The 112,770-nt window shown below is 72.6% G+C and carries 105 protein-coding genes, 1 tRNA gene and 2 pseudogenes (1 of these 108 cut by a window edge); 47 read left to right on the top strand and 61 right to left on the bottom strand.

What is annotated here, in order from left to right; genetic code table 11:
- A protein-coding gene (xseA, locus tag BMX74_RS02390; protein WP_055508293.1) for an exodeoxyribonuclease VII large subunit crosses the window boundary here: on the top strand, positions 1-532 show its end. It extends 710 nt beyond the left edge of the window; 532 of the gene's 1,242 nt are visible here — the last part of the coding sequence; the start codon falls outside the window, past its left edge; it ends in the stop codon at positions 530-532.
- 51 nt (positions 533-583) lie between these two features.
- Here xseA and BMX74_RS02385 read toward each other — a convergent pair whose 3' ends face one another.
- Positions 584-1,192 carry a TetR/AcrR family transcriptional regulator gene (locus BMX74_RS02385; RefSeq protein WP_091097886.1) on the bottom strand — a complete coding sequence of 203 codons (609 nt, stop codon included), beginning with the start codon at positions 1,190-1,192 and terminating at the stop codon, positions 584-586.
- Positions 1,193-1,276: 84 nt separating this feature from the next.
- Between BMX74_RS02385 and BMX74_RS02380 the strand changes: the two genes are divergently transcribed.
- Positions 1,277-1,690 carry a nitroreductase family deazaflavin-dependent oxidoreductase gene (locus BMX74_RS02380; RefSeq protein WP_055508289.1) on the top strand — a complete coding sequence of 138 codons (414 nt, stop codon included), beginning with the start codon at positions 1,277-1,279 and terminating at the stop codon, positions 1,688-1,690.
- 15 nt (positions 1,691-1,705) lie between these two features.
- On the opposite strand, the gene BMX74_RS02375 is transcribed toward BMX74_RS02380, so the two are convergent.
- Both BMX74_RS02375 and BMX74_RS02370 read right to left on the bottom strand, forming a co-directional pair.
- Complete coding sequence (locus BMX74_RS02375) at positions 1,706-1,939, bottom strand: exodeoxyribonuclease VII small subunit (protein WP_055508288.1); 234 nt, start codon at positions 1,937-1,939, stop codon at positions 1,706-1,708.
- Positions 1,940-2,009: 70 nt separating this feature from the next.
- Positions 2,010-2,966 (bottom strand): ArsR/SmtB family transcription factor, encoded by a 957-nt coding sequence (locus BMX74_RS02370; RefSeq protein WP_091097884.1) that lies wholly within the window; start codon positions 2,964-2,966, stop codon positions 2,010-2,012.
- Positions 2,967-3,094: 128 nt separating this feature from the next.
- Here BMX74_RS02370 and BMX74_RS02365 point away from each other — a divergent pair, with 128 nt between their 5' ends.
- On the top strand, positions 3,095-3,436 hold the full coding sequence (locus tag BMX74_RS02365) for a hypothetical protein (protein WP_055508284.1): 342 nt from the start codon (positions 3,095-3,097) through the stop codon (positions 3,434-3,436).
- Between the two features lie 60 nt (positions 3,437-3,496).
- Here the strand turns inward: BMX74_RS02365 and BMX74_RS02360 are convergent, their stop codons facing one another.
- Both BMX74_RS02360 and BMX74_RS02355 read right to left on the bottom strand, forming a co-directional pair.
- Positions 3,497-4,027, bottom strand: a complete 531-nt coding sequence (locus BMX74_RS02360) for a DUF4245 domain-containing protein (protein WP_091097882.1) — start codon at positions 4,025-4,027, stop codon at positions 3,497-3,499.
- A gap of 11 nt (positions 4,028-4,038) precedes the next feature.
- Entirely contained in the window at positions 4,039-4,647 is a 609-nt protein-coding gene (locus BMX74_RS02355) for a TetR/AcrR family transcriptional regulator (RefSeq protein ID WP_091097880.1), read from the bottom strand.
- Positions 4,648-4,832: 185 nt separating this feature from the next.
- On the opposite strand from BMX74_RS02355, the gene glpX reads away from it, so the two are divergent.
- Positions 4,833-5,867 carry a class II fructose-bisphosphatase gene (gene glpX, locus BMX74_RS02350; protein ID WP_055508278.1) on the top strand — a complete coding sequence of 345 codons (1,035 nt, stop codon included), beginning with the start codon at positions 4,833-4,835 and terminating at the stop codon, positions 5,865-5,867.
- A 114-nt stretch (positions 5,868-5,981) separates the two neighbouring features.
- Here the strand turns inward: glpX and BMX74_RS02345 are convergent, their stop codons facing one another.
- On the bottom strand, positions 5,982-6,635 hold the full coding sequence (locus BMX74_RS02345) for a DUF1707 SHOCT-like domain-containing protein (RefSeq protein ID WP_143078528.1): 654 nt from the start codon (positions 6,633-6,635) through the stop codon (positions 5,982-5,984).
- Positions 6,636-6,828: 193 nt separating this feature from the next.
- On the opposite strand from BMX74_RS02345, the gene BMX74_RS02340 reads away from it, so the two are divergent.
- Positions 6,829-7,539, top strand: coding sequence for a DUF998 domain-containing protein (locus BMX74_RS02340; RefSeq protein WP_091098086.1), 711 nt, complete (start codon positions 6,829-6,831; stop codon positions 7,537-7,539).
- Here BMX74_RS02340 and BMX74_RS02335 read toward each other — a convergent pair.
- Positions 7,444-8,034, bottom strand: coding sequence for a TetR/AcrR family transcriptional regulator (locus BMX74_RS02335; protein ID WP_256256739.1), 591 nt, complete (start codon positions 8,032-8,034; stop codon positions 7,444-7,446). The genes BMX74_RS02340 and BMX74_RS02335 overlap by 96 nt on opposite strands.
- Positions 8,035-8,144: 110 nt before the next feature.
- Between BMX74_RS02335 and BMX74_RS02330 the strand changes: the two genes are divergently transcribed.
- Entirely contained in the window at positions 8,145-9,308 is a 1,164-nt protein-coding gene (locus BMX74_RS02330; protein ID WP_091097874.1) for an MFS transporter, read from the top strand.
- Between the two features lie 7 nt (positions 9,309-9,315).
- On the opposite strand, the gene BMX74_RS02325 is transcribed toward BMX74_RS02330, so the two are convergent.
- From BMX74_RS02325 to pdxR, 3 genes are read right to left on the bottom strand one after another with little or no spacing between them, the layout of a single operon-like run.
- Positions 9,316-10,134, bottom strand: a complete 819-nt coding sequence (locus BMX74_RS02325) for a TIM barrel protein (RefSeq protein WP_218153845.1) — start codon at positions 10,132-10,134, stop codon at positions 9,316-9,318.
- Complete coding sequence (locus BMX74_RS02320) at positions 10,131-11,069, bottom strand: Gfo/Idh/MocA family protein (protein ID WP_091097872.1); 939 nt, start codon at positions 11,067-11,069, stop codon at positions 10,131-10,133. The genes BMX74_RS02325 and BMX74_RS02320 overlap by 4 nt, the downstream gene beginning before the upstream one ends.
- Positions 11,070-11,102: 33 nt before the next feature.
- Positions 11,103-12,497 (bottom strand): MocR-like pyridoxine biosynthesis transcription factor PdxR, encoded by a 1,395-nt coding sequence (pdxR, locus tag BMX74_RS02315; protein ID WP_091097869.1) that lies wholly within the window; start codon positions 12,495-12,497, stop codon positions 11,103-11,105.
- A 69-nt stretch (positions 12,498-12,566) separates the two neighbouring features.
- Here pdxR and BMX74_RS02310 point away from each other — a divergent pair, with 69 nt between their 5' ends.
- Positions 12,567-13,466: a DMT family transporter gene (locus BMX74_RS02310; protein WP_256256738.1), complete on the top strand. Its 900-nt coding sequence runs from the start codon at positions 12,567-12,569 to the stop codon at positions 13,464-13,466.
- A 26-nt stretch (positions 13,467-13,492) separates the two neighbouring features.
- The gene (locus tag BMX74_RS02305) at positions 13,493-15,145 is read left to right on the top strand and encodes a fumarate hydratase (protein ID WP_055508261.1); all 1,653 of its coding nucleotides are present in this window, start codon (positions 13,493-13,495) and stop codon (positions 15,143-15,145) included.
- 115 nt (positions 15,146-15,260) lie between these two features.
- Here the strand turns inward: BMX74_RS02305 and BMX74_RS02300 are convergent, their stop codons facing one another.
- Together BMX74_RS02300 and BMX74_RS02295 are read right to left on the bottom strand one after the other, a co-directional pair.
- Positions 15,261-15,449, bottom strand: a complete 189-nt coding sequence (locus BMX74_RS02300) for a DUF5999 family protein (protein WP_055508258.1) — start codon at positions 15,447-15,449, stop codon at positions 15,261-15,263.
- 401 nt (positions 15,450-15,850) lie between these two features.
- On the bottom strand, positions 15,851-17,896 hold the full coding sequence (locus BMX74_RS02295; RefSeq protein WP_091097864.1) for a hypothetical protein: 2,046 nt from the start codon (positions 17,894-17,896) through the stop codon (positions 15,851-15,853).
- Between the two features lie 212 nt (positions 17,897-18,108).
- Here BMX74_RS02295 and BMX74_RS02290 point away from each other — a divergent pair, with 212 nt between their 5' ends.
- The 3 genes from BMX74_RS02290 to BMX74_RS02280 are packed head-to-tail and all read left to right on the top strand — an operon-like array spanning position 18,109 to position 22,330.
- A complete protein-coding gene (locus BMX74_RS02290) occupies positions 18,109-19,218 on the top strand; it encodes a serine/threonine-protein kinase (RefSeq protein WP_055508254.1) in 1,110 nt (369 codons plus the stop codon).
- A gap of 35 nt (positions 19,219-19,253) precedes the next feature.
- Positions 19,254-20,912: a serine/threonine-protein kinase gene (locus BMX74_RS02285; RefSeq protein ID WP_091097861.1), complete on the top strand. Its 1,659-nt coding sequence runs from the start codon at positions 19,254-19,256 to the stop codon at positions 20,910-20,912.
- Positions 20,913-20,941: 29 nt separating this feature from the next.
- Positions 20,942-22,330 (top strand): class II fumarate hydratase, encoded by a 1,389-nt coding sequence (locus BMX74_RS02280; protein WP_091097860.1) that lies wholly within the window; start codon positions 20,942-20,944, stop codon positions 22,328-22,330.
- Here the strand turns inward: BMX74_RS02280 and trpD are convergent.
- Positions 22,327-23,379 carry an anthranilate phosphoribosyltransferase gene (gene trpD, locus BMX74_RS02275; protein WP_055508247.1) on the bottom strand — a complete coding sequence of 351 codons (1,053 nt, stop codon included), beginning with the start codon at positions 23,377-23,379 and terminating at the stop codon, positions 22,327-22,329. The two genes, BMX74_RS02280 and trpD, sit on opposite strands and share 4 nt — an antisense overlap.
- 258 nt (positions 23,380-23,637) lie before the next feature.
- Between trpD and BMX74_RS02270 the strand changes: the two genes are divergently transcribed.
- Genes BMX74_RS02270 through BMX74_RS02250 form a run of 5 tightly spaced genes read left to right on the top strand, consistent with a single transcriptional unit; the run spans position 23,638 to position 29,722 of the window.
- Positions 23,638-24,390, top strand: a complete 753-nt coding sequence (locus BMX74_RS02270; RefSeq protein WP_055508246.1) for a 3-hydroxybutyrate dehydrogenase — start codon at positions 23,638-23,640, stop codon at positions 24,388-24,390.
- Positions 24,390-26,231 carry a helix-turn-helix domain-containing protein gene (locus BMX74_RS02265; protein ID WP_236715084.1) on the top strand — a complete coding sequence of 614 codons (1,842 nt, stop codon included), beginning with the start codon at positions 24,390-24,392 and terminating at the stop codon, positions 26,229-26,231. Before BMX74_RS02270 ends, BMX74_RS02265 begins: the two co-directional genes overlap by 1 nt.
- Positions 26,232-26,286: 55 nt before the next feature.
- Positions 26,287-27,558, top strand: coding sequence for an MFS transporter (locus tag BMX74_RS02260; RefSeq protein WP_055508645.1), 1,272 nt, complete (start codon positions 26,287-26,289; stop codon positions 27,556-27,558).
- Positions 27,558-28,559, top strand: coding sequence for an alpha/beta fold hydrolase (locus tag BMX74_RS02255; protein ID WP_091097857.1), 1,002 nt, complete (start codon positions 27,558-27,560; stop codon positions 28,557-28,559). The genes BMX74_RS02260 and BMX74_RS02255 overlap by 1 nt, the downstream gene beginning before the upstream one ends.
- Positions 28,559-29,722 carry an alpha/beta hydrolase family protein gene (locus tag BMX74_RS02250; protein WP_091098083.1) on the top strand — a complete coding sequence of 388 codons (1,164 nt, stop codon included), beginning with the start codon at positions 28,559-28,561 and terminating at the stop codon, positions 29,720-29,722. The genes BMX74_RS02255 and BMX74_RS02250 overlap by 1 nt, the downstream gene beginning before the upstream one ends.
- On the opposite strand, the gene BMX74_RS02245 is transcribed toward BMX74_RS02250, so the two are convergent.
- Both BMX74_RS02245 and BMX74_RS02240 read right to left on the bottom strand, forming a co-directional pair.
- A complete protein-coding gene (locus tag BMX74_RS02245; RefSeq protein WP_091097854.1) occupies positions 29,715-31,733 on the bottom strand; it encodes a glycosyltransferase in 2,019 nt (672 codons plus the stop codon). The two genes, BMX74_RS02250 and BMX74_RS02245, sit on opposite strands and share 8 nt — an antisense overlap.
- 70 nt (positions 31,734-31,803) lie before the next feature.
- Positions 31,804-32,517, bottom strand: coding sequence for an aggregation-promoting factor C-terminal-like domain-containing protein (locus tag BMX74_RS02240; protein ID WP_055508240.1), 714 nt, complete (start codon positions 32,515-32,517; stop codon positions 31,804-31,806).
- Positions 32,518-32,782: 265 nt separating this feature from the next.
- Between BMX74_RS02240 and BMX74_RS02235 the strand changes: the two genes are divergently transcribed.
- Genes BMX74_RS02235 through BMX74_RS02225 form a run of 3 tightly spaced genes read left to right on the top strand, consistent with a single transcriptional unit; the run spans position 32,783 to position 35,392 of the window.
- A complete protein-coding gene (locus BMX74_RS02235) occupies positions 32,783-33,457 on the top strand; it encodes a response regulator transcription factor (protein WP_055508641.1) in 675 nt (224 codons plus the stop codon).
- A 7-nt stretch (positions 33,458-33,464) separates the two neighbouring features.
- The gene (locus tag BMX74_RS02230) at positions 33,465-34,877 is read left to right on the top strand and encodes a sensor histidine kinase (protein ID WP_055508238.1); all 1,413 of its coding nucleotides are present in this window, start codon (positions 33,465-33,467) and stop codon (positions 34,875-34,877) included.
- Entirely contained in the window at positions 34,874-35,392 is a 519-nt protein-coding gene (locus BMX74_RS02225; RefSeq protein WP_055508236.1) for a hypothetical protein, read from the top strand. The genes BMX74_RS02230 and BMX74_RS02225 overlap by 4 nt, the downstream gene beginning before the upstream one ends.
- 1 nt (position 35,393) lies before the next feature.
- On the opposite strand, the gene BMX74_RS02220 is transcribed toward BMX74_RS02225, so the two are convergent.
- The 11 genes from BMX74_RS02220 to BMX74_RS02175 all read right to left on the bottom strand — a co-directional run bounded on the left by BMX74_RS02220 (position 35,394) and on the right by BMX74_RS02175 (position 45,863).
- On the bottom strand, positions 35,394-36,713 hold the full coding sequence (locus BMX74_RS02220) for a PhoH family protein (RefSeq protein ID WP_055508234.1): 1,320 nt from the start codon (positions 36,711-36,713) through the stop codon (positions 35,394-35,396).
- Between the two features lie 206 nt (positions 36,714-36,919).
- The gene (locus BMX74_RS02215) at positions 36,920-37,681 is read right to left on the bottom strand and encodes an isoprenyl transferase (protein WP_055508232.1); all 762 of its coding nucleotides are present in this window, start codon (positions 37,679-37,681) and stop codon (positions 36,920-36,922) included.
- Positions 37,682-37,736: 55 nt separating this feature from the next.
- Positions 37,737-38,210 carry a hypothetical protein gene (locus BMX74_RS02210; RefSeq protein WP_236715083.1) on the bottom strand — a complete coding sequence of 158 codons (474 nt, stop codon included), beginning with the start codon at positions 38,208-38,210 and terminating at the stop codon, positions 37,737-37,739.
- 144 nt (positions 38,211-38,354) lie between these two features.
- Positions 38,355-38,747 (bottom strand): SCO6045 C-terminal-like domain-containing protein, encoded by a 393-nt coding sequence (locus BMX74_RS43735; protein WP_177227161.1) that lies wholly within the window; start codon positions 38,745-38,747, stop codon positions 38,355-38,357.
- On the bottom strand, positions 38,744-39,613 hold the full coding sequence (locus BMX74_RS02205; RefSeq protein ID WP_177227160.1) for an MbnB/TglH/ChrH family RiPP precursor modification enzyme: 870 nt from the start codon (positions 39,611-39,613) through the stop codon (positions 38,744-38,746). The genes BMX74_RS43735 and BMX74_RS02205 overlap by 4 nt, the downstream gene beginning before the upstream one ends.
- Before the next feature lies 1 nt (position 39,614).
- Positions 39,615-40,571 carry a TIGR04222 domain-containing membrane protein gene (locus tag BMX74_RS02200; RefSeq protein ID WP_091097849.1) on the bottom strand — a complete coding sequence of 319 codons (957 nt, stop codon included), beginning with the start codon at positions 40,569-40,571 and terminating at the stop codon, positions 39,615-39,617.
- Between the two features lie 257 nt (positions 40,572-40,828).
- Positions 40,829-42,622 carry a phosphoenolpyruvate carboxykinase (GTP) gene (locus BMX74_RS02195; protein WP_091097847.1) on the bottom strand — a complete coding sequence of 598 codons (1,794 nt, stop codon included), beginning with the start codon at positions 42,620-42,622 and terminating at the stop codon, positions 40,829-40,831.
- A 253-nt stretch (positions 42,623-42,875) separates the two neighbouring features.
- Positions 42,876-43,400, bottom strand: coding sequence for a hypothetical protein (locus BMX74_RS02190; RefSeq protein WP_055508221.1), 525 nt, complete (start codon positions 43,398-43,400; stop codon positions 42,876-42,878).
- A 163-nt stretch (positions 43,401-43,563) separates the two neighbouring features.
- Positions 43,564-44,763, bottom strand: a complete 1,200-nt coding sequence (locus BMX74_RS02185) for a C40 family peptidase (protein ID WP_055508219.1) — start codon at positions 44,761-44,763, stop codon at positions 43,564-43,566.
- A gap of 71 nt (positions 44,764-44,834) precedes the next feature.
- Positions 44,835-45,335, bottom strand: a complete 501-nt coding sequence (greA, locus tag BMX74_RS02180; RefSeq protein ID WP_055508217.1) for a transcription elongation factor GreA — start codon at positions 45,333-45,335, stop codon at positions 44,835-44,837.
- Positions 45,336-45,443: 108 nt separating this feature from the next.
- On the bottom strand, positions 45,444-45,863 hold the full coding sequence (locus tag BMX74_RS02175; protein WP_055508215.1) for a DUF4307 domain-containing protein: 420 nt from the start codon (positions 45,861-45,863) through the stop codon (positions 45,444-45,446).
- A 135-nt stretch (positions 45,864-45,998) separates the two neighbouring features.
- Here BMX74_RS02175 and mca point away from each other — a divergent pair, with 135 nt between their 5' ends.
- From mca to BMX74_RS02165, 3 genes are all read left to right on the top strand, one after another.
- Positions 45,999-46,883: a mycothiol conjugate amidase Mca gene (gene mca, locus BMX74_RS02170; protein WP_091097844.1), complete on the top strand. Its 885-nt coding sequence runs from the start codon at positions 45,999-46,001 to the stop codon at positions 46,881-46,883.
- Between the two features lie 72 nt (positions 46,884-46,955).
- Positions 46,956-47,120 carry a hypothetical protein gene (locus BMX74_RS43730; RefSeq protein ID WP_176573555.1) on the top strand — a complete coding sequence of 55 codons (165 nt, stop codon included), beginning with the start codon at positions 46,956-46,958 and terminating at the stop codon, positions 47,118-47,120.
- Complete coding sequence (locus BMX74_RS02165) at positions 47,121-47,414, top strand: GNAT family N-acetyltransferase (protein ID WP_055508211.1); 294 nt, start codon at positions 47,121-47,123, stop codon at positions 47,412-47,414.
- Between the two features lie 13 nt (positions 47,415-47,427).
- On the opposite strand, the gene BMX74_RS02160 is transcribed toward BMX74_RS02165, so the two are convergent.
- A complete protein-coding gene (locus BMX74_RS02160) occupies positions 47,428-48,678 on the bottom strand; it encodes a hypothetical protein (RefSeq protein ID WP_091098081.1) in 1,251 nt (416 codons plus the stop codon).
- A gap of 81 nt (positions 48,679-48,759) precedes the next feature.
- Positions 48,760-49,722 (bottom strand): NAD(P)-dependent alcohol dehydrogenase, encoded by a 963-nt coding sequence (locus tag BMX74_RS02155; RefSeq protein WP_091097841.1) that lies wholly within the window; start codon positions 49,720-49,722, stop codon positions 48,760-48,762.
- 98 nt (positions 49,723-49,820) lie between these two features.
- Between BMX74_RS02155 and BMX74_RS02150 the strand changes: the two genes are divergently transcribed.
- Together BMX74_RS02150 and BMX74_RS02145 are read left to right on the top strand one after the other, a co-directional pair.
- A complete protein-coding gene (locus BMX74_RS02150) occupies positions 49,821-50,498 on the top strand; it encodes a TetR/AcrR family transcriptional regulator (RefSeq protein ID WP_091097839.1) in 678 nt (225 codons plus the stop codon).
- An 80-nt stretch (positions 50,499-50,578) separates the two neighbouring features.
- The gene (locus tag BMX74_RS02145) at positions 50,579-52,585 is read left to right on the top strand and encodes a thioredoxin domain-containing protein (RefSeq protein WP_091097837.1); all 2,007 of its coding nucleotides are present in this window, start codon (positions 50,579-50,581) and stop codon (positions 52,583-52,585) included.
- An 86-nt stretch (positions 52,586-52,671) separates the two neighbouring features.
- Here BMX74_RS02145 and BMX74_RS02140 read toward each other — a convergent pair whose 3' ends face one another.
- Together BMX74_RS02140 and BMX74_RS02135 are read right to left on the bottom strand one after the other, a co-directional pair.
- On the bottom strand, positions 52,672-54,807 hold the full coding sequence (locus BMX74_RS02140; RefSeq protein WP_091097835.1) for a transglycosylase domain-containing protein: 2,136 nt from the start codon (positions 54,805-54,807) through the stop codon (positions 52,672-52,674).
- A gap of 159 nt (positions 54,808-54,966) precedes the next feature.
- Positions 54,967-55,446, bottom strand: a complete 480-nt coding sequence (locus BMX74_RS02135; protein ID WP_055508637.1) for an Lrp/AsnC family transcriptional regulator — start codon at positions 55,444-55,446, stop codon at positions 54,967-54,969.
- Positions 55,447-55,548: 102 nt separating this feature from the next.
- Between BMX74_RS02135 and hppD the strand changes: the two genes are divergently transcribed.
- The 3 genes from hppD to BMX74_RS02120 are packed head-to-tail and all read left to right on the top strand — an operon-like array spanning position 55,549 to position 58,701.
- A complete protein-coding gene (hppD, locus tag BMX74_RS02130; protein ID WP_055508203.1) occupies positions 55,549-56,658 on the top strand; it encodes a 4-hydroxyphenylpyruvate dioxygenase in 1,110 nt (369 codons plus the stop codon).
- Positions 56,659-56,693: 35 nt separating this feature from the next.
- Complete coding sequence (locus BMX74_RS02125) at positions 56,694-57,161, top strand: RDD family protein (RefSeq protein ID WP_177227159.1); 468 nt, start codon at positions 56,694-56,696, stop codon at positions 57,159-57,161.
- Positions 57,162-57,207: 46 nt separating this feature from the next.
- Positions 57,208-58,701 (top strand): M1 family metallopeptidase, encoded by a 1,494-nt coding sequence (locus BMX74_RS02120; protein ID WP_091097831.1) that lies wholly within the window; start codon positions 57,208-57,210, stop codon positions 58,699-58,701.
- Here BMX74_RS02120 and BMX74_RS02115 read toward each other — a convergent pair.
- Together BMX74_RS02115 and BMX74_RS02110 are read right to left on the bottom strand one after the other, a co-directional pair.
- Positions 58,694-59,710 carry an ROK family protein gene (locus BMX74_RS02115; protein WP_091097828.1) on the bottom strand — a complete coding sequence of 339 codons (1,017 nt, stop codon included), beginning with the start codon at positions 59,708-59,710 and terminating at the stop codon, positions 58,694-58,696. The genes BMX74_RS02120 and BMX74_RS02115 overlap by 8 nt on opposite strands.
- A gap of 55 nt (positions 59,711-59,765) precedes the next feature.
- Complete coding sequence (locus tag BMX74_RS02110; RefSeq protein WP_055508196.1) at positions 59,766-60,941, bottom strand: FIST signal transduction protein; 1,176 nt, start codon at positions 60,939-60,941, stop codon at positions 59,766-59,768.
- 170 nt (positions 60,942-61,111) lie between these two features.
- Between BMX74_RS02110 and BMX74_RS02105 the strand changes: the two genes are divergently transcribed.
- The 3 genes from BMX74_RS02105 (at position 61,112) to BMX74_RS02095 (ending at position 65,321) form a co-directional block, all read left to right on the top strand.
- Positions 61,112-62,503, top strand: a complete 1,392-nt coding sequence (locus BMX74_RS02105; protein ID WP_055508194.1) for a sigma 54-interacting transcriptional regulator — start codon at positions 61,112-61,114, stop codon at positions 62,501-62,503.
- Positions 62,504-62,564: 61 nt separating this feature from the next.
- On the top strand, positions 62,565-63,320 hold the full coding sequence (locus BMX74_RS02100; RefSeq protein ID WP_091097826.1) for a hypothetical protein: 756 nt from the start codon (positions 62,565-62,567) through the stop codon (positions 63,318-63,320).
- Positions 63,321-63,350: 30 nt separating this feature from the next.
- Positions 63,351-65,321, top strand: a complete 1,971-nt coding sequence (locus BMX74_RS02095) for a vWA domain-containing protein (RefSeq protein WP_055508189.1) — start codon at positions 63,351-63,353, stop codon at positions 65,319-65,321.
- Positions 65,322-65,351: 30 nt separating this feature from the next.
- Here the strand turns inward: BMX74_RS02095 and BMX74_RS02090 are convergent, their stop codons facing one another.
- Positions 65,352-65,774 (bottom strand): DUF6292 family protein, encoded by a 423-nt coding sequence (locus tag BMX74_RS02090; protein WP_256256736.1) that lies wholly within the window; start codon positions 65,772-65,774, stop codon positions 65,352-65,354.
- Positions 65,775-65,912: 138 nt separating this feature from the next.
- Between BMX74_RS02090 and BMX74_RS43725 the strand changes: the two genes are divergently transcribed.
- Both BMX74_RS43725 and BMX74_RS02085 read left to right on the top strand, forming a co-directional pair.
- Entirely contained in the window at positions 65,913-66,050 is a 138-nt protein-coding gene (locus BMX74_RS43725) for a hypothetical protein (RefSeq protein ID WP_176573554.1), read from the top strand.
- A gap of 10 nt (positions 66,051-66,060) precedes the next feature.
- Positions 66,061-66,492, top strand: coding sequence for a hypothetical protein (locus BMX74_RS02085; protein WP_055508185.1), 432 nt, complete (start codon positions 66,061-66,063; stop codon positions 66,490-66,492).
- An 18-nt stretch (positions 66,493-66,510) separates the two neighbouring features.
- Here BMX74_RS02085 and BMX74_RS02080 read toward each other — a convergent pair whose 3' ends face one another.
- Together BMX74_RS02080 and BMX74_RS02075 are read right to left on the bottom strand one after the other, a co-directional pair.
- The gene (locus tag BMX74_RS02080) at positions 66,511-67,650 is read right to left on the bottom strand and encodes a cystathionine gamma-synthase (protein WP_055508183.1); all 1,140 of its coding nucleotides are present in this window, start codon (positions 67,648-67,650) and stop codon (positions 66,511-66,513) included.
- 170 nt (positions 67,651-67,820) lie between these two features.
- Complete coding sequence (locus BMX74_RS02075) at positions 67,821-68,018, bottom strand: hypothetical protein (protein WP_055508181.1); 198 nt, start codon at positions 68,016-68,018, stop codon at positions 67,821-67,823.
- A gap of 210 nt (positions 68,019-68,228) precedes the next feature.
- On the opposite strand from BMX74_RS02075, the pseudogene BMX74_RS44835 reads away from it, so the two are divergent.
- Positions 68,229-69,236: pseudogene (locus tag BMX74_RS44835) on the top strand (sensor histidine kinase); the annotation flags it as partial.
- On the opposite strand, the gene BMX74_RS46250 reads toward BMX74_RS44835, so the two are convergent.
- Positions 69,159-72,386, bottom strand: coding sequence for an ATP-binding protein (locus BMX74_RS46250; protein ID WP_337959832.1), 3,228 nt, complete (start codon positions 72,384-72,386; stop codon positions 69,159-69,161). The pseudogene BMX74_RS44835 and the gene BMX74_RS46250 overlap by 78 nt on opposite strands.
- A 62-nt stretch (positions 72,387-72,448) precedes the next feature.
- Between BMX74_RS46250 and BMX74_RS02060 the strand changes: the two genes are divergently transcribed.
- Entirely contained in the window at positions 72,449-73,306 is an 858-nt protein-coding gene (locus BMX74_RS02060; protein ID WP_063792304.1) for an NAD(P)-dependent oxidoreductase, read from the top strand.
- Here the strand turns inward: BMX74_RS02060 and BMX74_RS02055 are convergent.
- Positions 73,303-74,673, bottom strand: coding sequence for a cystathionine beta-synthase (locus BMX74_RS02055; protein WP_091097822.1), 1,371 nt, complete (start codon positions 74,671-74,673; stop codon positions 73,303-73,305). The two genes, BMX74_RS02060 and BMX74_RS02055, sit on opposite strands and share 4 nt — an antisense overlap.
- A gap of 146 nt (positions 74,674-74,819) precedes the next feature.
- On the opposite strand from BMX74_RS02055, the gene BMX74_RS02050 reads away from it, so the two are divergent.
- The 3 genes from BMX74_RS02050 to BMX74_RS02040 all read left to right on the top strand — a co-directional run bounded on the left by BMX74_RS02050 (position 74,820) and on the right by BMX74_RS02040 (position 78,531).
- Positions 74,820-75,785 carry an SGNH/GDSL hydrolase family protein gene (locus tag BMX74_RS02050; protein WP_091097820.1) on the top strand — a complete coding sequence of 322 codons (966 nt, stop codon included), beginning with the start codon at positions 74,820-74,822 and terminating at the stop codon, positions 75,783-75,785.
- A gap of 60 nt (positions 75,786-75,845) precedes the next feature.
- Complete coding sequence (locus BMX74_RS02045) at positions 75,846-77,186, top strand: outer membrane protein assembly factor BamB family protein (protein WP_082535535.1); 1,341 nt, start codon at positions 75,846-75,848, stop codon at positions 77,184-77,186.
- A 127-nt stretch (positions 77,187-77,313) separates the two neighbouring features.
- The gene (locus BMX74_RS02040; RefSeq protein WP_091097817.1) at positions 77,314-78,531 is read left to right on the top strand and encodes an acetyl-CoA C-acetyltransferase; all 1,218 of its coding nucleotides are present in this window, start codon (positions 77,314-77,316) and stop codon (positions 78,529-78,531) included.
- Positions 78,532-78,779: 248 nt separating this feature from the next.
- On the opposite strand, the gene BMX74_RS02030 is transcribed toward BMX74_RS02040, so the two are convergent.
- The 18 genes and pseudogenes from BMX74_RS02030 to BMX74_RS01945 form a co-directional block, all read right to left on the bottom strand.
- Positions 78,780-79,190, bottom strand: coding sequence for a PPOX class F420-dependent oxidoreductase (locus tag BMX74_RS02030; protein WP_091097814.1), 411 nt, complete (start codon positions 79,188-79,190; stop codon positions 78,780-78,782).
- 55 nt (positions 79,191-79,245) lie between these two features.
- Positions 79,246-79,479 carry a DUF4287 domain-containing protein gene (locus BMX74_RS02025; RefSeq protein WP_055508632.1) on the bottom strand — a complete coding sequence of 78 codons (234 nt, stop codon included), beginning with the start codon at positions 79,477-79,479 and terminating at the stop codon, positions 79,246-79,248.
- 164 nt (positions 79,480-79,643) lie between these two features.
- Complete coding sequence (locus tag BMX74_RS02020; protein WP_055508165.1) at positions 79,644-80,432, bottom strand: Bax inhibitor-1/YccA family protein; 789 nt, start codon at positions 80,430-80,432, stop codon at positions 79,644-79,646.
- A 169-nt stretch (positions 80,433-80,601) separates the two neighbouring features.
- Positions 80,602-80,674, bottom strand: a tRNA-Leu gene (locus BMX74_RS02015).
- Positions 80,675-81,134: 460 nt separating this feature from the next.
- Complete coding sequence (locus BMX74_RS02010) at positions 81,135-81,647, bottom strand: glycine cleavage system transcriptional repressor (RefSeq protein ID WP_055508163.1); 513 nt, start codon at positions 81,645-81,647, stop codon at positions 81,135-81,137.
- 96 nt (positions 81,648-81,743) lie between these two features.
- Positions 81,744-83,060: an NAD(P)/FAD-dependent oxidoreductase gene (locus BMX74_RS02005; protein WP_055508161.1), complete on the bottom strand. Its 1,317-nt coding sequence runs from the start codon at positions 83,058-83,060 to the stop codon at positions 81,744-81,746.
- Between the two features lie 95 nt (positions 83,061-83,155).
- Complete coding sequence (locus tag BMX74_RS02000; protein ID WP_055508158.1) at positions 83,156-83,950, bottom strand: uracil-DNA glycosylase; 795 nt, start codon at positions 83,948-83,950, stop codon at positions 83,156-83,158.
- A 134-nt stretch (positions 83,951-84,084) separates the two neighbouring features.
- On the bottom strand, positions 84,085-85,071 hold the full coding sequence (locus BMX74_RS01995) for a hypothetical protein (protein ID WP_091097812.1): 987 nt from the start codon (positions 85,069-85,071) through the stop codon (positions 84,085-84,087).
- Positions 85,068-85,394 carry a PadR family transcriptional regulator gene (locus tag BMX74_RS01990; protein WP_055508154.1) on the bottom strand — a complete coding sequence of 109 codons (327 nt, stop codon included), beginning with the start codon at positions 85,392-85,394 and terminating at the stop codon, positions 85,068-85,070. The genes BMX74_RS01995 and BMX74_RS01990 overlap by 4 nt, the downstream gene beginning before the upstream one ends.
- 110 nt (positions 85,395-85,504) lie before the next feature.
- The gene (locus BMX74_RS01985) at positions 85,505-86,941 is read right to left on the bottom strand and encodes a hypothetical protein (RefSeq protein ID WP_143078527.1); all 1,437 of its coding nucleotides are present in this window, start codon (positions 86,939-86,941) and stop codon (positions 85,505-85,507) included.
- 167 nt (positions 86,942-87,108) lie between these two features.
- Positions 87,109-88,065, bottom strand: a complete 957-nt coding sequence (locus BMX74_RS01980) for a Ppx/GppA phosphatase family protein (RefSeq protein WP_055508150.1) — start codon at positions 88,063-88,065, stop codon at positions 87,109-87,111.
- On the bottom strand, positions 88,056-88,544 hold the full coding sequence (locus BMX74_RS01975; protein WP_055508148.1) for a DUF501 domain-containing protein: 489 nt from the start codon (positions 88,542-88,544) through the stop codon (positions 88,056-88,058). Before BMX74_RS01975 ends, BMX74_RS01980 begins: the two co-directional genes overlap by 10 nt.
- A complete protein-coding gene (locus BMX74_RS01970) occupies positions 88,534-88,944 on the bottom strand; it encodes an FtsB family cell division protein (RefSeq protein WP_055508146.1) in 411 nt (136 codons plus the stop codon). The genes BMX74_RS01975 and BMX74_RS01970 overlap by 11 nt, the downstream gene beginning before the upstream one ends.
- Before the next feature lie 63 nt (positions 88,945-89,007).
- A complete protein-coding gene (eno, locus tag BMX74_RS01965; protein WP_055508144.1) occupies positions 89,008-90,285 on the bottom strand; it encodes a phosphopyruvate hydratase in 1,278 nt (425 codons plus the stop codon).
- A gap of 75 nt (positions 90,286-90,360) precedes the next feature.
- A complete protein-coding gene (locus BMX74_RS01960; RefSeq protein ID WP_091097808.1) occupies positions 90,361-91,302 on the bottom strand; it encodes a nucleoside triphosphate pyrophosphohydrolase in 942 nt (313 codons plus the stop codon).
- Between the two features lie 3 nt (positions 91,303-91,305).
- A pseudogene (locus BMX74_RS01955) lies at positions 91,306-91,896 on the bottom strand (SurA N-terminal domain-containing protein); the annotation flags it as partial.
- 25 nt (positions 91,897-91,921) lie between these two features.
- On the bottom strand, positions 91,922-95,407 hold the full coding sequence (mfd, locus tag BMX74_RS01950; RefSeq protein ID WP_091098078.1) for a transcription-repair coupling factor: 3,486 nt from the start codon (positions 95,405-95,407) through the stop codon (positions 91,922-91,924).
- A gap of 75 nt (positions 95,408-95,482) precedes the next feature.
- The gene (locus tag BMX74_RS01945; protein WP_256256733.1) at positions 95,483-95,992 is read right to left on the bottom strand and encodes a cupin domain-containing protein; all 510 of its coding nucleotides are present in this window, start codon (positions 95,990-95,992) and stop codon (positions 95,483-95,485) included.
- 75 nt (positions 95,993-96,067) lie between these two features.
- Between BMX74_RS01945 and BMX74_RS01940 the strand changes: the two genes are divergently transcribed.
- The 3 genes from BMX74_RS01940 to BMX74_RS01930 all read left to right on the top strand — a co-directional run bounded on the left by BMX74_RS01940 (position 96,068) and on the right by BMX74_RS01930 (position 98,952).
- Positions 96,068-96,781, top strand: coding sequence for a class I SAM-dependent methyltransferase (locus BMX74_RS01940; protein WP_055508138.1), 714 nt, complete (start codon positions 96,068-96,070; stop codon positions 96,779-96,781).
- 69 nt (positions 96,782-96,850) lie between these two features.
- A complete protein-coding gene (cysC, locus tag BMX74_RS01935; protein ID WP_055508136.1) occupies positions 96,851-98,065 on the top strand; it encodes an adenylyl-sulfate kinase in 1,215 nt (404 codons plus the stop codon).
- Positions 98,062-98,952, top strand: coding sequence for a sulfite exporter TauE/SafE family protein (locus BMX74_RS01930; protein WP_091097805.1), 891 nt, complete (start codon positions 98,062-98,064; stop codon positions 98,950-98,952). Before cysC ends, BMX74_RS01930 begins: the two co-directional genes overlap by 4 nt.
- Here BMX74_RS01930 and BMX74_RS01925 read toward each other — a convergent pair.
- Positions 98,897-100,144, bottom strand: a complete 1,248-nt coding sequence (locus BMX74_RS01925) for a glycoside hydrolase family 26 protein (RefSeq protein ID WP_256256732.1) — start codon at positions 100,142-100,144, stop codon at positions 98,897-98,899. The two genes, BMX74_RS01930 and BMX74_RS01925, sit on opposite strands and share 56 nt — an antisense overlap.
- Before the next feature lie 294 nt (positions 100,145-100,438).
- Between BMX74_RS01925 and BMX74_RS01920 the strand changes: the two genes are divergently transcribed.
- From BMX74_RS01920 to BMX74_RS01895, 6 genes are all read left to right on the top strand, one after another.
- The gene (locus tag BMX74_RS01920) at positions 100,439-101,752 is read left to right on the top strand and encodes a Wzz/FepE/Etk N-terminal domain-containing protein (RefSeq protein WP_055508129.1); all 1,314 of its coding nucleotides are present in this window, start codon (positions 100,439-100,441) and stop codon (positions 101,750-101,752) included.
- A complete protein-coding gene (locus tag BMX74_RS01915; RefSeq protein WP_091097803.1) occupies positions 101,749-103,029 on the top strand; it encodes a hypothetical protein in 1,281 nt (426 codons plus the stop codon). Before BMX74_RS01920 ends, BMX74_RS01915 begins: the two co-directional genes overlap by 4 nt.
- Positions 103,026-103,925, top strand: coding sequence for a hypothetical protein (locus tag BMX74_RS01910; RefSeq protein WP_091097801.1), 900 nt, complete (start codon positions 103,026-103,028; stop codon positions 103,923-103,925). Before BMX74_RS01915 ends, BMX74_RS01910 begins: the two co-directional genes overlap by 4 nt.
- Positions 103,922-104,776: a sulfotransferase family protein gene (locus tag BMX74_RS01905; RefSeq protein ID WP_055508123.1), complete on the top strand. Its 855-nt coding sequence runs from the start codon at positions 103,922-103,924 to the stop codon at positions 104,774-104,776. The genes BMX74_RS01910 and BMX74_RS01905 overlap by 4 nt, the downstream gene beginning before the upstream one ends.
- On the top strand, positions 104,764-106,023 hold the full coding sequence (locus tag BMX74_RS01900) for a lipopolysaccharide biosynthesis protein (RefSeq protein WP_256256731.1): 1,260 nt from the start codon (positions 104,764-104,766) through the stop codon (positions 106,021-106,023). Before BMX74_RS01905 ends, BMX74_RS01900 begins: the two co-directional genes overlap by 13 nt.
- A 135-nt stretch (positions 106,024-106,158) precedes the next feature.
- Complete coding sequence (locus BMX74_RS01895) at positions 106,159-107,142, top strand: sulfotransferase (RefSeq protein ID WP_091097796.1); 984 nt, start codon at positions 106,159-106,161, stop codon at positions 107,140-107,142.
- Between the two features lie 37 nt (positions 107,143-107,179).
- On the opposite strand, the gene BMX74_RS01890 is transcribed toward BMX74_RS01895, so the two are convergent.
- The 5 genes from BMX74_RS01890 to BMX74_RS01870 form a co-directional block, all read right to left on the bottom strand.
- The gene (locus BMX74_RS01890; protein ID WP_055508119.1) at positions 107,180-107,701 is read right to left on the bottom strand and encodes a GyrI-like domain-containing protein; all 522 of its coding nucleotides are present in this window, start codon (positions 107,699-107,701) and stop codon (positions 107,180-107,182) included.
- Positions 107,702-107,809: 108 nt separating this feature from the next.
- Positions 107,810-107,992 carry a MerR family transcriptional regulator gene (locus BMX74_RS01885; protein WP_055508116.1) on the bottom strand — a complete coding sequence of 61 codons (183 nt, stop codon included), beginning with the start codon at positions 107,990-107,992 and terminating at the stop codon, positions 107,810-107,812.
- Positions 107,993-108,250: 258 nt separating this feature from the next.
- Positions 108,251-109,084, bottom strand: a complete 834-nt coding sequence (locus BMX74_RS01880; protein ID WP_236715079.1) for a WecB/TagA/CpsF family glycosyltransferase — start codon at positions 109,082-109,084, stop codon at positions 108,251-108,253.
- Positions 109,085-109,359: 275 nt separating this feature from the next.
- Complete coding sequence (locus BMX74_RS01875) at positions 109,360-110,265, bottom strand: glycosyltransferase family 2 protein (RefSeq protein WP_055508114.1); 906 nt, start codon at positions 110,263-110,265, stop codon at positions 109,360-109,362.
- Positions 110,262-111,152: a sulfotransferase family protein gene (locus BMX74_RS01870; protein WP_256256730.1), complete on the bottom strand. Its 891-nt coding sequence runs from the start codon at positions 111,150-111,152 to the stop codon at positions 110,262-110,264. The genes BMX74_RS01875 and BMX74_RS01870 overlap by 4 nt, the downstream gene beginning before the upstream one ends.
- Before the next feature lie 1,192 nt (positions 111,153-112,344).
- Here BMX74_RS01870 and BMX74_RS01865 point away from each other — a divergent pair.
- Positions 112,345-112,770: histidine kinase (locus tag BMX74_RS01865; RefSeq protein ID WP_420538109.1), on the top strand; the 426-nt coding region annotated here is incomplete at its 3' end.

The raw sequence follows: 112,770 nt of genomic DNA, 5'->3' as shown, positions 1-112,770 counted from the left end.
CGGCCACGAGCAGGACAGCCCGCTGCTCGACCTGGTCGCCGACGTGCGCGCCTCCACGCCCACCGACGCCGCCAAGAAGGTCGTGCCGGACGTGGGCGAGCAGCTCGCGCTGGTGCGCCAGCTCCGCGACCGGGGGCGCAGGGTGGTGAGCGGGTGGCTCGACCGCGAGATGTCGTGGCTGACGGCGGTGCGGTCGCGGCCGTCGCTGGCCGACCCGGTGCGTGAGCTCGAACGCCGGGCCGAGCAGGTCGACGCGCTGCGCGAGCGGGCCAGGCGGTGCCTGTCGAGCTCGCTCGACCGCGCCGAGGACGACCTGGTGCATCTGCGGGCCCGCCTGGTGGCGCTGTCGCCCGCGGCGACGCTGGAGCGCGGGTACGCGATCGTCCAGCACCCGTCGGGCGAGGTGGTGCGCCTGGCGAAGGACATCGCGCCGGGAGCGCTGCTGACGATCCGCCTGAGCGACGACCGCGTGACGGTCAGGGCCGAGGACGGCGACCCCGCTGAACGAGCCGGGGAGCCGGGAGAGTCCTGAGGCCACGGCTCCCCTGCCGGCAACCAGGGCCAGGCGTTCAGGGCCAGGCGTTCAGGGGTGGTGCGAGGTGACGGCGGTGGCGAGGTCGGTGAGGCCGTTCTTGATGTCCTCGGTCGTCATGCCGCGCTCGTCGCGCTGGTGGCACAGGAGGTTGGCGTTGACGGGGGCGAGCAGCGCGTCGGCGAGGAACCCGGCGTCGGCGCCCGGCCTGGCCTGCGCGATCAGGGTGGCCAGGTGCACGCGGTAGACCCGGTAGGGCCCGCCGTACCTGGCGCCTGAACCGCCTTTCTCCAGCGCCAGGAACAGGGCCTGCTGTTGGTCGATGCGGTCGACGAGCCCGTGCAGGAACGCGGTGATCCGCTGGGCGGGCGGCGCGCCGGGGCCGAGTGGCGGCGGCCCGTTCATGAAGGCGGCCTGGAAGCGCCGTTCGTGTTCGTCGATCAGCGCCCGCAGCAGGCCGCAGCGGTCGCCGAAGCGCCGGTAGACGGTGCCGACGCCGACGCCGGCGGCGCGGGCCACCTCGTCGAGTGAGAGCTGCTCGGCGCCCTTCTCGTCGATCAGGCGCGCCGCGACCTCGATGATCTTCTGCCGGTTGCGTGCGGCGTCGGCCCGCTCGGGCTGCGGCTGCCCGGCCACGGGCAGCGAGGGACGTACGGGCACGGCACGAGCATACCCCTGACAACCGGAGAGTTCTCCGGTTAAGCTCGTAACCGGAGAACTCTCCGATTAACTCAGGAGTGAATCATGCCCAACACGTTCAACCAGCAGGTCATCGAGGAGTTCCGGGCCAACGGCGGCCGTGTCGGCGGCATGTTCGAGGGCTCGCCGCTCGTGCTGCTCACCACCACGGGCGCCAGGAGCGGCCGGCCCGTGACCAGCCCGGTGATGTACCTGAGCGACGGCGAGCGCTACGTCGTCATCGCCTCCAACGGCGGAGCCGACAACCACCCGGCGTGGTACCACAACCTGCGTGCCAACCCCGTGGCGACGGCCGAGGTCGGCGCCGAGACGTTCGAGGTGAAGGCCGAGTTCGTCGAGGGTGAGGAGCGCGACGCGCTGTATGCGCGCATGGTGGAGCAGGCCGCCGGCTTCGCGGAGTACGAGGCCAGGACCACCCGGCGCATCCCCGTGGTGGCCCTGTACAGGACGCGGGACTGACCAGCCGCCCGGGCGTCAGAAGGGGGCGTCGTCGGAGCCGCCCGCGGGCTCGGAGCGGCGGGCCATGGCCGCGGCGAGCTTCACGCGCGCTCCCTGCAGCCACTCCTCGCAGATGGCGGCCAGCTTCTCGCCCCGCTCCCACAGCTCGATCGACTGCTCCAGGGTGAGGCCGCCGGTCTCCAGCCGGCGCACCACCTCGGTCAGCTCCTCGCGCGCCTGCTCGTATGAGGGTGCCTTCTCGTCTGCCACGACACCACCCTAGACGGGCCGCGCCGCCGCCCGGGTCAGGCCGCGGCGGTGGCCGGGCGGGCGACCCGGGTCAGGCGGGCGAGTCGTCGCCGAGGAGGGCCCAGCCGAGAGGGGTCAGGGTGTGCAGGACGGCGTTCCCCATCCGGCTGGTCGCGACCAGCCCGGCGTTGCGCAGCACGGTGGTGTGCTCGCTGGCGGACGCCCGGGAGATGGCCAGCCGGTCGGCGAGGTCGCTGGTGGTGGCAGGGCGGCGCAGCGCCGCCAGCACGCCGGCGCGGGTGCGGCCGAGGAGGGGGCCGAGGACGTCCTTCCCGGTCGCGGACTCGTCCACGCCGTGCATGGGATACACCAGGACGGTGGAGGCTTCGGGCCGGTACATCACCATGGGACCGGGGGCGAAGTACGAGGGCACCAGCAGCAGGCCGCGTCCGCACAGCTCGACGTCGTACTCGCCGGAGATCCGGACGTGCAGGACCGGCGGCTCCCAGCGGCAGTGGGGCGACAGGGTCGCGAGGAGGGCGCCGGTGCCGCCGCGCAGCAGCGTCTCGGAGCGTAACGCGCGGTCCGCGGCGGCGGTTTCCCGGACGAGCGGCCACCAGGGGGCCAGTGACGAGTCGAAGTAGCGGTGGACGTCGCTGGTGAAGGTGTCCCAGGCGCCGGCTTCGCCGCAGGCCAGGTCACGCACCCAGGACGGCTGCCCCGGCGAGGGGGCGATCAGGTCCAGGTCGGCTTCGAGCCGGTCGGCGGGAGTGTGCCTGGCCAGCTCCACGCACGCGGAGAGGTCGTCGACGTCCGGCTGGAGCAGGAAGTCCGGCAGGAACCCGCCCCGGGGGACGACGTCGGCCAGCGCGCCCGCGCGGGCCTTGAGACCGCCGTTCAGGTGCCGGTGCCAGGCGCGGACGCCGGGGCGCGACCAACCCCGGGCGGGCGGCCTGCGGAGGCTCAGGGCGGCCTCCTGCAGCGCGTTCGGGGCTGGGGCGAAGGCGATCTGGCACAGGTCGGCGGCGGTCAGGTGCAGTCGCATCATGCTGTCCGATTTTTCCAGGACGGCCTGACTCTGTGCAGAGCCTTTCGGTCAGATCCGAAAGGCGTTGTGACGCCGTCGCCGCCCGAGAAAGGCTTCTCAGCAGCTCATCGACCACAAGGAGGAGCTTCATGAAGCGCGCACTGAAACTGTCCAGCGGGATCGCGGCCCTGATCATGGCCGCGGGGACGTTCCTCTCCCCGGCCGCCGCGGCCTCGACGGCGAGCGACCTCTCGACGGCCTCCACCCCCGTGCGGCTCTGGGACAGCGGCAGCATCATCTGGAGCAGGAACTACTACGGGATCTTCTACAACGTCAACCTGTACACCGACCAGCTGACGGCGGGCAACTGGTCCGGCTACGCCCAGGACAACACCGGCAGGAAGATCTACTTCTGCGACGGCCAGAAGCTGTTCATGAACAACTACGTCGTCACGATGTTCATCTCCAGGACGAGGGCGTCGTGGTGCTGACCTGATCGCGCGGCCCTGCCGGCCCGGGGGCTCCGGCGGGGCCCGCGGCAGGTCACCGCGTCAGCCGCGGGGGCGCTGCTGCAGGATGGCCGCGAACTGGCCGAGCTCGTCCCAGTCGGCGGTGCCGGTGATGACCAGGGTCACGTCGGGGAGGAAGCGGACGAGCGTGCGCTGCTTCTTGTCCTCGCGGAAGCGCCGCTCCCACGCCGCCCCGCCCACCTGCTGGCTGCCGACCGCCTTGTCGCTGTTGGCCATGCGGTTGGCGAAGCCGGCGGCCGGCTTCTCGTCGCTCTGGACGAACATCAGGTGCTCGCGCTTGGCGGTGGCGAACCCGAGGTGGAGGACCTGAGCGCCGTTCTCGCCCTTGGCGATCCTGTTGCTGTTGGGCACCCAGTTCGGGAGGTCCTTGCTCGGCGCCCACACCTGGTACGGCACGCCGTGGCCGAAGTTGGCGACAGTGATGGAGTAGTCGAGCCGCGGGATGTGCTCTTCCCGGCTCTGCGGGGCGATCAGCAGGAACAGCCCGGCCGCCCCGAGGCAGACGAACAGCGCTACCGCGTAGCCGTAGAAACCTTGCGTGAACCGTCGCACAGATGCCGAGGTTACCCGCTGGTGGCGCCGCCTGCCGAAGCGGCCGGTCGGATCTGCCCGATGATGGACAGCGTCTCCTCGGCGAGGTCGCGGTCGCCCGTCAGCACCACCTCGGACACGGCCGCGGCGAGCGCGCCGGTGACGACGACGACCAGCGCCCGCTGGTCCTCGAACAGCGCGGCGTTGCGCTGCGCCCAGGTGCGCAGCCGGTCGCGCATGACGACCTCGAACCCGGGCGGCCCGTCGCCGCGCAGGAACAGGGCGGCCAGCTCGCGCTCCTCCAGGCAACCGTCGAGGTAGGCGCGGGCCGCGGCGACGAACACCCGCATCGGGTCGCTCTCGCCCGCCGCCCGGGCCGCGCGGGCGGCCTGTTTGGTGCGTTCCCACTGCCGGGCCTGGAACTCCTCGAACAGCGTGAGGTAGAGGTCGGCCTTGCCGGAGAAGTGGTGGTAGAGGCTGCCGACGCTGGCGTCGGCCCTGGCGACCATGTCGGTGACGCCCGCCTCGGCGAAGCCCTTGGAGACGAAGACCTCCCTGGCGGCGGTGAGAAGCGAGCTGCGCGTGGCCGCGCCGCGCTCGGATGTGCGGGGCGCCGTCATCGCGCGTTCCGCGTCGCTCATTCGACCTCCTCCACGGTCCCCGGCCGCCCGTACGGACGAAGCTTACAGACGCGTCTCCGCCTCGCCGGGGGGAACGGCCCGACCGGGCGGAGCAGCGAGCCGGGGAGGGCAGATTATCCCTCTCGGAGCGGGAAGAGGAGGACAACTACGATCGGGGTAGTTGTCCCACGAGGAGGCCCGCTCATATGTCCGATCAGACCTCGGTTCCTGCGCCGCTCGCCACCGGCGAGCACGCCCCTGACCGCAACCTGGCGATGGAGCTCGTACGCGTCACCGAGGCGGCCGCCATGGCGGCGGCCCGCTGGGTCGGCAGGGGTGACAAGAACGGCGCCGACGGCGCCGCGGTGAACGCGATGCGCCAGCTCATCAACACCGTGTCGATGAACGGCGTGGTGGTGATCGGCGAGGGCGAGAAGGACCACGCGCCGATGCTGTTCAACGGCGAGCAGGTGGGCGACGGCAGCGGCCCCGACTGCGACGTGGCCGTGGACCCGATCGACGGCACCAGGCTGACCGCCATGGGCATGCCTGACGCGGTGTCGGTGATCGCGGTGAGCGAGCGCGGCTCGATGTACGACCCGTCCGCGGTGTTCTACATGGAGAAGCTGGTGACCGGCCCGGAGGCGGCCGACGCGGTGGACATCGACGCCCCGGTGGCGGCCAACATCCAGGCGGTGGCGAGGGCCAAGCACTGCTCGGCCTCGGACGTGACGGTGGTCGTGCTGGACCGGCCCAGGCACGAGCGGCTGGTCAAGGAGATCAGGGAGACCGGCGCGCGGATCAAGTTCATCACGGACGGCGACGTGGCCGGCGCGATCATGGCGGCCCGTGCGGGCACGGGCATCGACCTCATGATGGGCATCGGCGGCACGCCGGAGGGCATCGTGGCGGCGTGCGCGCTCAAGTGCCTGGGGGGCGTCATCCAGGGCAAGCTGTGGCCGCGTGACGAGGCCGAGCGGGAGAGGGCGATCGCGGCGGGCCACGACCTCGACCGGGTGCTGACGACGAACGACCTGGTGCGCTCCGACGACGTGTTCTTCGCGGCGACGGGCATCACGCAGGGCGAGCTGATGCGGGGCGTGCAGTTCAGGTCGGGCGTGGCGGTGACGCACTCGCTGGTCATGCGCGGCAGGTCCGGGACGATCAGGAAGGTCGAGAGCGAGCACCAGCTCTGGAAGCTGCGCGCGTACAGCGCGATCAACTTCGACACCGCGGGCTGACGCGCCGCCCCGGCCCGCGGGGCCGGGGCCGCCCGGGACGGCGGTCCGGGGCCGTCAGCGGCGGCCCCCCACAGGCTCGGGCCGTCAGCGGCGGCGGCCCGCAGGCTCGGGCCGTCAGCGGCGGCGGCGCTTGCGGCGGGGCGGCTCCTTGACCTTGACCTCGCCGGCGAAGTTCGTGGTGCGCACCTCGACCACCGGCGCGTCGGGCTCGGTGGGCTGCTTGGTGAGGCGGACGGTCCTGTCCTTGGCCACGCGGACGACCTCCAGCCCCTCGGGGACGTGGATCTCCAGCGCGCCGAAGACGAGCGTGGCGTTGATGACGACGCGCCGGTTCTGCAGGATCGCGTCGCGCAGGTCGAGGGTGGTGGTGCCGAACATGGCGGTGACGCCGAGCTCGGCGGGCACGACCCAGCGTCCGCCGCGCTGGCGCTGCTTGAAGAAGGCGGCGACGGGGCTGCCGTCGAGGTTGAGCGGCTGCTCCTCCTCCGGCAGGAGGTCGGCGGTGAGCACGGCGAGCTGGCCGAGCGTGCGCGCCTGGTAGAGCAGGTCGAGCCGCTCCTCCAGCTCGGCCAGGTCGAGCCGGCCGTCGGCGTGCGCGTCCTGCAGCACCTGGGCGATGCGCTCGCGGTCGGCGTCGGACGCGCGCAGCTCGTGGGGCTGCGGCAGGTCGCCGGACGCGGGAGAGCGGCGCGCCGACGCCCACTCCTCGGCCAGGCGCTCCCCGACCTCCTGCAGCTTCGGCAACCAGGATCCCGCGCTTTCGTTCACACTTCCGACGATATCCGCCGGTCGCCGTGCGCGCTCGCCGCAGATTCCGGACGTTCACCGGATTCCGCCGACCAGTGCGGGGATCTCCTCGGCCCGTCCCTCGTTCGCCTCGGCGTGGCGGTGACCGGGCGAGACCCGGCGATCGGAATCCGCGCGGGGTCGCCCGCCGTTGGTCCGGAAAAGGGAGGTGGGCGTGCATCGTCCGGCACGGTGGGGGCTCGGCGCGGCGGGCGCGGGCGTGGCGGTGATCGTGGGGCTGGAGGTGGCGAGCCTCGGCGAGATGAACCTGTTGCGGCGCACCATCAGCGAGCACGGCCTCGGCCCCGGCGGATGGATCTTCACGGTGGGCGTGGCGCTGCTGGCCGTGGGGTCGGCGGCCATCGGGGTCTCGCTGGCGCGCAAGCGGCTGGCCGGGGTGGCCGGCCTGGTGGCGCTGACGGGGTGGAGCGTCGGGCTGCTGATGACGGCCGTCTTCCACAAGCACGACTGGTCGGTGGGGCCGAGCCTGAGCGGGAACATCCACCGGGCGGGCAGCCTGGTCGCGTTCCTGTGCCTGCCGCTCGCCGTACTGATCATCTCCGCGCCCTGGCGGGGGCGCCGGCCGGGGCGGCGGCGGTCGGCCACGGTGGCGTTCGCGCTCGGCGTCTGCTCGGCGGCGTGGGTGGCGGGCATCGTCACGGCGGTGCTGGTGGGGGCGGACAGCGGCCTGCCGTGGTACCGGGTCGTGCCGCTCGGCCTGGTGGAGCGGGGGCTCGCGGTCACGGAGGTGGCGGCGCTGCTGGCGCTCGGCGTGTGGGGCGCGGCCGGGCTAGGGCCGCAGGGCAGCGATGAGGTCCTCGACGTAGCCGCGGAAGACGGCGGCCATGTCGACCCGGTCCGGGTCGATCAGCCACTGCGTCTGTAGACCGTCCATCATCGCGATCAGGCGTTCCGCGTGGGCCTCGGCGTCGAGTCCCGGGCGGAAGTCGCCGCGCTCGACGCCGGCGCGCAGCGCGGCGGCGACCTGGGCGCGCAGGCGGCGGTAGCGTTCCCTGGCCCACTCGTGGCCGGGGTGTCCTGGCGTGACGGCCTCACCGCTGATGACGGAGAACAACTGCACCAGGCCGGGCACGCGGGAGTTGTGCTCGACCACGGCGGCCAGGGCGCGGAGGGCCTGGGCGCCGCCGGCCTGCTCCAGGTCGAAGCGGCGCACGTCCATGGCGTCGCGGTAGTCGAGCACGGCGACGAGCAGGCGTTCCTTGCTCCTGAAGTGGTGCAGCAGCCCGGCCTGCGACAGCCCGGCGCGCTCGGCGACGCGGGCGAGTGAGGAGCCTCGGTAGCCGTGCTCGGCGAACTCCAGGAGCGCCACGGCCAGGATGCGTTCCCTGCGTGCCGCGCCCGTCGCGTAACCCTGTCCCACGCCCGGCACCCTATCTCGGGGGGTGGGCCGCGTCTCGTGCTGGCGCAGGTACCTGACCAGCCGTTAACCTGACTCCGCCTCATGTTTCTCCCCCCGATCAGGAGGCCGCCGTGCCGTCCCCCCGTGACCGCCAGACCCGCGCCGCCACGTACGTCGTCTACGGCGTGCAAGGCCTCTCCTTCGCCACGCTGCTCATCCAGGTGGCGAGCCTGCAGAGCAAGCACGGACTCAGCGAGGGGGCCATCACCGTCCTCCTGCTGATCGTGCCGGTCTTCGCCGGCGTCGGCAGCATCGCCGCCGGCGCGCTCGCCGCCCGGCTCGGCAGCAAGGCGCTGCTGCGCGTCGCCCAGCCCGTCGTGGCCGTCTGCGTCGCCGCCGCGGGCGCCGCCCCCGACGTGCCGCTGCTGATCCCCGCCCTGCTGGTGTTCGGGCTGGCCGTCGGAGCGGTGGACGCGGGGATGAACATGCAGGGCGTGGCGGTCGAACGGCGCTACGGCATGGAGGTGCTGAACGGCTTCCACTGCGTGTGGAGCGTGCTCGGCGCGGCGGGGGCGCTGTGGGCGTCGGCCGCCGCCGGGCTGCCCCTGCAGGTCGTCATGGCCGCCCCGATGGTGCTGGCCGTCGCCGGCTCCCTGTACGCCGGCCCGCGCCTGTGCACCGCCGACGAGGAGAAGGCGGGGACCACCGCCGCCGAGAGCCCCTCGGGCGGCCTGCCGTGGCGGCCCATCATCCCGCTCTGCCTGGCGATGGCCTTCCTGTACGTCGGCGACGCCGCCGTCTCGAACTTCAACAGCGTCTACATGCGCGACGTCGTCGAGGCGAGCGCCCACGTGATCCCGCTCGCGTACTTCGCCTACCAGGCGGCGACCCTGGCCGTCAGGCTCGGCGGCGACCTGGCGGTGCGCAGGTACGGCCCCGCCGCGATCGTCAGGATCGGCGGCGCCCTGGCCACGCTGGGCTTCCTCGGCGTGGTCCTGGCGCCGAACCAGCCGCTCGCGGTGGTCGCGTTCGGGCTGACCGGCGTCGGCCTGTCGGTGGTGGCCCCGCAGTCGTTCTCGGCGGCGGGCAGGCTCGACCCGGCCGGGACCGGCGTGGCCATAGCCCGGGTGAACCTCTTCAACTACGTCGGGTTCGTGGTCGGCGCGGCCCTGGTGGGCGGCCTCGGCGAAGCCGCCGGCATGCGCCTGGCGTTCGGCGCGCCGCTGCTGCTCGCCGCCGCGATCATCGTGCTCGCGCCGGGCTTCCAGCCCCGGCGGGCCGCCGCCCCCGCCTGACGGCCGTTCAGCGGGCCGCCAGCACCTCGTCCAGGTAGGCGATGCTCTGCCGGACGTTCTCGACGGGACGCTCGTCCGGGCCGGACAGGATGACGTCCTGCTCCATGACGAACCAGCCGTCGTAGCCGCTCCCGGCCAGGCCGGTGACGATGCCCGCGATGTCCACGTCGCCCTGGCCGAGCGGCCGGTACACGCCCGCGCGCACCGCCTCCGTGTACGTCAGCTCGCCCGAGGAGACCCTGGCCGCCAGGGCGGCGTCGACGTCCTTCAGATGGACGTGCGCGACGCGCGACGGGTCGGACCTGACCAGGTCGGCCGGGTCGGTGCCGCCGATCAGCAGGTGGCCGGTGTCCAGGCAGAGCGGGACGGAGCTGCCCCGCAGCACGCGCTCGACCTCGTCCCGCCTCTCGACCATGGTGCCGACGTGCGGGTGCAGGCAGGCGCGCGGGCCCAGCGCGGCGGCGATCCTGTCGAGGTTGGACAGCAGCGTCGCCCACCCGGCGTCGTCCAGCTCGGGCCGGGCGTCGTAGCCGTCGCTCCCCGTCGCCGCCGCCAGCACGAGCGTGCCCTCGCCGGGCAGGTCGTCGAGCAGGCCGGCGAGCGGGTCGTGGCGGGGGTCGTGCAGCACCACGGGCACGAACGCGCCCACCAGGCGCAGCCCGTGCCGCCCGATCAACCCCGGCGTCAGATAGCCGTCGGGGCCCAGCTCGGTGGCCGTGAGCCCCAGCTCGCGCATCTCCGACAGCACCCGCTCCGGGTCGAGCTGGTGGCCCCAGCCCGGCACCTCGCACACGCCCCACGAGATGGGGGCTCCGGCCAGCTTCACAGCCGCACCTCCGCGACCTCGACGGGACGGCCCTCACGGCGCGACAGGTCGGCCGCCTCGGCCACGTACAGGGCCTCCAGCGCGTCCTCGATGGAGCCGAGGTCGTCGTCGCCGCGCAGGAAGGCATCGATCTCGTTGACGTACGCCTCCTGGAAGCGGGCGACGAAGTCGGGCCACGGATCGTCCGGCGCGGGCAGGCCCTCCACCGAGCGCAGGGGGGTGCGCGGGCCGAGCCCGACCGCCTGGGTGCGCAGGGTTCCCGCCAGCTCCATGCGGACGTCGTAGCCGGCGCCGTTGTAGCGGGAGCCCTGCAGGGTGGCGAGGGTGCCGTCGTCGAGGGTGAGCAGCGCGGCGCTGGTGTCGACGTCGCCCGCCTCGCGGAAGAAGTCCTCGCCTCGGTTCGCGCCGGTCGCGTACACGGAGACGACCTCGCGGCCGGTCACCCAGCGCAGGATGTCGAAGTCGTGGATGTGGCAGTCGCGGAAGATGCCGCCCGACAGCGGGACGTAACCGGCGGGCGGCGGCGCGGGGTCGGCCGTGACCAGGTGCACGCGGTGCAGCTCGCCCAGCTCGCCGGCGCGCAGCGCGGCGGCGGCGGCCACGTACCCGGGGTCGAACCTGCGCTGGAAGCCGATGCGCACCCGGTTGCCCCTGCTGGACTCCAGCACCTTGACGGTCTCGGCCACGGTGCCCGCGACGGGCTTCTCGCAGAAGGCCGGGACGCCCAGCTCGCAGGCCTTGACGATGAGCTCGGCGTGCGTGCTGGTCGGGGTGGCGATCACCACGGCGTCCGTCTCGAAGGGGTCGCCCGGACGGCCGTGCGGCGACGTCCGTACGGGATCGGCGACGATCAGCTCGTCGACCAGCGGATGCGCGGCCAGCGTCGCCGCGTGGAACGCGCCGATCCGGCCCAGGCCCAGCAGTCCCACACGCATGGGCGCCTCCTATCGGGATGGGGGGCCTTCTTTCTAGCGAGACCCGCTCCCACAGTCAACATTTTGTCCTGACATTCTGACCTTTACCCCTTGCACGGCTTCCCAAGCGCGGTGCGCGGGCAGCCTGGCGAACCCGACCACGACGGCCGGCGGCCCCGGCGCGGTCCGCATCGGGCCCACCGCCTCGGCCGACAGTCCGACCTCCTGCGCCGCCGCGGCGAGGCGCCGCTCGTCCCAGCTCTCCGGCAGCTCCAGGTACACGTGCAGGCCCGCCTCGATGCCGCGCACCCCCACCTCGGGCAGCACCTCCGCCAGGGCCCCGACCAGGGCGTCCCTGCGCCGCCTGTACTCCCTGCGCATCCTGCGCAGGTGCCTGTCGTAGCCGCCCGTACGGAGGAAGCGGGCGAGCGCGTACTGCTCGACGACGGGCGAGCCGAGGTCGAGCTCGCCACGGGCGCGGCGCACCGCCTCCGCCAGGTGCGGCGGCGCCACCACCCAGCCCAGCCGCAGCCCCGGGGCGAGTGACTTGCTGACGCTGCCGCACAGCACCACCCGGTCGGGGGCCAGGCCCTGCAGGCAACCGACCGGGTCGCGGTCGTAGCGGAACTCGGCGTCGTAGTCGTCCTCCAGGACCGTCCGCCCGCCCTCGGCCGCCCAGGCGGTCAGCGCCGCGCGCCTGGCCGGGGAGAGCACCACGCCCGTCGGGTAGTGGTGCGCGGGCGTGACCAGGGCGGCGTCGGCCCGCAGCGCGGACACCACCAGCCCCTCCCCGTCCACAGGGACGTGGACCACCCGCGCGCCCGCCCGCCTGAGCAGCGGGAGCTGACGGCGGCTGCTGGGATCCTCGACGGCCAGCCGCACGGCGGACCCCCGGGCGAGCGCGTGCAGCACCAGGCTGAGGCCCTGCGCCACGCCGCCCACGACGACGACCTGCTCTGGGCGCACGTCGGCCGCGCGCACCCGGCGCAGGTAGCCCGCCAGTTCCTCACGCAGCTCGGGCACCCCGCCCGGGTCGCCGTAGTCGAGCGCGTCGGACGGCACCGTGGCCAGGACGTGCCGCACGGCCGCCAGCCACCGCTCCCTGGGGAACAGCCCGAGGTCGGGCGAGGTGGCCCGGTGCCCGTAGTACGGCCCGCCGCCCTCCCGCGACTCCCCCGCGCCCGGCCGCGTGCCGGGACGGGCGCCGAGCGGCGCCACGCTGGTGCCGGAGCCCACCCGCGACACGAGGAACCCCTCGGCCACGAGCTGCTCGTACGCCTCCACCACCACGCCCCGCGACACCTGCAGGTCGGCGGCGAGGTCGCGGCTGGCGGGCAGGCGGGTGCCCGGCGCGAGCCGCCCGTCGCGCACGGCGTCGCGCAGCCGTCCGGCGATCTGCGCGGCGATCCCGCCCTTCGCCCGGTCGACGGGGACATGCAGGTCGGCCATATTGGTCCATTCTTACGAGGTGCCATTGGACTGTTTACGCGAACCATTGTCTTCCTAGCATCCTGACCCATGATGAGAAACGGAATCGTGGGCGCCGCCGCCGCCATGTTCTGCGTCGGCACGCTCGCCGCCGTGTCCGGCCTGGTCGGCGACTACCCCGTGTACGGCGGGCAGGCGGTGCGCTACCTCGTCGCCTCGGCCGTCCTGCTCGCCGTCACCCGGGCGATGGGGCTGCGGTTCGTCCGGCTGACCGGGCGCGAGTGGCTCTGCCTCGGCGGGCTCGCCCTGCTCGGCCTGGTCGTCTTCAACGTCTGCGTCGTCGAGTCCACGCGCGCTTCCGGGCCCGCGCTGGTCGGGACCGTCCTCGGCACCGTGCCGCTGGTGCTCGCGCTGGCCGGGGGGCGGCCCGCGCCCAGGCTGCTCGCCGGCGCCGCCGTCGTGGTCGCCGGGGCCACCCTTGCCACCGGGCTCGGCAGCGGCGGCCCCGCGGGGCTGCTGTGGGCGCTCGGGGCGCTCGCCGGCGAGGCCGGCTTCTCCCTGCTCGCCATGCCGCTGCTGCCGAAGCTGGGCGCGATCAGGGTGTCGGCCTGGTCGACGGCGCTGGCGGTGCCCATGCTGCTGGTGGCCGGCCTGGCCGAGGACGGCGCGGGCGTGCTCAGGTGGCCGACGGCGGCCGAGGCGCTGGGCTTCGCCTACCTGGCGATCGTCGTGACCGTGGTCGCGTTCTTCCTCTGGTACAGCTCGCTGCCGAAGCTGGGCCCCGGACGGGCCGGGCTGTTCGCGGGGCTCATCCCCGTCGGGGCCATCGTGACGGGCCTGGTGCTCGGCGTCGCCACGCCCTCGGCGTACGACCTGGCCGGCGCCGGGCTGGTCATCGCCGGGATCGCCGTCGGGCTCACCGCGCCCCCGCGCAGGCCGCTCGCCGCGCTGTCCGGAGGCCGGGACCTGGGCGGGGCGGCCGGCGCGTAATCTAGCGTCGGACCGAAAGGATGGACATGGGCGAGTTCGACTACACCGACCTGCTTCCGCTGGGCGCCGATGAGACCGAGTATCGGCTGATCACGTCGGAGGGGGTGCGGAAGGTCGAGGCGGCTGGGCGTACGTTCCTGGAGGTGGACCCCGAGGCGCTGCGGCTGCTCACCGAGACGGCGATCCACGACATCTCCCACTTCCTGCGGGCGTCGCACCTCGCCCAGCTCAGGAAGATCGTCGATGACCCCGAGTCCAGCGGCAACGACCGGTTCGTGGCGCTCGACCTGCTGAAGAACGCCTCCATCTCGGCCGGCGGCGTCCTGCCCATGTGCCAGGACACCGGCACCGCCATCGTCATGGGCAAGCGCGGCAGGCACGTCCTCACCGACGGCCGCGACGCCGAGCACGTCTCGCGCGGCGTGTACGACGCCTACACCAGGCTCAACCTCCGCTACTCCCAGATGGCGCCGCTCACCATGTGGGAGGAGAAGAACACGGGCAACAACCTGCCCGCCCAGATCGAGCTGTACGCCGAGGACCCCCACGGCCACCCCGACGAGTACAAGCTGCTGTTCATGGCCAAGGGCGGCGGGTCGGCCAACAAGTCGTTCCTCTACCAGGAGACCAAGGCGGTGCTCAACGAGAAGCGCCTGCTGGCCTTCCTGGAGGAGAAGATCCGCTCGCTGGGCACGGCGGCCTGCCCGCCGTACCACCTGGCGATCGTCGTGGGCGGCACGTCCGCCGAGTACGCGCTGAAGACCGCCAAGTACGCGAGCGCCCGCTACCTCGACTCGATCCCCACCGAGGGCTCCCCCTCCGGCCACGGCTTCCGTGACCTGGAGATGGAGGCCAAGGTCTTCGAGCTGACCCAGAAGCTGGGCATCGGCGCGCAGTTCGGCGGCAAGTACTTCTGCCACGACGTGCGCGTCATCCGGCTGCCCAGGCACGGCGCGTCCTGCCCGGTGGCCATCGCGGTGTCCTGCTCGGCCGACCGGCAGGCGCTGGCCAAGATCACGCCGGAGGGCGTGTTCCTGGAGAAGCTGGAGACCGACCCGGCCCGCTTCCTGCCGGACACCACCGACGAGCACCTGTCCGACGACGTCGTCGCGATCGACCTCAACCGGCCCATGCCGGAGATCCTGGCCGAGCTGACGAAGTACCCGGTCAAGACGCGGCTCTCGCTGACCGGCCCGCTCGTCGTGGCCCGCGACATCGCCCACGCCAAGATCGCCGAGCTGCTCGACGCCGGCGGCGAGATGCCGCAGTACCTGAAGGACCACGCCGTCTACTACGCGGGCCCGGCCAAGACGCCCGAGGGTTACGCGTCGGGCTCGTTCGGCCCGACCACGGCCGGCCGCATGGACTCGTACGTGGAGCGGTTCCAGGCCGCCGGCGGCTCCATGATCATGCTGGCGAAGGGCAACAGGTCCCGCCAGGTGACCGAGGCGTGCCAGAAGCACGGCGGCTTCTACCTGGGCTCCATCGGCGGCCCCGCCGCCCGGCTGGCCCAGGACTGCATCAAGAAGGTCGAGGTGCTGGAGTACCCCGAGCTGGGCATGGAGGCGGTCTGGAGGATCGAGGTCGAGGACTTCCCCGCGTTCGTCGTGGTCGACGACAAGGGGAACGACTTCTTCACCGACACCACCGGGCCGGTGCTGACGATCGGCCGCCGGTAGGCGGCGCCCGCGGGCTGAGCGCGCGTACCCGGCTCGCGGGACGCGCGCCGCACCCCTGACGCCTGTTGCCGGGCGGCCCTCGCCGTCCGGCGCGGAACGGCCCGCGACGGGCCGCTCAGGCGGCGACCGGGGCCCTGTGCGGCGCGACGACCGTGCCGTCCGGCAGCAGCAGGCCGGTGTCCTCGAACAGCACGACACCGTTGCAGAGCAGGCTCCACCCCTGGTCGGGGTGGGCCGCGATCACGTGCGACCGCTCACGGTCGGGAGAGTCGGCACTCGGACAAGCGGGAGTGTGACTGCACATCGCGCACCTCTCAGACGGCGCTCCTGGTTCCTGTTCTCTTTCAGTAGGGCAGCGGTCGCCCCGACGGCGTGCGAAGATCCAGCACGGCCGCGGCCGGCCTGCGCGGCCGGCGGCGAACCTGAATGCGGCGCATCCTCATCACGTCCTCAGTGGTCTCGTCGTCGGTGATGTGGCTTCGGGGGTTCTCGTGCCTCGACCATCCCCCCGCAGCCTTTCGACACCCTTACAACTCGCTGACGGCCCCCCGTGTTTCCAGACGGCCAGACTGCCGTGCCTCGGTAAGTCCCCTCCTAGGCATCATGCACATTTATCCGCGATCTATGTGTGCCGACGGACACATTCGGCCATGACCTGCGAAAACGGGAAATCGGGCGCGACGTCACCGCCACGCCCGATCCCGTCTAGTTGATGCAGCCGAGACTGATCTGCTGGGTCTCCTTCTCCAGGCCCCAGTTCATGAGGACCAGCTTGAACTTCACCCTGTGCTCAGCCGTGGAGTCCACCCGGTAGGTGTAGCCCACCTTCTGCTCCTCCGGCTTGTCGAACTGGGCTCCCCACCAGTCGTGCAGCGGCTTCCACGTCGTCTCGCCGGCGGCCTTCGCGTACCAGCGGAAGTTGACGTAGGTGCGGCCGCCCTCCGTCAGGGCGAGTGTGGCGCTGAGGTTCGCCTGCTTCGGGCACTCGGTGTTCGCCGGGGCGGCGGCGACCTCCTTGATCTGGACCTTGGAGCAGGTGACGCTGTACCCCGTGGTCGCGACGGGCTTGTTGTGGCTCTCGACCACCAGCGCGACCTTTCCGTCGAGCTTGGACTCCAGCCGCTGCCACTTGACCGACTCCACCAACACCGACCCGCCGCCGCCGCCGATCTCCACCGTGGAGACCGCCACCTGCTGCCCGTCGAGCTCCCAGCGGTAACGGATCGAAGCGGCGCGGTCGCTCGAGATGACCGCAGTGGCGTACATCATGGGGTTGGTGGGGCAGCGTCCCACGTACGAGGCCGGGTGCGCCGTCAGACCATTGATCGTGATCTTCGGCTCGCCGCCGGGGGCGCCCTTGCAGGTCAGGGTGAAGGACTTGCTCACCGTGACCGTGCCGGCCTTGAGCTGCAGCGTGTGCGGGCCCGACGCGCTGAGCTTGGCCTCCCAGTCCTGCACGTCGGCCGTGCGTTCCTTGTCGCTCGCCGGCAGGCGCAGGACGCCGTTGCCCGCGGCGACGCCGTCGAGGTACCAGGTCCACGGCACCTCGCGGGCCGGGCCCGCGGGGACGGTGACCCGGCCCATGGCCGAGTAGTCGACGCCGCCGGTGCAGTCGCCGGTGTAGTCGCCGGGTTCGAGCCCGCTGATGTCCACCCTGGTGTCGTCCGGCTTGGCGCAGGCGACGGAGTAGTCCACCCAGACGATCTTTTGTTCGGGCGAGAGGATCTCCAGCGCGCGCCGGCCCTTGGCGTCGGCGGTGACCTGGAGCGGCAGCGGCGTCACCGACGCGGGACCCGGCTTGTCAGGGAACCGCAGCTTCTGCGTGGGGCCCTTGCCGCCCTTGTCGTCGATCCAGCGGTACTCCACGTCCGCCGGGCCGCGGCTGACCGTGACGCGGCCGGTGAACGTCAGGGTGACCGGGCAGGCGCCGTTGTAGGAGGGCTGGTCCACGGCCGCGGTCGCCGTCACGAGCGTCTGCGGCGAGCAGGTGACCGCGTACGCGGCCCGGCCGGAGTCGTGGCCGTTCCCGCTCAGGATGTGGATGGCCTTCCATCCGGTGCCGCTCGCCGACACGGGCAGCGTCCGCGTCACGGTACGGGTGCGGGCGTCGCGCGGGCCGAACTCGGCGACCTCGGGCGCGCTCTCGCCGGTGGCGCTGTCGATCCACTGGTAGACGACCCGCGCGGGGACGCGGGAGACCTGGATGACGCCGGTGAAGCCGACGCTGGTCGGGCAGGCGCCGGCGTAGCTCGGCGGGTCGGCCGTCACGGACGCGGCCGACTCGACCGGACGCGACCCGCCGCCGTGGGAGGCGGGCAGCGGGTGGCGCTCGTCGTAGACGACGACGGGACCCTGGCAGGAGACGGTGAACCGCGCCTTGGCCGACAGGCCCTTGCGCCCGATCACCTGCACCGCCTGCCAGCCTGACACGCTCTCCTGGAACGTCTGCCGGTCCTTCACGACGACCTTCTTCGCGCCGCGGACGCGGATCGACTTCACCGCGCCTCTGCTGCCGTCGCCGCGCACCCAGCGGTAGCGCACCACGCCGTCGCCCTTGGCGGCGATGACGGCGGAGAAGCCGACGGTGGTCGGGCAGGCGACGTCCTGGCGCGGCGGCGTGGCCTTGACCTTGCCCACCGCCACCTTCACGGGCGCGGCCTGCGCCGACGCCGTGGCGGCCTGCGCGGCCTGCGCGGGGGCGGCCACGGCGAGCCCGGCGCACAGCGCCAGGACCGAACTCAGTAGTGACAATCGTTTCTTCATAGCCTTCAGCCCTCTTGACTCATGGGGGTTCACCAGCGTCGTGGCGGCGGCTTGCGGGTGACTTGGATCTGGCGGGTATCCCCGTGGGCTGCGGGCCTACCGCCCTGACGGGGCGAGTCAGACCGGTTGACTTAAGTTCGCAACAATTAATCGGCCCCGCCTCTACTGGTCGGTTTACACAAATAGGTAAGCTGCCTGGCATGCGTGCGCCCTCCGGTTACCTTCTCGCCGCGCGCTACCGGCTCGTGGAACCGGTCGGACGCGGCGGCATGGGCACCGTTTGGCGGGCACATGACGAACTCCTCGACCGCGAGGTGGCCGTCAAGGAGGTGCGGCTGCCCAACGTCCTCGACGAGGAGCTGCGGGCCGAGCTGTGCGCCCGCACCGAGCGCGAGGGCCGGGCCACGGCGATGGTGGCGCACCCGTCGGTCATCACCGTCTTCGACGTCGTCACCGAGGACGACCGCCCCTGGATCGTCATGGAGCTGCTGCGGGCCCGTTCGCTGGAGCAGATCATCCAGGCGGAGGGGCCGCTGCCGCCGCGCAGGGTGGCCGAGATCGGCCGGCAGATCCTCGGGGCGCTGCGCGCCGTCCACGCCAAGGGCATCCTGCACCGCGACGTCAAGCCCAGCAACGTCCTGGTGACCGAGGACCGCGCGGTGCTCACCGACTTCGGCCTGGCCGCGCTGGAGGGCGAGGTGTCCATCACGCAGGCGGGCATCGTCCTCGGCTCGGCCGGCTACATCGCGCCCGAGCGGGTGCTCGGCTCCAAGGCCAGCCCGGCCGCCGACCTGTGGTCGCTCGGGGCCACCCTGTACACCGCCGTCGAGGGCAGGGGCCTGCACGGCCGCCGTACGGCCGCCGCCGCGCTGGCCGCGCTCACCAGCGGCGAACCCATCCCGATGACCAAGGCGGGCCCGCTCGCGCCCGTGCTCGACGCGCTCCTCAGGATCGACCCGCACACCAGGCTCGACTCGGTACGCGCGTCGCTCATGCTGGCCAGGGTGGCCGCGGGCGGCTCGGCCGAGGAGCCGCTGACGCCGCGCAGGCCGGTGCGTCCGGTGGCGATGATGACGCCGCCCTCGTTCACGCGCAGGCCCGCCCACCGGGGGCTGCACCGGGCGGAGGCCACGGCCGCCGCCCTGTCGCCGCCCCTGCCGCGGCAGGACAGAAGGCCTGGTGAGGGCATGCACAGGAAACGCGTCGAGGCGCGTCCGTCGCTCTCCGCTTATGCTCGTTTCAAAGCCACGGTGATAAAGTTGTGCCTTCCTCGGCGGTTCTGGCCAAGAGAACTTCGCAAGCGAGGGTAAAGCACTTCCCAAGCGAGAATCGATATCTTCTTCTCATGCCGGAACAGCAGACACGCCTGCTCGCGGGGCGCTACGAGCTGATCGCACCGCTCGGCCGGGGGACCATGGGCACCGTGTGGCGCGCCCGTGACCGCACGCTCGGACGCGAGGTGGCGGTCAAGGAGATCCGCCAGGACCCCGGTCTGACCGGGGAGCAGCGGACCGAGCTGCGCGAGCGCATGGTGCGTGAGGGCCGCATCGCCTCCCGGATCAACCACCCGTCCGTCGCCGCGATCCACGACGTCATGATCGAGGGCGACAGCCCGTGGATCATCATGGAGCTCATCGAGGCCCGCTCGCTGGAGCAGGTGATCGAGGAGGAGGGGCCGCTGCCGCCCCGCCTCGTCGCCGAGATCGGCGTCGACCTCCTCGGCGCGCTGCGCGCCGCCCACGCCCAGGGCATCACCCACCGCGACGTGAAGCCGGCCAACGTCCTCATCACGGAGAACGGCAGGGTGGTGCTGACCGACTTCGGCATCGCCAAGGCCGAGGGCGACTCGCGGCTCACCAGGACGGGCATGGTGATCGGCTCTCCCGGCTACACCGCGCCCGAGCGCGCCAGGGGCGAGTACACCGGCCCCGAGTCCGACATCTGGTCGCTCGGCGCGACGCTGTACTTCGCGGTCGAGGGGCGGCCCGCGTACGAGCGGGCCACCATCGCCGAGACGCTGGCGGCGCTGCTCAGCGAGAACGCCGACCCGCCCACCCAGGCGGGGCAGCTCAGGCCGGTGCTGACCGGGCTGCTCAACAAGGACTACCGGCAGCGGCTCAGCGCTGCCCAGGCGGAGACCATGCTGCGCATGGTCGCCGACACCCCGACCACCGACATGCCGGCGCTCACGGCCGAGGCTCTGTCTGCTCAGGAGGCCGCTGTGCCCGACGCGTCCGCCGCCCCGACCAATCCCTCCGGTCCCGGCCCGCAGCCCGGCTCCGGGCCGCAGGGGGCGCCCCAGGCGCCGTCCGGCGTGCCGGGGGCGCCGGGTCCCGCCGCGCCGTACCCGAACGCGCCGCACGCCTTCGCGCCGCAGGCCCCCAGCCCGTACGGCTCGCAGGAGCACGGGCCCGGCTTCCCCGGCGGTCCGCAGGCCGGGTCGCCCGTTCCCGCGGCGGGGGCCTTCGGCGTGCCGCCCGCGCAGGCGTTCGGCACGGGCGCGCCCGCCGCGGGGGCCTTCGCAGCCGACGCTCCCCCGGCCTCCGCGCCGGCTCCCGCCCCGGCGGGCGAGGACTTCGACCCCGACCGCACGATCAGCGTGGCCCGCCCCAGGGCGTTCAGGCCCGACCAGGGGGCGCCCCCGCGGCCGGCCGAGGACGAGTCGGCGATCGCCACCACGCGCGTGCCGACGCCGAGGCCGCAGAACTCGCCCGGCCAGCAGGTCTACCCGGTGCCGCCCGGCCAGCAGCGTCCCGGCCCGCAGCAGCCTCCCGCGCCGCCGCGCCCGGCCGGGCCCCCGCAGGCGATGCCGCCGCAGCAGCAGCCCCAGCAGCAGCAGCAGCCGCGTGAGGGGCAGGGCCTCGGCACGGAGCTGTTCGCCATCGCGGGCGGCCCCGACCAGCGGCCGTCAGGGAACAGGAACGGCATGCTCGTGCTCATGGCGGTCGCCGCCGCGGCGGCCGTGGTGATCGCCGTCCTCATCGTGGCGCTGCTGTCGAGCTGATCTCCCGGGCGTGAGCCAGACTGGGAGTCATGAGCGAGTACCGGATCGAACATGACTCGATGGGCGAGGTCCGCGTGCCGGTGGGCGCGAGGTGGCGCGCGCAGACCCAGCGGGCGGTGGAGAACTTCCCGGTGTCGGGACGGCCGCTGGAGCCGTCCCACATCGCCGCGCTGGGCCTGATCAAGGCGGTCGCCGCCGAGGTCAACGGGGAACTCGGCGTGCTCGACAAGGACCTCGCCGAGGCCGTCGCGCAGGCCGCCGCCGACGTCGCGGAGAACGAGCACGACGCGCACTTCCCCGTCGACGTGTTCCAGACGGGCTCGGGCACGTCGTCCAACATGAACGCCAACGAGGTGATCGCCACGCTGGCGGAGGAGCGGCTGGGCCGCCCCGTCCACCCGAACGACCACGTCAACGCGTCGCAGTCGTCCAACGACGTCTTCCCGACCTCGATCCGGGTGGCGGCGGCGACCGAGGTCAGCTACCACCTGCTGCCGTCGCTGCGGCACCTGGGTGAGGCGCTGCGGGCGAAGTCCGTGGAGTTCGCCCAGGTGGTGAAGTCGGGGCGCACCCACCTCATGGACGCCACGCCGGTGACGCTCGGCCAGGAGTTCGGCGGCTACGCCACGCAGGTCGAGCACGGGGTGACCAGGGTGACGGGCGCCCTCGAACGGGTGCTGGAGCTGCCCCTCGGCGGCACGGCGGTGGGCACTGGCATCAACACGCCGCCCGGGTTCGCCGCGGCCGCCGTCGAGAAGCTGCGCGAGGCGACCGGCATCCCGTTCGCCGAGGCCCGCGACCACTTCGAGGCCCAGAGCACCCAGGACGCCGTCGTCGAGCTGTCCGGCCAGCTCAAGGTGGTGGCGGTCTCGCTCAACAAGATCGCGAACGATCTGCGCTGGATGGGCTCGGGGCCGCGGGCGGGCCTCGGCGAGATCAACCTCCCCGACCTGCAGCCGGGCTCGTCGATCATGCCGGGCAAGGTCAACCCGGTGATCCCCGAGGCCGTCACCATGGTCGCGGCCCAGGTCGTCGGCAACGACGCGGCCATCACGTTCGCGGGCGCGTCGGGCAACTTCGAGCTGAACGTCCAGCTTCCCGTCATCGCCCGCAACATCCTGGAGTCGATCAGGCTGCTGGCGAACGTCTCGCGGCTGCTGGCCGACCGGTGCGTGGCCGGCATCACGGCCAACGCCGAGCGGCTGCGCGAGTACGCCGAGTCGTCGCCGTCGATCGTCACGCCGCTCAACAGGTACGTCGGCTACGAGGAGGCCGCGCGGATCGCCAAGCAGGCGCTGAAGGAGAGGAAGACGATCCGCGAGGTCGTCGTGGAGCGCGGCCACGTCGCCGACGGCACGATCACCGAGGAGCAGCTCGACGCGGCGCTGGACGTGCTGTCGATGACCCGCCCGTCCTAAGGCCGGGCGGCGAGGCGGCGGGTGGTCGTCGCCCAGTGCTCCAGCAGGGCGGCGGCGGCCCCCGAGTCGATCGCCTTGGCGGCGCGCTCGCAGGCGGCTCCCAGCTCGCGTACGAGGTCGCCCTGCACGGGCGTGCCGCCCGCTGCGACCAGCGCGGCGGCGGCGTTGAGCAGGACGATGTCGCGCACCGGCCCTTCGGCGCCCGCCAGCACCGCCCGCGCGATCTCGGCGTTGCGCCGCCTGTCGCCGCCTTGCAGCGCGTCGGGGTGGGCGCGCGGGATGCCGAGGTCACGCGGGTCGAGCGTCGTCCTGCTCACCGTGCCGCGCCGCACCAGCCAGACGGTGGACGGCCCGGTGGTGGTGAGCTCGTCGAGGCCGTCCTCGCCGCGGAACACCAGCGAGGAGCAGCCCCGCTCGGCGAGCACGCCGGCGATCACCGGCGCCATGCGCTCGTCGAACACGCCGACGGCCTGCGACGGCGGCAGGGCGGGGTTGGTCAGCGGCCCCAGGTAGTTGAAGACGGTCGGGACGCCGAGCGCCCTGCGCGCGGCGGCCGTGTGCCGGAACGCCGGGTGGAAGGCGGGCGCGAAGCAGAACGTGATGCCCGTCTCCTCGGCCGTCCGCACCACGGCGGCGGGCGGCAGGTCCACCACGACGCCCAGCTCCTCCAGCACGTCGGCGGCGCCCGTCTGCGACGACGACGCCCGGCCGCCGTGCTTGACGACGGTCACCCCGGCGGCGGCCGCGACGACGGCGGCCATCGTCGACACGTTCACCGTGCCGGCGCGGTCGCCGCCCGTGCCGACGATGTCCACCGGGTCGCCGGGCACGCGGATCGCCGTCGAGTGCGCCAGCATGCCGTCGGCCAGCCCGGAGACCTCGGGAACCGTCTCACCCTTGGCGCGCAGTGCCACGGCGAACGCGGCGATCTGGGCGTCGGTCGCGGCGCCCGTCATGATCTGCCGCATCGCCCAGGCGGCGTCGCGGGACGGCAGCGCCGCGCCGTCGAGCAGCGTGCCGATGAGTGATGACCAGGTCGTCATGTTCATGCCCCTTCAGGTCAGGTGCCCCGCTTGAGGCACCCGTGAACATGACGACGGCCGCCTCGTCGAGGCGGCCGGTCGCGTGTCTCGCTCAGGGGTCCGCCTAGCCGGCGAACCACCAGGAGTACGAGTACGCGTTCATGCGGCCGACGCTACCAGCAGCGCCCGCCCCGCGTCAGTACGGTTTGAGATCACATACCAGGACCAAGATCTATGTCGGTGTCGCCCATGCTCGCCGGAGCGGCGAGCGCTTAGGGTCTGGGTATGGCGAAGGACCTGACAGGGCGTACCGCGCTGGTGACGGGGGCCGGGGGCGGCATCGGGGCGGCGTGCGCCAGGCGGCTGGCCGCGGCGGGCGCGAGGGTGCTGGTGGTCGACAGGCGGGCCGAGGCGGCGGAGAAGGTCGCCGCGGAGATCGGCGGGGCGGCCGTGGTGGCCGACCTGGCCGATCCGGGGTTCGCCGCGGCGCTGCCCGACGAGCCGGTCGACATCGTCGTGAACAACGCCGGGTTCCAGCACGTCGCGCCCATCGAGGAGTTCCCTCCCGAGGTGTTCTCGGCGATGATGAGGGTGATGGTCGAGGCGCCGTTCCTGATCGCGCGCAGGGTGCTGCCCGGCATGTACGCGAGGGGCTGGGGGCGGTTCGTGAACATCTCGTCGGTGCACGGGCTGCGGGCGTCGCCGTACAAGGCGGCCTACGTCACGGCCAAGCACGCGCTGGAGGGCCTGTCGAAGGTGCTGGCGCTGGAGGGGGCGGCGCACGGCGTGACGTCCACCTGCGTCTGCCCCGGGTACGTCCGCACGGAGCTGGTCGAGGGGCAGATCGCCGACCAGGCGAAGGCCCACGGCATCGCCCCGGACGAGGTCGTGGAGACGATCATGCTGGAGCGGGCGGCCGTCAAGCGGCTCATCGAGCCGGAGGAGGTGGCCGAGCTGGTCGCGTACCTGTGCGGGCCGAACGGGTCGTTCATCACCGGCGTCTCCCTGCCCGTGGACGGCGGCTGGACGGCGCGGTAGTGGTGCGTCGCTTCCTCGAACTGCTGGCCAGGGAGGCGTCCGCGGTCGAGTTCGAGGGGCCGATCATCCAGGCCAGGGCCGAGGGCGCCGACCCGGCGGCCATCGAGGAGCTGGAGAAGGCCAAGGTCGAGGCGCTGAAGGTGCGCGCGCTGCTGCGGCGCAGAGCCAGGCGCGAGGCCGAACTGTCGGCGCTGTACGACACCGCCGGCGACCTCGCGGCGCTGCGCGACCTGGACGCCGTGCTGGAGGCGATCGTCCGGCGGGCCAGGCAGCTCCTGGCGGCCGACATCGCGTACCTGACGCTGCACGACCCCGAGCAGGGCGACACGTACATGCGGGTCACCGACGGGTCGATCTCGGCCAAGTTCAGGGCGTTGCGGCTGGCCATGGGGGCCGGGCTGGGCGGCCTGGTGGCGCAGACGGCGGTGCCGTACGCGACGGCCGACTACTTCGCCGACGCCCGTTTCCGGCACAAGGAGCACATCGACGAGGCCGTCGAGGAGGAGGGCCTCGTCGCCATCCTCGGCGTGCCGCTGCGGCTCGGGCAGCGGGTGATCGGCGTGCTGCTGGCCGCCAACCGCAGCGCCAGGCCCTTCCACCAGGAGGAGGTCTCGCTGCTGGCCAGCCTGGCCGCGCACGCCGCCATCGCGATCGACAACGCCAGGCTGCTGCAGGAGACCAGGAACGCGCTGGAGGAGCTGTCGCACGCGCACCGCACGGCGAGGGCGCACGGCGAGGCGGTCGAGCGGGCCGCGCTGGCGCACGACAGGATGACGTCGGTCGTGCTGCGCGGCGGCGGCATCGAGGACGTCGCCGCCGTGGCGACGGACGTGCTCGGCGGGTCGCTGGCCGTGCTCGACGACCTGGGCAAACCGATCACGGGCGACGTGGGCGAGCTCGACGCCGGCGTGTTCGACGCGGCGCAGGCGTCGAGGGCGCTCGGGCGCACGGTGCGCAGGGGCGACCTGCTGATCGCCTCGGTGGACGTCGGTGGCGAGCCGCTGTGCACGCTGATCCTGCGCAGCGACGACGCCGACGAGCGCATCCTGGAGCGCGCCGCGCTGGTGTGCGCGCTGCTGCTGCTGTTCCGCAGGAGCGTGGCCGAGGCGGAGGGCCGGGTCCGCGGCGAGCTGCTGGACGACCTCATCGCCAGGCCGGGCTCCCCCGGCCTGGTCGACCGGGCCCGCAGGCTGGGCGTCGACCTGGGCGCACCGCACGTCCTGGTGGTGGTGCGGCACGACGGGCAGCGCGAGCGGGCGGCTTTCTGGGCGTCGTCGCAGGCGGCGATGCGGCACGGCCTGGCGGCGGGCCGTGCCGGCGAGGTGGTGCTGCTGCTGCCCGGGGAGAACGCCGGGGCCGTCGCGCAGCGGGTGGCGGCGGAGCTGAGCGCGTCGCTGCAGGTCCCCGCCACGGCGGGCGCGTCGCGGGTGTCCGGGCCCGGCGTCGCGGAGGCGTACAGGGAGGCGCGCAGGTGCGCCGAGGCGCTCGTCGCGCTGGGGCGGGCCGGCGACGGCGCGAGCCCGGCCGAGCTGGGCTTCGTCGGGCTGCTCGTGGGCGACGGCCGCGACGTGCGCGGCTTCGTCCATACGGTGCTCGGCCCGGTCATCGACTACGACGCGCGCAGGGGCACCGCGCTGGCGGAGACGCTGGCGGCCTACTTCGGCTCCGGCGCGTCGCCGTCGCGTACGGCCGAGGCGATGCACATCCACGTCAACACCGTCACGCAGCGGCTCGACCGCATCGGCAAGCTGCTCGGCGACGGCTGGCTGGAGCCCGAGCGGGCGCTGGAGATCCAGCTCGCGCTGCGCCTGCACCGGCTCGGCCACACATCCATCCCCTAGAGTGTGGGTGACGACCCCATATGAGTGACGCCGGTCACTCCTTACCGTGACCGGCATGGCCACTTCCATCAAGAAGATCGTCGCCGCCAGCCTGGTCGGCACCACCATCGAGTGGTACGACTTCTTCCTGTACGGCTCGGCAGCCGCGCTCGTGTTCAACAAGCTCTTCTTCCCCGAGTCCGACCCCCTGACCGGCACGCTGCTGGCCTTCCTCACGTACGCGGTCGGCTTCGTCGCCCGCCCGCTCGGTGGCCTGGTCTTCGGCCACTTCGGCGACCGGGTCGGCCGCAAGACGCTCCTCGTGGTCAGCCTGCTCATGATGGGCGCCGCGACGTTCCTCATCGGCTGCCTCCCGACGCACGCGAGCGTCGGCGCGGCGGCCCCGCTGCTGCTGACCACGCTGCGGCTCGTGCAGGGCTTCGCGCTGGGCGGCGAGTGGGGCGGCGCGGTGCTGATCGTCTCCGAGCACGGCTCGGCGGAGCGCCGCGGCTTCTGGGCCTCCTGGCCGCAGGCGGGCGCCCCGGGCGGGAACCTGCTCGCGACCGGCGTGCTGACGATGCTGGCCGCCTGGCAGTCCGAGGAGGCGTTCGTCGCCTGGGGCTGGCGGGTGCCGTTCCTGCTGTCGGGCGTGCTGGTGCTGATCGGCCTGTGGATCCGGCTGTCGATCACCGAGTCGCCGGTGTTCCAGCAGGCCGAGCCGATGGAGAAGGCGCCCATCGTCGGCGTGCTGCGCCACCACACCAAGGACGTCGTCATCGCCATCGGCGCGCGCCTGGCGGAGAACATCTCGTTCTACCTGCTGACGGTGTTCGTCATCACCTACGCCAAGGCCAACAAGATCGACAACTCGACGGTGCTGGAGGCGGTGCTCATCGCGTCGGCCATCCACTTCGCCACGATCCCGATGTGGGGCGCGCTGTCCGACAGGATCGGCCGCCGCCCGATCTACCTCGCCGGGGCCGCCGGGGTCGGCGTCTGGATCTTCGCCTTCTTCCCGCTGGTGCAGACCGGCAACTTCCTGGCCATCACCCTCGCCGTCACGGTCGGCCTGCTCTTCCACGGCATGATGTACGGCCCGCAGGCCGCCTTCTTCTCCGAGCTGTTCGGCACCAGGATGCGCTACACCGGCGTGTCGATCGGCGCCCAGCTCTCCGCGATCGTCGCCGGCGCGCTGGCCCCCGTCATCGCGACCGCGCTGCTGCAGTCGTACTCCAGCGCCCTGCCCATCTCCCTCTACCTTGGTCTGGCCGCGGTGCTCACGCTGGGGGCCGTCTACGCCGCCCGCGAGACCCAGGGCCGCGACCTGGCCGAAAGGACCCACGCCTGATGAAGGTCACCACCCCCCGGCTCACCCAGAACGTCGTGACGGTCGAGGGCCGCACGGCGGGCGAGCCCGTGCTGTTCGTCCACGGCAACGTCTCCTCCGCCGCCTTCTGGCGCGACGCCATGGCCGCCCTGCCGGAGCGCTACCGCCCGCTCGCCGCCGACCTGCGCGGCTTCGGCGACACCGACCCCGAGCCGGTGGACGCCACGCGGGGCCTGCGCGACTACTCCGACGACCTGGCCGAGCTGGTCGCCGCGCTCGACCTGGAGGGCGTGCACCTGGTCGGCTGGAGCATGGGCGGCGGCGTCGTCCTGCAGCTGCTGCGCGACCACCCGGAGCTCGTCAGGAGCGTCACCCTGGTCAACCCGGTCTCGCCGTACGGGTTCGGCGGCACCGAGGGCCCTGACGGCACGCTCACCCACCCCGACGGCGCCGGCTCCGGGGCGGGGGCGGCCAACCCCGACTTCGTGGCCAGGCTCGCGGCGGGCGACCTGTCGGACGAGTCGCCCACGTCGCCGCGCGTGGTCTTCCGCACCACCTACGTCAAGAACCCGGACGTCGCGGACGAGGACCACTACGTCAAGGCGATGCTGACGACCCGTACCGGCGACGGGAACTATCCGGGCGACGCCGCGACCTCCCCCGCGTGGCCCGGGGTGGCCCCCGGGAAGCAGGGCGTGCTCAACGCCCTCGCCCCCACCCACTTCCGCCTGGACGACCTGCACGAGATCGACCCCAAGCCGCCCATCCTGTGGATCAGAGGCGCCGACGACGTGATCGTGTCGGACACGTCCCTGTTCGACCTGGCGCACCTGGGCGCGATCGGCGTCGTGCCCGGCTCGCCCGGCACGCCCGCCCAGCCCATGGTGACCCAGACGCGGGCCGCGCTCGACCGGTACGGCGCCTACCGCGAGGCCGTCATCGAGGACTGCGGCCACAGCCCGCACCTGGAGCACCCGGCCGAGTTCGGCCGGCTGCTGGCCGAGCACCTCGGGGCGGCGTGATGCTGGCCGCGCTCACCCTCGTCGCGACGCTGCTCACCCCGTTACAGGCGGCGCCCGCGCAGGCGGACGGGCCCGCCGTGCCAGGCGCCGAGCTGGCCGTCAGCGCCAGGCTCGACGACCTCACCACCGCGGGCACCGCCAGGACGGGCCACACCGACCCCGCCGACTGGGCCGGGCTGCACTCGGCCGCCACGGTCAACCCGACCGGCGTGCCCGGCGTGCAGATCGACGGCTACTTCCCCGACACCTCCACCACCAACGCCACCCACGGCTGGAACCACGACGCCCAGTTCGTCATCAGGTTCCCCGACCGGTGGAACGGCGGCCTGGTGATCACCGGCACGCCCGGCAACAGGAAGCAGTACGCCAACGACTTCACGATCTCCGACTGGGTGCTGTCCAAGGGGTACGCGTTCGCGGCGACCGACAAGGGCAACACCGGAGTCGGCTTCCACACCGACGGCCGGCTGCCGGGCGACGCCATCGCCGAGTGGAACGAGCGCGTCACCCAGCTCACGGTGGCAGCCAAGGCCGCCGCCGCCCGCCACTACGGCAAGCGGCCCGAGCGCACGTTCGTCGCGGGCATCTCCAACGGCGGCTACCTCGTCAGGTGGCAGCTGGAGAACCGGGGCTGGCTGTACGACGGCGGCGTGGACTGGGAGGGCACGCTCTGGCGGCTCAAGGGCGACAACCTGCTGAACTACCTGCCGCAGGCGCTCAAGGCCTACCCGGACGAGGCGGGCGTGCGCGCGGCCGGGTTCGCCGAGGGCTCCGAGTTCCTGTGGCCGTTCCACCGGCAGTACTACTGGGAGCTGACGCAGCAGCTCTACCAGAAGGAGCTCGACCCGGAGTACACGGGCGCCCCTGCCGACTACGACTACGACGCCCGCAAGCCGTACGCCGCCATGGCCAGGATCGCGTTGACCGGCAGGATCACCAAGCCGCTGATCACCATCCACGGCACACTCGACACGCTGCTGCCGATCTCCCGCGACTCGGACGTCTACGCCCGGATGGTCGGGCCGCACCGCCCGTTCCGCTACCACCGGATCGAGGGCGGCAACCACCTCGACAGCCTCGTGGACGTCTACCCCGGCAGGCTCAAGCCGATGCTGCCCGCCTTCAGGGACGCGTTCGCCGAGCTGGAGGAGTGGGTCAGCTGAGGTATCTGCGCTTGCCCGCGCGCGCCAGGCGCACCAGGCGCCTGGCGCCGGGCATGCGGCGCACCAGCCGGCGCGCCACCGTGTCGGGGCCGAGCGCGACGGCCAGCGGCGAGCTCTCGCCGGAGTCCGGCACGAGGTCCAGGGCGGCGGCCGGCCGCGCCTCGACCCGGCCCTTGCGCACCTCCAGCCCGAACCGCAGCCACACCTCCTCCTGCTCGGTGCGCAGCGCCGCCGCCCAGACGCCTGGGCCCAGGTCGTCCTTGCCCGGCGACATGCGCTTGACGGGCGTCCTGGCGACGAGCTGCCCGGCGATCCTGCCGGGGACGCCGGGTTCGACCAGCGCGGGAGCCGTCACCTCGCGGGCCCGCCGCCCCGTGGAGCGCAGCACCAGCTCCAGCGGGGGCCCGCCGCTCGGCGGCACGTACGGCACCGGCAGCACGACGTAGACGTGCCCGTCGAGCCGTTTGACCGCCACCCCCGGCGACACCAGCGCGATGGACTCGGCGAACGAGCGCGGCTCGACGACCAGGCCGAGCTCGCCCGCGTCGCTCCAGCAGGGCACGACCAGACGCGCCCTGGGCCGCTGCGCGAGCACGCCGAGGCAGTTGAGCGGGCCCTCCTGCCTGCTGACGCGGCTCCTCGCCTGGTTGCCGCCGCCGAACATGCGGACGTGCACCTCCCAGTGCCCGGCCCGCAGCGGCTCGCCGACGGCGGCGGACGTCACGTCCAGCCTGATCTCGCCCCTGATCCTGACGCGGGCCCGGCCCCGGCCCGCGTCGACGCGCTCGACCTCCTGCGCCACCGGCAGGAAGTGCACCTCGCCGGTGTCGGCGTGGCGCACGTACACCTCGACGCGGGCCCGCTCGACGGCGGCGGTGACGTCGGTGACCTCGCCGGGCAGCAGCTCGTCGTCCACGGAGCGCGGCGGGATCCAGTGCAGGCGGTCGCCGTCCACGCGGTACCTGTCGGGCCTGCCGTCGCCGTCCACGACCTCGACGCTGAGGCCGAGCACGAGGATGTGGGCGTCCCACCGCACCTCGGCGAGGTCGGCGCGCAGGCCCGCGCGCCGGGTGGAGTTGGCCAGCATGACGACCTGGTCGAGCCGCCCGGCCCGGACGAACGCCGCCACGGCGCGCAGCTGCACGGGCAGGTACCGGTCGAGCCGCTCGGGGAAGCGTTCGGCCATGAGCTCCTGCACGAGCCTGAAGTGCCGTCCCCTGTCGATGGAGGAGTCGGCGAACCTGCTGGTGACGAGGGGGCGCAGCACCGCAGCGCGCAGCCAGTGCGCGTGGACGCGGTCGCGCTGGCGGCCCTCGCCGAGGTAGGCGTCGACGTCGTCGAGCAGCGCGCGCAGTTCGGCGACGATCGCGCGCGGCTCCTCCTCCACGGGCGGCCGCTCGCCGAGGTGGCAGCAGACGTGCTCGGCCAGCACGGCGACGATCTTCGCCTGCAGGTACGCGCGCAGGGCGAACCCCTGCTCGGCCAGCCGCCCGCCGGACTCCGGGAAGGCCAGCCCGTGCTCCTGCAGGAAGGCGCGCCGGTAGAGCTGCTGCGGCACGAGCAGCGCGAGCAGGCGGTCGCGGACCAGGTCGGCCCTGCCGGTGCTGCGCTCGAACGCGGCGAGCGGCGGCCCCCAGTCGCGGACCAGGCGGCCGGCCAGGACGTCGGCGTCGGTCTCCACGGCCCGCTCGTGCATGCGGGCCAGGGCGTCCTTCTCCAGGCGGTCGCGCTGGTCGAGGAAGAGCACGTAGTCGCCCGCGGCGGCGGCCAGGCCCAGGTTGCGGCCGGGCAGCGGGGAGCCGCTGTGCGGCAGGTGCATCGCCCGCACGTTGGAGCGCACGGCGGCGATGGTGTCGAGCCGTTCGGCGATGCCGTCCGTGGACCCGTCGTCCACGAAGATCACTTCATAGTCGTCGGCGGGCATCGTCTGCTCCAGGGCGGAGCGGATGCACGCGTCGGCGCTGTCACCCGGGTTGCAGACACTGACGATCACGCTGACCTTCGCACCCATGCGGCCAGAGTGCGCCGGAGCCTCCCGCGGTTCCGCGCGGCTTGCCGATCGCAGAAGGAAAGATGACCTGTTAGTACCATCCCACGGACTGAGAGTGGCCCCAGGCGCCGCAGGGCGTGCCGTAACGGCCCTTGATGTAGCCGAGACCCCACTTGATCTGGGTGGCGGCGTTGGTCTGCCAGTCGCTGCCCGCGCTGGCCATCTTGCTGCCGGGGAGGGACTGCGGGATGCCGTACGCGCCGGAGTAGCGGTTCATCGCCCGCTCGTTCCAGCCGCTCTCCTTCTGCCAGAGGCGTTCGAGGCAGCCCCACTGGTCGGCGCCGAAGCCGAAGGCGGCGAGCATGGCCTTGGCGGTGGCCTTGTTGCTGCCGGGCGAGGGGTCGCTGCCCGGCGGGAAGTTGACCGGCGGGAAGCCGCTGCCGCCGGGCGCCTGCTTCTTGACCACGACCCAGTCGAGGTCCTTGACCTTGCCCCCGCGCCCCTTCTTCAGCAGCTCGGCCCGGTACTTCTGGACCGCGGCCTCCTTGAGCGCGTCGGTCTCGGGGTCGGGCGCCGCGAGGTCGCCGCTGGCGAGCTTGCCGAAGTCCTCGATCGTGAAGGGATCGACGGGGGGCTTGCTGGCGTTGCCGACGGCCTTGTAGGCGACGTAGCCGCCTCCGCCGAGCACCACGACGGCCGACAGGGCGGCGATCGTGACGCGTTTGGCGGTGAAACGTGACGTCCTGCGCGCGGAGCGGGGGACTTCCTTGGCGGGACGCTCACTCAACTGCGGACGTGGGCTCACGACCCATGAGCTTGCCCTGTCCTGGGGGGTGGTGCGCAACCTGAACGCGGTATTTGCTTGGCGTTCTCTTGGCTAACCTACCGGTTAGCGTGCTCTTTCGTTAATGTTGTGATTTTGCTCACAATAAAGCGGCTCCCCTTCGGGCGCCCGCAGCCGAAGGGAAGCCGCTTTCAGGCTGTCGCGCGTTCTTGAGGATCCGATGAGCAGCGTGTCACAGTTTGATGACACAACCCGGATATTCAGTACATGGAATAATAATGTGCGCGTGGCTGGCATCCTCCTTGTCGAAGACGACCCCTCCGTGCGGACAGCGCTCGAACTGGCGCTGACGCGCCAGGGCCATTCCGTCACGTCCTACGCCACCGGCGAGGAGGCCCTCGACCACATCAGGGCCCGGCGCCCCGAGATCGCGATCCTCGACGTGATGCTCCCCGGCATCGACGGCGTCGAGGTGTGCCGCCGGGTGCGCAAACTCGACCAGCTCCCCGTCATCCTGCTGACCGCGCGCGGCGACGACCTGGACGTCGTCGTCGGCCTGGAGGCGGGCGCCGACGACTACGTGGTCAAGCCGGTCGAACCACGCGTGCTGGACGCGCGCATCCGCGCGATCCTGCGCAGGGCCGAGTCGGCCTCCTCCGACCGCATCGCCTTCGGCGACCTCGTGATCGACCGGGGCGCCCTCAAGGTCACGCTGGCCGACAAGGAGATCCACCTGACGCCGACCGAGCTGCGCCTCCTGCTGGAGCTCGTCCGCCACCCCGGCCAGGTGCTCAACCGCCGCTACCTGCTGCGCGCCGTCTGGGACCACACCCACGTCGCCGACTCCCGCCTCGTGGACGCCTGCGTCCAGCGGGTGCGCGCGAAGATCGAGCCGCGCCCGGCCGAACCGGTGTTCATCCACACCGTCCGCGGGTTCGGCTACCGGTTCAGCCCTCCGTGATCCCGGCGTGATCCCCCTCCCCACGGGCCTGCGCGCCCGCCTGGTCATCACCTTCACGCTGGTCGCCGTCACCGCCTCCCTCCTCGTCGCCACCATCGGGTACGAACTCGCCAAGACCGCGCTGGTCAGCCGCGAGGAGAAGTCGGCCGTCGACCTCGTCACCAGGGAGCTGACCCGCATCACGTTCCCCGTCGGCAAGCTGCAGAAGGGCGAGGCGCCCCCCACCACCAAGGAGCTCGGCCAGGTGGCCGCCGCGCTCGCGGGCCCCGGCCGCAGCGTCCTCGTCGAATACGGCACCCTCATCGCCGCCGACGGGCCCATGACGATGAGCGACGTCCCCAACGAGCTGTACGGCAGGGCGAAGCAGAGCCTCGTCACGCAGCGCAAGGTGGTCAAGAACGAGCTGTGGCTCATCGTCGGCGCCGAGGTCTACCGCGACACCGAACGCGCGCCCCAGGCCACCGGGCTGCGGACGTTCGTGTTCTTCCCGATGCGCGACGACGAGCAGCAGCTCGCGACGCTGAGGAGCACGCTCGCCCAGGCCGGCGTGGCCATCGTGCTGATCGCGCTGATCGTCGCGCTGCTGTCGGCCCGGCAGGTGCTGCTGCCGGTCAGACGCCTCAGCGCCGCCGCCCAGGCGCTCGGCCAGGGCAGACTGGACACCCGCCTGCCCGTGCACGGTCAGGACGAGCTGGCCGAGCTCACCTCCAGGTTCAACGACGCGGCGGCGGCGCTCGAACTCAGCGTGTCGGAGCTGCGCTCGCTCGAAGCCATGTCGCGCAGGTTCGTCGCGGACGTCTCGCACGAGCTGCGCACCCCGCTCACCGCGATGACGGCCGTCGCCGACATGCTCCACGACGAGGCGTCCAGGCTGCCGGAGGAGCCCGCCGAGGCGGTGCGGCTGGTGCTGCACGAGATCGAGCGGCTGCGCGAGCTGGTCGAGCACCTGATCGAGATCAGCCGCTTCGACGCCGGCACCGCGACGCTCAACCTGGAGCCGGTGAACGTGGCCGACGCCGTCCAGGACTGCCTGGAGGTGCGCGGCTGGAGCGACCAGGTGCGGGTCAACGCCCCCGAGAGCCTGGTCGCCAACCTGGACCCGAGGAGGTTCGACGTCATCGTGGCCAACCTCGTCGGCAACGCGCTGAAGCACGGCGGGCCGCCGGTGCTCGTCAACGCCAGGGCCACCGTCAACGGGCTGGAGGTGAAGGTGCGCGACCACGGCCAGGGCATCCCGCAGGAGGCGCTGGCCCACGTCTTCGACCGGTTCTTCAAGGCGGGCGCCGGCCGGGCCCGCAGCCAGGGCAGCGGGCTCGGGCTGTCCATCGCCAGGGCGAACGTCCAGCTCCACGGCGGCACGGTCTCGGTGCGCAGGCAGAACCCCGGCACCCTGTTCACGGTCTGGCTGCCGCACACATGAGACCGCGCACGCTCCTCACCGCCGCCGCGCTCTGCGCCACGCTCGCCGGGCTGTCGGCCTGCGGCATCTCGCCCACCGACGTGGAGGACAGGGGCGCCGCCCCCACCATCCACGTTCCGCCGCCGTCCAAGACGATCTTCCTCATCAGGAACGGCGAGCTGACGAAGGAACCCGCCGACGTCGGAAACAACACGGTCGGCAGCCTGCTCGGCGCCCTGTTCGCCGCCTCGACCGAGCCGCTGACCGACGGGCGCGACACCGCGCTCCGCGGGTTCGCCCTGGTGCGGATCAAGGACTCGCTCAACCCGATCACGCGCGACGAGGTCCAGCTCCCCCGCACCTCCACCCTGACGGTCTACATCAAGGGCGAGGGCACGCTGAGCAAGCTCGGCAAGGCGCAGATCGTCTGCACCGCCCAGCAGGACGCCGCCTTCGAGGAAGTCAAAATCGTCCGGGAGAACGACGACCGCCCCCCCACGTCGGAGGGGCGGTACATCTGCGGCGACCTCAAGTGAGCTAGAGGGTGATGTCCTCCAGCATCTCCGTCACCAGCGCGGCGATCGGCGAACGCTCCGACCTGGTGAGCGTGACGTGCGCGAACAGCGGGTGGCCCTTCAGCTTCTCCACCACCGCGACCACGCCGTCGTGCCTGCCGACCCGCAGGTTGTCGCGCTGGGCGATGTCGTGCGTGAGCACCACGCGGGAGTTGGCGCCCACCCGGCTCAGCACGGTCAGCAGCACCCCGCGCTCCAGCGACTGCGCCTCGTCCACGATCACGAACGCGTCGTGCAGCGAACGGCCGCGGATGTGGGTGAGCGGCAGCACCTCCAGCATGCCGCGGTCGAGCACCTCGTCGATGACCTCCGGCGAGGTGACCGCGCCCAGCGTGTCGTAGACCGCCTGCGCCCAGGGGCCCATCTTCTCGCCCTCGCTGCCCGGCAGGTAGCCGAGCTCCTGGCCGCCCACGGCGTACAGGGGGCGGAAGACGACCACCTTGCGGTGCTGGCGCCGCTCCAGCACGGCCTCCAGGCCCGCGCAGAGGGCCAGCGCGGACTTGCCGGTGCCGGCCCTGCCGCCCAGCGACACGATGCCGATCTCGGGGTCCATGAGGAGGTCGAGCGCGATGCGCTGCTCGGCGGAGCGCCCGTGCAGCCCGAACACCTCGCGGTCGCCGCGCACCAGCCGCACCGACTTGTCGGGGAGCACCCGGCCGAGGGCCGAGCCCTTCGCCGACAGCAGCCGCAGGCCCGTGTGCGTGGGCAGGTCCCTGGCCTCCTCCAGCTCGGCCGTGCCGTGCTCGAACAGCGTCTCGACGTCCTCGGTCGTGACCTGCATCTCGGCCATGCCGGTCCAGCCCGACTCCACCACGAGCTCGGCGCGGTACTCCTCGGCGGCCAGGCCGATCGAGGCGGCCTTGACCCGCATCGGGAGGTCCTTCGAGACGAGGACGACGTCGCGGCCCTCGGCGGCCAGCGAGCGGGCCACGGTCAGGATGCGCGTGTCGTTGTCACCGAGACGGAACCCGACCGGCAGGATCGAGGGGTCGCTGTGGTTGAGCTCGACCCTGATCGTGCCCTCGCCCGTGGGCATCGGCTCGTCCAGCCTGCCGTACTGGATCCGCAGGTCGTCGAGGTAGCGCAGGGCCTTCCTCGCGAAGTAGCCAAGCTCTGGGTGGTGCCGCTTCCCTTCCAGCTCCGTGATGACCACGATCGGAAGGACCACGTCGTGCTCCGCGAAGCGGGTCATGGCCGCAGGATCGGCCAGCAGGACGCTGGTGTCCAGCACGTACGTACGCTGGGTCGGCTTGGTCGAAGGGTTGCTCGAGGACACAGCCACACGTTCTCCCCCGGGCGCCCATAGGTGCGGGCACCCTGCAGACGAGGCGGGAATCGGACCGGACCCGCGTCCCCGGCCAGACACGACCGGCGGCGCCGGACTCCGGCCCCCTCGGCAAGTGTTGGCGCAAAGGCGGGCCCTCTCCGGAGTGTCCGGCCTGCGGCCGGACACTTACCACGTTACGTCCTAGATGCCCGATTGTCGGCCTATGAACCGTAACGTCGGTGTCTCGCAGCGTAGTCGCGCAGCGCCCGCAGGAAGTCGACCCTGCGGAAGTCCGGCCAGTAGGCCTCGTGGAAGTAGAACTCGGAATGAGCGCTCTGCCAGAGCATGAAACCGGACAGGCGCTGCTCGCCCGACGTACGGATGAGGAGGTCCGGGTCGGGTTGGCCGCGGGTGTAGAGATGCTCCGCGATGTGCTCCACATCGAGTACCTCGACGAGGTCCTCGATGCTCGCCCCCTTGCTCGCGTGCTCCTGGAGGAGTGAGCGCACCGCATCGGCAATCTCACGTCTTCCTCCATACCCAACTGCAACGTTCACAATCAGGCCCGGACGGTCCGATGACTCTTCTTTTGCCGTTTTCAGGACATTGGCCGTACGGTCCGGCAGCAGGTCGAGCGCCCCGACCGGGCTGATCCGCCAGCCCTCCGCCACCAGCTCCTGCACCACGTCCTCGATGATGCGCAGCAGCGGCTCCAGCTCCTCGCTCGGCCGGTTCAGGTTGTCGTTCGACAGCATCCAGACGGTGACCACCTCGACGCCGGTCTCACGGCACCAGCCGAGCAGCTCCGAGATCTTGTCCGCGCCCTTGCGGTGGCCCTTCGACACGTCCCGCATGCCCATGGCGCGCGCCCAGCGCCGGTTGCCGTCGATGATGACCCCGACGTGCCGGGGGATGCTGTCCTTCGACAGCTTGCTCTCCAGCCGGTGCTCGTACAGCCGGTAGAGCAGATCGCGCAGGCCCACGGAGTTCCTCCCCAGCGGTGCTGTGCCCATGGTCGAATGACCTAACAGGCAATTATCACCGCGATTCACCCCTGCCTGCCCCCTCAACGGGATTCCTCGCGAGATCACGGCCGCCCAGGCAGCCCTCCGCCTCCTCGACCAGGCCGCGGACGAACGCCGCCAGTTCCGCCGACGTCAGCACCGCCCGCAGGCCCACCCCGGTGGCGCTCCACGCCTCCACGAACGCCCTGCGGGTCAGCCGCCACTCGCCGCGCCTGCCCCGCCTCGGGACCCAGAGCGGGATCGTCCTGAGCTGGCAGCGCAGCTCGCCGCCGCCCACCAGCTCCGACCTGGCACGGTAGCGGAAGGAGAACAGCTCGCTGTCGGGCTCCTCGTCGGGAAATCGGTCGTCGGGATCGGGCCAGCGCCTGGCGTCGCCCGTGCCCGCGCGGGCCTCCTCGACGCCGCGCGCCAGCCGCGCGAGCAGCCAGCCGCACCGCTCGCCCACGCTGCCGTACGGGTCGCCGTCCCGGCGCAGCTCCAGGGTCACCTCGTACGGTGCGCCGACGCTGTCCGTACATGCGACGGGTGTGACGGTTAGGTAAGATCCGTCCACACAGCGTAGTCCCCCCATATAGACACGGTTTCCACCTTAAAGTTCGCTAAACGTGGAGAAATGTCCCTTTTGTCGGGATCAGCGGAGGCGGCGCCACCAGCTCCGCCCACCCGGCGGCTCCGGCGGCATGAGCCCGCGGGCGCGCAGCCAGGCGGCGAAGTCGTCGGCGTCGGCCCGGTAGCCGGGCGGAGGGGCCTCGCGCGCCCCGGCGTACGCGGCGAACTGCTCAGCCAGGCGCGGGCCCGCCGCGGCGGCCGCGTCCGGGCGCAGCCTCGCCACCACCGAACGCCGCTTGGCGAGCAGGCTCGCCGCCTGCACCCGCAGCCGCTCCCCGTCGAACCCCTCCGGCGGCGCGGCGCCCGCGACGAGCGCCGCCACCACCCGCGCCTGCGCCCGCGCCAACCGCTGCCGCGCCCCGTCGCCGGACGTGGCCGAAGGGCCGCCGGGCGGCCCGCTCCCGGTGGCGGTCATCGCCTCTCCCCCGGCGTGGTGCCCGCGGTGCCCGTGCCGTCGGCCGCGGTGCCGGCCATGGCGGACCTGACCCTGGCCAGCTCCTCCGCAAGCGCGGCGTCGCTCGGGTAGTGGTCGTCCCACTCCAGGAGCACGCCCGGCGGCTCCACGCGAGCGCACAGCTCCGTCAGCAGGTCCAGCATCGCCTCCGGCACGGACGTCGTGTGCGTGTCGTGCCAGACCCCGTGCCGCTCGTACCCGCCCGCGACGTGCACGTACGCCAGCCGCTCCAACGGCAGCGCGTCCAGCGCGGCCACCGCCTCCAGCCCCAGGTTGACCTGGTTGGCGTAGAGGTTCGCCACGTCCACGAGCAGCAGCACCCCCGTACGCTCCACCAGCTCCGCCAGGAACTCGGCCTCGGTCAGCTCGTCGTCGGGCCAGCCGAACAGGGCGGCCACGTTCTCCAGCGCCAGCGGCACCGGCAGCGCGTCCTGGGCCATGCGCACGTTCGCCGTGACGACGTCCAGCGCCTCGCGGGTGCGCGGCACCGGCAGCAGGTGGCCCGCCTCCAGCCCGCCGCCCCGCACGAACGCGAGGTGCTCGCTCACCAGCGGCGAGCCCAGCGCCTGCGCGCAGGCCGCCAGGTGGGCGAGCCGGGCCGGGCCGGGCGGTTCCGCGCCGCCGACGCCCAGGCCGACGCCGTGCGGCACCACCGGCAGGCCCCTGGCCCGCAGCAGCCGCAGCGACTCGGGCAGGCGCGCCGGCCTGACGTTCTCGGCGACCACCTCCAGGAAGTCGACGCCCGCCATCCGCTCGATCGTGAGGTCCAGCTCGGGCCGCCACCCGATGCCGACACCGAGCCTGCTCCCCGCGGGCTCCCCCGCCATGTCAGTCCCCTCCGCCGCCGCAGCCGCCGCCGCAGCCGCTCCCGCAGCCCGAGCCGCCGCCGCAGCTCGCCCCGCTGCCGCAGCCGCCACCCGAGTGGCCTCCGCCGGAATGGCCGCCGCCGCAGCCCCAGCTCCCGCCGCCCCCGCCGCAGCTGCCCGCGGCGCAGCTCGACCGGCGTCCCCGCGATCCCGCCACGGCCCCGGCGTCGAGCGCGTGCCGCAGGTCCGCGTCGCGGATCTCGCTCAGCCCGTGCAGGGCGACCGCCAGCGCGGGCGCGGCGCCCGCCGAGCCGGGCGGGACCAGCCTGCGCATCGTCTCCAGCTCCTCCAAGCCCTCGCGGGTGAGCGCCCCGGGCAGCCAGGAGCCGCCCACACGCGCCGCGACCCAGCCCCCCACGAACGTCGCCGCCGCCAGGACGAGTCCGGGCAGCCGCGTCCACCCGCCGTCGCCCAGCGTCATGAACAGCTGGAACGCGCCCACGATCAGCGCCAGCGTCGACAGCACGCGCAGCCACGCCAGCCTGCGGTGCCACGTCCCGGTACGGCGCTCGGGGACGAGCAGCCCGAGCCCCGTCAGGCGCGTCCTGATCGCGTACACCGCCTCCCCCCGCGCGACCTCCCTGCGCAGGGCGCCCGCGTGGTGGACCGAACCGGGCGTGACACGGCCCAGCAGCTCCCGCTCGACCGGGTCGATCGCCTGCGGCGCGCCCGCGACGGCCTGCACGCCGCCCCCGCGCGACATCCGCAGCGTCCCCGACATCGCCGACGCCGCGAGCGCCGTGACCGCCACCCTGCGCGGCCCTCCCGCGAGGTACGCCACCTCACAGGCGCCCAGCCCCCGGGGACGCGCGCCGGCCGCCGCCGCCCGGATCGCGGCGCGTTCCCTCACCATCGCCATGACGTTCAGGATCGTCAGGGCCGCCAGCGCCCCCGACGTCAGTAAGAGGACCGAGTCCATGTACGCCTCCCCGTGGTACGGCCGCAGAGGTCCGTACCGAGAAGACGCTAGGGCTGGGGCGGAAGTTGCGCCAGTTCGCGGCAGGATCGACCGGCGGGCCCGCTGGGGGCGCCGCCCGGCACGAGGACGGCCCCGGCGGCCGGGTGGCCGCCGGGGCCGTGTGCGAGGCTCCGCTCAAGCCTCCCCCGGGACGGGACCGCTCGCGGGGCGCCGGGCGCCACCCGCCACGGGGACGGGCGCGCCACGCGGGCGGCGGGTCAGCCCAGCCGGTCGAGCAGCGCCTGGTACTCGTCCCAGAGCTGCTTCGGCAGGTGGTCGCCGAAGGTCTCGAAGTGGGCCGGGATGCGCGCCGCCTCCTCACGCCACACGTCGCGGTCGACGGACAGCAGCGTGCGCAGGTCCTCCTCCGACAGGTCGAGGCCCTCCGTGTCGAGGTCGGCCGGCAGCAGGCCGATCGGCGTGGGCACCGCCTTGGCCTCGCCGTTGAGCCGGTCCACGATCCACTTCAGCACGCGGCTGTTCTCGCCGAACCCCGGCCAGAGGAACCGGCCGTCCGCGCCCTTGCGGAACCAGTTGACGTAGTAGATGCGCGGCGGCTTCGCGCCCTCGCGGCGGCCCATCTCCAGCCAGTGGGCGAAGTAGTCGCCCATGTTGTAGCCGCAGAACGGCAGCATCGCGAACGGGTCGTACCGCAGCTCGCCGACCTTGCCCTCGGCGGCGGCGGTCTTCTCGGAGGCGACGTTGGCTCCGAGGAAGACGCCGTGCTCCCAGCTCAGCGACTCCGTGACCAGCGGCACGGCCGTCGCGCGGCGGCCGCCGAACAGGATCGCCGAGATGGGCACGCCCTTCGGGTCCTGCCACTCCGGCGCGATGGTCGGGCACTGGGCGGCAGGCGTGGTGAAACGCGCGTTCGGGTGGGCGGCGGGCTCTTCGCTGTCGGGCGTCCAGGAACGGCCCTTCCAGTCGGTGAGGTGCGCGGGCGGCTCCTCGGTGAGGCCCTCCCACCACACGTCGCCGTCGTCGGTGAGGGCGACGTTCGTGAAGATGCTGTTGCCCCAGAGGGTCTTCACGGCGTTGGCGTTCGTGACCTCGCCGGTGCCGGGCGCGACGCCGAAGAAGCCGGCCTCGGGGTTGATCGCGTAGAGGCGGCCGTCGTCGCCGTAGCGCATCCAGGCGATGTCGTCGCCGATCGTCTCCACCTTCCAGCCGGGGATCGTCGGCTGGAGCATGGCGAGGTTCGTCTTGCCGCAGGCGCTCGGGAACGCGGCGGCGACGTAGCGCGCCTCGCCGGCCGGCGGCGTGAGCTTCAGGATGAGCATGTGCTCGGCCATCCAGCCCTCGTCACGGGCCATGACGCTGGCGATGCGCAGGGCGTAGCACTTCTTGCCCAGCAGGGCGTTGCCGCCGTAGCCCGAGCCGTACGACCAGATCTCGCGCGTCTCGGGGAAGTGGCTGATGTACTTCGTGGAGCTGCACGGCCACGGCACGTCCTTCTGGCCGGGCGCCAGCGGGGCGCCCACCGAGTGGACGGCCTTGACGAAGTCGCCGCGCTGCTCGATCAGGCGCAGCGCCCGCTCGCCCATGCGGGTCATGATCCGCATGGAGACCGCGACGTACGGGGAGTCGGTGATCTCCACACCGACCTGCGAGATCTCGCCGCCCAGCGGGCCCATGCAGAACGGCACCACGTACATGGTGCGGCCCCGCATGCAGCCCTTGAACAGCTCGCCGAAGGTCCGGCGCATCTCGTCGGGCGCGATCCAGTTGTTGGTCGGGCCCGCGTCCTCCTCGCGTTCGGAGCAGATGAACGTGCGGTCCTCGACCCTGGCGACGTCCGACGGGTCCGACTTGGCGTAGAAGCTGTTCGGCCTGGCGGCCAGGCGCGTGAGCGTGCCCTGTTCGACGAGGAGGTTGGTCAGACGCGTCCACTCCTCCTCGGAGCCGTCGCACCACTCGATCCTGTCGGGCTGGGTCAGGGCGGCTATCCGGTTCACCCACGAAGCCAATTCACGATTGGTCGTCGGGGCGGGAACTTCCACAGAAACGGACACGGCAGGGACTCCTCCACTCTCTCCGCGGCCAAGACATCATCAACGACGACACGGCGTAAAAGCCAATTGGCGTAGACCTGTCGGCCTGACGCCGTCGTCGCAGGCAGGCGGCCACGACGATTGGGGGAGCCTACCCAGGCGCGCAGGTTTTAAAAGAAAGCCACCGAGTCCGGTGTTTACTCCGAAAGCCATGGTCTAAACCAATTTCCACAGTGGTTTAGTCCATTCCAACGACCGTTTCCGCTGGCTGCTCTCAGGAATTGACGTCGGGCCCGGAGGCGCGAATCCGGTCGACGTGCTGGAGCGCGTCGCGCAACTCGGCGAGCCAGGTGTCGGTGTGCTTGCCGACGAGTCGGACGCACCAGGCGAGCGCGTCGCTGCGGCTCCTGGCCACTCCGGCGGCCACCAGCGTGTCGAGGACCTGCCGCTCCGCCTGTCGCAACCGGGTCATCACGGGCACCGAAAGTGTGGTGAACATCACAGCCTCGCCGCCGCACACGACGCCCCAGGAGACCTTCTGGCGGAACCTGCGCTCGGCCTCCCCGGCGATCTCGATGCGCCGCTCCCGCGTCTCCTCCCTGAACCTCCTGACCAGCCCCTCGATCAGCGCGGCGCGCTCGGGCTCGGGGAGGTCGGCGGGCGGGTCGGGCAGCGTGCCGAGCACCGCGATCTCCTCGCGGTCCCTGAAGATCTCCGGCGCCCCGGTGAACCACCCCTCGGGCAACCGGCCCGCGAACCAGCCGCGCACCTCGGCGGTGACGTCATCGTTGGCAGTCATGTAATCATCATTACACGCTTGCCCAGAAAAAGCAGCCCGGCGCACGGCCGGTGTGTCTCCGGGATGACCGGGGAAGGCCGGCGATGCGTGGCCCTGCGAGCGCCGCCGCCCCACCACGCGGATGTTCCTGGGGTCCTGGGCGCTTCCTCGGGCCGGGTTCCCGTCAGCGGACGCGGGAGGCCACGGCGGGGCTGACGCGGACGACGCCCGCGAGGTTGCGCGTGTTCACCGGCGCGATCTTGACGACGTCCCCGGTTCTCGGGGCGTGCAGCATCTTGCCGTCGCCCCAGTAGATGGCCACGTGGGAGATGTAGTCGGGGTTGGTCGGGTCGTTCCGCCAGAAGAGCAGGTCGCCCGGCTGGGCCTGCGAGAGCGGCACCTGGGGGCCGGTCACCCACTGCTGGTGGGTGACGCGCGGCATCCGCACCCCGGCCTGCCCGTACGCCCACTGGACGAGCCCCGAGCAGTCGAACGTGTCGGGCCCCTCGGCCCCCCACACGTACGGCCGGCCGAGCTTGGACACGGCGGCCCTGAGCGCGACGGTGAGCTGCTCGCCCGTCATGAAGGCCCCGGCGGGCCAGTTCTGGGTGCGGGTGGGCGCGGCGGGCAGCACGGGGTTGACCATGGCCACCTGGGTGCCCTTGGGCAGCACCTTCAGCAGCCGTCTGCGCAGCGTGTCGGAGTTGGTGGTGGGCGCGCTGACGATGAGCGCGTTGTCGCGGGGAAGCCCGAGGGCGCGTCCGGTGTCCTTGGAGACGACGGCGTCGACGGCGCCGAACCCGGTGGTGGCGTACGCGCCGATCCTGAGCGGCCCCCGGGGGCCGCTCACCCGGCTGTGCAGGCTGAGCCCGCCGTCGTTGCCCAGGACGAAGGACACGGCCACGTCCCCGGCGGCGACGTTCTGCCACAGCGCGTCGGAGGAGGCGGTCGTCTTCGGCGTGTACGCGCGGAAGGTGGAGGGGTCTACGCCGAGGGTCTGGACGCGTTTGCCGTCGAGCACCACGGACGCGGCGTCGGCGAGTTCGAGCGCCCGCACTCCGCGCAGCCGCGCCACCTTCTGTAACAGTTCCTGCGTGAACGGCTCGCGGGTGAGGACGAACAGGTTCGGCTTGTGCAGCCCGCGCAGCGGCGCGACCGGCTGGGCGGTCTTGGCCTGGGCCATGAGCGTCTGCCGGGGCGCCGTGCGCACGCGGACGGCGCCGGCGGCCTGCTCGGCCGTGACCTGCTCCTGCGACTGCACGAGGAGCAGCACGTCGGCGGTCAGCACCGCGACCAGCGCCACCACGATGAACGGCACCAGTCTGCGCGTGTCGCGACGTTTACGTGTGTTGACCAGGAAGCTGAGGTCCTGCCGGATTCCCATCGCACCCGAAAACTCCGCCGGGCCCGCGGGGGCCCGGCGGTCGGTCTCCACCGGTGTCGGTCGCGCCGGCGTCAGTTGCCGACGTACGGCACGGCCTCGAGGATCTCGACGGTGTTCTGCCGCCCGTTCGGCATCGAGTACGTGGCCTTCTCACCGATCTTCTTGCCGTTGATCGCCGCGCCGAGCGGGGACTTGGGCGAGTACACGTCGATGGGAGCGCCGCTCTCCTCGCGGGAGGCGAGCAGGAAGGTCACCTCGTCGTCGTCGCCGACGAACCTGATCGTGACGGTCATGCCCGGACCCACCACGCCCTCGGTCTTGGGAGCCTCTCCCACCTGGGCGTTGTCGAGGATCTGCCGGAGGTGGAAGATCCTCGCCTCCATCTTGCCCTGCTCGTCCTTGGCGGCGTGGTAACCACCGTTCTCCCGCAGGTCACCCTCTTCCCGGGCGGCCTCGATCTTCTTGGCGATGTCGACGCGCCCGGGCCCCGAGAGATATTCGTACTCCGCCTTCAGGCGGTCGTACGCCTCCTGCGTCAGCCATGTGACGTTCTCATCGCGAGAGTCGGCCACGGGTTCTCCTTGCTTGCCTAGGGGGCCCTGAGATCGGTCGGGGTTGCGTCTGGTTGAATTGCGAAAGGCTAACAAGCCGACCGCCCGAACGCTTCCCCAAATGTCTCACTATACGAGATTGCAGTACTGGATGTGGACGGAAGTCGCCTGACCACTCGTGTCGAGGCTCTCCGTGATCTGCTTCGTACCCGTCTCGGGCGGGATTCTTACTTCCTTGCTGCCCACTTCCGCGTGCTGGACGTCGAGCGCCCTGATGCGGCACACCACGGCGCGCCCCTCCGGCCTGTAGACCTCGAAGGTGATCTCCGCGCGGTCGGGCCTGTCCACCTCGAACGAGACCACCTGCGCGGGCGCCTCGGCGCTCCCGCTGGTCATCGACCACATCACCCAGCCCCAGCCGCCCGCGATGATGGCGACGAGGACCCCGATCACGATGTGCACGACGAGCCGGCCACCTCGCTTGGGACGATCGGGGAAGTCGTCGGGGGTGCCGAGAACGGGCCCGTTCCCGACATCTCTGGTGACCATGGCGGAATCTCCCTGCACTCCCTCGGCGTTATCCGAGACAATTGTCGCCCGCGAGGGTGATGCCCTCGCGACCGCCCAGCAGAAACTAACCTCTCTGGGCAAGTGACCGGTCCCGACTGAGGAGACATCGAGCCCGTGAGTGCACCGCTGAGGCTGATGGCAGTCCATGCCCACCCCGACGACGAGTCGAGCAAGGGCGCCGCCACCATGGCGCGTTACGTCCGCGAAGGCGTGGAAGTGCTGGTGTGTACCCTCACGGGCGGCGAGCGCGGCTCCGTGCTCAACCCGAAGATGGACCGTCCCGAGATCGTGGCGAACATCGCGGAGGTGCGCAAGGCCGAGATGGACCGCGCCCGCGAGATCCTCGGCGTGCGGCAGCAGTTCCTGGGCTTCGTCGACTCGGGGTTGCCGGAGAACGAGGACGAGGAGCTGCCTGAGGGCTGCTTCGCGCTGCAGAGCCTGGAGGACGCGTCGCAGCCGCTCGTCGCCGCCGTGCGCGCGTTCCGCCCGCACGTCATCATCACGTACGACGACGACGGCGGCTACCCGCACCCCGACCACATCATGACGAACAAGGTGTCGGTGGAGGCGTTCGAGGCCGCGGGCGACCCCGACCGCTACCAGGGCGCCGGCGACCCGTGGCAGCCGCTGAAGCTCTACTACCAGATGGGCTTCACCAAGGAGCGGTTCGAGGCTCTGCACGAGGCCATGACCGAGCGCGGCATGGGCTCCCCGTACGCCGACTGGATCGCGCGCTGGGAGGACCGCCCCGCCAAGTGGCCGGTGACCACGCGCGTGCCGTGCGGCGACTACTTCGAGATCCGCGACGAGGCGCTGAAGGCGCACGCCACCCAGATCGACCCCGACAGCTGGTGGTTCGTCTGCCCGCGGGAGCTCCAGCAGGAGATCTGGCCCACCGAGGACTACCACCTCGCCCGCTCGCTGGTCGACACCGAGCTGCCCGAGGACGACCTGTTCACCGGCATCCACGCCGACGACGTCGCCACCGCGTGCCACTGAGCGTCCAGGCGGCCCGGCCGGCGGCGCTCGGCCGCCGGACCGACCACCGCACCCCGGTGGCACACTGGAGGTGTGATTGTTCTCGCAGCTGGTGAGGTCAGCCCGGGTCTGCTCGGCTTCACCGTCGTCGCCCTCATCGGGGTGGCCCTGTATCTTCTGATCAAGTCCATGAACAAGCAGATGTCGAAGATCAAGGTCCCGCACGAGGGCGACGGCAACGACAAGAAGGCCGGGTAGATGGCGATCGACGTGGTCGACAACTCGACGGAGAGCCGTTTCGAGGTGCTCGTGGACGGCAGGGTCGCCGGGTTCGCCGACTACCGTCTGCTGCCCACGAAGATCGTTTTCACGCACACCGAGGTGCTCCCCGAGTACGAGGGGCAGGGGCTGGCGAGCAAGCTCGTCGCCCAGGCGCTTCGGGCGAGCGAGGACACCGGGCTGCGGGTCGTGCCGCTGTGCCCGTTCGTGAAGTCGTACATCGAGCGGCATCCGCAGTTCCAGCCGCTCGTCGACCGGCCGTCCGGCGACTGACGGGGTCCGGGCGTCAGCCCGGAGGCGACCAGGCGCGTTCGAGCGCCTTCGGCAGGCCCCACCAGCCGAGCGGTGTGAGCACCTCGTCGTCGTCCACGACGCCGAGCAGCCCCCACAGGGCCACCACCGGGCCGAACAGCACCTCGGTGGCGTGCAGGTCGTCATCGGTGTCGTCGAGGTCGTCGTCCCAGCCGACGCCGAGGTCGCCGATCTCGATCTCGATCTCGTCGAGGCCCCTGCCGACGTCCCCGCCGACGTCCTCCGACTCCGCGACCAGGCGCGCGATGCGCTCGGGCGTGGCGAGCACTCCGGGCCCGAACCTGACGAGCGCCGTCACCGCCGCCAGCCAGTCGGCGTGCTGGATCGCGCAGAGGCCGGCCAGGGTGGTGTCCTCCTCGCTCAACCCGCGGTCGAGGTCGGTGAACTCCTCCAGCGTGTCGTCCGCCTCGGGCAGGTCGGAGACCGGTCCCGCGATGCCGGCGAGCACCGAGAGCCACAGGTCCGCGTCGCCGGCGGGCGGCGGCTCCTCGTCGAACCCGGCGCAGGCGCGCAGCACGTTGCCCGGGTAGCCGGGCACGCGGAGCAGCTCGCGCAGCCGGGCCGCGGCCCGCGCGAGGTCCGCGGGCCTCGCGGGCGGCTCCGGCAGGCCGCCCAGGACCCGCCGCAGCTCCGACAGCGCGAACGCCTCCTCCTCGTCCAGGTCGGCCGACAGCTCCTCGTCCTCCTCGTCGGTGACCACCCGGCCCGGCACCCTGCCGTCGGGCAGCGGCGTGCCGAGCCAGCGCGCCTGGAGCTCCTCGTACGCGGCCAGCGCCCCGGGGTCGCCGCGCAGCAGCGCCTCCGGGTCGATCTCGCCTGAGACGACCCGTTCCTCCAGGTACGCCACCAGCCGGGAGAACATCTCCTGGGCCACCGGGCCGCGCCGGTCCTCGTCGGCCCACAGGAAGGAGCCGCGGGTCAGCAGCACCGGCTCGGTGCCCGTGGCCTCCAGCCAGCGGCGTACGTCGCCGAAGGTCGCCGTGCCCGCCTCGATCGAGGCGAGCGTCGCCCTCGCCGACTCCCAGAACGCCGGCGACAGCGGGTTGCCCGCCTCCGCCATGGCGCGCCGCAGCGCGGGCAGCGCGACGAGCGCCACGCCGGACGACACCGCGAGCAGGGCCCGCGCCACGTCCCTGCGGGTCAGCTCGGCCGCCGCCCGCTCCGCGTGAGCGCACACGAACGCGAGGTCCGGCCCGTCGCCGGCCGCCGGCCGCCTGCCTCCCATGTCCACGTCCCGTAACCTACGCCGCCACCCCGCCCCCGTCTCCCCCGGGTCGCCCGGGACGGCACGGTCGGCGCGGGACGCTCAGTCGACCCTGACCACGTACTTGCCCCGCACCCCGCCGGCCTCCAGCGCCCGGTGTGCCGCCGCCGTCTCCTCCAGGGGGAAGCACCTGTCCACCGCGGGGCGCAGGACCCCCTCCGCCACCCGGGCGGCGAGCTCGTCGAGGAGCGCCCGCCCGGGGTCGCCGCTGAAGAAGCGCACCCGGCCGCGCCCGTGCACGGCGCTGGCGGCGATGTAGCCGAGTGAGGCGGCGGGCCGCGCCAGGTCGAAGGCGATGGTGACCATGCGGCCGCCCGGGGCGAGCAGACGCCGGAAGGCCCGCAGGTCGGTGCCCGCGGTGTCGAGGACCACGTCGAACAGGCCCAGCTCCCCCGGCGGGACGCTCCGGTGGTCGATGGCGTGATGGGCGCCGAGCGTGCGGACGAAGTTGAGGTTGGCCGCGCGGGCCAGGGCCGTGACCTCGGCGCCGTACGCCCGTCCGAGCTGGACGGCGGCGTTGCCGACGCCGCCCGCGGCGCCCCGTACGAGCAGTCGTTCGCCGGGGCGCAGCCTGGCCTTGTCGCGCAGCGCCGTGACGGCCGTGGTCGCCACCGGCAGCGCGGCGGCGGCCACCAGGTCCAGTCCGTCCGGGACCCGGCCGAGCCGCCCGGCCCGGACCGTCACGTACTCGGCGGCGCTGCCGAACGCGGTGCGGCCCACGACGCCCCACACGCGGTCGCCGACCGCGACGCCCGTCGCGCCCGCGCCGAGCGCGGCGACCTCGCCCGTGAAGTCCAACCCCACGCGTTGCGGGAACCTCTGCCCGGTGAAGAGCCGGAGGCGGCCGGACCGGGCCGCCAGCTCGCCGCCGTTGACGCTGAACGCCCGCACCCGCACGAGCGCCTCGCCGGGCGCCGGCTCGGGGCGTGGCACCCGGCCCACGTACAGCACCTCGGGGCCGCCGAAGCGGTCGAAGAGCACTGCTCTCATCGTGCGGTCGTCCATCGTTCTCACCTTCGCCACTCGTGGTCGTGCGGGATCCGGCCCCGAGCGTAGGCTCATAAGTGGACGGCACCGTCCGTTTGCACCGGAGGTGAGAGACAGTGGCGGAGGAATCCTCTCGGATCGCGGGCCCGGGGCTGCGGGCCGACGCCCGGCGCAACCGCGGACGCATCCTCGTCGCCGCCCGCGCGGTCTTCGCCGAGCACGGCATCGACGCGCCCATGGCGGCCGTGGCCCGACGGGCCGGGGTCGGCGTGGCGACGCTGTACCGGCGTTTCCCGACCCGGGAGGCCCTGGTGCGGGCCGCGTTCGCGCAGCAGATGGAGGCCTGCCTCCGAGCGCTCACCGAGGCGCTGGCCGACCCCGACCCGTGGCGGGGCTTCCGGCGGCTGTTCGAGACGGCCTGCGAGCTTCAGAGGGAGGAACGGGGCTTCTCCGCCGCGTTCGTCGCGGCCTTCCCCGACAGCACGGCGGAACACGCGCAGGCCCGGGAACGGGCCGAACGGGACCTCATGACCCTGGTCCGCAGAGCCCAGGCAGCGGGCGCGCTGCGGGCCGACTTCCACCCTTCCGACCTCGCCGTGGCCCTGCTGTCCCACTGCGGTCTGGTCACCGCGCTGCCGCATGACGGGGCGGCGTCCCGGCGCCTGGTGGCGTACCTGCTCCAGTCGTTCCGCGCGGAGGCGGCTCGCGGCGCCCTGCCTCCGCCGAGTCCCCTGGCGCTGCGCAGTCTCCCGCTCGCGGCCGACGGCCCCCGGAGACGGCCCTCCAGGGCCTGACGAGTGGCGTGCCCTTCGGAGTTCCTGCGCCGCTCACCCGCGTCGTCCTGTTCAGGCAGGCGCTGTGAGAGCCTGATGGTATGAACAGGCTCGGTAGCGCGACTTCTCCCTACCTGCTGCAGCACGCCGGGAATCCGGTCGACTGGTGGCCGTGGGGGGAGGACGCGTTCGCCGAGGCGCGCCGCAGGGACGTGCCGCTGCTGATCAGCGTCGGCTACTCGGCGTGCCACTGGTGCCACGTGATGGCGCACGAGAGCTTCGAGGACGACGCCACCGCCAGGCTCATGAACGAGCACTTCGTCAACGTCAAGGTGGACCGCGAGGAGCGGCCCGACGTCGACGCCGTCTACATGAACGCCACCCAGGCCATGAGCGGGCAGGGCGGCTGGCCCATGACGGTGTTCGCCACGCCCGACGGACACCCGTTCTTCTGCGGCACGTACTTCCCCCGGCCGAACTTCCAGCGGCTCCTCACCGAGGTGCACAACGTCTGGACCGGCGACAGGGAGACGGTGCTGCGGCAGGGCGCGAAGCTGGTCGAGGCGCTCAACGCGAACGCCTCGCTGCCCGGAGGGCCGGTGCCGGACGCCGGGGCGCTGGAGCTGGCGCTGACGAACCTGCGGCAGTCGTACGACCCCGAGCGCGGCGGGTTCGGCTCGGCGCCGAAGTTCCCGCCGTCCATGGTGCTGGAGTTCCTGCTGCGCTCGGGCGAGCGGGAGATGAGCGGGCGCACGCTGGAGGCGATGGCCCGCGGCGGCATCTACGACCAGCTCGGCGGCGGTTTCGCGCGCTACAGCGTCGACGCCCGCTGGGTGGTGCCGCACTTCGAGAAGATGCTCTACGACAACGCGCTGCTGCTGCGCGTCTACACGCACTGGTGGCGGGCGACCGGGTCGCCGCTGGCCCGCAGGGTGGCGCTGGAGACGGCGGGCTGGCTGCTGCGCGAGATGCGCACGCCGGAGGGCGCGTTCGCGTCCGCGCTCGACGCCGACAGCGAGGGCGTGGAGGGCAGGTTCTACGTCTGGACGCCCGAGGAGCTGCGGGAGGTGCTCGGCGACGACGACGGGCGCTGGGCGGCCGGGGTGTTCGAGGTGACCGGCACGTTCGAGCACGGCACGTCGGTGCTCCAGCTCCTGCGCGACCCGGACGACGGGGAGCGCTTCGAGCGGGTGCGGGCCGCGCTGCTCGCGGCGAGGGAGCGGCGGGTGCGTCCGGGCCGCGACGACAAGGTCGTGGCGTCGTGGAACGGGCTGGTCATCGCGGCGCTCGCGGAGGCGGGCGCGGCGTTCGACCGGCCGGAGCTGGTCGACGCGGCGCGCTCGGCCGCGACCCTGCTGGAGCGCGTCCACCTGGACGGCGGCCGGCTGCTGCGCACCTCACGCGACGGCCGCGCGGGCACCCACGCCGGTGTGCTCGACGACCACGCGAACCTGGCGGAAGGGCTCATCTCGCTGTACGGGGTGACGGGTGAGCCACGCCGGCTGCGGCTCGCGGGGTCGCTCCTCGACACCGTGCTCGACCGTTTCGCCGACGGCAGCGGCGGCTTCTACGACACCGCCGACGACGCCGAGCGGCTGTTCCAGCGGCCCCAGGACCCCACCGACAGCGCCACGCCGTCCGGTCAGTACGCGGCGGCGGGCGCGCTGCTGTCGTACGCCGCGCTGACGGGCTCGGCCCGGCACAGGGAGGCGGCGCTCGCGGCGCTCGGCACCGTGTCGGTGCTGGCGCCGCGGCACGCCAGGTTCGCCGGGTGGGGGCTGGCGGTGGCCAGGGCGGCGCTGGACGGGCCGGTGGAGGTGGCCGTGGTGGGGCCGCCCGGCGACCCGCGCACGCGCGCCCTGCACAGGGAGGCGCTGCTCGCCGACGTGCCGGGCCTGGTGGTGGCTCTGGGGCCGGGCGAGGACGACGCGGAGCTGCGCGGCTCGGGCGACGCGCTCATGCCGAGGGGCGAGGCGTTCCCGTCGCTGCTGGAGGGCCGCGGCCTGGTCGACGGCGTGCCCGCGGCGTACGTGTGCAGGGGCTTCACCTGCCGGATGCCGGTGACGTCGGTGGAGGAGCTGCGCGCCGAGCTGGCGCGGCACGCCTGACCGGCCGGGCGGGAAGCCCCGCCCGGTCAGCCCGCTCCCGGGACGGGGGTCGCCCGGTCGGCCCGCTCCCGGGGCGTGCCGCCGGGTCAGCCCACTCCTGACGGCCGGCTCGTGCTGCCCGCGCCGGTGTCGGGCCCGGAGGTCGGCTGCTGCGCGGGCGGCTCGGTGGCCCGGCCGCCGTCGCCGCCGTTGCCGCCGTTCCCCCCGGTGCCGCCGTCGCCGCCGTTGTCGGGGTTGACCGGCTGCCCGGTCTCGGGCGCCTGCGTCGCGGGCGGCTCGGTGACCGGCGGCTCGGCGGGCTGCGACGGCGGGGTGCCCCAGTCCTGGGGGTTCGGCGGCCGGTCGAAGCCGTCCTGCGGCGGGGCCGACGGGTCGTTCTGCGGCGCCGAGTAGTCGTAGCCGTAGTCGTAGCCGTAGTCGGACGGCTCGGGGAACTCCTCGACGGGCTTGCCCGCCATCGCCTCGGTCATGAAGGCGCGCCAGACCTGCGCCGGGAGCTGGCCGCCGAACTGGGTGCCGTAACCGGGGATGGTGACGGTCTCGTTGTCGTCGCGGAACATGTCGACGGCCACCGCGAGCTGCGGCGTGAACCCGTTGAACCAGACCGCCTTCGAGTCGTCGGTGGTGCCGGTCTTGCCTGCCACCGGGCGGTCGTAGAGCCTGGCCGCGGTGCCGGTGCCGTACTTGACGACCTGCTGCATCGCGTAGATCGTGTCGGCGGCGGCCTGCTCTCCGACGACCCGCTTGGAGACCGGCTTGACGACGTCCTTCCTGCCCTGGCCGTCGGTGACCGACTTGACGACGTGCGCCTCCACGTGGACGCCCTTGTTGGCGAAGGTGGAGAAGCCGGACGCGTTCTGCACGGCGCTGACGGAGGCCACGCCCAGCGGGAACGACGCGGCGTGCGCGTGCGGCTCGACCTGCTCCTTGGGGATGCCGGCGGCCTCGACCACGGAGGCGACCTTGTCGAGCCCGACCTTCTGCCCGAGGTCGACGAACGCGGTGTTGACGGAGTTCTGGGTGGCCTGCACGAGGTCGATCTGCCCGTACGAGCGGTTGCTGTCGTTGGGGATGGGCTTGTCGGCGGAGGCGACGTGCAGCGGCGAGTTGCCGTCGACCCTCGTGGACAGGTCGAAGCCGTTGTCGAGCGCGGCGGCCAGCGTGTACGGCTTGAACGTGGAGCCGGCCATCACCTTGGCGGAGAAGGCGCTGTCGTAGTAGGCGGACTGGGAGGGTCGCCCACCGTAGAAGGCCACGACCTCGCCGGTGCCGGGATCGACGGCGGCCAGGCCGGTGCGCACCTTCTTCGGCGTGGCGTCGGGCAGGACCTGCTTGACGGCCCGCTGGGCGGCGTCCATGAGCTTCTTGTCGAAGGTGGTGACGACCTTGAGCCCGCCGCTGTTGATGTCCTCGTCGGTGTAGCCGCGCCGGTTGAGCTCGGCGGTGACCTGTTCCAGCATGTACTGGCCCTGGCCCTTGATCTCGAACGGCTTCTTCGGCGGCTTCAGCGCGGGGAACCGCTCGGTGGCCACCTGCTGGGGCGTGAGCGCGCCGGTCTCGCCCATCGCCTTGATCACCGACTGCCAGCGGGCCATGACGGCCTCCAGGTCGGGGCCCTGGGGGTCGGCGAACCGGCTCGGCTGCTGGATGACGGAGGCGAGGTAGGCGCCTTCCGCGACGGTGAGGTCCTGGACGTCCTTGCCGAAGTACGCCTGCGCCGCCGACTGGATGCCGTTGGCGCCGCGCCCGAAGTAGATGGTGTTGAGGTACTGCTCCAGCACCCAGTCCTTCGACTTGGACTGGTCGACCTTCATCGAGATGAGGATCTCTTTGAACTTGCGGGTGATGGACCGTTCCTGGCTGAGCCCGCTGTAGTAGTTGCGCACGAGCTGCTGGGTGATGGTGGAGCCGCCCTGGAGCTGCTGGCCGGTGACGGTGGACCACAGCGCCCGGGTGGTGCCCTTGATGGAGACGCCGGCGTCCTCGTAGAACGAGCGGTTCTCGGCCGCGATGACGGCCTCGCGGACGTGCTCGGGCACCTTGGCCAGCGGAACGATCTTGCGGTCGATGCCCTTCCTGGCGAGCACCGTCTTGCCGTCGCGGTAGTAGATCACCGACCCCTGGGCGGTGGCCTCCTTCTGGGTGCTGTCGGGGATGGGCGTCATCGCCCAGGCGATGCCGAAGAGCCCGACCAGCACCAGGATTCCCGCACCGAAACACATCAGGAGAAGGCGAAGAATCCGCCGCTTCCGCACGCTCTGCTCACCACCGTTCCGCACTCGCGAGCGCTTCCTGACGCCGCACCCACCCCCGGCGAGCTGGGCGAATGTCAAGGGTAAACGATCGATAACGGTGCCGCGTCCCTGTGAGCGATGGTACGTCTACCGCGTCGTTCTGCGCGGAACATCGGCGACCAGCGGCAGCACCCGATAGGGGACGGGCGTGTCGAGCGCGATGATCGACGAGGTCCTGAGCACTCCTTGAACCTCCACGATCTGGTCGATGACCCGCTGCAGATCCGCGTTGGTGCGGGCGACCACGCGGCACAGCAGGTCGGCGCCGCCGGTGATGGTGTGGACCTCCAGCACCTCGGGGATGTGCGCGAGCCGGTGCGCGACCGGGTCGTGCCCGGACACCTGCCTGATCTCCATCGTGACGAACGCGGTGACGCCGTAACCGAGCGCCTCGGGCGAGACGTCGGGGCCGAACCCGGTGATGACGCCGCGGGCGACGAGCCGGTCGAGCCTGGCCTGGGCGGTGCCGCGGGCCACCCCGAGGCGGCGGGAGCACTCCAGGACGCCGAGGCGGGGCTCGGCGGCCAGGAGGGCGATCAGCCGGGCGTCGAGCTCATCGATCGTCATGCTGTACACGTCCTCCGGGAAATCGGCGAGGAGAATGGGCAGATTGTCCACTCATTCAAGTAACTCTTGCACAACTCGCCCAGCTAAATCGAGAGTTACGCCATGAGTGATGTCTTTCCGGTTAACGGCATGGACGCCGTGGTGTTCGCCGTGGGCAACGCCAGGCAGGCGGCCCACTACTACTCGACCGCCTTCGGGATGAAGCTGGTCGCCTACCGCGGGCCGGAGAACGGCAGCAAGGACACGGCCTCGTACGTGCTGACCTCCGGCAGCGCCGTCTTCGAGTTCCGCGCCTCCATCAGGCCCGGCACCGACCTGGCGCGGCACGTGGCCGAGCACGGCGACGGCGTGATCGACCTGGCCCTGGACGTCCCCGACGTGGAGGCGGCGTACCGGCACGCGCTCAGCCGCGGGGCGAGGGGGCTGGAGGAGCCGCACACGCTGGAGGACGACAACGGCAAGGTGGTCATGGCCGCCATCGCCACCTACGGCGAGACCAGGCACACGCTCGTCGACAGGTCCAACTACACCGGGGCCTACCTGCCCGGCTACGCCCCGGCCGAGCCGCTGGTCGCGCCGCCCGCCACCAGGACCGGCCGGCTGTTCCAGGCCGTGGACCACTGCGTGGGCAACGTCGAGCTCGGCAAGATGGACGAGTGGGTGGAGTTCTACCGCAACGTCATGGGCTTCACGAACATGGCGGAGTTCATCGGCGACGACATCGCCACCGACTACTCGGCCCTCATGTCCAAGGTCGTGGCGGACGGCACCCGCAAGGTGAAGTTCCCGCTGAACGAGCCGGCGATCAGCCGCAGGAAGTCGCAGATCGACGAGTACCTGGAGTTCTACGGCGGCCCCGGCGTGCAGCACATCGCGCTCGCCACCAACGACATCATCACGACCGTCGACCACATGCGGGCCGCGGGCGTGCAGTTCCTCGACACGCCCGACTCGTACTACGACGACCCCGAGCTGCGGGCCCGCATCGGCCAGGTGCGCGTGCCGATCGAGGAGCTGAAGGAGCGCCGCATCCTGGTGGACCGCGACGAGGACGGCTACCTGCTGCAGATCTTCACCCAGCCGGTGCAGGACCGCCCGACCGTCTTCTTCGAGCTCATCGAGCGTCACGGCTCGCTCGGCTTCGGCAAGGGCAACTTCAAGGCGCTGTTCGAGGCCATCGAGCGCGAGCAGGAGCGAAGGGGCAACCTGTAGTTTGCGGAGGTCCGGCGGCGGTGATGTGCCTTCCCATGGGATCGACCACGGGACCACCGCCGCCGCCCCACCCCCGGCCCCTGGCCGGGCGCTGGCGCCGGCTCTTCGCCGGCGTCCTCGACGGGATCATCGTCGGCATCGTCTCCGCCCCCTTCAGCTGGACGAGCTGGACTTACGTCTGGGACTCACACAAGGGCGTCTGGGACCGCTACCCCGCCCAGCACACGTTCCTTGCGGGGATCGTCGCCTTCCTCTACTTCTGGCTGCTGCACGCGTACTGGAACGGGCAGACCGTCGGCAAGAAGGTCTTCGGCATGCGGGTCGTCCAGGTCGACGGCACCCGCATCGGCGTGGGCCAGGCCGCGCTCAGGCAGGCCGTGGAGACCGTGCTGTCGTGGCTGTGCTGCGTGGGCGGCCTCCTCGACCTCGGCTGGATCCTCTTCGACCCGCGCAAGCAGGCTCTCCACGACAAGGCCGCCAGGACGGTCGTCGTCGACGCATGACAGCGCGTAAGCTTCTGGTCACGCAACGAAGGGGGCTGGGTCGCGGATGAGGGTCGGCAGACGCCGTGTGGCGTCCCTGGCGGTGCTGGTCAGCGTGTTCGCCTGCACGCCGTCGGACATGGCCGCCACCGGCGGCACCGGCGTGGCCGCCGCGTCCGGCGCGCTCGGCCCGCTGCACGGCCCCGCGTACGGGTCCTCCCGGCACGGGTCCCCGCACCAGCCGCGCTACCAGCCGGGCGCGCCCGGCATCGGCGACAGCGACTTCCCCACCGACGGCAACGGCGGCTACGACGTCGCGCACTACGCGCTCGACATCCGGTACACGCCGTCCTCCAAGCAGCTGTCGGGCCTGGCCACCGTCCAGGCCACCGCCACGCAGGGCCTGTCCAGCTTCCACCTCGACCTCGCCGGGCTGCGCGTCGGCAGGGTCACGGTCGACGGCGCGGCGGCCAGGTTCTCGCACGAGGGCGACGAGCTGATCGTCACCCCCGCCCGGCCCATCGACAGGGGCGCGGCCTTCACCACCGCCGTCACCTACTCCGGCACGCCCCGCCCCGAGCGCGACCCCGCCAACCTCGGCACCTACGGCTTCATCCCCACCGACGACGGCGCGTTCGTCGCCTGCCAGCCCAACGGCGCCAAGACCTGGTTCCCCGGCAACGACCACCCGGCTGACAAGGCCACCTTCGACTTCACCATCACCGTGCCCGAGGGCACCACCGCCGTGGCCAACGGCGAGCAGAGCGCGGCCCCCGTCACCTCGGGCGGCAGCACCACGTACCGGTGGCGCGAGCGGCACCCCATGGCCACCTACCTCGCCACCGCCACCATCGGGAAGTTCGAGCTGCGCCAGGGCACCACGCCGGACGGCGTCCCGGTGGTCGCCGCCGCCGACCCCCGCTTCCACGCCTCCCTCGGCAAGCTCTACACGCTGTCCGGCGAGGTCACCGACTACTGGAGCAAGGTCTTCGGGCCGTACCCGTTCTCCTCCACCGGCGGCGTCATCGACGACTACCAGGCCGGCTACGCCCTGGAGACCCAGACCAGGCCGCTCTACGGCGGCTTCTCCCCGCAGGACGCCATCGTCGCCCACGAGCTGGCGCACCAGTGGTTCGGCGACAGCCTCAGCATCAGCCGGTGGAAGGACCTCTGGCTGAACGAGGGCTTCGCCACGTACGCCGAATGGCTGTGGGCCGAGCACAAGGGCGGCGCCACGGCCGACGCCACGTTCCGCGCCTTCCACGCCCGTCCCGCGAGCGACCCCATCTGGTCGTACCCACCGGGCCGGGCACGGCCCAACGACCTGTTCGACCAGTCGGTGTACATCCGGGGCGGCATGACGCTGCACGCCCTGCGCAAGGCCATCGGCGACGAGACGTTCTTCGAGCTGCTGCGCACCTGGACCGCCACCCACCGCTACGGCAACGTCACCACCGACGAGTTCGTCGCGCTGGCCGAGCGGATGTCGGGCAAGGACCTCGGCCCGCTGTTCGACGCCTGGCTCTTCGAGCCCCGCCGCCCCGCCTCTCCGGTCACCTGAGCGGGCTCCAGTAACGGTCCGCCGCCAGGAGGAGGGCGGCGGCGCCGACCAGGCCGGCGTCCTGGCCCAGGGCGGCGGGCCTCACCCTGACACGGCGGGCGAACTCCATGCGGGCGTGCTCCCGCAGCGCCTCCTCCAGCGGGCCGAACAGCAGGTCGCCCGCCTGCGACAGCCCGCCCCCGACGGTGACGACGTCGAGGTCGCACAGGTGGGTGGCCGAGGCGATGGCGATGCCGAGCGCCCTGCCGGCCCGCCGCATGGCGCGCACGGCCACCGGGTCGCCGGCGCGGGCGTCGGCGGCCAGGGCCCGGCCGGTCACCGCCCGGTCCTCGCGGTAGGCCCATGACCGGCCCTCCGCGTCGCCGGCGTCGCCGGTCGTCGTCGAGGTGCGAAGGCCGTCTCCCCCGCCGTACGTGCCCGGGGTCCAGCCCTGCGACTCGGCCCACCGGGTCAGCGCGGGGCCGCGGGCGACCGCCTCCAGGCAGCCGTGGCCGCCGCAGCCGCACGGCGGGCCGCCCTCGGGCTCGACGACGACGTGCCCGATGTGGCCGGCGTTGCCCGTGCCGCCGTCGATGAGGCGTCCGCCCAGCACGAGGCCGCCGCCGACGCCGGTGGAGACCACCATGCCGAGCATGTCGCGGGCGCCCTGCCCGGCGCCCTTCCAGTGCTCGGCCACGGCCAGGCAGACCGCGTCGTTGTGGAGGCGTACGGGCAGGCCGGGGAAGCGCCCGGCTAGGGCCGCGCGCAGCGGGAAGGCGCGCCAGCCGGGGATGTTGAGCGGCGAGACCTCCCCGTCGGGCCAGGTCATGGGCCCGCCGCAGCCCACGCCCACGCCCTCGACGCGGGCCTCGGCCGCGAGCGGCTCGACGAGGTCCAGGAGCGTCTTCCACAGGCTGTCGGCGTCGGCGTCCTGCGGGGTGGCGGCGCGCAGGGCGCGGACGACGGCGCCGTCGCGGCCGACCAGCCCGGCGGCCATCTTGGTGCCGCCGACGTCGATCGCGAGGATCATGCGCGGCCGGCCGAGGGGGCGCACGTCACGGCGTGCCCGGCCGAGGGGGCGCACGTCACGGCGTGCCCGCCTGGCTGGAGAAGACGAGCACGGACGCGGTCAGCCCGTGGACGTGGTTGTGCCCGTCGACCGGCCCGACCTCCCCGGCGGCGAAGAACCCGGCCACCCCGACCGGCCCGAGCGTGTCGCGCAGCACGACCGGGTCGTGGTCGGCGGTGCCGAACATGGCCGAGCCTCGGCCGTTGCAGGAGAACAGCAGGGCGCCGTCCACCTTGCCGAGTTCCTCGCGGTGCTCGTCGAGCAGCGCGTACAGGTCCTCGTCCGCGGCGGCGGCGTCGCGCACCTGGAAGCGGACGGTCCTGCCGATCTCGACGACGTCGCCGATGGCGACGGCCTCACGTTCGGGGTCGATGCCGATCACGCCTCTGATGAGGAAGTCGCCGCGTTCGTGGCGTTCGGCGTACTCGTCCATGGCTATGCCGATCTGCAGGCCGGCGGCGACGAGTTCGCGGTCGTCCTCGTCGAGGTCGCTGACGATGTCCTCCAGGCGCGCCAGCGCGGGCTGGCCGGCCAGTTCCAGCAGCACGTTGTCCTCGGCGGCGGTGACGACCATGCTGGGGCCGATCGGGCGGCAGCCCTGGCTGACCAGGGTGCTGACCTTCACGTCGCCGCTCAGCAGGACGCCGATGGCGCCCTCGGTGTAGACCTCGCCGTCGGCGAACAGGCGTACGGAGCCGCGGCCCTGCAGCCCGTTCGCCAGGCCGCCGATCAGCGGCAGCTCGCCGAGGACGTCCACGGAGCGCTCGACGAACGCGTCGGCGGGGAAGGTGTACGGGTCGGCCAGCAGGATCGCCACGTGGTCGTCCGGGGCCCGCTCCGGCAGGCCGATGACCACGAACTGGTCCTCGGCGGCGAGCGTCTCCAGGGCGAACGTGGTGAGCCGCACCCCTTCGAGGGTGGCCGCCCAGGCGCTGACGGCGGGCGAGAGCTCGACGCCCTGCCCGTTGCCGATGACGCCGGTGGCGCTGCACCCGATGACGTGGGCCTCGGGCGCGAGCCGCATGGCGGCCTGCCCGGCGCGCGCGACGTCGTCGGGGTCCTCTCCGCAGATGAAGAAGCAGACCAGGTCCGCTTGGCCGGTGAGCCTCGACAGGGCCTGACCGACGGCGCTCTCCGCGGCCTCCACCAGGTCGGAACCCACGGCGAGGCCGTCGGCGAAGCGGCTCGTCATCAAGGCCACGTGTCTCGCCTCCCTCGACAGTCCGACGTTCTCTAGGGCCGATTCTCCCCACTAAAGGGACAAGCACGCGCACATTCCGTACACAATTGCCAAGATCCGAAATCTCCGCCAGATTCCAAACTCTCTGCCACATTCTTCGCTGGGGACGTAGTCTCGTTCCCGTGCAACAGCCACGTATTCTCCGCGAGTTGCGAGAGAGCGGCCACGTTCATCGCACCGTCAAAGCCGAGGTCCGGGAAAACCTGCTGGCCAAGCTCCGGTCGGGAGAGCCCCGGTTCCCCGGCATCGTGGGCTTCGACGACACCGTCCTGCCCCACCTGGAGCGGGCGTTGCTCGCCGGGCACGACCTGGTGCTGCTCGGCGAGCGAGGCCAGGGCAAGACCCGGCTCATCCGCACCATCACCGGGCTGCTCGACGAGTGGACCCCGGTGGTCGAGGGATGTGAGATCAACGACCACCCGTACGAGCCGGTCTGCACCCGCTGCCGGGCCCTCGCCCAGGAGCTCGGCGACGAGCTGCCTGTGGCGTGGAAGCACCGCGACGAGCGCTACGGCGAGAAGCTCGCCACGCCCGACACGTCCGTGGGCGACCTGATCGGCGACGTCGACCCGATCAAGATCGCCGAGGGGCGCACGCTGGGCGACCCCGAGACCGTCCACTACGGCCTGGTCCCGCGCACCAACCGCGGCGTCTTCTCCGTCAACGAGCTGCCCGACCTGGCCGAGCGCATCCAGGTGTCGCTGCTGAACGTGCTGGAGGAACGCGACATCCAGGTGCGCGGCTACAACCTGCGCCTGCCGCTCGACATCCTGCTCATCGCCAGCGCCAACCCCGAGGACTACACCAACAGGGGCCGGATCATCACCCCGCTGAAGGACCGCTTCGGCGCCGAGATCCGCACCCACTACCCGCTCACCGTCGAGGACGAGCTCACGCTCATCCGCCAGGAGTCGGTGCCCGACATCGGGGCCGACATCCCCGAGCACCTGGTGGAGGTCCTCGCGCGGTTCACCAGGCTGGTCCGCGAGTCCACGGCCGTCGACTCCCGCTCCGGCGTGTCGGCGCGCTTCTCCATCGCGGCGGCCGAGACCGCCATGGCCTCGGCCGTGCGCAGGGCCGCGGTCAAGGGCGAGGAGCAGGCCGTCACCCGGGTGTGCGACCTGGCCTGCGTCGTCCACAGCCTGCGGGGCAAGGTGGAGTTCGAGGTCAGCGAGGAGGGGCGGGAGACCGAGATCCTCGCCCACCTGCTGCGCAGGGCCACGGCCGAGACGTTCAGGAGCCGCCTGGGCGGCATGGACCTGTCGTCGCTCATCGAGAAGTTCTCCGAGGGCAACCAGGTGGAGTCGGGCGAGCTGGTGCCCGCCGCGGAGCTGCTCCACCGCATCGGTCCCGTCGCCGGCCTGTCGAAGATCATGTCGAAGCTGGGCATGGGGGCGGGCGAGGAGTCGCCCGGGCACGCCGCCGCGGCCCTGGAGTTCGCCCTCGAAGGGCTCTACCTCATGCGCCGCCTGTCCAAGGAGGACCTCGACGGCGTGAGCGTCTACCGCACCTGAACAATCGGGCGGTCTCCCGCGTCATACGTGGTGATCGATCACCTCGACGGGGAGACCGCCCATGCGAACGCTCATCTGCGCCGCCGCCGCACTCGCGCTGAGCTGCGTCACCGTGCCCGCCCAGGCGGCCTCCGGCCCCGCGGCCACCCGGGTGGCGTACGGGTACGCGTGGGCCGACGGCGCGGGTGCGCTGCGCATCACGCCGCGCGAGCCGAAGCTCGTCAGGGAGCGCCGCGGCCCGGCGTTCTACCGGCTGTCCGCCGTGCCGGGCGCCAAGGAGCTGCGGCTCGGCTACCGCTCGGCCTCCTACCGCCGCGTCACCGTGGCCTGCGGGCTGAAGGAGACCGAAGGCAGGGTCGCGGTCGACGGCAAGGGCCTGGGCCGCACGTCCTGCGGGCCCGGCGACCTCACCGCCGCGCTGGAGCAGGGCGGCGTCCCGCTGCGGGTGGAGTACCGCGGCGGCGAGGCCGTGCGGATCAACGAGTTCCTGGCCGAGCCGGGCGCCTCGCGCGTCGCGCGTGGCCTGCTCAAGCGGCTGGACGACGCGACGGTGCTGTTCACGGCGGGCGGGACCACGGTGAAGCTGGGCTACACGTACGCCACCGGCTTCCACCGCGCCACGGCCCGCTGCGGCGACGCCTGGCTGGCCGGTGAGCCGGTCAACGCCGACCGCCAGGGCCTCGGCACCCGGCCGTGCCAGGCCAGGCACCTGACCAAGGCGCTCAGGACCGTGGGGCACCCGGTGGCCGTGAAGATCGACTACGTGCCCGACTCCGGCGCTCTCAACGAGGTCTGGGAGGTTTTCGGGGACGCGTAGCCGGGCGGATGGGGTTAGCGTGGGTTCGTGATGGCCTACCGCTATGGCGAGTACCACGACGGCCCCGACCCGCTCGCCCCGCCGTACGACGTGCGGGCGGCTCTCGACGAGATGGGCGACGCGATCCTGACCGGCTCGACGCCGGTCCACGCCCTGCGCGACCTGCTGAAGCGCGGCCTCCCCGGCGCGCAGGACCGCCGCGGGCTCGACGACATGCTGCGCGAGGTACGGCGCCGGCGCAGGGAGCTGCGCGAGCGGGGGCGCCTCGACGGCACGCTGGAGCAGGCCAGGGCGCTGCTGGACAAGGCGATCGGCCAGGAGCGGGCCGAGCTGTTCCCCGACCCGTCCGATGAGGCCCGGCTGCGGGAGGCGGAGCTCGACTCGGTTCCCGAGGACGCCGCGAGCGCGATCAGGCAGCTCGGCTCGTACGAGTGGCGGTCGGCGGCGGCCCGCAGGACGTTCGAGGAGCTGCGCGACCTGCTGCGCCGCGAGGTGCTCGACAGCCAGTTCAAGGGGATGCGCGACGCCCTCGCCAACCCCGATCCGGCCGCGGTGGAGCGGGTCCGCCAGATGATGGCCGACCTGAACGACATGCTGGAGAGGGACGCGCGGGGCGAGCACACCCAGGAGGACTTCAACCGCTTCATGGGGAAATATGGTGATCTTTTCCCCGAGAAGCCGCGCGACCTCGACGAACTGGTCGACATCCTCGCCCGCCGCGCCGCCGCCACGCAGCGCATGCTGGCCTCGATGACGCCGAGCCAGCGCGAGGAGCTGAGCGACCTCATCAACCAGACCCTGGAGCAGGCCGGGCTGTCCGACCAGATGCGGCGGCTCGGCGAGGCGCTCCACAGCCGCCGTCCCGACCTGGCGTGGAACGCGCCCGAGCGGCTGACCGGCGAGGAGCCCCTCGGCATGGGCGACGCCGTCACCGCGCTGGAGGAACTGGCCGACCTGACCCAGCTCGAAACCGCCCTGCGCCAGGACTACCCGGGCGCCAGGCTCGACGACATCGACGAGGCCGCCGTGCGCCGCGCCCTCGGCCGTTCCGCGGTGGACGACCTGGAGGCGCTCAAGCGCATCGAGCGCGAGCTGGAGGAGCAGGGCTACCTGCTGCGCCGCCGCGGCAAGCTGGAGCTCACGCCCAAGGCGGTGCGCAGGCTCGGCGAGACCGCGCTGCGGCGGGTCTTCTCGTCCCTCGACGCCGGACGCAGGGGCGACCACGACCAGCACGACGCGGGCGCCGCGGGCGAGCTGACCGGCTCGTCGCGGCCGTGGCGCTTCGGCGACGAGCAGCCCATCGACGTGGTCCGCACCCTGGTCAACGGCGTGCGCCGCGGCGGGCTCGACCTCGCGGCCCGCCCCGGGAAGGGGCCCGCGGTGCGGCTGTCCGTCGACGACTTCGAGGTGGCCGAGACCGAGCGGCGTACGGCGGCGGCCGTCTGCCTGCTCGTGGACCTGTCGTACTCGATGGCGCTGCGCGGCACGTGGGCGGCGGCCAAGCAGACCGCGCTGGCGCTGCAGGCGCTGGTGGCCTCGAAGTTCCCGCAGGACGCCGTGCAGATCATCGGCTTCTCCAACTACGCCAGGGTGCTGCAGCCCGACGAGCTGGCCGGTCTCGACTGGGACATGGTCCAGGGCACGAACCTGCACCACGCGCTGCTGATCGCGGGCAGGCACCTCGACCGGCACCCCGACTTCGAGCCGGTGGTGCTGGTGGTGACCGACGGCGAGCCGACGGCCCACCTCATGCGCAACGGCCGGTCGGCGTTCGAGTGGCCGCCGTCGCGCGAGACGCTGGAGCTCACGCTGGCCGAGGTCGACAAGATGACGCGGCGGCGGGCGACCCTCAACGTCTTCATGCTGGCGGCCGACGACCGGCTCAAGGAGTTCGTGGACGAGGTGGCCCGCAGGAACGGCGGCCGGGTCTTCTCCCCCAGCCCCGACCGGCTGGGAGAGTACGTCGTCAGCGACTTCCTGCGCCTGCGGCGCGCCCGCTGAGACCGGCCCGCGCCCATCGGCGGGGGCGGGTCAGGCGTCGATGAGGCGGGCGTAGAAGTCGAGGGCGACGTCGAAGCCGTCGCGGCAGTTGCGGTGCGAGCGGTAGCAGGGACGGAACGCGGTGCTCGCGCCCACCCCGGCCCTGGCGTCGCCCAGCGCGCCCGGCACCCGCTCGGGCCTGGGCAGCAGCCCGTGGCCGAGGTAGCGCACCCCGGCCAGCTCGGTGTGCGCGCCGTGCCCGCCCTCGACGTAGCGGCCGAGCCGCCAGCCGCTCTCCTCGTCCCACACCAGAGCGCTGCCGTCGGCCAGCAGGAGGGTGGCGTCGCGCGGGTCGCACGGCCCCTCCCACCAGTCGGTGACCTCGGCCCCGAGCAGGTCGACGACACGCTGGACGTAGCCCTGAGGCTGCTGCAGCCACTCGTCGGTGTACGGCTCGACATGCCTGATGGCCACGGACGGCACCCCCTTGTGCCCGAAAGGTAAGAGAAAACGGCGGTTCCCAACCATACCCGGGCTGAACTTATTCCGTTGCACAGCCGTCTAGTCATTACGGACGATATTCACGGCCGGGACGGGGAAGGAGGGGAACCCATGGTGGCGATGATCGTGCTGATCGTGCTCATGGCTGTCGCGGTGGCGGCCATGGAGCTCGTCATGCGGCGTTCGCCGGCGGCCTCCCCGGTGCCGAAGGAGAGTGTCGAGTCAGCGGCCGAGATCGCCGGGGACTAGTCTCAGCGGCATGTCGTCCCTGCTTCTGTGGCTGCACATCGGTTTCGCCATCTTCGCGGTGGGCCCCCTGACCGCCATGACGATGGCCGCGCCCCGCGTCATCCGCGCCAAGAACGTGCCCGCCCTGCAACTGATCCAGCGCTCGACCCGCATCTACGGCTTCGCCTCGCTGGGCGTGCTGGTCTTCGGGGTGGCGCTCGGCGTCGTGCTCGGCGGCGGCCTGCTCGGCAAGTGGTACATGACGGCGTCGATGACGCTGTTCATCGTGGCGATCGTGCTGATCGTCCTCATCGACCGCGACCTGCGCGCCGCCGTCCGGGTGCTCGAGAACGAGACGCCGGACGACGACGCGAAGGCGCAGAACGCGAGGATCGCCGCCATCAGCGGCCTGCTGTCGGTGATCTGGCTGGTGATCCTCTTCCTGATGATCGTGCCCAGGTAGCGGCCCGGGGCGTCCTCGCTAGCCGAGCGCCCGGGTCAGGTCGGCGAGCAGGTCGTCGATCGTCTCGATGCCCACCGACAGCCGCACCAGGTCGGCGGGCACCTCCAGCGGCGAGCCCGCCGCGGAGGCGTGCGTCATCCTGCCCGGGTGCTCGATCAGCGACTCGACGCCGCCCAGCGACTCGCCCAGCGTGAACAGGGCGGTGCGGTTGCACACCTCGACGGCCTCCGCCTCGCCTCCGGCCACGCGGAACGACACCATGCCGCCGAACCTGCGCATCTGCTTGGCCGCGACCTCGTGGCCCGGGTGCTCCGCCAGGCCCGGGTAGAGCACCTGGGTGACGCGCGGGTGCGCGAGCAGGAGGTCGACCACGCGCTCGGCGTTGTCGCAGTGGCGGTCCATGCGGACGGCGAGCGTCTTGAGCCCGCGCAGCGTCAGCCAGGAGTCGAACGGCCCGGCGACGCCGCCCATCGCGTTCTGGTGGTAGGCGAGCTCGTCGCCGAGCCCCTGGTCGGCCGCGATCAGCGCGCCGCCGACGACGTCGGAGTGGCCGCCCACGTACTTGGTGGTGGAGTGGACGACGACGTCCGCGCCGAGCGCGAGCGGCTGCTGCAGGTACGGCGAGGCGAACGTGTTGTCCACGACGAGCAGCGCGCCGTTGTCGTGGGCGAGCTGCGCCAGCGCGGCGATGTCGGCGACGCCGAGCAGCGGGTTGGTGGGCGTCTCGACCCAGACGATCTTCGTCTTCTGCGTCATGGCGGAGGCCACAGCGTCGAGGTTGTGCAGCGGCACGGGGTCGAAGTGCAGGTCCCAGCGCTGGAACACCTTGGCGAACAGCCGGTAGGTGCCGCCGTAGGCGTCGTTCGGGATGATGACGTGGTCCTGCGGCCGGCACACGGTGCGCAGCAGGGTGTCCTCGGCGGCCAGGCCCGAGGCGAACGCCAGGCCGCGCGCGCCGCCCTCGACGGCCGCGAGTGCCTCTTCCAGCGCGGTCCTGGTGGGATTGGCCGAACGGCTGTACTCGTATCCGGACCGCAGGCCGCCCACGCCGTCCTGCTTGTAGGTGGACGTGGCGTAGATCGGCGGGACGACCGCGCCGGTCAGCGCGTCCGGCTCCTGACCTGCGTGGATCGCCAGGGTCTCAAAACCGTTGCTCATAGGGGCCACGTTAACGGAAAGCCCGCGGTCCGGTCCCCACCGGACCGCGGGCCCGCGTCGCGGGCGCCGTCCCCACCGCGCCCGCGGCGAGCCCGCGCGCCATGCCCGTGCGCGGGCCCCGGGACCGGCGCGCCAGGTCCTGGCGCGCGTTCCCAGCTTGGGGGCGGCGGTCAGGCCGCCTTGGGCTCGTTCCTGTCCCCGGTCACGCGGGGCGCGAGCCGCACGACGTCCGCGTTGATGTACCTGCCGCTGCCCTCGTCCTCCGTCGGCTCCCCGTTGATGCGGGAGAGCAGCACGGGGTCGGCCAGCGCGAGCAGCATTCCGACCAGCAGCCCCGCTCCCAGCAGCGCGAACCCGATGACAATCATGTCCGTCTCCCTTCCGACACCTCAAGCATCGGTCCCGGGCCCCCTTCGCCGCCTCCGCTGAAGGTCTGGTCCGCGCCGGACCCCCTCGGCCGTTCGGTTGATGCTGTTTGTCCGACTTCCGGCTTAGGCTCAGAGGCCGTGAGCGAGTCCAAGCGCATCGTGTACTGGATCAGGCGGCTGAGCGAGATCGCCGTACTCGGCTGGCTGTCCATGATGTGGCTGGTGGACGTGGCCGTGGCCGTCGGCATGGGAACCCTGCAGTGGCTGGTGCCGATCACCGGGGCCGCCGGCGCCGTCGCCGTGGTGCTGCGCCGACGGCAACGCATCGAGACGTTCGCCGCCCTGCTCGGGCTGTCCACGGCGGTGTCGGTCCTGTTCGGCGTCGTGGAGTTCCACGGCGTCCCCGGGATCGCCGAGACCGGCGCCCTGCTCATCCTGGTCATCGGCGTGCTGCGGCACGTCGAGCCGGTCCGGCGCGCGGCGGTGCTGGCCTGCGTGGGGCTCGTCGTCCTCATGGCGGAGTCGGTGGGGCGCGACAACGGCTCGAACGCGGGGCTCGCGTTCTCGTTCGTGCTCTTCGCGGGCTGGTCGATGGCGGCGGGCATCGGCGGCTACCTGCGCTTCCAGCAGGAACGCCGTACGGAGGCCGTCCACGCCGTACGACGGGCCGAACGGCTGGAACTGGCCAGGGAGCTGCACGACCTGGTCGCGCACTACATCACCGGCATCGTCGTGCAGGCCCAGGCCGCCCGTACGGTGGCCCGGACCAAGCCCGACGCCGTCGCCCCCGCCCTGGAGGCGATCGCGGACGCCGGGAGCGAGGCGCTCACGTCGATGCGCCGCATGGTGAGCGTGCTGCGGGCCGACGACGACGCGGAGCGCAGACCGGGCACCACGCTGGCCGACCTGCGGCTGCTCACCGAGCGGTTCTCGTCGGGAGGCCCGCAGGTGGCGTTCGAGATCGGCCAGGGGATCGACGACCGCACGCTGCCGCACGAGGTCATGACCACGCTGCACCGGGTGCTGCAGGAGTCGCTGACGAACGTGCGCAAGCACGCCGCCCGCACCGCCTGGGTGGAGGCGAGCCTGCGCCGCCACGAGCGGTCGGTGGCGCTGCGGGTGCGCAACTACGGGTCGGGCTCAGATCCGAAGGTGTCGCGGCTGGGCGGCGGCTTCGGCCTCGTGGGCATGGCCGAGCGGGTGGAGGCTCTGGGCGGCAGCCTCCACGCCGGGCCCACGCCCGAGGGCGCCTGGGAGGTCCTGGCCGAGTTCCCGCTCCGCTGACGCCCCCGGGAGGCACCGGCCGGGTTCCCGCTCGCCTGAGGCGCGGGCGCGCTCGTACGCGGCGTCGCCCAGCAGGGCGCGCAGCCGCGCCGCGACGCGGTCCACGTCGAACCGTTCCGCCTGGGGCAGGGGCGTCCCGACGGACTCCCTGACGGCGGCGGCCCTCCCGAGCAGCCGCGCCGCCTCCTCGGCCCGCTCCTCGGCCAGCGACAGCGCGCCGGCCAGCCCTTCGAGCGACAGCGCCACGGCCCTCGGGTCGCCGGTGGCCAGGGCGGCGGCGTGTCCCTCCCGGTGCCTGGCCAGCGCCGTCGCCGCGTCGCCGCGCTGCTCGGCCGCGAAGCCCAGCTCCGCCATGGCGAACGCGATGCCCGGCGTCCCGCCGACCTCGCGCAGCCAGCCGAGCACCGGCCGCAGGTGCTCCTCCGCCTCCTCGTACCGGCCCTGCCTGCGGGCGCTCATCGCCAGGCCGAGGAGCGCGCTCTCCTCGGCCGCCTTGTACGACTGCGCCACCGCCAGCCGCCTGGCGCACTCGTGGTAGGCGTCGGCCCGGTCGTAGTCGCCGGCGAGCAGCGCGACCCTGCCGAGGCCGCCCAGCTTGAACGCCACCTCGAAGCCCAGCTCCTCGGCCAGCCGCAGGCCCTCCTCGCGCAGGCGCGCGGCCTCGCGGTGGTCGCCGCGGATCTCGGCCGCCCTGTCGAGCGCGTCCATGGCCTCGATCTGCCCCCAGGCGTCGCCCAGCTCGCGGAACGCCTCCAGGGCCCGGCGGCCGTCGCGCTCCATGGCGGCGACGTCGGCGTGGCCGACGGCGAGCTTGGCCCGCAGGCTGAGCGCCGCCGCCGCGCCCCACCGGTCGCCCAGCTCCTCGTACGCCGCCAGCGCCCGCCCCGCGGCCTCGTGGTGCGCCTGCATGTCGCCGTACGCCCACCGGGCGTGCGTGAGGAACCAGTCGGCCAGGGCGCGTCCCGCCGGGTCGAGGGCGGCGCGGCGCACCTCGACGGGCGCGGCGTGCGGTGGTTCGCCCATGAGCAGCGCGAACCCGGCCCGCCACACGGACGCCGTGGCCGCCTCGGCCGTGTCGCCGGCCCCGGCCGCGTCGGCCGCCGCGAGGGCGGCGGTCAGCGACGCGCGGGCCTCGCGCAGCCTGCCGCGCAGGAACCAGTACCAGGCGAGCGCGTTGGCCAGGCGCACCGGCCGCGGCCCCGTCAGGGCGAGGCGCAGGTTGGCGTGCTCGGCGTCGAGCGCGGCCAGCCACTCGCGCCGGGCGGGCCCGCGCAGCCGGGCGCGCTCGGCCAGGGCCGTGTAGTGGCGCGCGTGCCGCTCCCTGACCAGGTCGTGCTCGCCGGCCTCGCGCAGCCGCTCCGCGCAGTACGCCGCCACCGACTCCAGCAGCCGGTACCTGGGGCCTTCCGCGACCACCACCAGCGACCTGTCCACCAGCCTGGCGAGGACGTCGAGCACGTCCACGCCGGGTTCGGCGCAGACCTCCTCGGCGGCCTCCAGGGTGCAGCCGTCGGCGTGGAAGGACAGCCGCCGCAGGACGACCCGTTCCTCCTCCGTCAGCGGCTCCCAGCTCCAGTCGATCACGGCGCGCAGGGTGCGCTGGCGGGCGGGCGCGTCGCGCGGCCCGGCGTTGAGCAGCCGGAACCGGTCGTCCAGGCGCTGGGCGACGCCGCGGACGCCGAGCGCGCGCACCCGGGTGGCGGCCAGTTCCAGCGCGAGCGGGATGCCGTCGAGCCGCCTGCACACCGTCGCCACGTCGCCGGAGGCGTGGTCCCCGGGCGGGAGGGCGGCGCGGGCGGTGAACAGCCGGACGGCGTCGGCCTGCGACAGCGGCGGCACCGGCCTGACCCGCTCCCCCGTCACGCCCAGCGGCTCCTGGCTGGTGACGAGCACGCGCAGCGGCGGCGCGGCCCGCAGCAGGGCCGCGACCAGCGCGGCCACCGCTTCCACCAGGTGCTCGCAGTTGTCCAGCACCAGCAGCGCGCGCCGGTCGGCCAGGGCCCGCGCCAGCCTGGGCGCGAGCGGCCCCGCGCCGTCGTCGCGCACGCCGAGCACGGCCGCGACCGCCCCGGCGGGATCGTCCGCCCCGGCCAGCTCGACCAGCCACACCCCGTCCGGGTAGGGCTCCGCCGCCGCGGCCACGCCCCGGGCGGCCTCCAGGGCGAGGCTGGTCTTGCCGACGCCTCCCGGCCCGGTCAGCGTCACCAGCCGCGACGCCTCCAGCAGCGCCCGCACCTCCTCCAGGTCGGCGTCCCTCCCGACGAGGCCGGTCAGCGGCGCGGGCAGGTTCGACCGGGCGGCGCCCCGGAGGAGAGGCGGCACGGGCGGGTCCGGCCTGGCGGCGCCCAGAGGGAGGGGCGGCGCGAGCGACGGCTCGTGGCGCAGGATCGCCCGGTGCAGCGCGGCCAGTTCTGGCGACGGGTCGAGCCCCAGCTCCCCGGCCAGCAGGGCGCGCAGCTCGCCGTAGGAGGCCAGCGCCTCGCTCTGCCGTCCGGCCCGGTACAGCGCCCGCATGTGCAGCGCGCGCAGCCGCTCGCGCAGCGGGTGCGCCGCGACCGTGCCCGCCAGGCCGGTCAGGTCGACCGGCTCGCCGAGCTCCAGCAGCAGCTCGGCCCGCTCCTCCAGCGCGGCCAGCCGTGCCTCCTCCAGCCGGGTGATCTCGGGCCCGGCGAACTCCTCGTCGGCGACGTCCGCGTACGCGGGGCCGCGCCACAGCGTGAGCGCCGTGCCGAGCCTGGCGGCTCGCTCGCGCGGGTCGGAGGACCGCCCGCCCACCAGGTCGAGGAAGTCACGGGCGTCGGTGCGGGCGTCGGCCAGCAGGTACCCGGCGGGCGTGCGCACGACCAGGCCGGGGTCGCCGAGCGCGCGGCGCAGCTCGGACACGCGGGCCTGCAGCGTGCCCGACGGGTTGCGCAGCGGCCGGGCTCCCCACAGGTCGTCCACGAGCCGGTCTGCGGGCACCGGGCCGCCGCCGCGGGCCAGCAGCGCCGCCAGCAGCAGCCGCGCCTTCGGCTCCCCCACCCGCACGGCCTCGCCGCCGTCGGCCCACACCGCGAGCGGGCCCAGCACCCCGAAACGCACCACGTACGGATGAACCCGTAGCGGGCCGGAAGGATTTCCGTGGCGCGGTGCCGGATGGTGTGCGCATGACACAGGTGACAGTGGTCGGGCTGGGCCCGATGGGTTCGACGATGGCGGAGACGTTCCTCGCCGCCGGGCACGAGGTGGCGGTCTGGAACCGCACGATGAGCAAGGCGGAGCCGCTGGTGGCGAAGGGGGCCAGGCGCGCCGCCTCGGCCGCCGACGGCGAGCTGCTGGTGGTGAGCCAGATCGGCTACCAGGCGATGTACGACAGTCTCGGCGACGCCAGGCTGGACGGCACGGTGGTGGTCAACCTCAGCTCCGGCACGCCGGAGGAGCTGCGGGCGGCGGCCCGGTGGGTGGAGGGCCGCGGCGGCGTGCTCGTCACGGCCGGGATCATGGTGCCGCCACCGGGCATCGGCAGGCCGGGCGCGTACGCCTTCTACAGCGGCCCGAAGGACGTGCTCGACCGGCACGCGGCCACGCTGAAGGCGCTGGGGGACATCGCGTACGTCGGGGCCGACCAGGGCCTCGCGATGACGTACTACCAGGCCCAGCTGCTGGTCTTCTGGTCGTCGCTGACCAGCTACATGCACGCCATGGCGCTGCTGTCGAGGTCGGGCGTCGCGCCGAAGGAGTTCCTGCCGTACGCGAAGGAGCTGTTCACGCTGCTCGGCGGCGACGGGCCGATGGGGTTCGCGGGGATCCTGGCCGCGGAGGTCGAGGCCGGGCACCACCCGGGCGAGCTGAACTCCCTGCACATGCAGGCCGTGGGCATGGGCCACGCCGTGCACGCCCTCGCGGACGCGGGGCTGGAGACCACGGTGCCCGGCGCGCTCAGGGCGCTGTTCGAGCGGGCCGACGCCGAGGGGCGCGGCCACGAGGGGCTGGGCACCGTGATCCAGTCGATCATGAACCCCTAGTGGTTGGCGAGGAAGGCGAGCAGGTCCTGCCGGGTGATCAGCCCGGCGGGCTTGCCGTCCTCCAGCACCACCGCCGCGTCGGCCTTCTCCAGCGCCTGCACCGCGCGCGACACGGGTTCGCCGCCGCCGATCGTGGGTAGCGGCGCGGACATGTGATCGGCGATCGGGTCGTCGGAGGAGAGCTTGCCGTGGTAAAGGGCGTCGAGGAGGTCGCGCTCGACGATGGAGCCGACGACCTCGGCGGCCATCACCGGCGGCTCCTCCTTCATGACGGGGAGCTGCGACACGGAGTACTCGCGCATGATCGCGATGGCGGTGCCGACCGACTCGTGCGGGTGGGCGTGGACGAACTCGGGCATGGCGCCGCCCTTGCGCGCCAGCACGTCTCCCACGAGGCCCTCCTCGGACGACGTGGTCAGGAAGCCGTAGTCGGCCATCCAGTCGTCGTTGAAGATCTTCGACAGGTAGCCGCGGCCGCCGTCGGGCAGCAGCACGACGACGACGTCCTCGGGCTTCGCCCTGGCCGCCACCTTGAGCGCCGCGACGACCGCCATGCCGCAGGAGCCGCCGACCAGCAGCCCCTCCTCGCGGGCGAGCCTGCGGGTCATGGTGAAGGAGTCCTTGTCGGACACCGCGATGATCTCGTCGCAGATCGTGGTGTCGTACGTGGCCGGCCAGATGTCCTCGCCCACGCCCTCGACGAGGTAGGGACGCCCGGTGCCGCCCGAGTAGACGGAGCCCTCGGGGTCGGCCCCGATGATCTTGACCTGCCCGCCGGAGACCTCCTTCAGGTAGCGTCCGGTGCCGCTGATGGTGCCGCCGGTGCCGATGCCCGCCACGAAGTGGGTGATCCTCCCCCCGGTCTGTTCCCAGATCTCGGGGCCGGTGGAGTGGTAGTGGGAGTCGGGGTTGTTCGGGTTGGAGTACTGGTCGGGCTTCCACGCGTTCGGCACCTCGCGGGCCAGGCGGTCGGAGACCGAGTAGTACGACTCGGGGTGGTCGGGCGCCACCGCCGTCGGGCACACGACCACCTCGGCGCCGTACGCGCGCAGCACCGCGATCTTGTCCTGCGCCACCTTGTCGGGGACGACGAACAGGCACCTGTAGCCCTTCTGCTGGGCCACGATGGCCAGGCCCACCCCCGTGTTGCCCGAGGTCGGCTCCACGATGACGCCGCCGGGGCGCAGCGCGCCCGACTTCTCGGCCGCCTCTATCATGCGCACCGCGATGCGGTCCTTGACCGAACCGCCGGGGTTGAAGTATTCAACCTTGGCGAGCACCTGGGCGGGCACGCCCGCGGAAACCTTGTGCAGCCGGACGAGCGGGGTGTTCCCCATGAGCTCGACCAGGGAATCGTAAACGCGCACCGCGGTGTTCACCTTCTTTGCCAAAGCTTGGTCAGCTTGCCCGTGGCCGGGATCCCGTGATCGTGGCGGGCCCTCGGCTAGTTTTCAAGCAAACGCTACCGCCGAGTTCCACCGAGGAGGGCAACCACGTGGTCTGGGTACCCGGTATGGCGCGCGCGGCACGCAGGATCGCCACGGCCGCCGCGCTCGGCGGGGGCGGTCTGACCGCTCTCGGCGCGACGGCGTACGGGCTGCTGATAGCCGAGGGGCTGCTGGCCCGCAAGGCCATCGGACGCCCGCACGGCCTGGACGGCCCCCATTCCGACGGCGTCTACGGCGACTTCGACGGCCCGCCGATCAGGATGACCATGCTGGGCGACTCCACGTCGGTCGGGCTCGGCATGACCGAGGCGTCGCGCACGCCCGCCGTCATGATCGCGGGCGGCCTGTCGGCGGTGGCGGAGCGGCCGGTGCAGCTGACCGTGGTGGGCAAGTCGGGCGCCCCGTCGGCGGAGCTGGGCGAGCAGGTGGACCGCGTGCTGGAGACCAAGCCGGACATCGCGGTGATCTTCGTGGGCGCGAACGACATCATCACGCAGACCCCGCCGGGGGTGGCGGTGCGGCATCTGACGAAGGCGGTGCGGCGGCTGCGCGAGGTGGGCGCGGAGGTCGTCGTCGGCACCTGCCCCGACCTCGGCACGGTGCGGCCGATCGCGCAGCCGCTGCGCTGGGTGACCCGCCGCTGGAGCCGGCAGCTGGCGGCGGCGCAGACGGTGGCGGTGGTGGACGCGGGCGGGCGGACGGTGGCGTTCGCGGACCTCCTGGGACCCGAGTTTGAGACAAATCCGACAGAAATGTTCGGACCGGATCGTTTCCATCCAAGTGACCGAGGTTACGCACAGGCCGCTTACGCGGTGCTACCTTCTGTATGCGCCGCGTTGGGGCTGTGGCCGGAGCCGCGGCCCGAACACGGCGAAGGACTACAACCGATCTACCTCGCGGCGGCCACGGCCGCGGAGGAGCCCGGCACGGAGGTCTCCGCGACCCGGGTCGACGGGCGTGCGACCGGCCCACACGGCAAGTGGGCGGCGTTGTTCCGCCGTAGGCTCGGCGAGTCGCTGAACGACGCCTGAAACCGGTCACCCTCCGGGTCCGAGCCGTCACTCCCCCGTCCTTTTTGGAGTGGATTGCCCGTGCTCCGGCCCCTCACGAAACCGTCCATCGCCCTCGTCTGCGCCATGGCGGTCACCGCGTGCTCCGGCAGCGACGCGGCCACCGCCGACTTCCCTTCCTGGCACAACACCGACGTCAACGCGGTCAGCCGCATGACGGTGGCCGGCGGGGTCGTCGCCGCCACGTCCATGAAGCCCGACGGCACCCTGCAGACCGTCGCCCTCGACCTGCGCGACGGCAGGACGCTGTGGTCCAAGCCCGCCACCATGGCCGGCCGCCTGCCCGGCATGGGCGTCTCCGCGCCCGCCGCCGTCGAGACCGGCGGAGGGGCCGTGGTCGTCGCCCTCGACCCCGCACGCAAGGGCCGCTGGAACGCCACGCTCGTGGCCCGCGACGCCCGCACGGGCGCGCAGAAGTGGACCAGGCCCGTCCACTCGACGTTCGGCCCGCAGCGCTGCGGCCCGTACGTGTGCGTGTCCGAGAACACCGCGCTGTCCGGCGCCCGCATGGTGGTGCTCGACCCCGCCACCGGCCAGGTCAGGTGGCGGCTGTCGGGCATCGGCGAGGTGGAGTGGTCCGACGCCGGGCGCGTGCTGCTGCTGCGCCTCGCGGCCGACCCGGCGATCGAGTCGTACGACGTCAAGACCGGTAAGTTGCAGTGGCAGCAGCCGGTCGCGCAGGCGCTCGGGCCCGGCATCGACCTGTCGGGCGGGTGGGCGTTCGGCGTGACGGGCGACGACCTCGTCGGCTACGTCGCCCCCTACACCAGCCCGCGCACGAAGAAGCTCTCGTCCTTCGGCCTGTTCTCCGTCAAGATCAGCGACGGCACGGTCAACTGGATGCGCCCGTCGGTCGTGCGCGTCTACCCCAGTGGCAGCCCCGGCTACGCGCCGGTCGTCAGGCCGGTCGACGCGGGCGGCGTGTACGGCGGCTTCGCCAGGCTCGACCCGGTGAGCGGGCGGGTGCTCGGCCAGGTCACCGCCTCCGACGTGCCGGGCTCCGGCTGGTGGCTGGCCTTCCCCGACCGCATGGACCGCCTCGGCTTCCTCAAGCACGGCTCCAAGGGCACCGCCTTCGACCTGGCCTCCGGCGATCCCGCGCCCGCCGACGAGGAGCGGGGCTGGTCGTTCTGCGTCACCGACCCCAAGCCGCTGCCGCTGAAGGCCCAGCCGCAGGGTTTCTACTCCACGGCCGCGCTGTGCCAGTACGACCTGGCCCAAGGCCGCAGGGTGGCGCCCGCGACGGCGCCCCCCGCCTGGTTCACCGGCAGCCAGGACGGCTGGCGGCTGTGGCACGACGAGAAGGGCGCGATCCACGCCGTCAACGACGGCACCCCCACCACTCCCGGCATGTACAGCTAGAGCCGGAAAAACTCCCAAAAAGCAGCACGCTTGGAAGAACCAGCAAACATTCGGCGCGGCAGGCCCGGCCCGGCGGGCCGCCCCGACTGAAATATAGTTCTGGAAGAGTGCTGACAAAGGAGGGGCCATGCCCGAGGCAGTCATCGTCGCCACCGCGCGTTCACCCATCGGACGCGCCTTCAAGGGGTCGCTGAAGGACATCCGTCCCGACGACCTCACCGTCCAGATGATCCAGGCGGCGCTGGCGAAGGTGCCCCAGCTCGACCCCACCACCATCGACGACATCATGCTCGGCTGCGGCCTGCCCGGCGGCGAGCAGGGCTACAACATGGCCCGCGTGGTGGCCGTGCTCATGGGGCTCGACACCGTGCCGGGCACCACGGTCACCCGCTACTGCTCCTCGTCCCTGCAGACCACCAGGATGGCGTTCCACGCCATCAAGGCGGGCGAGGGCGACATCTTCGTGTCCGCCGGTGTCGAGACCGTCTCGCGCTTCGCCAAGGGCAGCTCCGACTCGCTCCCCGACACCATGAACCCGCTCTTCGCCGAGGCCGGGGCCCGCACCGCGACGTTCGCCGAGGGCGGCCGCACCTGGCACGACCCGCGCGAGGACGGCGCCGTGCCCGACGTCTACATCGCGATGGGCCAGACCGCCGAGAACGTCGCCCAGATCAAGGGCGTCACCCGCAAGGAGCAGGACGAGTTCGGCGTCCGCTCGCAGAACCTCGCGGAGAAGGCGCTCGCCGACGGCTTCTGGCAGAAGGACATCACCCCGGTCACCCTGCCCGACGGCACCGTGGTCGCCAAGGACGACGGCCCCCGCCCCGGCACCACGTACGACGCGGTGGCGGCGCTCAAGCCGGTCTTCCGCCCCGACGGCACGGTCACGGCCGGCAACTGCTGCCCGCTGAACGACGGCGCCGCCGCCGTGGTCATCATGAGCGACGTCAAGGCCGCCGAGCTCGGCATCACGCCGCTCGCCCGCATCGTCTCCACCGGCGTGTCGGGGCTGTCGCCCGAGATCATGGGCCTCGGCCCGGTCGACGCCACCAGGCAGGCGCTGGCCAGGGCCGGCATGGCCATCGACGACGTCGACCTGGTCGAGATCAACGAGGCGTTCGCGGCGCAGGTCATCCCGTCGTACCGCGAGCTGGGCATCGACCTCGACCGCCTGAACGTCAACGGCGGCGCGATCGCCGTGGGCCACCCGTTCGGCATGACCGGCGCCCGCATCACGTCCACGCTGCTCAACAGCCTCCAGCACCACGACAAGACCATCGGCCTGGAGACGATGTGCGTGGGCGGCGGCCAGGGCATGGCGATGATCGTGGAGCGCCTCGGCTAGCCCGTGCCTCGTCGGCGTCGAGCCACTCGATGACAACGGGTCGAAGGCGGGCGGGCGGCCTCCCTTCGACCCTTTGGCCCTGCGATGGGCGTCCCCCGCACCCCGAGGACGTCCCGTCTGGAGAAGCAGGGATGGGCCGTCCGGCAGCCGAATCCGTCCGACCGCCGGTCCTCACTGCCGGCCCTGACCGACGACGGCTCGCGGCTGATCGACGCGGAGATCGCCGGACGGTCGCGCTGGGACGCGGGTCAGCCGTGCCGGTCGGGCCCGGCGTGCGACAGCGTGATCCGCATGACGACCCGGCGGTCACGCACCATCGCGGCCCGGTAGTCGTCCCAGTCGGGGTGCTCGCCCGAGACCGAGCGGTAGTACGCCACCAGGTGGTCCATCGCCTCGGGCAGAGCGACGACCTCGGCGGTGCCGTCGATCTGGATCCAGTCGCCGAAGAAGCCGTCGGTGAACGCGCAGAAGGAGACCTGCGGGTCGCGCAGCACGTTGCGCGTCTTCGCGGCGGTCTCCCTCGTGCTGATGACGACGCGGTCGTCGTCGTCGACCGCCGCCAGCACCGGCGACATCTGCGGGCGCCCGTCGCGATGCCGGGTGAGGAGGACGGCTCGATGGTTGGTCCTGAGGAAGTGCAGTGCCTTGTCGAGTTCCATCCCGCCATGATGACGCGCCCGCGCTTGGGGCACGGGCGCGGGGATGGGGCGGGCTCTAGATGAAGCCCATGCGGTTGCGGCGGCGCCGCTCGTGCTCATGGACGATGGCGGCGGCGTAGCCGTGGGACAGCCCGTGCTCGTCGGCGAGCCAGTTGGCTCGCTCGTCGCACCTCAGGAAGGATGGGCCGTTGTCGATGGCTTGGAACCACTCTGGGAGTTCGCGTCCGGTTATCGTCGGAACCCTTGCGATCAGCTTCGTGTGCGTCTCCGGTGAGTGGTTCAAGGACATGGGCACCTCCACGGATTGGCTCCTTTGCTTGACACTGCAACACCTCTCCGGGAATCGCAACCCCCTCCACAGGCATCAGTCCGTGACGGCAGGTAGATTTTCGGTCGCGCACGGAAAGGGCCCCGCCGGTCGGCGGGGCCCTCCGGACACGGGGAGTGCGGCTGTCAGTCGCTGTCAGTGAAGTAGCTGATGAAGCGCAGCACCTCGAGGTAGATCCACACCAGGCTCAGCGTGAGCCCGAAGGCGCACTGCCAGGCGAACTTGTCGGGGGCGCCCTGCCTGACGCCCTGCTCGATCGAGTCGAAGTCGAGCAGCAGGAAGAAGCAGCCGATCAGGATCATGACGATGCTGACGCCCCAGCCGAGCGGGCTGTCGGTGCGCAGGCCGAGCCCGCCGGGGACGAAGAAGCCGACGACGAAGTTGACCAGCAGCAGGCCGACCACCGCCATGACGGCGGCCAGGCCGTACTTGACCAGTTTCGGCGTGACCCTGACGACGCGCAGCGCGTACACGGTCAGGACGGCGCCGAAGGCGAACGCCGTGCCGAGCACCGCCTGGAACACGATGCCGCTGATCATCCCCTCGAACAGGGCGCTGACCGTGCCGAGGAAGACGCCTTCGAACAGGGCGTAGCCGAGGATGAGCGCCGGGTTCGTGCTCTGCGTGAACGAGGCGATCAGGCCGAGGACCAGCGCCACGATGGCCGCGCCGATGGCCACGCCCGGCGGGACGCCGAGGATCCATGAGGCGGCGGCCGCGGCGACCAGCGTGCCCAATGTGAGGAAGCCGCGGACGACGACGTCGTCGAGCGTCATCGTCCGGTACGCGGGGCGGGCGGGGGGCGCGTACGAGGGGGCGTCGTACATGTTCTGCAGCAGGTCAGGCGACGGCGCGGGGCCCGCCCATCCCGCGGACTGCCGCGACCTGCTGAATACGGGGTTCTTACTCTCCATCGCTGCCTCCTGTGACGCCGAGCCTGCGGGGGCCGGGCGGCACCCAGGTCAACTTCACGCTCGAGTTTCGGGACTTCGGCAGCGATGACAACGAACGTGTCGGCCGGCGAGTTCCCAAGGTCATCCGGGATCGGTCGGGGAAGGGGGTGTTTCCAAAGGTAGAAGCAGGTGCCCCCGGCGGGATTCGAACCCGCACGTCAACCCTTTTAAGGGGTTTGCCTCTGCCATTGGGCTACGGGGGCGCCGCAATCATACGAAACGGACCATGCTTCCGAGGAGCACAACTTCGCATCATGCGTCACAACTGTGAAGTCTGCGGTGAAGTGCCAGGGGTTCAGTGACTATGTCCGGGAAGAGCAAGCCATGGGGATGATCCAGTCAGCGAGGGAATTGACCGAGCTTCGACGGCCTCGGCCTCGATGGTGACGGACTCTCCTGAACCTGGCAAATGCCCACGTACAGGGGTGTACGGGGCGCGCAGCACGTCCCCCGTTAAGCCGGGGAGGGAGCGCGGGGCCCTTCGCCGGCGACCGGCCCGGAGCAGCCGTGAGGGGGTCATGGCCGCCTCTCCCGGGCGGGAGAGGGTCAAGGGATGGCCGGAGGCGTCGGAGGCGGGGAGCCGCACCCTCAGGCCGGTCCGGACGGCGGGCAGCGCGGGATGCGGTGCGCCCGGCAGGTCGCGGGCGACGCCTGGCGATCCGGTCAAAGCAGGTCCGGTTCGACGGGGCGGAAGGTGATCTCGGACTCCAGCCGGGCGCCGACCGCCGCGAGCCTGCGCGTGAGGGCGGCGACGTCGGCGTCCTTCGGCAGCTCGACGTCGGCGATGAGGACGTACAGGCGGCCGGTGAGCCTGGTGCTCATGCCGGTGATGTCGCCGCCCTCGGCCGCGAGCACGGCGCTGACGGCCGAGACGATGCCGGGACGGTCGGGGCCGTGCACGGTCAGGACGTGGGCGGACCCGCGTGCACCGGGACGGAAGTGGCGGCGCGCCTCGATGGCGGAGGCGGTGACGACGAGGTCGGGGGCGCACAGGCGCTTGCGCAGGTCGGCGGGTTCGAGGTCGCCCGAGACCAGCAGCATCATGGCGACGTGGCCGCCGAGCAGGGTCATGGTGGAGTCCTGGATGTTGACGCCGCAGTCGGCGAGCGAGCCGGTGACTGCGGCGATCACGCCGGGCCGGTCCACGCCGAGCACGGTCACCGCTGACAGCCCCACCCCTTGTGTCCCTTCCGCTCGCGACCACGGGCGCCGAAGCGCCCCGGTGACGGATCACCGGGGCGCCGCCGTTCCCGGACCGACCGCCGCTGCCGGCTAACGGTGAGTCGTCGCCACCGCCGCCCTGAAGTCTTCGCGCGGGTGCTCCATCTCACCCAGGGAGATGGTCTCCCGCTTGAAGAACAGGGCCAGGGTCCAGTCGACGACGACGCGAACCTTGCGATTCAGCGTCGGCACCCGGGACAGATGGTAGGTGCGGTGCATGAACCACGCAGGGAATCCGCGAAGCTTGATGCCGTAGACGTTCGCGACCCCCTGGTGGAGCCCCAGCCCGGCGACCGACCCGACATACTTGTGGCGGTATTGCACCAGTTGCTGGCCGCGCAGGTACCGGACGATGTTGTCGCCCAGCACCCGCGCCTGGCGGACGGCGTGCTGCGCGTTCGGAGCGCAGTACTGGCCGGGGTTGGTGACGTCGGGCACGCCGGCCGCGTCGCCCGCGGCGAAGGCGCCCTCGGCGCCCGCCACCGTGAGCATCGCCGTGGTCTTGATGCGCCCGCGCTCGTCGAGCGGCAGGTCGCTGTCCTTGACGACCGGGCTCGGCTTGACGCCCGCCGTCCAGACGAGGGTTTCGGCGTCGAACTCGGTGCCGTCGGAGAGCACGACGTGGCCGCCCACGCACGACTCGAGCCGGGTGTCGAGCTTGACCTCGATGCCGCGCTCGCGCAGCTGCTCCAGCGTCCACCTGCCCATCTCGGGCCCGACCTCGGGCAGCACGCGGTTGGTCGCCTCGACGAGCACCCAGCGCACGTCCGAGGGCCCGATGTTGCGGTAGTAGCGGGTGGAGTCCTTGGCCATGTCCTCCAGCTCGGCGAGCGCCTCGACGCCCGCGAAGCCGGCGCCGACCACCACGAAGGTCAGGGCCCTTCGCCGCACCTCCGGGTCGTCGGTGGACTCCGCCACGTCGAGCAGGTGCAGGACGCGGTTGCGCAGCGCGATGGCCTCGCCGACCGTCTTGAAGCCGATGCCGATGTCGGTCAGGCCGGGGATCGGCAGGGTGCGCGAGATCGAGCCGGCCGCCATGACGATGACGTCGTAGGCCACCTCACGGGCCTCGCCCTCGGCCGGCTGGAACGTGACAGTGTGCTCGCCGTGGTTCACCTTGGTGACCGTGCCGTTGAGGATGCGCACGCCGGGCAGGATGCGCCGCAGCGGCGCGACGACGTGCCGCGGCGAGAGGTTACCCGCGGCCGCCTCCGGCAAGAAGGGCTGGTACGTCATGTAGGACTGGGGGTCGATGATCGTGACGCGAACCTCGCCGGCGCGCAGTTCCCGGTGGAGCCGGCGCTGCAGCCGCAGCGCGGTGTACAGGCCGACGTATCCGCCGCCGACGATCACGATGTGCTTGTTCATCCTGAGGCCCCATCCCTCGTGGAGTGCTTGTGAAAGCATTCACAAGCTTACGTCAAGCGCGCTTGATGGCTCCAACCCGGGGGTGGTGGGACGCGTCACACAGCCAGTGACCTGGCCCTGGTGAAGATCTCGTCGAGCATCGGGGCGGTGACCCGCCCGGTGAACGTGTTCTGCTGACTCGGGTGGTAGCAGCCGAGCAGCGTGACCGGCCGGTCGCCGTGCGGGACGGCCACCTCGACGCCGTGGCCGAAGGCCGGCCTCGACCGCGGCAGCGCGTACCCGGCCTCGCGCAGGGCCGGCCAGACCGCCTGCCAGGCGAACCCGCCGAGCGCCACCACCACCCGCACCGTCGGGGCGACCAGCGCCACCTCCCGCGCCATCCACGGCAGGCAGGCGGCGCGCTCCTGCGGCGTCGGCTTGTTGGCGGGCGGCGCGCAGCGCACCGCCGCGAGCACCCGCGCCCCCCTCAGCGCCTGCCCGTCGCCCGCGTGGGTGCTCGTCTCCTGGGCGGCCCACCCGCAGCGGTGCAGCGAGGCGAACAGCCAGTCGCCGCTGCGGTCGCCGGTGAAGATCCGGCCGGTCCTGTTCCCGCCGTGCGCGGCCGGCGCCAGCCCCACGATCAGCAGGCTCGGCCGCTCGTCACCCCAGCCCGGGACGGGACGGCCCCAGTACGTCTCGTCCGCGAACGCGCGCCGCCGCACCGTGGCGACCTCTTCCCGCCAGTCCACCAGGCGCGGGCAGGCACGGCAGACCGACTGCCTGGCCGTGAGCTCCGCGAGGGTGCTGCTGGTGCCGGCGAGGCGGCGCACGTCCGCGGGGTCATGGGCGACCGGGGTGCCGGCGGTCGCGGGATCTCCTGGCCAGCCACTTCCGGGAGGTACGAAGCTCATGACACCGATGGTGCCCGATCCCCCTGACCACCCTGGACCGGCCCGTCACCCGGCGGAACCGCCGGCCGTCCGATCGGCCGGGAACCGCCCGCGACGGTGGTCACCGTCGACCGGCGCGACTCCCGGGCGACCGGTCATCCGGACCGCCCGGCACGGGGCCGGCCCGTCGGGGAGGCGCTGGGCGACGCGGCGGGGGCCTCGCTGGGTGACGCGCTCGCCTCCGGCTCCTCCGGCGTGGCCCGCGCCATCGGCTCCTGCGACGGGGAGGCGGTCGGGCAGGGCGTCGCCGTCGGCGTGGAACCGTCCTGCTCGTCCTGCGGGACCAGCGGGAGCGGGTAGCGGTTCAGTATCGGCTCGCCGCACGAGCGATCGACGGTGTAGCCGTAGCTCTCGGGCTCGGTGGTGACCGGCTTGCCGTCCTGGTCGTACAGGTAGACGTCGGTCAGCGGGGTGCCGTCCTTGGCGTACGGCTTGATGTTGTAGACCCCGTCGCCGGCGGAGACCGTGTTGACGTAGACGTCCGGCGGCGACTGGGAGGAGGCGTAGCGGCTCGTGTCGTCGTTCCACTCGGCGGCCTGCATCAGCCCGAGGAGCAGGGCCACGGCGGCGACGGCGTTGACGCCCGCCGCCGCGAGCAGCACCGCCCGCCCCCGGTGCCGCCGCCTGCCGAACCAGACCGACACGTACACGGCGGCGGCCACCACCACCCAGTCCACGACGCCCTGCGGGGCGATGCGTCCCGAGCTCGTCACCGAGACCAGGATCATGGCCAGCAGGTAGCCGCGCAGCACCCACCAGCCGGGCCTCAGCTCGGGCAGGAAGCCGACCAGGCCGCGGTAGGGGGCGTGGCGCAGCAGCGACCGGTGCGCGTCCCGCGCCCACCCCCTGGCCCGCGCGCGCGGCCCAGGACGGCGCCCCACGCCGCCGTGCGGGCGCCCGCCGTAGGCGGCCACCAGTTCCTCGGCGTACGCCTCCGGCGGCCCGAGCCGCTCCTCCAGCGGCACGCCGGACTCCGCCGCGATCTCGGCCAGATGGTCGTCGAGGTCCTCCAGCAGTTCCTCGCGTTCCGGGTGGTCGGCCAGGGCCGCACGCACGGCCCGTGCGTACTGGTCGATCGTCATGACTGCCCCTCCTTGAGCAGGGAGGCCATGGTGGCCGCGAACGAGTTCCAGGTCTTGGCCGACGAGGCGTACATGGTCCTGCCGACCTCGTTGAGCCCGTAGTACTTGCGGTGCGGCCCCTCGTCGGAGGCCACGACGTACGACGTCAGCGCGCCCGCCTTGAACAGGCGGCGCAGCGTGCCGTACACCGAGGCGTCGCCCACCTCGTCGAGTCCCGCCTCCCTGAGGCGTCGTACGACGTCGTAGCCGTAGCCGTCGCGTTCGGAGAGGACCGCCAGGACGGCCAGGTCGAGCACGCCCTTCAGGAGCTGGCTGCTGTCCACGCAATGCACACTACTGTGCAAAGCACAGTAGTGGCAACACGAAAAAACCGGGCGGCGCCGGATGGCACCGCCCGGTTCAGCACATGTCAGCACATGTGGTTCAGCGGACCTTACGCGTCAGCGGAGGCCGGGCAGGTCGCCGAGTAGTTGGCGACGCCGGAGCTGACCGCGTTCGGGCTCACGACGACGAGCTCGATGGTGCCCTTCGTCTCCTTGGCGCTCTGGGTGCCGCCGACGCCCCAGGTGACGTCGAGGTCGCCGTTCACCTGACGCTCCAGGACGTTGACGTCCTTCACGCCGTTGACGACCCAGTAGTACTTCACCGTGGTGGGCGCGGTGCTGTGCAGGGTGGCCTTGAAGTCCACGCCGGGACCGCGGCCGTCCTTGCACATGTCGTTGCGCTGGCCGGCGACGGAGACGGACGAGACCGTCACCTTGGCCTGGCAGGCCGCGTACGACTGCGTGATCGTGTCGCTGTTGACCTGTCCGGTCACGGTCAGGGTGATCTTGCCGCCCTTGGCCGCCTCACCGGCGAGCGCCTGCTCGGGCAGCGCGACGGTCTTGGTGCCGGCCTCGGAGAAGACCGTCTCGCCCTTGAGGACGGACGTGCCGTTCACCTGCCAGGTCCACTGCACCCGCGAGGCGCCGGTGGTGCTCACGCTGGCGTGCGCGCCGACCTTGCAGGTGTCGTGGTTGGTGGCGGTGACCAGGTTGCTCACCGACACCTTGGCGGCCGGAGCCGGCTGGGAGTCCTTGCACCAGACCTTGTAGTAGGCGCGGTTGGAGGACGTGCGGTCGGGGCCGAGGATCTCCAGCTGGGCCCAGCCACGCTGGCTGTGCCGCGGGGAGATGTCGAAGCCGACCTTGCGCTTGCTCCAGACCTTGACCTTGCCGCCGTCGACGACCTCGCCGTTCAGCACCCAGCGGTAGCGGACCCAGGCGGGCCTGCTGGTCTCGATCAGGCCGACGAAGTCGATCCCGTTGTTCGGGGTGCACGGACCGGCGTAGCTCGCCGGGTCGGCCCAGGCGCGGGCCGAGACCGTGAGGTCCTTGTCGTTGTGGACACCGCTCATGTCGTTGTCCACGCAGGCGACCGAGAAGTAGCCCTTCTTGGACGTGACCTTCTTCGGGCCGAGGACCTGGATGGCCTCCCAGCCCTTCACGTTGCCCTTGAAGGTGATCGACTCGGAGACCTTCACCGACTTGGTCCCGTGGCCCTTGAGCTTGACCACCTGGACCTTGCCCTTGGACCCGTCACCGTGGAGCCAGCGGTAGGCGAGTTCGGTCTTGCCCTTGACCGGGACCTTGATCGTGGACGTGAAGTTGACCTTGACCGGGCAGCCACCCTCGTAGTCGCCGGTCGACGCCTTCGGCGCGGACACCGAGAGCTTCGACTTCGACGCGGCCGAGGCGGCCGAGGTGGTGGTCTTGCCGGCCGTGGCCGAGGTGGCCGCCTGAGCGGGGCTCGACACGAGCCCGGCGGCCATGGTGGCCAGCACCGCGGAAGCGCCGAACGCCGCCGCTCTCCGCGCTAACCCAACAGACATCATGTGAGAGTGCTCCATTCCGTGAGGGAAAAGACGCGCTCGGGAACGGTCGCCATGCCGGCACCTTCCGTGCACAGCTATATGGCAAAGCCCCCGTAATGCCCCTTTACCTAATCACAACCATGATTGCACGCTCAACACAAGCGATGAAGCGGTAATTACGTCATTCAGCCATCAATAGGACGAATCGACCAGGCAATCCCATCGAGGATGTCGTGTTCGCTGACGACGACCTGCGAAAACGCGAATCGCCGTACGATCCGGTCAAGAATTAGCGCACCCGCGCCAATCACGTCAACACGCCCGGGATGCATCACCGGAACCGCCGCCCGCTCACCATGGGTCATCGCGAGCAGCCGCCGCGTCACGTCGTGCACCTGTTCCGCGGAAATCCGCGAGTGATGAATCTTCTCCGCGTCGTACGCGGAAAGCCCCAGAGCGATGCCCGCCACCGTCGTGACCGACCCCGCCAGGCCCACGAGCGTACGCGCCTCGCGCACCGGCACCGCCGCCTCCACCCGGTCGAGCGCCGCCTCCACGTCCGCCACCACCGACTCCAGGGCGGTGGCCGACGGCGGGTCGCCCGCGTCACGCAGGTGCCGCTCCGTCAGGCGTACGCAGCCGATGTCGACCGACAGCGCCGACTCGGCGTGCTCGGTGCCCACCACGAACTCCGTGGAACCGCCCCCGATGTCCACCACGAGGTACGGCGGCAGCGGCCCGCCCGGCGCGCCCGTCTCCGGCGACAGCCGCAGCAGCCCCCTCGTCGCGCCCACGAACGACAGCTCGGCCTCCTCGGCGCCCGAGACCACCTCGGGCGCCACGCCGAAGATCTCGCGGACGCCGTCGGCGAACTCCTGCCGGTTCTCCGCGTCACGCGTCGCGCTCGTGGCCACCACCCGCGTCGCCACCGCGCCGTGCTCGTCGATCAGCTTCCGGTACGCCCGCATCGCCGCGAACGTCCGCTCCAGCGCGTCGGGGGCGAGCCTGCCGGTGCGGTCGACGCCCTGGCCCAGGCGCACGATCTCCATCCGCCGCTCGACGTCGGTCAGCTCCTGCCCCACCACGTCGGCGATCAGCAGGCGCACCGAGTTGGTGCCGCAGTCGACAGCCGCTACACGCATGGTCCGTCACTCCACCAGTCGGGGAGGGCGTCGAGCGCCTCCCTGCCGAACGGGTTCGACCCGGGCGCCGCCAGCTCGTGCGCGACGAGCGCGTGCAGGCACTTGACCCGCAGCGGCATGCCCCCCGTGCTCTGCATGTCGCGCGGCAGCGGCTCCAGGCCCTGCTCCTCGGCCGCCCTGTCGCGCCTGGCCACGTAGTCGTCGTGCGCGGCCTGGTAGGCGGCGGCCAGCTCGGGCTCGGTGGCGAGCCTGGCCTGCATCTCCCGCATCAGGCCCGAGCCCTCCAGGGTGCCGATGGCCGAGGCGGCCTTCGGGCAGGTCAGGTAGTACAGGGTGGGGAAGGGCGAGCCGTCGGGCAGCCGGGGCGCGGTCTCCACCACATCGGGATTGCCGCACGGGCACCGGTGCGCCACCTCGCGCAGCCCCCTCGGCGGGCGCCCGAGCTGCCGCTCGACCGCCTCGACGTCCTTACTGTCCAACGCTCTCCTTCTCGACGGCGCGGCGGCCCGTGCCCTTGTCGGCCGCCTCCACCGACTCCCAGAGCGTCTGGTACCACGGCGGCGGCGCCGGCCGCTTCACGGCCGCCTGCTCCTTGCCCTGCTCGGGCTCCATCACCACGAAGCACTTCTCGCCTGGGCCGCAGTAGTGCAGCCGTTCCTTGGCCGTCCGCTTGATCCAGTTGGGGTCCTGGACCTGCCGGTCGCGGGCGAGCAGCGTCTGCCGCTCCGCCTCGACCCTGGACTTCTCCGCCCGCAGCTCGGCGATGCTGCGGCGCAGGCTGATGTATTCGCGCACAGGGTAGGCCAGGCTCATCGCGATCGCGCACACCACCACCGCCAGGATGGCGGCCCGCCCGGTCAGCTGCGGCCTCTTCGCCAATTGCCGAACACCCCCTCACGTACGGCCCGTGGCACGAGCCCGTGCCACGGGCCGTACCCGAACCTAGCGCTGGAAACGCGGGAACGCGCCGCGACCCGCGTAACGGGCGGCGTCGTCGAGCAGCTCCTCGATGCGCAGCAGCTGGTTGTACTTGGCCACGCGGTCGGAGCGGGCCGGGGCGCCCGTCTTGATCTGACCGCAGTTCACGGCCACGGCGAGGTCGGCGATCGTGGTGTCCTCGGTCTCGCCGGAGCGGTGGCTCATCATGCAGCGGTAGCCGCTCCTGTGGGCCAGGTCGACGGCGTCGAAGGTCTCGGTGAGCGTGCCGATCTGGTTCACCTTGACCAGCAGGGCGTTGGCCACGCCCTGCCTGATGCCGCGCTCCAGCCGCTCGGGGTTGGTGACGAACAGGTCGTCGCCGACGAGCTGGACGCGGTCGCCCAGCGCCTCGGTGATGGCCTTCCAGCCCTCCCAGTCCTCCTCGTCGAGGGGGTCCTCGATGGAGACCAGCGGGTAGTTGTCGACCAGGTCGGTGTAGAAGGCGACGAGCTCCTGCGCCGACAGGCCCTTGCCGTCGATCGTGTAGACGCCGTCCTTGTGGAACTCGGACGCCGCCACGTCGAGGGCCAGCGCGACGTCCTCGCCCGGCCGGTAGCCGGCCCGCTCGATCGCGACGAGGATGAGGTCGAGGGCGTCGCGGTTGGACGGCAGGTTGGGGGCGAAGCCGCCCTCGTCGCCCAGGCCGGTGGCGTAGCCCTTCTCCTTGAGCACGCCCTTCAGCGCGTGGTAGACCTCGGTGCCCATGCGCACCGCCTCGCGGAACGACTCCGCGCCGATCGGGGCGATCATGAACTCCTGGATGTCGACGTTCGTGTCGGCGTGGGCGCCGCCGTTGAGGATGTTCATCATCGGCACGGGCAGCACGTGGGCGTTGGGGCCGCCCAGGTAGCGGAAGAGCGGCAGGTCGGCGCTGTCGGCCGCGGCCTTGGCGACGGCCAGCGAGACGCCCAGGATGGCGTTGGCGCCCAGCTTCGACTTGTTGGGCGTGCGGTCCAGATCGATCATGATCTGGTCGATGATGCGCTGGTCCTCGGCCTCGACGCCGCTGATCTCCTCGAAGATCTCGTCGGTGACGGACAGCACCGCCTTCTCGACGCCCTTGCCGCCGTAGCGATCGCCGCCGTCACGCAGCTCCACGGCCTCGAACTGGCCGGTGGACGCACCGCTCGGCACGGCGGCGCGGCCGCTGCTGCCGTCGTCGAGCACCACCTCGACCTCGACCGTCGGGTTGCCCCGAGAGTCGAGGATCTCGCGAGCGTAAACGACCTCGATGGTAGCCACGGGATGCGCTCCTCAATCGAAAGGCAATATGCCTTCAGAGCCTATCGGTACGCCCGCCGGCCGGAGCGACGCGGCTCAGGAACCGCCCTGCTCGCTGCGCTCCCAGGCGCGCACCCTGTCGCGGTAGGCGCGGGCGACGGCCCGCAGCTCGGCCTCCGGGTCGAGGCCCGCCGCGGCGGCCCTGCGCACCAGGTCGAACAGCTCCCTGCCGACGCCCTGGCCGACGGCCGCGGCCAGCGACTCGGGCGCACCCGAGCGCCCGGCCCTGCTGAGGAGCTGCGCGGCCAGCGACAGCGCCGGCTGGCCCATCGGCACGCCGTCGAGCGGCGACTCGCCGCCCTTCGCGGCCCGCTCGGCCGCCTTGATGGCGTCCCAGTTGTCGGCCACCTCGTCGGCGCTCTCGGCCCGCACCGAGCCGAAGACGTGCGGGTGGCGGCGCACCAGCTTCTCGACGATGCCCGCCGCGACGTCGTCCATGTCGAAGTCCTCGGCCACGCGGGCGTGGAAGACCACCTGGAGCAGCAGGTCGCCCAGCTCCTCGCGGAGCGCCGGGTAGTCGCCCTCCTCGAGGGTCTCCAGCACCTCGTACGCCTCTTCGAGCAGGTACGGCACCAGCGACTCGTGGGTCTGCTTCCGATCCCACGGGCACTCCCTGCGCAGGCGGTCCATCACCGCCACCAGGTCGAGCACCCGGGCGCCCGGCAGGTCGTACGAGCCGGGCACGACCTCGATCAGCGGCGGCTCGTCCAGCGCGATCGCGGCGTGCCCCACGGCGCGCATGAAGCCCTCGTCGTCCTCGGCCAGCCACACGACCGTCTCCGCGACCGCCCTCCTCGCCAGCGCGGCCGGGTCGGGGGTGACGACCTCGACCGCGACCCCGGCCTCGCCCAGGTACGGCAGCAGCGGATGGGCGTCGGACCCGGCCAGCACCCGGCCGGACCGCAGCGCCTCCCACGCCCGGTGGCTGAGCAGCCCCGGCGCGACCCTGGGCGAGGTGGTGACGACGACGAGCGGCACGGGTCAGCCCTGCTGCTGCTGCGGCGGCTGCTCCGCGACCTTGCCGAAGCGGCCCGGGTCGACGAAGCCCTGCTGGGTGAACTGGCCGTAGCGCGGGCTGTAGAGCGGCTTGATCGAGGACAGCTCCTTGGTGAAGCGGTCCTGGGCGCCCTGGTCCTGGGCGCCGCCGAACTGGTTGCGCACCTTCACCGCACCCAGCTCGGCCCGCAGGTAGCCGCGCGCGTTGCCCGGCGCGACGCCCTTGGACAGCAGGTTGACCTCGGGCGAGCCGTACTGGCCCGGGTCCTGCAGCGCCTTGTCGATCTCCGACTCGCTGACCTGGATCTTGTACTTCGCGCCGAGCTGGCGGAACACGCTCTCGTTCGCCATCCGGTAGAGCACGAACTGGGCCACCGGCACCCCGAGCTGCTCCGGCTCGATGTTGGCGCGCTTGAGCGCCGCCTGGTACTCCTCGACGTTTGTGGTCAGATCGCGCGTCGAGATGCGCTCGTCACCGACCACCGCGGCGGCGCCGGCCCCCACGGGCGAAGAGCAGGCGGTCAGGGCGATGCCCACCGCGGCAGCGGCCACAGCCACTCGAATCGTCTTCACGTTCGTCCCTTTCCGACAAAAACCGCCGCTAGCTTACCCGCGCGGGCTCGAGGAACATCGCCTCGACCAGGTCACCGCACCATTTGAGCAGATCGAGGTCGCGGAGCGGCTGCCCGCCCAGCGGCTTGGTCTTGGGCACCGGCACGAGCAGGGTCTCGGCCGCCTGCTTGTATATCGCCTTCCTGTACAGCCGGTCGAGCCTGACCTGCTGCGACTCCCTCAGTCTGGCCGGGCCGAACTTGATGTTCTGGCCCTGCAGGGTGACGTCCGTCAGCCCCGCCCTGCGCGCCTTGATGCGGAAGCGGGCGACCTCCAGCAGGTTCTCCACCTCGACCGGCGGCTTGCCGTAGCGGTCGGTCAGCTCGGCGCGCACCTCGTCGATGTCGCTCTCCTGCGCGATCGCCGCGATGCGCTTGTACGCCTCCAGCCGCAGCCGCTCGGACGTGACGTAGTCGTGCGGGATGTGGGCGTTGACCGGCAGCTCCACCTTGACGTCGGGCTGCTCCTCCTGCACCTCGCCGGACAGCTTGGCCTTCTGCTCCTTCACCGCCTCGCTCATCAGCCGCACGTACAGGTCGAAGCCGACGCCCGCGATGAAGCCCGACTGCTCCGCGCCGAGCACGTTGCCCGCGCCGCGGATCTCCAGGTCCTTCATGGCGACGTACATGCCGGCGCCCATCTCGGTGTGCTGCGAGATCGTGGCCAGGCGCTCGTGCGCGGTCTCGGTGAGCGGCTTCTCCGGCGGGTACAGGAAGTAGGCGTAGCCGCGCTCCCTGCCCCGCCCGACGCGGCCCCTGAGCTGGTGCAGCTGCGACAGGCCGTAGTTGTCCGCCCGGTCGACGATGAGCGTGTTGGCGTTGGGCACGTCGAGGCCCGACTCGACGATCGTGGTGGAGACGAGCAGGTCGTACTCCCGCTCCCAGAACCCCACCATGATCTTCTCGAGCTGGCTCTCGTTCATCTGGCCGTGCGCCACCGCGACCCGCGCCTCCGGCACCAGCTCCTTCAGCCGCGCCGCCACCCTGTTGATCGAGGCCACCCGGTTGTGGACGAAGAAGATCTGGCCGTCGCGCATCAGCTCGCGCCTGATCGCGGCCGCGATCTGCTTCTCCTCGTACGGCCCCACGAACGTGAGGATCGGGTGCCGCTCCTCGGGCGGGGTGAGGATCGTGGACATCTCGCGGATGCCGGTGAGGCCCATCTCCAGCGTGCGCGGGATCGGCGTCGCCGACATGGCCAGCACGTCCACCTGCGTGCGCAGGTGCTTCATGGCCTCCTTGTGCTCGACGCCGAACCGCTGCTCCTCGTCGATGATGATCAGGCCGAGGTCCTTGAACCTGACCTCGGGGCTGAGCAGGCGGTGCGTGCCGATGACGACGTCCACCGCGCCGGTCCTGACCCCCTCCAGCGTGGCCGCCACGTCGGCGTCGGTCTGGAAGCGCGACACCGGCTTCAGCGTGACGGGGAAGCTGGAGAACCGCTCGGTGAACGTGGACATGTGCTGCTGCACCAGCAGGGTCGTGGGCACCAGCACCGCCACCTGCTTGCCGTCCTGCACCGCCTTGAAGGCGGCGCGCACCGCGATCTCGGTCTTGCCGTAGCCGACGTCGCCGCAGATCAGGCGGTCCATCGGGACGGGACGCTCCATGTCGCGCTTGACCTCGTCGATGGCCGCGAGCTGGTCGGACGTCTCCGCGTACGGGAAGGCGTCCTCCATCTCGCGCTGCCACGGCGAGTCGGGCGAGAACGGGTGCCCGGGCGAGGCCATGCGGGCGGAGTACAGCCTGATCAGCTCGCCGGCGATCTCCTTGACCGCCTTCTTCGCCCTGGACTTCGCCTTCGCCCAGTCGGCGCCGCCCATGCGGTTGAGGGTGGGCGCCTCGCCGCCGACGTAGCGGGTGACCTCGTCGAGCTGGTCGGTGGGGACGTACAGGCGGTCGCCCTTGGCGTACTCGATGACGAGGTACTCGCGGGTGGCGCCCTGCACGGTGCGCTGCACCATCTCCACGTAGCGGCCGACGCCGTGCTGCTCGTGCACGACGTGGTCGCCGACCTTGAGCTGGAGCGGGTCGACCATGTTGCGCCTGCGCGACGGCAGGCGGCGCATGTCCTTCGTGGACGCCTTCTGCCCGACCAGGTCGAGATGGGTGAGCACGGCCAGGCGCGGCGTCACGAACCCGTGCTCGATCAGGCCCGTCGTGACGTGCACGACCTTCGGCTCCGGCGCCTCGTCGAGGAACTGCTGGAGCCTCGCGGGGACGTCCACGCCGCGCAGCAGCTCCGCCATGCGCTCGGCGGGGCCGTGGCCCTCGCTCACCAGCACGACCGCCTTGTCGTCGGCCAGCCAGCCCTTGATGTCGGCCAGCGCCTTCGCGGTGTCGCCCCGGTACGCCTCGCAGTCCTGCGCGTCGAGCTCCACCCCGGTGCCGAACGGCGCCATCGTCCACCACGGCTGCCCCAGCGCCGCTGCCTTCTCCCGGATCTCCTCCAGCGTCCTGAACGCCGCCGCGCCGAGGTCGATCGGCGCCTCGCCGCCCGCCGCCGCGTTGATCCACGACGCCTCAAGGAACTCCTGCGAGGTGCGCACCAGCTCCTCGGCGCGCCCCCTGATGCGCTCGGGGTCGCACACGAACACGGCCGACCTGGCGGGCAGGTGGTCGAGCAGGAGGTCCATCTCCCCCGCCAGCACCGGCGCGAACGCCTCCATGCCCTCGACCGGCGTGCCGTCGGCGAGCTGGTCGAGCACCTCGGCCAGCGCCGGGTGCCGCTGGGCCAGCTCCGCCGCCCGCGCCCGCACCTCGGGGGTGAGCAGCAGCTCGCGGCACGGCGGCGCGAAAAGGCCGCCCTCGGCGGCCTCCAGCGACCGCTGGTCGGCCACCTTGAACCAGCGGATCTCCTCGACCGTGTCGCCCCAGAACTCCAGCCGCAGCGGGTGCTCCTCGGTGGGCGGGAACACGTCGAGCAGTCCGCCGCGCACGGCGACCTCGCCGCGCTTCTCCACCATGTCGACCCGGTGGTAGCCGTTCGTCACCAGCCGGTCGACGACGTCGTCGAGGTCGGCGTCGTCGCCCGCGCGCAGCCTGATCGGCTCCAGGTCGCCGAGCCCCTTGACGATGGGCTGCAGCAGCGCCCTGACCGGCGCGACGACGACGCTGAGCGGGCCCGCGGCGGAGTCGCCCTTCACCGGGTGCGCGAGCCGCCTGAGCACCGCCAGCCGCTGGCCCACCGTGTCGCTGCGCGGCGACAGGCGCTCGTGCGGCAGGGTCTCCCAGGCCGGGAAGACGGCCACGGAGCCGGGCTCCATGAGGCTGGTCAGCGCCGCCGCGAGGTCCTGGGCCTCCCGCTCGGTGGCGGTGACGGCGAGGACGGCGCGGCTGTCGCGCCCCGCCAGCGCGGCCACGCCGAACGGCCGCAGCGCGGCCGGAGCCACCAGCGCGACGTCGCCGCCCTCCTCCAGGGCGGCGGTCAGCGCAGGGTCGGTGACAACGAGGTCAAGCAGCCCGGAAAGACTCATCAGATACGCCCACAGCCCCACGACGGCAACACGACTACCCCCGGCCGTGTCAGGTCGCGGGGGTCGGGTCACAGCCTACTCGCCCACGGGCCCCCGCTCGCTGACGGAGCACCCGGAGTCCTCGTGGCCGCGCACCCCGTCGCCGCGCACCCCGTCGCCGCGCACCCCGTCGCCGCGGACCTCCGGGTCGGGGACCTTGTAGCCCGGGATCGACGGCCAGCGCACCGTCAGGACGACCGACTCCTCCTCGGCCCGCCACGAGTGGTCGACGCCCCTGCCCCACACCACGTAGTCGCCGCGCTTGGACAGCAGCACGCTGCGCCCCGGCAGCTCCACCCGGAACCTGCCGCTGATCAGCACCAGCAGGGCCGTGCGCGCCTCGCCGCGCACCCACTGCGCCCGCTCGTCGCCCGGCGCGTGCACGCCCCACTTGATCTCGACGTCGGCGCTGTGCCGCGGGTCGCCCGGGGGCCTGAAGTGGCCGAGGAGCCAGCCGGCGTCGGCCGCCCCGTCGACGTCGGCGTTGCCGACGTAGACCCCCTGCCCCACGGGCCCGCCACTCTCGCTCGTCACTGGGTCGTCCACGGCCCAGGACGCTAGCAGGGGCCGGAGGAGGGTACGTCCATCACGCAGAGACGACGACTGGCTACTGTAGGTGACATGTCTGAGGTGAGATCGGTCGCCGAGAGAGGCGACCTCTTCGGTCAGCGGGTCCGCGAGCACTGGGCGGGGCAGTTCGGCAGGCGGCTGGACGTCCTGGTCGCCGGGTGCGCGCACGGCGAGCCGCTCGGCCTGGAGCGGGTCGAGACGCGCGCCACCGGGGCCGACGAGGACCTCCCGGCCATCAGGATGGCGCTGGCCGAGCGGTCCGACCTGGTCAGCTGGGCCCTGGGCGACCTGCGCTGCGTGCCGATGCCGCCGAGGTCGTACGACGTGATCCAGCTGTCGTTCCTGCTGGAGCGCATCCGCCACGCGGAGCTGGTGTTCGACCGCATGCTGCGCGCCCTGCGGCCGGGCGGCCTGGTGCTGCTGCGCATGCGCGACCGCGAGTCGGCGTACGGCGTGGTCGACAGGTTCGCGCCGTCCTGGCTGCGCCGCCTGCTGTGGCGGCCTGCGGCGGGGCCCGGCGCGCCGCTGCCCGCCGTGTACGAGCCGCTGACGTCCGCCGACGGCATGCACGCGTTCTGCCTGAGCAGGGGCCTGCTGATCCTCGACGAGGAGCGGGCGGGCGGCGGCGCGGCGGCGGCGACGAGGCTCGGGGCCGCGGCCGTCGCGGCGGTGGAGCGGCTGACCAACGGCCGCCACCCCGCCGGCGGCGACGAGATCGCCATGGTCATCAAGAAGCCGCAGCACCACTTCGCGCGGCTCATCTAGCGAGGGCTCCGCATCCTCGGTAATGTGGTTTCCGACCATATCAATCGGAATAGTTGGGATGAAGGAACCGTGGAGTGGACCCCCGACGCGCGGGAGCTGGCCGACCTTGAGCTGCTGCTGTCCGGGGCGTTCAGCCCGCTGACCGGCTTCCTCGGCCACGACGACCTGCACGCGGTGCACGAGCGCGGCATGCTCGCCGACGGCGCCCCGTGGCCCGCCCCGGTCACGCTCCACCTGCCCGAGCCCGTCTCCCCCGGCGACGAGGTCACGCTCCTCGACCCGGAGGGCACCCCGCTCGCCGTGCTCACCGTGGCCGCGCAGGAGCCCGACGGCCTCACCTCCGGCCCCGTCAGGGGCCTCGGCGCGCCCGAGCACGGGCCGTTCGCCCGGCTGCGCCGCACCCCGGCGGAGGTGGCCGAGGAGCTCGGCGGCCGCCCGGCGCTCGCCGTCACCATGCGCGGGCCGCTCGACGACCTGTCCGAGGTCGCCGCGATCGCCAAGGAGCTCGACGCGGCGATCCTGCTGCTCCCCCTCGCGTACGGCGAGGAGGGCCCCGCCGTCGTGCGCGCCGCGCTGCGCGCCAAGGAGCAGCTCCCCGCCGGCACCCTCGTCGTCTCCGTGCCGCTCGCCCCGCGCGAGGAGCCCGAGATCGACCTCGAGCTGCGCGAGCACGTCGCCGCCAACTACGGCGCCGCCGAGCACCTCGCGGGGCCCGAGCCGGTACGCATCCCGGGGCCGCCGCACCGGCGCGGCCTGGTCGTGTTCTTCACCGGGCTGTCCGGGTCGGGCAAGTCCACGATCGCCCGCGGCCTGCGCGACGCCCTGCTCGAACTCGGCACCCGCACCGTCACCTACCTCGACGGCGACGTGGTGCGCCGGCTGCTGTCCCAGGGCCTGACGTTCTCCAGGGCCGACCGCGACCTCAACATCCGCCGCATCGGCTTCGTCGCGGCCGAGGTCGCGCGCCACGGCGGCCTGGCCGTCTGCGCCCCCATCGCCCCTTACGCCAGCACCCGGCAGGAGGTGCGCGAGATGGCCGAGTCGGTCGGCGCCGACTTCCTGCTCGTGCACGTCGCCACCCCGCTGGAGGAGTGCGAGCGGCGCGACCGCAAGGGCCTGTACGCCAAGGCCCGCGCGGGCCTCATCCCCGAGTTCACCGGCGTCTCCGACCCGTACGAGGAGCCGGACGACGCCGACCTCGTGATCGACACCACGCACATCTCGATCGAGGCGGCGGTCGCCCAGGTGCTGGGCGCGCTGCGGAGCGGAGGCTGGGTACGTTGATCGATTACGCGCTGGTAGCGGGGTCGTTCCTCGTCGCGATCGTGGTCGGGCTCACCGGCATGGGCGGCGGGGCGCTGATGACCCCGATGATGATGCTGTTCTTCAACGTCCCGCCGCTCGCGGCCGTCTCCAGCGACCTGGTGGCCTCGGCCGTGATGAAACCCGTCGGCGGGGCCGTCCACCTGCGCCAGGGCACCGTCAACCTGCGGCTGGTGGGCTGGCTGTGCGCGGGGTCGGTGCCCGCCGCGTTCTGCGGCGTGTTCGTGGCCCGCGCGTTCGCCGTCACCGACGGCGTGAAGTACGCGCTCGGCGTGGCGCTGCTGCTCGCGGTGGCGGGCATGGCGGCCAGGAGCCTGCTCGGGAGCCGGGCCGGAGAGGGCGGCGCGCCGGGCGCGCAGGAGATCGTCGTACGCCCCATCCCGACCCTACTGGTCGGTACGGTAGGAGGACTGGTGGTGGGCGTCTCCTCCGTCGGCTCCGGCTCCCTGATCATCGTGGCCCTGCTCGCGCTCTACCCCGCGCTGAAGGCCAACCAGCTCGTCGGCACCGACCTCGTGCAGGCCGTGCCCCTGGTCGCCGCGGCGGCGCTCGGCCACCTGATGTTCGGCGACTTCCGCATGGAGCTCACGCTGTCGCTGCTCATCGGCTCGATCCCCGGCGTCTACCTCGGCGCCAGGATCTCCTCCAGGGCGCCGGGCGGACTGATCCGCGCCCTGCTCGCCATCGTGCTGCTCGCCTCCGCGCTCAAGCTGCTCGGCGTGGACGACCAGGTCACCCTGGTCGCCGTCGGCGCCGCCGCGCTCGCCGCCGCCGCCGGACGGCAGTGGCGGGTCAGGGGCGCGGCACGCGCGTCGCGCGAAAGTACGGATCTCGCGCGAGCTCGCTGAACGCCCGGTCGGCCGCCGGATCGGAGTCGAAGCTCGTGTCGCCCCTCGGCGCGTCGGGCGAGTCGAAGTACAGCAGGGCCTTGATCTGCGGGTAACGCCTGATCTGGCGGCGCACGGACTCGAAGAAGGCGCGCTTGAACGACCGGTCGTGCGAGCGCTCGAAGACGCCCCACTCGGCCACCATCACCGGCTTGCCGGGAAAGCGCCACTGCATCCACCGGTAGAAGCCCGGCCACTGCGCGAACTCCCTGCGGGTCTTGTTCACCAGCCCGTCGAAGTCGCGCACCCGGCCGTCGGCGTACGGGTCCATCGCCACCCAGTCGACGACGTCGTCGCCCGGGTAGACGTCCTCGAACCAGGGCATGGCCGCCCAGTTCGGCGCCCCCATGTACGTCATGACCGTCACCGCGTTCCTGACGCCCTGGTCGCGCAGCCTGAGCACGACGTGGCGGAACATGGCGGCGTAGTCGGCGGCCTGCATGCCCGAGCCCGCCGCCTCGCGCACGTCGTTCTCCGGCTCGTGGTGGATGGTCAGGAAGAACCGCTCGGGGAACGTGCTCCTGAGGTGGGCGGCCAGCCGGTCGATCCTCCTGTCGATCGCGCCCCGCGCGATCTGGGCCCAGGTGTGGTCGAGCGACGGCTTCCAGTTGACCATGAGCAGCCTCGGTCCCGCGGGGTCGCGGGCGAGCCGGATCTCCTGCGGCGTCGGGAACAGCTCCCCGCCCCGGTGGTAGACGTGCAGCACGTCGGCCCTCGCCCCCATGCGCTCCTCGGCGCCGCGCAGCGCCCGCTCCACGGGCTCGCCCGTGAACACCTCGGGCGCCATGCCCCACCAGGCGCCGCAGGAGGGGATCAGCTTGCTGGTGGCGGTGCAGGTCGGCGCCGTCGTCGCGCCGTCGCGGCCGTCGCCGTACGCGTCCGGGGAGCCGTCGTCCGCGCCCCCGGTGGCCCCCGCGACGGCCGGCCCCGCCCCGTACGGCCCCGCTCCGGAACCGCCGGAGCCGGAGCAGCCGGTCGCGAGCGCCACCAGCGCGGCGAGGGCGGCCGCGCCCGCCGTCCGTGAGGCCAGGGCAGCCGCGCCCGCCGTCCGTGAGGCGAGGGCGGCGGCGCCCGCCGTCCGTGAGGCGCCGGTGGCGAGGGCGACGGCGAGTGCCGCTCTTGGCGCGTCGTGCGAAATTCCCCGTGACTCCACGGCTTTCCAACCCCCTTGTTGAACAACCCCCGCCCTATCAAACCTGAACCTTGCCATGTCATTCCTCGAACTTCAGCCAGAGCGTCCGTCCACGCAGGTGAGATGGGTTCCCGCCACCCCCGACTTTTCCCGAAATTTCGGTTTTAAAGGGGACGAAAAGCGGGGCAGTCCGCAGAAAATCTTGCATATTCACCGCCCCCCATGACCCCCCGCCCTATAGTGGGCCCACATCCCGCCGGTGACCCTGCGTCGCCGATCGGCGACAGCGCGCACACCCTCCAGGAGACCGTCCGCATGAGCCAGCCGCCGGACACCCCGGGCCGCCGCCCCGGCGCCGACCTGGGAGAGCACCTCTCGCTGCTGCGCCGACGCCGGCTGCTCCTCGTGGGCGGCCTCGTCCTCGGCGGCACCGCCGGCCTCGCGCTGATGCGCCTCACACCGCCCGCGTACACCGCCACCACCCAGGTGCTGGTCGCCCCCGTCGGTGTCCAGGAGCAGTCCAACCAGGTCACCAGCCGCCAGCGCGAGGCACTCAACCTCGACACGGAGGCGCAGGTCGCGCAGTCGGCCGTGGTGGCGGCGCGCGCCGCCCGCGCGCTCCACGTCGCCGCGCCCGAGCCCGTCGAGGTCTCCGTGCCCCCCAACTCCGCGGTGCTGTGGATCTCCGTGACGGCCCCCGACCCGTTCGCGGCCGCCGAGCAGTCCAAGGCGTACGCGCGGGCGTACCTCGACAACAGGCGCGAGAGCGCCCAGGCCGCGCTCACCGCCCAGCAGCAGGCCGTGCAGGCCAAGCTCAAGCAGGTCAACACCGCGCTGAGCCAGGTGGTCGGGCAGCTCGGCACGCTCACCAAGGGCACCGCGGAGCACACCCTCGCCCTGCACAACCAGAGCCTGCTCAACCGCCAGGCCTACACCCTCACCCTGAAGTACGACGCGCTCAGGACGGTCACGCTGACACCGGGCTCCGTCATCGGCGAGGCCATCCCGCCCACCCGGCCCAGCTCCCCCAGCCTGCCGCTCCACCTCGGCAGCGGCCTCATGCTCGGCCTGCTGGCCGGCGCCGGCGCCGCGTACGCCCGCGACAGGCTCGACACCCGGCTGCGCACCGCCGCCGACGTCGAACGGCTCACCGGCCTGCCGGTGCTCGCCGACCTGACAGGGCCGCGCGAGCAGGGCCTGCTGCACGACCTCGCCAGCGCCGTCGTCGCGGCCTGCCCCGGCACGCGCCTGCTGGTCAGGGCACTGCCCTCCGACCTGTACGCCTCGTCGGTGGCCGAGCCGCTCGCCGTGAGCGCCCCGCTGACCGTGCTCGACGGCTCCGACGTCCGCGACCTGGCCCGCGCCCACGCCGCCCTGCTGCTGGTCGGCCTGGGCCGCGTCCGCGCGCCCGAGGTGGCGGGCGCCGTACGGCTGCTGGCCCGGCACGGCGTGCCCGTCATCGGCGCGGTGACCGCCGACGACGCCCTGCCGTCGTTCGTCCCCGCGCCAGACCCGCGCGCCCACCACCCGCTCGGCAAGCTCGTCGCCACCGGCCCCGACCCCGACCCGCGGGCGCAGACCCCGCCGATGCAGGTCTTCCACCCGCGGCGGGCAGGCGACCCGGGGTGACCGCGGGCCCCGCGTGGCCGATCGCGGCGCTGCTCGTCGGCTACCCCGTCTGGTGGGCGCTGGGGTTCGGCGGACTGTCCGTGATCGTCCTGGCCGTGCCCATGGCGTTGATCCTTTGGCGGCGGCGCCCGATCCGGGTGCCCCACGGGTTCGGCCTCTGGATGCTGCTGCTCGCCGGCTACGCGCTCAGCGGGCTCATGCTGGACGAGCTGCCGCCCGGCACCTACGGCGACCTCGGCCCCGGGCGGCTGATCGGCTACGTCATGCGCCTCGCGCTCTACCTCGCGCTGCTCGTCATGGTGCTCTACCTCGGCAACCTGTCGGAGCGCGAGCTCCCGCAGCTGCGCCTGGTGCGGATGCTGGGCGTGCTGTTCGTCACCACCGTCGCGGGCGGGCTGCTCGGCGTGTTCCTGCCGTCGTTCGCGTTCACCTCGCCGGTCGAGATGGTGCTGCCCGGCTGGGTGAGCGAGAACGCGTTCGTCCAGAACCTCATCCACCCGACGGCGGCGCAGACGCAGAAGGTGCTGGGCTACGCCTCGCCCCGCCCCGAGGCGCCGTTCGAGTGGGCGAACGCGTGGGGCAGCAACGTGTCGGTGCTGCTGGTCTGGTTCGTGGTCGGCTGGTGGGTCTACGGCGGGCGGCGCCGCAAGGCCGTCTCCGCCGTCGTCGTGGCGCTCGCCGCCATCCCCGTCGTGTACTCACTCAACCGCGGCCTGTGGATCGGGCTCGGCCTGGCCGTCGTCTACCTGGTCGCCCGCGTGGGCGGGCGCACCAGGCTCGCGCTGTGCGCGGCCACGGCCGCCGCCGCCGTCGCGTTCGCGCTCAGCCCGCTCGCCTCCCTGGTCGCGCAGCGGCTCGACCGGCCCCACTCCAACGACATCAGGGCGTTCACCGTGTCGGCCACCGTACGCGCCGCCGCCCACTCGCCGTTCATCGGCTACGGCAACACCCGCAACGCCACCGGCAACCACCGCACCATCACCACGGGCAAGACCGAGTGGTGCGGCGGCTGCGGGCACCCGCCGCTCGGCAGCGACGGCCAGCTCTGGCTGCTCCTGATCACCCAGGGGTTCACCGGCGCCGCCCTGTACGTGGCGTTCTTCCTCGGCGCCATCCGCAGGCACTGGCGCGACCGCAGCCCGATCGGCCTGGCCGGGGTGCTCGTGATGGGCCTGGTCCTGCTCTACATGTTTGTCTACGACGGCCTGGTCACGCCCCTGATCCTCTACCTCGTCTCGTTCGCCCTCCTGTGGAGGAACACCCGGAGCACCGCATGAACGACGCCGCCGTCAGGCTCGGCTACCTCGCCAGGACCACCGCCCTGCTCTACCCGGGGCCGGGCACGCCCAGGCCGCACACCGTGCTCCCGCACCGCGCCCTGCCGCGCCGCCTGGCGCCGCGCCGCTGGTGGCACGTCGGCGCGCGGGTCCACCTGCCCGTCGAAGGGTCGATCGTGGCCCATCTGGCCGAGGTGTTCGGACGGCCGGTCGAAGGCGTGCTGCACGTACGTCCCGCGCGGCGGGCCAACCGCAAACCCATCCTGGAGGTCCACGCGGGCGGGCGGCTGCTCGCGTTCGTGAAGATCGGCGACAGCCCGCGCACCAGGGGCCTGGTCGCCGCCGAGGCCGCCGCGCTGGGCAGGCTGGCCGGCCTGGGGCTGCGCACCGTCGTCGTCCCCGAGGTGCTGCACCACGGCACCTGGCAGGGGCTCGCGGTGCTCGCGCTGTCGCCGCTGCCGGTACGGCGCGGCCGGGTGCCCCGCCCCCTGCTCGTCACCGCGGTCAAGGAGATCGCCGGCACCGGCGGTGCGGCGGGCCCCGCCTGGCACGGCGACCTGTCGCCGTGGAACCTGGCGCCGTCCCGCGACGGCCGCCTGCTCGTCTGGGACTGGGAACGGTACGAGACCGGCGTGCCCTACGGGTTCGACGCGCTGCACCACTTCTTCCAGCGGGCCCTGCGCCGCATGGCCCCTCCCGTGGCCGCCCGCGCCTGCCTCGCCAGGTCGGTACGCGAGCTCGCGCCCTACGGCCTGTCGGCCGCCGAGGCCAGGCGCACCGCGCTGCGCTACCTCATCGCCCTGGCGCACCGGCACGCCGCCGACGGCCACACGCCGCTCGGCCCGCCCCAGTCCTGGCTCAACCCGGTCGTGGACCACGAGGAGCTGCTCACATGAGAGGGCTGAAACAGTCCGCGCTGTCGGTCTCCCGCACCACGGGACGCCTCACCTCCAGCGCGCGCACCCTGCCCGCGTTCCTCATCGCCGGGGCGCAGCGGTGCGGCACCACGTCGATGTACCGCGCGCTCTCCCAGCACCCGTTACTGCTCAAACCGGTACTGCACAAGGGCGTCCACTACTTCGACGTCGCCTACGCGCGCGGCCTGGCCTGGTACCGCGCGCACTTCCCGCTGCGCATCGGCACTGCGCTGCTCGCCCACCGGTACGGCACCCGCCCCCTCGCGTTCGAGTCGTCCCCCTACTACCTGTTCCACCCGCTCGCCGGGCAGCGCATCGCCGCCGACCTGCCGGGGGTGAAGCTCGTCGTCCTCGTCCGCGACCCCGTGGCGCGGGCCCGCTCCGCGCACGCCCACGAGCTGGCGCGCGGGTACGAGACCGAGCCTGACTTCGAGCGGGCGCTCGAACTGGAGTCGCACCGGCTGGCCGGGGCCGAGGAGAGCCTGCGGGCCGCGCCGTACTCGGTGCACCACTCGCACCGCCACCACGCCTACCTGGCCAGGGGCCGCTACGCCGACCAGCTCGACCGGCTGGAGCCCCTGCTGGGCCGCGACCGCATCCTCGTCGTCGACAGCCACCTGTTCTTCCGCGAACCCGAGGCGGTCTACGACCGGGTGCTGGAGTTCCTCGGCGTGCCGCACCTCGGCTACCCGGCCTTCGAACGGCACAACGGCAGGCCCCTGACCGGTTCCGCCCCGGCCGTGCTCACCCACCGGCTGCGCGACCACTTCGAGCCGTACGACGCCAGGCTGGCCCGCTGGCTCGACGGCGTCCCGTCGTGGCGGCGCTGACCCCGGCCGCCGGGCTCGGGCGGGGCGGCCTCGCCGGCGTCGCCGGGGCCGCGGCCGGCGCGCTCGCCCAGTTCCTGCTGGTGGCCGTCGTGACGAGGGCGTTCAGCGCCGAGCACGCGGGCGCGTTCTTCGGCGCGACCGCGCTCGCGCTCATGGTCGCCGGCGTCGCCAAGCTCGACGCGGGCAACGGCCTCGTGTACGCCATCGCCCGCGCGCAGCCGTCCGGGTACCAGGGCACGTCCGGGTACGTCAGGGCGGCGCTGGCGCCCTGCGCGCTCGTCGCCGTCGCCGCCGCCTGGGCGCTGCACCCCTGGCTCGGACCGCTGGCCCCCGCCGTGCCGGTCATCGCCCTCGGCGACGTGCTGCTGGCCGCCACCCGCGGGTTCGGCGCGCTGCGGCCCACCGTCGTGCTCGACGGCCTCCTCGTGCCCGCGTTCCAGCTCGGCCTGGTCTGCGTCGCCGCGTCCGTCGGGACGCCCGCCTGGCTCGCTCCCGCCTGGGCGCTGCCGTACCTGCCGCTGCTCGTGCTGGCCGCCGCCGACCTGCGCCGGCGCGTGCCCCCCGGGCCCTGCCTGCCCGGCGCGTGGGGCGCGCTGTGGCGCTACACCGCGCCGCGCTCCGCCGCCGGCGCCGTGCAGGCGGTGTTCCAGCGGCTCGACATCGTCGTGGTCGGCGCGCTCGGCGGGCCCGCGCAGGCCGCCGCGTACACCGCCGCCACCCGGTTCAAGGTGGTCGGGCAGCTCGCCAACCAGGGCCTCGCGCAGGCCCTTCAGGCCCGCCTGGTGCGGGCGCTCGCCGCCGGCGAACTCGCCCTCGCCCGCGAGCTGTACCAGACCGCCACCCTGTGGCTGGTGCTGCTCACCTGGCCCGTCTGGCTCGGCTACGCCGCGCTCGCCCCCTGGCTGCTGCGCCTGTTCGGGCCCGCGTACGGCGGCGCGACACCCATCGCGCTCGTCCTGTCCGCGACCATGATGCTCGCCACCGCCTGCGGCATGGTGGACGTCGTCCTCACCGCCGCCGGGCACACCACGGCCAGCCTGCTCAACCTCCTGGCCGCCGTCACCTGCACGCTCGCCCTCGACCTCGTCCTGATCCCCGGGCACGGCGCGCTCGGCGCGGCGCTCGGCTGGTCGGCCGGGGTCGTCGTGAAGAACCTGCTGCCGCTGTGGCAACTCCACCGCCGCTACGGCCTGCGCCCCTTCGGCCGCCACACCCTGACCGCCCTCGCCCGCCCGACCACCGCATGATCCTGAAGGCACCCCCGTGAACCGTTCCGCGCCCTCCCGCTCCCGAGCCGCAGTACCCAGAAGGGTGAGTCCGCCCACCGCCTTCCACCCGCGGCCCGCCGCCCGCGAAGACACCCGTCCGCGCAGGCGGGCGGCATGAAGGGGGCGCCCGCCGGTCCGGTGCTGGTGACCGGCCTGCCGAGGAGCGGCACGAGCTGGACCGGCCGCATGCTCGCCGCCGGGGGCGGCCTCGTCTACGTCAACGAGCCGCTCAACCCCCAGCACCCGCCCGGCCGCTGCCCCGGCGTCCTCGCCGCCCAGGTCACGCACCGCTTCCAGTACATCTGCGACGACAACGCCGACCAGTGGCTGCCCGCCTTCCGCGACACCGTCGCGCTGCGCTACCGCTGGGGCGCCGAACTGCGCGCCAACCACTCCCCGTACGACCTGGCCCGGCTCGTCCGCTACGGCACCGCCTTCGCGCTCGGACGGCTGCGCGGCCGCCGCGCCCTGCTCGACGACCCGTTCGCGGTGCTGTCAGCCGGATGGTTCGCCTCCCGTCTCGGCTGCACCGTCATCGCCCTGGTGCGCGACCCCGTCGCGTTCGCCGCAAGCTGGCGCCGCCTCGGCTGGACCGTCCGCCTGCGCGACCTGCTCGACCAGCCGCTCCTCGTCCGCGACCACCCCGACCTGCTGCGCCTGCGCCCCCTGCTGCGCTCCGCCGACGACCTCGCCAAGACCGCCGCCCTGTGGCGCGCCGCCCGCACCGTCCTCGACCGCACGCCCGGCATCCTCGTCACCTCGTACGACGAGCTGGCCGCCGACCCGCTACCGGGCTTCCGCCGCCTGTACGCCCACGCCGGCCTCCCATGGACGGCGGCAGCCGAACGCCGCATCACCCGGGCCTGCACCGCGACGGGCGGCGGGCACCGCGCCTTCGCCTGGTCCGGCCTGTCGAGAACCGCCTTCCGCCCGATGAACTCCCGCCAGGCCCTCGCCCGAGCCACCCAGGGCCTCAGCGAGGACGAAGCCACCCGCATCCGCACCCTCACCCAGCTCTCCGAGGCGGGTCCGCCACCCGACCGCGGAAACAGCGATCACCACTCACGACGGACGGGACACCGACCAGCCGGGCGGTGACCGCCTCCCGCGCAGGTCCTCCAGGCCGGTGCGGCTGTCACCCGGCGGCGCGCGCCACCGGCTGCCTGAGCATCGTCCTCGGCTCGGGATCGGCGAAATCGGTCAGGTAGATCTCGTGGTGCAGCCCGTTGCGCACCAGGCCGTGCTCCGCCATGAACGCCTCCATCACGTCGAGCGACCTCTTCTCCTCGCTGTACGGCCCCTCGTGGAGCAGCTCCACGCACTCGCCCTCGGTGAAGGTGACCACCTGGACGCGGTCGACGGCCGCGCCGGACCCGCGTGCCTGCTCGCACGCCGCCTCGACCACCCCCGGCCCGGGGACGTCAGGCAGCGGCAGCAGCAGATGCCACCGCCACTGATCGCGCGGCACGTCCAGCGGCGGCCGTGAGGCGTCCTCCACCCACCAACGGCCCTCCAGCGGACCGGCCGGGCCTCCCATGACGGACGCCACGGCGTACAGGGCGCCGATGGCCGACAGGTGCTCGGCGCCGCCGGGCTCGCCCATGCCGGTGACGTTGAGGCAGGTGACGGGGCCACAGTGGACCAGTCGCGGTGTCATGGCTCCTCCAAGGGAATCATCAGGTGGGTGATCAACTGATCGGGCGGGGTGGTCGCCGGGTCGGGCACGTACACCTCGCGCATCGGACCGCGGACGGGACAGCCACGCTCAGCGCGGCAGCCCGATCGACAGCGCGTCGCGCGCCTGCTCGTGCCGGTGGTAGCGGTGTCCGGTGTGCTCGTCCACGTACGCGGGCACCAGCAGTCCGAGCTCGGCGTGGTGCCGCGGCTGTTCGACGCTCAGCCGCCCGAGCCCGGCGAACCGCCCGATCGGCGACAGCTCCTCGTCCATGCCCTCAGCATGGGGTCTCCCGATAGGGGAGAGTCCAGCCAGGCGTCCTCGATCGATGGCGGCAGGGTCTTCGATGCCGCTGACCCGCCCGATCAGTCCTTCCCGCCCTGCCGCCTCTCTTCCGTCACGAGGGGATCGGCGCCTCGCCAGAGATCTTCCGCACCCTGCGGAGGGCTCGCTGATCAGCCTGTTCGCCCGGCCTCGGCTCCGCCGCCGCAGAAGCCCCGAAAGCCCCGGCGGCGGGGCGGGCGTTCAGGCTCACGTCCTCAAGGCGTCGGACGGCTCCCCCGCCTGGGGCGCCCCGCGCAGGCGGCGGAGCAGGCAGTCGCCGAGCAGGCGCGCCGCGAACGGCAGGTCGTCGACGAGGTACCGTCTGGCCAGCCGCCCAGGCTCCCCCACCAGCCGGAACGCCCACTCCAGCCCGGCACGCCGCATCCAGCCGGGCGCACGCGGCACCGCGCCGGCCGCGAACGCGATCGCCGCCCCGCACCCCAGGAACCAGGCGCCGGGCAGTTCCTCGCGCAGCTCGGCGATGAGCAGGTCCTGCCGGGGGAACCCCAGCCCGACGAACACGATCCTCGGCCGCGCCGCCACCACCTTCCGCCGCACCCGGTCGCGCCCCTCCCTGGTGGCGTCGAAGCCGTACGGCGGGGCGTCCACCCCGCACACCCGCAGCTGCGGGTGGCAGGCCGTCAGCTCGCCAGCCGCCTTGGCCGCCACCCCGGGAGGACCGCCCAGCACGTACACCGGCCAGCCGCGCGCGGCCGCGAGCTCGCTGAGCGACCAGATCAGGTCCGCGCCGGTCACCCGCCCGGGAAGCGGCGTGCCCAGCAGCCGGGACGCCCACACCAGCGGCATGCCGTCGGCGACGACCAGCTCCGCCGAGCACACCAGGCGGCGCAGCTCCGGCTCGCGGGACGCGAGGCGGCAGATGTCGACGTTCGGGGTGACGATCCGGCCCCCGCGCCCGGCCGCCAGCTCGGCGGCGACGAGCCGCACCACGTCGTCCTCGGTGACGACGTCCACCCACACCCCCGCCACCGCCATCCGCCCCACCGCACAGCCGGCCGCCGCCTCCGCGGGCTCGGGCACGCCCTCCCCGGCTCCGGGGCCATACGGTGCCGCGACCTCGGCGGGCGTGAAGGCGTGGGCGGTCGGGGTCGCGGGCTCTGCGGTCTCGGGGGTCCGGCGCGGCGGCGAGCTCGGCCCTGCCGGCGGCGGGTGGGGTGAGGGGTGCGCGGGCCGGACGGCTGCTGTGGCCGTGGTGTCCTGCCCGCCCCGGGGCCGTTCGGGGGAACGCCGGGAGCGGGGTGGGTCATGGGGGACCGGCATGCGCTGCTCCTGCTCCGTGAGAAGGGTGGAGGTGGTCAGATACCGTGCCCCCGGCTGTGCAGGAGGGAGAGCACGGTGGGGGCGGGGATGAGACCCGCCGCCACCGCGAGGGCGATCGGGGCGCGCGGCTCGCCCAGCCGGGCGGCGAAGGCGCGGGCCGCCCAGCGGGCCGCCGCGCGACGGTGCCCCAGCGCGGCGTGGCTGAACGCCAGCTGACCGTAGATCCGTGCCGCGCCACGCGGATCCACGGCCAGTTCGGGGTGCCGGGCGAGCATCCAGTCGAGCCCGGCGATGCGTTCGGCCCAGCGGGCGGCGTAGTGCGAGGCGCCCCACCGCACCCGGACCAGCGGCCGGTCCACGTGGACGATCGGCTGCCGCTTGGCGGCGCGCAGCGCGAGGTCCCAGTCTTCGTTCTGGCCGCCGGGGGCGCTCTCGTCGGCCTGGAGCTCACCACGTCGGAACAGGAACGTGGACGAGTGCACCATCACCATCCGGGACCGGACGAGGTCGGACACCGTGACCGTGGAGGCGCCGGCGAGCCGCGGCACCCGGTGCCCGCCGTACTCGACCTCGATGGCGCAGCTGGCGAACTCGGCGTCTCCGCGCAGCGCCTCGGTCTGCGCGGCGAGCTTGCCCGCCAGCCACACGTCGTCGTCGTCGCAGAACGCGACGAGGTCGGTGTCGCAGGCGTCGATGCCGGTGTTCCTGGCGCCCGGCAGGCCGGGGGTGCGGCGGTTCGCGAGGATCCGTACGGTGCGCCGGGACGCGCCCGCGACCCCCGCGAGCTGTCCGGCCACGGCCGCGCGGTCGACGCCGTCGGCGACGACGATCAGCGCCAGCGGCCCCGGGTAGTGCTGCGCCAGGACCGCGGCCGCGGCCTCGCGCAGCTGTCGCGGCCGGTCGCCCCGGGTGGGGATCACCACGCCGACGGAGCGGGTCACGCCGCCTCCAGGTAGCCGTACCGGGAGCGGAGCGGCCAGGTGAGCGCGCCGACCAGGCGCCGCTGCCGGGCGGGCAGCGCCGCCTGCCAGGAGTCGTCGCGCCGCAGCTCGACCGGCCCCACGGCGAACCGCATGGGGTTGCCGGACACGGTGTGGGCCGGGCTCAGCCGGACGAGCGCGCCGTCGAGGAACGGCAGCCCGGACGCCGGCAGCCCCAGCTCACCGGCGAGCGCCGTGAGCGTGGCGGCCGGATCGGCGACCAGGTCCTCGTACCGGACCCTGACGACACTCGCGCCGCGTCGGGCGAGCCGGTCGAGCGCGAGATTCTGGGCGCTCCAGTGGAGCGCGGTGCGGGCGGAGCCCCAGCGGGTCATCGGCCGGCCGTCCTCAGGACGCGGCACGCTCCTGCCCCAGGAGTGCGCGACGGCGCGCGGGTCGCGGACGACGTGTGCGACCCGGACGTCCACCCCGGCCGCGACCAGGCAGTAGGCGAGCGAGGCGTGCTTGCTGGAGTCGATCACGACGGGCGTGCCGACGGCGTCGTACACGCGGCGGTAGGCGTCGGCGTACTCGGCGAGGCCGGGATGCGCGATGCGCGGGATGCGGCGCGTGCGGTCGACCCGGTGGCGCAGCGCGAGCACGCGCTCGGCCAGCGGCCGGGACCACCCGCCGAAGGCCCGCTCCCCCACGCACCGCCAGAACGGGCACGACGGGAACGGCACGCCGCAGCCGCACGGCTCGGCGGACAGCACGCCCCTGGACCAGAGATGCACCACCTCGCCGAGGGCCGTCACACCGGGCAGCTCGGCGAGCAGCCGCTCCAGCAGCGTGGTGCCGCTCCGGCCCAGGCCGCCGAGGAAGATCACACGGGTGGGATGCTCGGTCACTTGTGCAGCGCCTTCACGTCGCGCGAACACGGAACGCGACGACCCTAGCGCGCAACGTAATCAGACGGTAACCGAAACCCCAAAGGATCTACCTAACCGAGCCCGGTGCTACCGGGCTTCCTGCGAGGTGGCGGGGATCGGCCGCGGCCCTTCATGGCGCGGATCGGATGCACGTACGACGCACCTCCCGGTGGCTCGGGGTGGACCTGCCCTGCCTGACCGCGCGGGGACGTGACCATCACGAGCGCGCGCCGAACTTCCGTTGATTCAGGATCGCTACGTCGTCAGCACGGCCTTCATCCGGCGTACCTCAACTGCGGGGCCGAAGGCCTGGACATGGGACGGCGGCCCTTGCCCCCATGGAAACCGATCGCCGGCCGGATACTCGGATTCGAGCGGTTACCAGGGCTGGGTGGTGCTGTCGTGAAACTACCTGGAGTTCGACATGGTGCTGAAGGCCGCGCGCTGCAGCTCGGCGAAGGTACTGGGAACGCGCTGCCGTCAGGCGCAGGGCATCCGGCGACGGGGCCTGTGCACCGTCCGGACACGGCGAGGCCCGGGTCAAGGCAGGAGCGTGGCGTCAGGCGCGACGGATTCTGAACTGGTGGAGCGGTCATCCGCAGCCGGCCGACGCGTTCCTGGCCGTGGCAGCGTCCACCTACCTGCTGGTCGAGGTCCCATACTCCGATCGATCGATCGCCGACCCGGCCTGCCTCCCGGTGACGTTCTGGGGCGACCTCGTGGCTTACGCAAGCTTGGCCGTCAGACGCCGGTTCCCCTCTTCCCTCTCTGGCGCTGGTACGGACGCTGTGGATCGTGAGCGGCCGGTGGGACGTCTGGGCGGAGTGGAACGCCTCCTGGGCGGAGTTGAGCACTCCTACCGCGGTGATGTTCATGGTCTGCACGGCCGGCCGATGGACCTCGCGTGGGGCCCGCTGTTCCTGATCGGCACGGCACTGCCTGCCGTGCTGACGTCCCTGCGGGTATGGACCGGCGTCGTTCTCGTGCCGTTCCCTGACGCCCTCTCCTCCCAGCGATCTCTTTATGACGTCCTTCGCGACGTGTGCGGCCGCATGGGGCCTGGGCAGGCTCCGCCGTTCGGAGGCGGAAGCCATGGCGCGCGCCGTCGCCCGAGCCGAGGAGAGCCGTGCCGAGGCCATGCTGGCCGAGGAGCGGATGAGGATCGCGCGAGGTGCACGACATGGTGGCGCACAACGTCAGCGCCATGGTGCTCCAAGCGGACGGGGCCGCCGCGGCACTGACGGACGACGACGAGGCCGAAGCGAACAGAGCGTTCGACGTCATCGCGCGCTCGGGCCGGACCGCGCTGACCGAACTGCGATCACTGCTCGGAGTACTGCGGGAAGCGCCACTGACCCCGCAGCCGGGAATCACCGCGATTCACCATCTGGTCGAGCACTCCGGTCGTGCTCGTACTTCCCGGACCGCCGCCGCCACCAGCGGCAGTGGACGTCGCTCGCCGCTGCCCGGAACGCCGTGTAAGGCCGCTGCCAGGGTCGGAGGTTCATCGCCGCTGCCAGGCTCGGAGGTCCCCCGCCGGCCCCAGGACGGAGGTTCCCCGCCGGCCCCTCAGCCGAAGGTTCCTCACCCGTCCCTC

Source organism: Nonomuraea pusilla (assembly GCF_900109355.1).
Taxonomy (GTDB): Bacteria; Actinomycetota; Actinomycetes; order Streptosporangiales; family Streptosporangiaceae; genus Nonomuraea; species Nonomuraea pusilla.
Note: the sequence above shows the minus strand (reverse complement) of the source record. Positions and strands in the feature narration are given on the sequence as shown.

Bases quoted from the DNA above. Each gene is read 5' to 3' on its own strand.
- BMX74_RS02380 (WP_055508289.1), top strand. From the start codon at position 1,277: ATGCCCAACACGTTCAACCAGCAGGTCATCGAGGAGTTCCGGGCCAAC.
- BMX74_RS02370 (WP_091097884.1), bottom strand. From the start codon at position 2,966: ATGATGCGACTGCACCTGACCGCCGCCGACCTGTGCCAGATCGCCTTC.
- BMX74_RS02365 (WP_055508284.1), top strand. From the start codon at position 3,095: ATGAAGCGCGCACTGAAACTGTCCAGCGGGATCGCGGCCCTGATCATG.
- BMX74_RS02355 (WP_091097880.1), bottom strand. From the start codon at position 4,647: ATGAGCGACGCGGAACGCGCGATGACGGCGCCCCGCACATCCGAGCGC.
- glpX (WP_055508278.1), top strand. From the start codon at position 4,833: ATGTCCGATCAGACCTCGGTTCCTGCGCCGCTCGCCACCGGCGAGCAC.
- BMX74_RS02320 (WP_091097872.1), bottom strand. From the start codon at position 11,069: ATGCGTGTGGGACTGCTGGGCCTGGGCCGGATCGGCGCGTTCCACGCG.
- pdxR (WP_091097869.1), bottom strand. From the start codon at position 12,497: ATGGCCGACCTGCATGTCCCCGTCGACCGGGCGAAGGGCGGGATCGCC.
- BMX74_RS02310 (WP_256256738.1), top strand. From the start codon at position 12,567: ATGATGAGAAACGGAATCGTGGGCGCCGCCGCCGCCATGTTCTGCGTC.
- BMX74_RS02305 (WP_055508261.1), top strand. From the start codon at position 13,493: ATGGGCGAGTTCGACTACACCGACCTGCTTCCGCTGGGCGCCGATGAG.
- BMX74_RS02300 (WP_055508258.1), bottom strand. From the start codon at position 15,449: ATGTGCAGTCACACTCCCGCTTGTCCGAGTGCCGACTCTCCCGACCGT.
- BMX74_RS02290 (WP_055508254.1), top strand. From the start codon at position 18,109: ATGCGTGCGCCCTCCGGTTACCTTCTCGCCGCGCGCTACCGGCTCGTG.
- BMX74_RS02285 (WP_091097861.1), top strand. From the start codon at position 19,254: ATGCCGGAACAGCAGACACGCCTGCTCGCGGGGCGCTACGAGCTGATC.
- BMX74_RS02280 (WP_091097860.1), top strand. From the start codon at position 20,942: ATGAGCGAGTACCGGATCGAACATGACTCGATGGGCGAGGTCCGCGTG.
- trpD (WP_055508247.1), bottom strand. From the start codon at position 23,379: ATGAACATGACGACCTGGTCATCACTCATCGGCACGCTGCTCGACGGC.
- BMX74_RS02270 (WP_055508246.1), top strand. From the start codon at position 23,638: ATGGCGAAGGACCTGACAGGGCGTACCGCGCTGGTGACGGGGGCCGGG.
- BMX74_RS02260 (WP_055508645.1), top strand. From the start codon at position 26,287: ATGGCCACTTCCATCAAGAAGATCGTCGCCGCCAGCCTGGTCGGCACC.
- BMX74_RS02255 (WP_091097857.1), top strand. From the start codon at position 27,558: ATGAAGGTCACCACCCCCCGGCTCACCCAGAACGTCGTGACGGTCGAG.
- BMX74_RS02250 (WP_091098083.1), top strand. From the start codon at position 28,559: ATGCTGGCCGCGCTCACCCTCGTCGCGACGCTGCTCACCCCGTTACAG.
- BMX74_RS02245 (WP_091097854.1), bottom strand. From the start codon at position 31,733: ATGGGTGCGAAGGTCAGCGTGATCGTCAGTGTCTGCAACCCGGGTGAC.
- BMX74_RS02225 (WP_055508236.1), top strand. From the start codon at position 34,874: ATGAGACCGCGCACGCTCCTCACCGCCGCCGCGCTCTGCGCCACGCTC.
- BMX74_RS43735 (WP_177227161.1), bottom strand. From the start codon at position 38,747: ATGACCGCCACCGGGAGCGGGCCGCCCGGCGGCCCTTCGGCCACGTCC.
- BMX74_RS02205 (WP_177227160.1), bottom strand. From the start codon at position 39,613: ATGGCGGGGGAGCCCGCGGGGAGCAGGCTCGGTGTCGGCATCGGGTGG.
- BMX74_RS02200 (WP_091097849.1), bottom strand. From the start codon at position 40,571: ATGGACTCGGTCCTCTTACTGACGTCGGGGGCGCTGGCGGCCCTGACG.
- BMX74_RS02190 (WP_055508221.1), bottom strand. From the start codon at position 43,400: ATGACTGCCAACGATGACGTCACCGCCGAGGTGCGCGGCTGGTTCGCG.
- BMX74_RS02185 (WP_055508219.1), bottom strand. From the start codon at position 44,763: ATGGGAATCCGGCAGGACCTCAGCTTCCTGGTCAACACACGTAAACGT.
- BMX74_RS02175 (WP_055508215.1), bottom strand. From the start codon at position 45,863: ATGGTCACCAGAGATGTCGGGAACGGGCCCGTTCTCGGCACCCCCGAC.
- BMX74_RS02165 (WP_055508211.1), top strand. From the start codon at position 47,121: ATGGCGATCGACGTGGTCGACAACTCGACGGAGAGCCGTTTCGAGGTG.
- BMX74_RS02160 (WP_091098081.1), bottom strand. From the start codon at position 48,678: ATGGGAGGCAGGCGGCCGGCGGCCGGCGACGGGCCGGACCTCGCGTTC.
- BMX74_RS02155 (WP_091097841.1), bottom strand. From the start codon at position 49,722: ATGGACGACCGCACGATGAGAGCAGTGCTCTTCGACCGCTTCGGCGGC.
- BMX74_RS02145 (WP_091097837.1), top strand. From the start codon at position 50,579: ATGAACAGGCTCGGTAGCGCGACTTCTCCCTACCTGCTGCAGCACGCC.
- BMX74_RS02140 (WP_091097835.1), bottom strand. From the start codon at position 54,807: ATGTGTTTCGGTGCGGGAATCCTGGTGCTGGTCGGGCTCTTCGGCATC.
- BMX74_RS02135 (WP_055508637.1), bottom strand. From the start codon at position 55,446: ATGACGATCGATGAGCTCGACGCCCGGCTGATCGCCCTCCTGGCCGCC.
- hppD (WP_055508203.1), top strand. From the start codon at position 55,549: ATGAGTGATGTCTTTCCGGTTAACGGCATGGACGCCGTGGTGTTCGCC.
- BMX74_RS02125 (WP_177227159.1), top strand. From the start codon at position 56,694: ATGGGATCGACCACGGGACCACCGCCGCCGCCCCACCCCCGGCCCCTG.
- BMX74_RS02120 (WP_091097831.1), top strand. From the start codon at position 57,208: ATGAGGGTCGGCAGACGCCGTGTGGCGTCCCTGGCGGTGCTGGTCAGC.
- BMX74_RS02115 (WP_091097828.1), bottom strand. From the start codon at position 59,710: ATGATCCTCGCGATCGACGTCGGCGGCACCAAGATGGCCGCCGGGCTG.
- BMX74_RS02110 (WP_055508196.1), bottom strand. From the start codon at position 60,941: ATGACGAGCCGCTTCGCCGACGGCCTCGCCGTGGGTTCCGACCTGGTG.
- BMX74_RS02100 (WP_091097826.1), top strand. From the start codon at position 62,565: ATGCGAACGCTCATCTGCGCCGCCGCCGCACTCGCGCTGAGCTGCGTC.
- BMX74_RS02095 (WP_055508189.1), top strand. From the start codon at position 63,351: ATGGCCTACCGCTATGGCGAGTACCACGACGGCCCCGACCCGCTCGCC.
- BMX74_RS43725 (WP_176573554.1), top strand. From the start codon at position 65,913: ATGGTGGCGATGATCGTGCTGATCGTGCTCATGGCTGTCGCGGTGGCG.
- BMX74_RS02085 (WP_055508185.1), top strand. From the start codon at position 66,061: ATGTCGTCCCTGCTTCTGTGGCTGCACATCGGTTTCGCCATCTTCGCG.
- BMX74_RS02080 (WP_055508183.1), bottom strand. From the start codon at position 67,650: ATGAGCAACGGTTTTGAGACCCTGGCGATCCACGCAGGTCAGGAGCCG.
- BMX74_RS02075 (WP_055508181.1), bottom strand. From the start codon at position 68,018: ATGATTGTCATCGGGTTCGCGCTGCTGGGAGCGGGGCTGCTGGTCGGA.
- BMX74_RS02060 (WP_063792304.1), top strand. From the start codon at position 72,449: ATGACACAGGTGACAGTGGTCGGGCTGGGCCCGATGGGTTCGACGATG.
- BMX74_RS02050 (WP_091097820.1), top strand. From the start codon at position 74,820: ATGGCGCGCGCGGCACGCAGGATCGCCACGGCCGCCGCGCTCGGCGGG.
- BMX74_RS02040 (WP_091097817.1), top strand. From the start codon at position 77,314: ATGCCCGAGGCAGTCATCGTCGCCACCGCGCGTTCACCCATCGGACGC.
- BMX74_RS02030 (WP_091097814.1), bottom strand. From the start codon at position 79,190: ATGGAACTCGACAAGGCACTGCACTTCCTCAGGACCAACCATCGAGCC.
- BMX74_RS02025 (WP_055508632.1), bottom strand. From the start codon at position 79,479: ATGTCCTTGAACCACTCACCGGAGACGCACACGAAGCTGATCGCAAGG.
- BMX74_RS02020 (WP_055508165.1), bottom strand. From the start codon at position 80,432: ATGGAGAGTAAGAACCCCGTATTCAGCAGGTCGCGGCAGTCCGCGGGA.
- BMX74_RS02005 (WP_055508161.1), bottom strand. From the start codon at position 83,060: ATGAACAAGCACATCGTGATCGTCGGCGGCGGATACGTCGGCCTGTAC.
- BMX74_RS02000 (WP_055508158.1), bottom strand. From the start codon at position 83,950: ATGAGCTTCGTACCTCCCGGAAGTGGCTGGCCAGGAGATCCCGCGACC.
- BMX74_RS01995 (WP_091097812.1), bottom strand. From the start codon at position 85,071: ATGACGATCGACCAGTACGCACGGGCCGTGCGTGCGGCCCTGGCCGAC.
- BMX74_RS01985 (WP_143078527.1), bottom strand. From the start codon at position 86,941: ATGTCTGTTGGGTTAGCGCGGAGAGCGGCGGCGTTCGGCGCTTCCGCG.
- BMX74_RS01980 (WP_055508150.1), bottom strand. From the start codon at position 88,065: ATGCGTGTAGCGGCTGTCGACTGCGGCACCAACTCGGTGCGCCTGCTG.
- mfd (WP_091098078.1), bottom strand. From the start codon at position 95,407: ATGAGTCTTTCCGGGCTGCTTGACCTCGTTGTCACCGACCCTGCGCTG.
- BMX74_RS01940 (WP_055508138.1), top strand. From the start codon at position 96,068: ATGTCTGAGGTGAGATCGGTCGCCGAGAGAGGCGACCTCTTCGGTCAG.
- BMX74_RS01920 (WP_055508129.1), top strand. From the start codon at position 100,439: ATGAGCCAGCCGCCGGACACCCCGGGCCGCCGCCCCGGCGCCGACCTG.
- BMX74_RS01910 (WP_091097801.1), top strand. From the start codon at position 103,026: ATGAACGACGCCGCCGTCAGGCTCGGCTACCTCGCCAGGACCACCGCC.
- BMX74_RS01905 (WP_055508123.1), top strand. From the start codon at position 103,922: ATGAGAGGGCTGAAACAGTCCGCGCTGTCGGTCTCCCGCACCACGGGA.
- BMX74_RS01895 (WP_091097796.1), top strand. From the start codon at position 106,159: ATGAAGGGGGCGCCCGCCGGTCCGGTGCTGGTGACCGGCCTGCCGAGG.
- BMX74_RS01890 (WP_055508119.1), bottom strand. From the start codon at position 107,701: ATGACACCGCGACTGGTCCACTGTGGCCCCGTCACCTGCCTCAACGTC.
- BMX74_RS01885 (WP_055508116.1), bottom strand. From the start codon at position 107,992: ATGGACGAGGAGCTGTCGCCGATCGGGCGGTTCGCCGGGCTCGGGCGG.